Source organism: Brevundimonas sp. PAMC22021 (assembly GCF_019443405.1).
In the GTDB taxonomy this organism is placed as follows: Bacteria; Pseudomonadota; Alphaproteobacteria; order Caulobacterales; family Caulobacteraceae; genus Brevundimonas.
In genome coordinates this window covers 1,523,353-1,632,470 of sequence record NZ_CP080376.1, presented here as the reverse complement: position 1 = coordinate 1,632,470, position 109,118 = coordinate 1,523,353, and the positions used below count along the sequence as shown (strand labels likewise).

Here is a 109,118-nt window from a genome sequence, read left to right as displayed (position 1 = left end):
CGTGAGCAGGTTCCAGCGGGCGGGCGTGCGGTCAAGCGTGTCCATCAGCCAGGCCTCCTGACGTTCGCCCAGGATCGAGCGGGCAGGATCTCGCCGGGCGTCGCAGTCGGCGATCAGCTTGCCGGATTGACCGGGCTGGGCGCACGGCGCGGCGTCGCGGTGCTGGCGGTCGTCGATCAGCTGGAACTGGGCCAGCGCGCCCCAGTCGACGGCGCGGTGCAGCAACATCGATGGGCCGACCGGCAAGGCCGTGCGGCGCAGCGGCATGTGTTCGAAGTAGGCCTGGTATGCGGCGGCGCGCCTGCGAAGAAACAGTGCGGGATCGACGTCGCCGTCGCGATCGCCGCCATAGTCGTTGACCACCTCATGATCGTCCCACAGCACCAGCCAGGGTGCGACGGCGTGCGCGGCTTGCAGCAGCGGGTCCGACTTGTAGGTGGCGTAGCGTACCCGATAACCGCCGATGTCGGTCGGCTCCGGGTTCTGGTGCAGGCGCACGGCGTTGCGACTGCCGGGGTCGCCTTCGTAGATGTAGTCGCCCAGGAACAGGATCAGGTCGGGGTTCTCCGCCGCCAGGTGGCGATAGCCGGCGTAGAAGCCGGCCTCGTACTTCTGGCACGAGGTGAAGCAGGCCCGGAGCCGATCGACGGACGCGCCGGCCGGCGGCGTCGTACACGCGCGTCCGACCGGACTGGCCTCGCCGCCCGCGGTGAAGCGGTACCAGTACTCGCGGCCGGGTCGCAGTCCCTCGACTTCGACGTGGATCGAGTGCCCGGCCGTCGGCTGGGCGAAGGTCTCGCCCGAGGCGACGACCCGCGACAGTCGGGCGTCCTCGGCCACGATCCAGCGGACCTGGACCGGTCGAGCCGGCATGCCGCCATCGCCTTGCAAGGGCCGAGGCGCGAGACGGCTCCAGATCACGAACCCGTCGGGCAAGGGATCGCCGGAGGCGACGCCGAGCGTAAACGGATAGTCGCCGACGCCGGCGCGGGCGCTGAGCAGCCCGTCCAGCGACACGGGGGCAAGCGCACAGCCGGCGGCGACGGCGGCGCCCTGAAGCAGGCGGCGACGGGAGAGGGCTTCCGACACGATCAGAACCTGAAGCTTACGCCGGCCGACGCCGACCAGGAGTAGATTTCCCGCGAAGACACCCGGCTCTCGTCTCCGAGATAGGTCTCGAGCGGCTCGTCGTTGATGTTCAGTATGGAACCAAAGACCTCGATCCCTTCGCGCAGGCGGTATGAGGCCTTGAAATCGAGCTGGTTGCGATCGGCCACATAGAGGTCGAGGCCCGGCGCGTTGAGCGCTTCCAGGTATCCGCTGCGGTGAGCCAGGGCGAGGCGAGCCGACAAGCCGTACTTCTCATAGAAAAGGGCGACATTGCCCAGCGTATCGGACTGACGGAAGAACGGAATGTCGTCCGTGCGGCCAAACAGTTCGGTCGAGCTGCCCGTCAATGTGCCGTTCGCCGACAGGCCCAGGCCGTCGAAGGGAGAGGGCAGGGAGGTGAACTGCTGCTGGTAGTTCAACTCGATGCCCCTGATCGTGCCGCTGGCCGCATTCTCGGGCCGAGTGGTGGTGAGCAACGAGAAGAACTGCCCATCGATCGTGGTGTTCGTCTGATCGATCGTGCGGTTGTAGATCGGGTTTTCGATGTCCTTGTAGAACAGGCCCAGCGATATGATCCCGGCCGGCGTCAGGTAGTATTCCGCTGAAAAGTCCAGGTTCATGGACTCGAAGGGCTTGAGGTCGGGGTTGCCTTCGCTGATCGAGCCCCGGAACACGCCCGCGGACGTTTCATCGAAGTTGAAGTCGCGGCGCGGCACGATGTCGGTGTAGTTCGGCCTGCCGATCGTGTTCGACCAGGCGGCGCGAAGGACCAGATCCTCCATCGGTTCGGCGCGCAGGTGCACGCTGGGCAAGACGTTGGTGTAGCGCGTACCGCCGTCGCGCAGGGGCGTGCCCGTCAGAACGCCGCCGAGACGCTGCAGATCGTAGGCGGAATAATCGGCGTCCGTATGTTCCACCCGGACGCCGGCGATCACCGTCACCCCGCGCAACTCCGCGCTGGCCATGCCGTATCCCGCGGCCACCTTCTCCTCGACGTCGAAATCCGTGACGAGCGAGTCCGTGACTGTAGTCGCCGGGTCGGGGATGAAGTTGGCGAGGTTGTCGCGGAACACCGCCTCGGCCGCAGGGAAGTCCACCACGGGGCCAAAGGAGAACCGGTCGTCGAAGAAGTCGTCCGGCCCGCGGCCGGACACCGCCGACAGGAGAAAGGGCGTTCGCGTGCCTGTGAAATTGGTGTTCTGGCGGTCCCAGGACTTGTCGCGCTGGACGTAACGTGCGCCGGCCTTCAGGAAGTTGGACGCCTGGTCCAGGTCATAGCGAAGATCGAAGCCCAGCGAATAAGTGTCTTCCTGCACATCGTCGGTGCGGCGGCGCACGCGGCGAAACGGATAACGCGCCGGGTCCTGCAGGTTCGGCGACCGGATGTCGAGGAACGGGCCGCTCGCTGAATAAGTGTTGGGGAAGGCGTTGGTGGCGGAGCGGAATTCCCAGTCTATGCGACGTGGCGTGTCCTCGGCGGCGTCCGCATAGACGCCGTTGAGGTCCAGGGTCCATGGCCCTGCCGCATACCGGGCGCCGGCCGAGAGATTGTACAGCGTCTGAACAACCTTGCGGCTGCGAAGTTCGATCGTGCCCCGGCCGCCGGAGTATTGGCCACTGGTCGGGGTGGCGTTGGTCAGGGTTCCCAAGGCGTACTGAACCGTCAGGCTGTCGCGTTCCTCGTCGTCTGCGTAGCGGGTGAAGGTGTTGTTGGCGAACAGGCGCCATTCGTCGTTCGGTTTCCACTCGAAGTTGGCCACCACGCCGGTGCGCTGACGTTCGATCGAGTAGTCGCGGAAGACCTGGCTGTCCGGCAGGATCTGCCCGTTCACCGGTCGGTAGCCGCCGCCTTCGATGGTGTCGGACTCATAGTCCCGGAATGAGTGGCTGAGACCCAGAACCACGCCGAACTGATCGGCCGACCCGAACAACCGTCCCCAGGACAAGTTCGCGCTGTACGGCGTGTTTCCGCTCTTATCGTTGTAGCCAACGGTCGCCGAGCCGTAGCCGAAGCCGCCCGGACGGTCGAAAGCGCTGGCCGTCACCAGATTGATCGAGCCGCCGACCGCGTTCGCATCCATGTCGGGCGTCAGCGCCTTGACGATCTCGACGCGCGAAATGATGTCGGACGGAAAGGTGTCCAACGCCACGCGCCGGGAGCCGCCTTCCGGTCCCGGGAAAATCTGACCGTTGACCGTGACGTTGTTCAAATTGCTGTCGACGCCGCGCACGATGACGTAGCGCCCTTCACCCTGGTCGATGGAGATCGATACGCCGGGCAGGCGCTGGACGGCGTCGGCGGCGTTGGCGTCAGGCAGCTTGCCGACGTCATCGGCCGAGAGCGCCTCGATGATGGTGGGCGCCGTTCTCTTGACCTGCAGGGCTCGGGCCTGGGCCGCACGGGCTCCCGTCACGACGATGTCGCCCAGCTCTGTGCCGGTCAGTTCGCCGCCGAGGCGAAGCTCGATCGGCACCACGCCGTCCTGATCAACGACAACGGTCTGTGTCACCGGCTGGTAGCCAGTGTACCGCGCGATCACCGTGTACTGACCGGCTGCGAGGTCCGCGACCGCGAAGCCGCCGGAGCGATCGGATGTCGACTGGCGGCCGTTCTCGAGGATCTGGAGGGCCGCGCCTTCCAGTAGGGCGCCGGTGTTGGCGTCGATCACACGTCCCCGGACTTCCCCGGCCTGAACCGCTGCAGCCAAGGCCATCAGGCTCGTGCCTGCGAGCGCCGCCGCCCCAAGACGGAACCGGCGCGCGCCGAAATATCGAGAAATGCTCACTGTCTGTCCCCTGCAGGCACGACGGAGATGGAACCGTTCGTGTCAGTGACTGACCTAAATGCTCCCGGTGACGGGCGTGTATGTGTTCCCTGTCACTCTTGTGAAGCTGTCCTGCGCGCCGGGGCTGGCTCGCGCCCAACCCTCGTGGAGGGCCGTCGAGGGAGGCTGTACAGATCCGAGCCGGTCGCGGGCGCCGCCGAGGCGAGCGTGCAACCCCGAGACGGCACAGACCGTATCTGCCGGCTCACCCGTGACATGGAGGTTCTTTGCGTGCAGCACTACGAGGCGCGGTTTCCTGACGGCCATGTTGTTCGAAAGCGGGCGATGCGCCCCTACGACTTCGCTTGGCGCGTTCATTACCGGATCAATGGCTTTCTGCGTTTTCTGACAGGTTTCACCATCAATCAGGACCGTGCGGAGGAGGCGATCGCCGGCCACGCCCGAACCATGAGCCGGACATCCAGCCGTAGCGTGTTCGTGTCGTCCGAGATCGTGACGACCCGTCCGGCGACCTCGGATAAGCCTCAAGGATCTGTCGCTTAGGTCGGTGCATCTTGAAGGACGTTCTCACGCTCGCCGAAACCCGCCGCGTTGCGCTCGCGGCTCAAGGATTCAACCGCTTTCGAAAGGGCGGCGAGGTTGATCGCCTGCGGATCGCAAACACGATCGCACGGCTTAACCTTCTTCAGGTCGACAGCGTCAATGTCCTCGTGCGTGCGCACTACATGCCGCTCTACTCGCGGCTGGGACCCTATTCGCGCGAACTGCTGGATACGGAAGTCGCGCGCCTGCCGCGCCGGCTGTTTGAGTACTGGGCCCATGAGGCGTCGCTGCTTCCGATCGACTTCCACCCGCTGCTCCGCTGGCGCATGGCCGACGCCGCGCGCGGACAGGGGGTTTGGTCGCGCCTCCAGCCCTTCGCAACCGAGCGTCGAGGCGAGGCCGAAGCCCTGCTCGACCGCATCGCCGCGGAGGGACCGCTCGCGGCTTCCGATCTCGGTGGTCGGCCCGCCCGCAAGGGCATGTGGGAGTGGAGCGACGCGAAGCAGGCGCTGGAGTGGCTGTTCTGGTCGGGGTTCGTCGCCTCGACCCATCGACGCGGCAGCTTTGAACGGATCTATGACCTGACAGAGCGCGCGCTGCCGCGCCGGATCGTGGAGGCCCCGACGCCGGCGCCCCGCGACGCCAAGCGCCTGTTGGTGGAACGCTCGGCGCGCGCGCTCGGCATAGCCACGTCCGGCGACCTGAGGGACTACTTCCGGCTTTCACCGGAAGACGCGCGCGCGGCGATCAGCGACCTGACGGATGCGGGAGTTCTGTCGGCCGTCCAGGTCGAGGGCTGGTCTCAGCCGGCCTACCTGCACCAGGATGCGCGGCAGGGCCGGCGCCTGGGCGGCGAGGCTCTGCTTTCGCCCTTCGACCCGCTGGTTTGGAAACGCGATCGGGCGGAGCGGCTGTTCAGCTTTTCCCATCGACTGGAAATCTATACCCCAGCCCACAGGCGTGTGCACGGCTACTATGTGCTGCCCTTCCTTATGGACGGCGCCATCGTCGCGCGGGTCGACCTCAAGGCCGACCGTCAGGCCGGTCTCCTGCGCGTCCTGAGCGTCCATCTCGAGCCAGGAGCGCCTGCGGAGACGGTTGAGCGACTGTGGGGCGAGCTTCGCCGGATGGCCGGTTGGCTCGGTTTGCAGGATGTGACGCAGCAGAGGCGGATCGATAGGACTTGAAATATCACTAAAGCGGCAGTGAGAGAAACAGGCCTGCTCGAGGTTGGAGAGGAGGTAGCCCGGTCGTGCTAAATGCGTCGGCGCGCGGGACTGGTCGAGACCCAGACAATGGCGGCCGCGCCCAGCAGGATGGAGGTTACGCAGGCGCCGAGCGCCAGCAGCCCTGCAGGCGTGTGCTTGACCTCGACCTTCAGAGACGCCGGACCGACCTCGGCTTCCACCAGCAAGGAGTCGTCGCGCTGCGGTTCGATCCGTCGGGCATCGCTTGCTCGCGCCGGCGAAGGCGTCGCCGCATCCGCCAGCGGCGGAGCTTCGGAAGCGCGGTGACGGATCGGGGCGGGCGGGGGCGTCTTGGGGGGCTTTGGCACGATTTGATCGCCTCTGATGGGGTGCTCAGGATGCACTAACGGACGGGGCCGAGGGATGAATGCTTCTATTGAAGCAGCACCATCCCCAGAAGGGCGAGGCTGATCGTGCTGGCGATCAGCGCGATCAGCACCAGCAGCCCGTCCCGAGCCGTCAGGCCCAGTCCGAACGCGGCGATGGCGGAAGCGGGGGCGACGACGGCGAAGGGCAGCAGTTCCAGCGGTGGAATGGCGAAGGCGATCACCACGCAGATCACCGCCACCACCCGTGTGAAGCCCGCCTGCGTGAAGACGCGCAGGCGCGGCTTGACGAAGCGGTCGATGACCCGCGCGGGCTTGCGCAACCAGCTTACGGCCTTGTTCAGCCGATCGGCGCCGACGGAATGTTCGCGCAGGCGTCGCGGAATCCAGAACCGGTCGCGCCCGATCACCAGTTGGCCCGCGATCAGCACCACGATGATGGCGAAGGCGGTCGGCAGGCCGGGAATGACCCCCAGCGGCGTCAGCGCAGCGAGCCCGGCGGCCAGCAGCAGCGGACCGAAAGAGCGTTCGCCGATCGCCTCGTGCACGTCCTTCAGTGGAACCTTGTCCTTGCCATCGGCGGCCTGTTCGAGTTCGTCCAGCAGGGTTTCAAGGTTCTGCGGCTTGTTCTGGTCGGCTTCGGCCATCTGCGTCCATCGTGTTCGCCCATGCTGACAACGCACAGGAGCGGCAACAGTCCCCAGCCTATGCCACGATACGACTTTCTAGCGTGACGGTGCGGCGCTAGAAGGTTCGTCCCCTGAACAGCCTGAGCTTGAACATGACCTTGCGCGCCGCCCTGCTCGGAGCCGCCGCTTCGCTGGCCATGGTCCCATCTGTGTCGCACGCGCAGGATGCAGCGGGGCACGCTGCGGCGCTGGACGACGTGGTGGTCACCGGATCGCTGATCCGGGGCGAAAGCGCGGCGACGCCGGTCGAGACGGTCGAACGCGTCACGCTCGAGGCGGCCGGCGTGCTTGATGCGTCCGGCCTGGTGCGGCTGGTCGCGGCCAACTCCGGCTCGGAAGCGCAGGTTGATCAGTTGAATCAGCCGCAGAGTTCGGGCACGGCCCAGTTCAACCTGCGCAATCTGGGCCTCGGCTCGACCCTGGTGCTAGTGAATGGGCGGCGCCAGACCGCCAGCGCCGTGACCGCCACCGACGGCTCGTCGTTCGTGGACATCAACTCTCTGGTTCCTCTGATTGCTTTGCAATGGGTGGACGTGCTGAAGGACGGCGCCTCCGCCACCTATGGGTCGGATGCCGTCGCGGGCGTGGTCAACTTCGTGACGCGCCAGGACGTGGAACGCCCCGAGGTCCGCGTCCGCTACGCGGCCGCCGACGGTTCTGACGAGACGACGCTGGAGGCGATCGGCGGGGGCGAGGTGCTGGGCGGGCCGTTGGTGCTGGCGGGGTCGTTCTATCACCGCTCGTCGCTGGGCTCGGACGACCGGGACTTCACCCAGGCTGAGACCTATGGCTTGGCGCCCTGGACGGCGGTGACGAGCTACGGTCAGCCGGGCTCCTACTTCCGGGCCAGCACGCGCGCATTTTCACCGGACCCGGACTGCGACAACCCGGCGTTCGGCTCGGCCTATCGCACCGGAGCGGCGGACACCTTCTGCCGCCTCGACTATTCGGACTTCTTCGACCTGGTTCCGGAAGAGGACCGCATGCAGCTGTTCGCCACGTGGCGGCGACCGCTGGCCGGGAACATAGACCTGTCGCTTGAGGCGGCCTGGTCGCGCAACCAGACCTGGGTGCGACAGTCGCCGTCGCTGCCGATCCTGGCGCGCACGGTGATCGTGCCGGCCAGCCACCCCGACAATCCGTTTGGCGAGGACGTGCTGTTCCGGGGCCGGCTGCTGGGCGCCGAGGCCGGCGCCTCGAGCGCGGTGTTCGACTATGACACCCGCCGGATCGCGGGCGCGCTGGACGGGACCTTGGCCAGTGGATGGGACTGGAGCCTGTCCTCGACCTTCAGCCGCCAGACGGTGTTCTACAACAAGCCCGACGTGATCGGATCAGCGCTTCAGAACGCACTGAACGGGCTGGGCGGCGCAGGGTGCGATCCGGCCACGGGCACGCCCGGCGTCGGGGACTGCCGCTACTTCAACCCGTTCGGCAGCGCCTATCTGGGAACGGGCACGTCAAATGACGCGGCGCTGATCGACAGCCTGACCGGCTACACGGGCCTGCGCGGCTCGGCCAGTCTGTGGACCGTGGATGCGCTGACCAGCGGGGAGGCGGCGCGGTGGGACGGCGGCGCATTGGACCTCGCCATCGGGGTCCAGGCGCGCCGCAGCGGCTATCGCCAGGACTGGAGCGATCTGGCCAACTCGGGCGAGCTGCTGACCGCCGGCGTGTCGCCCGACTTCGAGGGCCATGAGGACGCCGGAGCCGTGTTCGCCGAAGGCCGCCTGCGTCTGGGCGCCCGCTTCGAGGCGCAACTCGCCGCCCGCTACGAAAGCGAAGGCGGCGCCGACCGCCTCAGTCCCAAGGTCGCCGCGTCCTGGACGCCGATCGATCCCGTGACGTTGCGCGCCTCCTATGCACAGGGCTTCCGCTCGCCGTCCGTCTATGTGCGACAGGGCGCACAGGCGTCGCAGCCGTCGGTGCTGGATCGCGGCGCATTCGTCTTCGTCAACACCGTCACCTATGGCGATCCGAACCTGGAGCCGGAGGACTCCGAGAACTGGAACCTGGGTGTCGCCTGGCGTCCGCTCGAGGGGCTGCAGCTGTCGCTGGACGCCTGGCGCTTCGACTACGAGAACCTGGTGGTCAAGGAGACGGCGCAGGGCCTGATCGACCAAGCCGCCGCCGACGACCGCGCCGGCCTCACCGGCACGGACGCCCAGACCCGCGTGCGTCGCGATGCGGCCGGAACCCTGACATTCGTGGCGCTGAACTTCGTCAACGCCTCCTCAATCGAGACGGAGGGGCTGGACTTCGCCGCCCGCTATGACCGCGAGACCGACGTCGGCCGCCTCGGCGCGTCGGCGACCTGGACCTATGTCGATCGCTACGACATCCGCCTGACGCCGGGCGCCGTGGCGACGTCGGGGGTCGGCTCCACCAACCTGAACACCATTGGACGGTCGCTGCCGCGCAATCGGGGCGAGTTCGCCCTGTCCTGGGCGCTCGGCGCCTGGTCGGCCACGGGGCTGGCCCATTATACCTCTGGCTACAGCAATGATCGCAGCGGTATCACCGATGCTCGCATCGGATCGCAGACCACGGTCGATCTGTCCGCCAGCCGCACATTGGGCGAGGACCTGACGCTGAGCCTCGGCGTGGTCAATCTGGCCGACCGCGATCCGCCGCTGGCCCAGTTCGCCCTCGGCTACGATCCTGTCGTGGCCGACCCTCGCGGGCGGGTGTTCACCGTGGGGCTGAGCCGGCGGTTCTGAGGCGCTCGCCCCCCTTACTGAACCAGCTTGACGGGGCCGGACGACGGTCCGACGCCGTCCGGCACGGGGACGTTCGAGGATTGATAGTTGGCGTTGATGAACAGGGAGGCCGAGCCCTTCAGCTCCAGCGCGCGCGCCACGACCACCGTCCAGGGCGTGTCTCGCGCCACATCGGACTTGCCTTCGACGATCAGCTTGGCGCGCGGCACATAGATCACGCCCTGCAAGGTGTCGACGTTGTCGGCGGAGATGATGAAGTCCTGGGTGTTGTCGCGCGTGGCGATCATCACCATGCCGGCCCACGTCCCCGTCTGGCGGCCGTTCAGGTTGACCTGCGCCTTGTCCTTGAAGTCGAACTTGGACGCCTTGTCGAACATCAGCACCACGTCGTCGCCAAGGAGCCGGGCGTCTTCCTTGACGTCGAGGTGTCCACCCAGGAACCAGTGCTCGCCGGGTTTCAACGTCAGTTTGGCGCTGCCGAACACGGTAACGCCGCCGCAGTGGACGCCAGCGGCCAAGCTTTGCGTCCCCGTGCCGAAGAGGCGCGGCAACATGGTGCTGCAGATCTTCTCCTTGCCGAGGTTCAGGGTGGCGAACGGGTCCGGGATCACCTCCGCGCCCGTGCCCGCCACGGGAAAGATGCTGCCGCGGGCGCTTCGCACCGCCTGAACCGCCGAGGCGTTGATGTTGCCGCCTTCGACCAGGATGTCGCGGTTGGAATGCACCATGCAGGCGGGCGCCTGGATGCGGGCGCTGTCCTTGACGCGAATGACGGCCGAGTCGGTCTGGTTGAAGCCGAGGACGCACAGAGGCGTACGGCTGAGTGCCGACCCGCGCGCCAGGGCTTCGAAGTTCCAGCCGCCGGGCGGCAGCAGATTGACGAAGAACGAGGTGCGGTTGGCAGACAGGTGCACCTGAAGAACCCGCTGACCGTTGTGGTCCAAGACCTCGATCGCTTTTTGCACCCGCGGCGCCTGGGGCCAGTTCCCCAGCCCGGCGTCGACCATGGCGTTCGCCCGCTGGACCGCCGCCGCCCCGTCGATCGCCAGCGCCAGCTCCGAGGCGCCCGCCAGCGCCGAGGCGTCCGCCAGATCCTGCAGCCGACTGTCCGCCGAATGGACGCTCGCAACGTCTATGGCACCGATGGCGATCAGGGCCAGAACCGGACCGAGCAGGGCGAACTTCAGGGCGATGTTGCCACGACTGTCCTCGACCACGTCCCGAAACAGGCGCAGTGGCGCAACGGCGCGTCGGTCGGTTCGCCCTTTCAGCCGCTTACGCATCAGCATGTTCGCGCGGCATCGGCCCAGTTCCCAGCGGCAAGGCCTAACCTCGTAGACGGCTCCGGATTCATCGATCCGCTCCAGGCATTACGGCACAAGCCTTAAGGCGCGGTTTCGCTGTGCCGTTTGGGACGCGACGTGCCACCCTCTGGCGGGAACCGGCCCCTGGCGGCATAGACGCTCCATGAGCACGATCACCACGACGACCCCGCACCTCTACGGCATTCCCAACTGCGACACGGTCAAGAAGGCGCGCGTCTGGCTCGAGCAGCACGGCGTCTCCCCGGTCTTTCACGACTACAAGAAGGAGGGTGTGGACCAAGCCGCGCTGGAGCAATGGGTCGATGAGCATGGGTGGGAGACGGTCTTGAACCGGGCGGGAACGACCTTTCGCAAGCTGCCGGAAGAGGCGCGGGTCGACTTGGATCGGGACAGGGCCATCGCGCTGATGCTGAACCAGCCGTCGATGATCAAGCGACCGGTGCTGGACCTTGGCGGTCGGCGGCTGGTCGGGTTCAAGCCGGAGATCTACGCCGCGGCGTTCGGCGTCTGAGCGGCCAAGCGTCGCCTTACGAAAGTTTCACCTCCGGCCGCGCATCCACGGGCGCGTCTGGCCGCCTCTTGTGATCAGAAGGCCTCGGCAGCAAGCTGGGCCATAAGGATCAAAGGGGTATCATCGTGGAAGACTTCATTCCGATCTTCGCCATTTTCGCCGTCTTCGGCACCATCACCGCCATTGTCGTGGGTCCGAGCTATCTGAAGAGCCGCGAGAAGAAGGAGATGCAGCTGACGGTGCGTTCGGCCATCGACAAGGGCCAGCCGTTGCCGGCCGAACTCGTCGACGCCATGACCAAGGACGTGCAGCGCAGCCTGCCGTCGCGCACACGGGACCTGCGCCGGGGCGTGTTGTGGCTGGCGACCGGCGTCGGCCTGGCCGCCTTCGCGGCCGTGAACGAACTCATCGGCGGATGGGATCAGGATTTCCACGGCGGTCTGCTGGGCGTCGCCTGCATCCCCATCACCATCGGCATCGCCTTCATCGTCCTGAGCTTCTTCAACAAGAACAGGGACTGAGCGGCGGCCGGGGAGGGGACCGTCATGAAACAGCCGTTGCGTAACCTGCACGACAACGAGCTCGCCGCCCAGGCGGCGGCGGGCGGCAGGCGAGAGTTCGGCGAACTGGTGCGCCGTCATGGCTCGGCGGTGCGGGGGCTGCTGCGCCGGATGGGGGCCGAAGCGTCGCTGGCGGACGACATCGCCCAGGACGCCTTCTTGCAGGCGTTCCAGCGGTGCGGCGAGTTCCGCGCTGAGGGCCCTTTCGTCGGCTGGATTAAGCGGATCGCCGCGCGCTTGTACCTGAAGCGCCGGGCGCACGAAGCGCGCTACGTCGCCGAGGTCGAGACGGAGGACGCGGCGCCGACGTTCGACACCGCCGGGCTGATGGACCTGGACGAGGCGCTGAAGACGCTGAGCGAGACCGAGCGCCTGTGCGTCTCCCTGTGCCACGGCGCGGGGCTCAGTCACCTGGAGATCGCCTCGGCCATGAATCTGCCGCTCGGAACGGTGAAATCTCATGTCAAACGTGGTCTGGATAAACTCCGCGCGCGGCTCGATCCGCGAACGGATGCACTCGGGAGGTCGGCGCATGTCGGCTGATGAATTCGATCCCGCCATCGAGCGCCTGTTCGCCCGACAGCCTCCGCTCGTCGACACTGAACTGTTCGCGGCTCAAGTCGAGACGCGACTGACACGCTCGTCGCGGGCGAGGGCCTTTGCCCTGACCCTGGCCGGCGTTGTGGGCGGATGCGTCGCGGTGCGCGAAAGCGTGCACCTGAACTTCAGCGGCGCCGAGACCGACACGACCGCCCTGACGCAAGGGGTGCAGGCGGCCGGCGTCACGGCTCAGGGCGCGGTGCAGTCTGGGCTGGACGGCTTGGGTCTGTCGTCCATCGACCTGATGAGCACGGGCGGCATGCAGATGTTCTGGATCACGGCCGGGGCCCTGTTCGCCCTGCTGGCCGCCGGCGCCGTTCGCCTGTCGCAGGACCTCTAGGGGCGTGACGCGGGGGCTGGGCGCGCCTATCTGAGCGGCTGGCTTCCAGGAGTGAGCGCATGTCCAGCCAGGTTCAGCAGACCGTTCGTCGCATCGCGGCGCCGGACATTCAGGCCCGCAAGGGCGCAGAGCCCATCGTCTGCCTGACCGCCTATGACGCGCCGACGGCGGCCCTGCTGGATGCCCATTGCGACCTGCTGCTGGTCGGCGACAGCGTCGGCATGGTGGTCCATGGCCTGCCCAACACCGTCGGCGTGACCATGGAGATGATGATCCTGCATGGCCAGGCGGTGATGCGCGGATCGCGCCGCGCCATGGTGGTGGTCGACATGCCCTTTGGCTCCTACGAAGGCGGCAAGGAAGTCGCCTACGGGAACTGCGCCCGGATGATGAAGGAAACGGGAGCCCAGGCCGTGAAGCTCGAAAGCGGACCCACGGTGCCCGAGACCATTTCCTATCTGGTCCAGCGCGGCATTCCGGTCATGGGCCACGTCGGCCTGCGCCCCCAGGCGGTGCTGACCGACGGCGCCTTCAAGGCCAAGGGTCGCACGGAAGAGGAGCGACTGCGCGTCATCGCCGAGGCGGAAGCGACCGCGGACGCCGGCGCCTTCTCCATCGTCATCGAAGGCGTGGCCGAAGGGCTGGCGCGCGATATCACCGAGGCCGTGTCTGTCCCCACTGTCGGCATCGGCGCCTCGGCCGCCTGCGATGGACAGATTCTGGTGACGCCAGACATGCTGGGCCTGTTCGACTGGACGCCGAAGTTCGTGCGCAAATACGCCGATCTGCGAGGCGAAATCGACCGGGCGACCGCCGACTATGCGGCCGATGTGAAGGGCCGCCGTTTTCCTGCCGAAGTCGAAACCTACTTCTCCAAAAAGCCGGCTTCGCCGTAGCGCTTGCGTTGCGGCGTCGGGGCCGACCCTCTAGGGTCCGCGCCGGTTCGATCCTTTCAGGTTTTGGGGCGCGTTTCTCGTGGTTGATGTCTTCGAGCAGGTCGAGGGGGAGCTTCGCTCCGACCGCTACAAGCGGCTGTTCCGCACCTGGGGACCCATCGTCGCCGGTCTTCTGCTGCTCGCCCTGATCGCGGCGCTGGCTTGGTGGGGCTGGCAGAGCTTCCAGACGGGCAAGGCCGACAAGGCGTCGGCCGCCTATGATCGCGGCATGGAGGCGCTGCGCGCCGAGAACCCGGCCGGCGCCCGCACCGCCTTTGAAGAGGCCGCGCGCGAAGGCAACGGCGCCTACAAGTCGCTGGCGCTGCAGCAGCAGGCTGGCCTCGCCGTCACGGCCAACAACATCCCCGAGGCCATTCGGCTGTTCGACGGGGCGGCGAAGGCTTCGCGTGATCCGATCCTGTCCGATCCCGCCGCGCTGAAGGCGGCCTTCCTGGCCATGGACACCGCGCCCCTGGCCGAGGTCGAAACCCGGCTGGAGCCGCTGACCGGCGACGATCGTCCCTTGCGCGCCTTTGCCCAGGAAGCCCTGGCCATGGCGCGTCTGCAGAACGGCCAGGTTGCGCCCGCCCGGACCGCCTTTGTGCAGCTGCAACTCGGCCAGGACGTGCCCGAGCCGGTGCGCCAACGCGCCCAGGCCGCCATCGCCATGATCGATGCGGGAACGGCCGGTTCGCTGCCCGCCATCGTCCGGGCCGCCGCGACGGCGCCCGCGCCGCAGGCGCAGCCCCAGACGGCTCCCGGACAGGGCGCGCCCACTCAAGGCGCTCCGGCAGGCGCGCCGGTTCAGGCTACGCCGCAACAGTGACGATTTCCGACAGGACGCCTTCGATGACTTCCCGAGCCCTCAAGGTCGCGCTGGTCTGCGGCGTGGCCGTCACCCTGGCCGCGTGCGGCACGGTGCGCCGCAACCTGCCGTTCGGCCTGGGTCGCAGCGACGAGCCGGCGGCCACCGCGACCGAGGGCCAGCGCATCTCGGTGCTGGAGTTCGAGCAGCAGCTGGCGCCGTCCGCCGCCCTGTCGGGCCGCGACTTCTTTCTGCCGGGACCTCAGGCGGTCACGGCTTGGGCGCAGCCCGGGGGCACGCCCGAGAACCTGGTCGAGCACGTCATTGCCGCTCCGAACTTCCAGGTCGCCTGGCGGCGCAGCATCGGCCAGGGATCGCAGGTGCCCGGCACGGTGATGGCGCCGGTCGTCGCCTCCGACGGCAAGCTGTTCACCCTGGACGGCGATTCGACGGTCGCGGCCGTGTCGGCTGACAGCGGCGAAATCCTGTGGCGCACCGACATCAAGCCGGAAGGCCTGGCGCGCGGCGGCTTCGGCGGCGGCGTGGCCTATGCTGCTGGCAAGGTGTTCGTCTCCTCCGGCTACCGCGTCATGACGGCGCTGGACGCCAACACCGGTGCGGTCCTGTGGCGCACCACCGTTGACTCGCCGATCCACGGCGCGCCCACCGTTGTCGGCAACCGCGTCTACGCCATCGACGTGGACAGCCAGCTGTTCGCCTTTGACGTCAACACCGGCGCCCAGGCCTGGGCCTATCGCGGCATCGCCGAGCCGGCGCGGATCATGCGCGCCTCGAGCCCCGCGGTCAGCGGCGACACTGTGATCGCGCCCTTCTCGTCCGGCGAACTGGTCGCGGTGCGCGCCGCAAACGGCCAGGCCGTGTGGCAGCAGGTGCTGTCGCGCACCAGCCGCACCAGCGCCCTGTCCGAGGTGCGCGACGTGGCGGGCCGTCCGGTGGTCAGCCGCGGCATGATCTACGGCGTCAGCCATTCGGGCGTTCTGTCCGCGCTGGATCTGCGCTCGGGCCAGCCGAAATGGCAGCTGCCGGTCACCGGCGTGAACGCCCCGCTGCCCGTCGGCGACGTGGTCTACGCCGTGTCCAAGAGCGGTCAGCTGATCGTCGCCAACCGCGACACCGGCCAGATCTACTGGACGCGCGAACTGAACGAGGGGCGCGAGCGCAACGAAGGCGGCTTCCTGGGCTTCTTCGACCGGGAGGTCCGCCCCAGCTGGTCGGGCCCGATCCTGGCCTCCAACCGCTTGGTGATGGTCAACTCGTTCGGCGAGGCGGTGGCCTTCGATCCCAAGACGGGCGCGGAGCAGTCGCGGCTGAACCTGGGCGCGCCGGCCTATATCGCGCCGTCGGCCTATAACGGCGCGCTCTATGTCGTGACGGATCGCGGCGAACTCGTCTGCATTCGCTGACGAGCGGCTGAAACTAAGCTAGAAGGCCGGCATGGCTCTGAAGGTCGCCATCGTCGGCCGCCCCAATGTGGGCAAGTCGACCCTGTTCAATCGCCTTGTCGGCAAGCGTTTGGCGCTGGTCGATGATCGCCCCGGCGTGACCCGCGACCGCCGCTATGCGGACGGCGTGATCGGGGACATGGACCTTACGCTGATCGACACGGCCGGCTACGAGGACGTCACCGACGAGAGCCTCGAGGCCAGGATGCGCGAGCAGACCGAGGCCGCGCTGGAAGACGCCGAACTGATCCTGTTCATGATGGACGCCCGCGAAGGCGTGACCTCGCTGGACCGCATCTTCGCCGATCGCCTTCGCAAGCAGCACACGCCGGTCGTCCTCTTGGCCAACAAGTCCGAAAGCCAGGCTTCGGGCGGCGGTGTGGGCGAGGCGCACGCCCTGGGCTTTGGAGAACCCGTCGCCATTTCGGCCGAGCACGGCGAGGGCATGGCCGACCTCTACCAGGCGATCCTGGCCGCCTCCGCCGACATCTTCATCGAAGAAGAGGATGAGCCGGAAAAACCGATCCGCATCGCCGTGATCGGCCGCCCGAACGCCGGCAAGTCGACGCTGATCAACCGCCTTCTGGGCGAGGATCGCCTGCTGACTGGTCCAGAGGCGGGCATCACCCGCGACTCCATCTCGGTCGACTGGGTCTACGAAGACAAGAACATCCGTCTGGTCGACACCGCCGGCATGCGACGCAAGGCGCGGGTCCAGGAGAAGCTGGAAAAGCTGTCCGTCGCCGACACCATTCGCGCCATCACCTTCGCCGAGGTGGTGATCCTGGTGATGGACAAGGACGACGCCTTCGACACCCAGGACCTGCAGTTGGCCGATCTGGTCGAGCGCGAAGGCCGCGGCCTGATCTATGTGGCCTCCAAATGGGACCTGGAGGACGAGCCGCAGGCCCGCCTGGCCGAACTGAAGCGCCTGGCCGAGGACAAGCTGCCGCAGCTGAAGGGCTCGCCCTTTGTTGCGTTGTCGGCGCACAGCGGGCGTGGCGTCGAACGTCTGATGCCGGCGGTGCTTCAGGCCTATGACACCTGGTCGGTCAAGGTGAAGACCAAGGACCTGAACGATTGGCTGTCGCTCGCCACCCAGCGGCACCCGCCGCCCGCCGTGGACGGCAAGCGGATCAAGCCCAAATACATCGCCCAGACCAAGGCGCGTCCGCCGACGTTTGTGCTGATGGCCAGCCGCGCCTCGGCCATGCCGGACCACTACAAGCGGTATCTGGTGAACTCGATCCGGGAAAGCTTTGACCTGCCCGGCACGCCGATCCGCCTGACGGTCAAGTCGGGCAGCGAGAACCCCTATGTCGGCGGCGGCGCCAAGTCGGGGCCCGAGCGGTTCAAGGGCGCGGCCAAGACGGCGCCGCGCAAGGTGCTGAAGGCCGAAAAGCAGGAACAGCTGTCCAACCTGCCCGGCAAGGCGCTGGAGCAGAAAAAGACGCGCGTCGCCAAGCCGCGCGTCATCGGCGCGGTCAAGGCGTCTTCGTCCAAGAAGGCGGGAACCAGCGTGGCCATCGGCAAGGGCGCACGCGGCGGCGCCCGCCAGGTCAGCCGCTCCGGCCGCATCCGCACCGGCCAGAAGAGCGGACCGAAGAAGTAGGGCCATGCTCGCCCTGCTCGCCGCCGCCCTGTTGTCCGTCCAGAACAGCGAAGCGGGGTTGGACTGCGCCAGCGCCGTGACCAACGTTCAGATTGACGAATGCAGGGGCGTGGAACTGGAGCAGGAAACGGCGCGGATGCGGGCGTATCTTGACGCTGCCTTGACCCGTCTCCGCGAGGAGAGCGGCGCCGCCGACGGGCTGATCGTCGAGATCACCGACAGCCAGGCCGCCTGGGCTGCTTATGCGGACAGCGCCTGCAACGCAGTCCACACGCATTGGCGGGACGGCTCAATCCGGCAGTCGATGTTTCTGGCCTGCAAGACTGACCTGACGCGGGAGCGGACGCACCATCTTTGGCGCGAGTATCTGACTTTCGTCGACAGCACCCCGCCGATCTTGCCGGAGCCCGCGCTGCCGGGCGCCTGACACGTCTAGACCAGGGCCTCCCCGGAAGGGGCGGACCTCCAGTCCTGGAACTTGACGGTCAGCGGCGGCGTGCGGTCGCCGCGAGCCAAATCGACGATCAGCGGGCCGATATCGGACGGGTGAGGCAGGATCGCCGGATCCTCGCCGGGGTAGGCCTGGGCACGCATCTGGGTGCGCATGCGACCTGGATCGACAATGGCGCAGCGAATGGGTGTCGACTCCACCTCGTCGGCCCACGCCTTGAACAGGGCTTCGGCGCCCGCCTTGGTCGCGGCGTACATGCCCCAGAAGGCGCGGGGGGCCGAGGCCACGCTGGTGGTCAGGTGAATGGCGCGGCCGGCGTCAGAGGCGCGCAGCAACGGCTCCAGCGAGCGGATCAGGCGATAGACGGCGGTGAAGTTGGTTTTCTCGACCTTGGCGAACTCGCGCGGGTCGGCGTGCGCGACGGGCGTGAGGCCCGATGGCCCCATGGTCGCCGCCGCCTGCACCCAGACGTCCAGCCGCCCGAACCGCTCGAACAGGGCGCCGCCCAGCCGGTCGATCCCGCCGCCGTCCACCAGATCGAAGGGAACCAGCGTCGCGCGATTGCCGGTCGCGGCAAGGATAGCGTCGTCCAGCTCTTCCAGCCCGCCCTGGGTCCGCGCGGTCGCCACGACGTGAGCGCCGGCCCGCGCCAGTGCCAGCGCGCTCTCATGGCCGATGCCGCGAGAGGCCCCGACGACCAGGGCGATGCGGCCGGACAGGCACGGGAATTGGGGCGAAACGGCGCTGGACATGCCGCCGTCTTAGCCGGACCTCAGACGCTGTCCAAGCGCGCAGCGACCGGCAGGCTGGATCAGGCGCTGACCAGCAGCGACAGCTGACGCGCCGTGACCTGGCGTCCGCCTTCCTCGATCTCGCGATCCAGCAGGCGGGTCGGATATTCGCCGGTGAAATAGTGATCGGTGAACTGGGGATGGGCGTTGTTGCGTCCATCCTCGCCCATGGCGCGGTAGAGGCCGTCGATCGACAGGAAGCCGAGCGAATCGACCTCCAGCATCTCGCGCATCTCTTCCAGCGTCTTGTTGGCGGCGATCAGCTGCGCGCGCTCGGGCATGTCGATGCCGTAGAAGTCTGGATACAGGATCTGCGGGCTGGCCGAGCGCAGGTGCACCTCCTTGGCGCCCGCCGCGCGCACGGCGCGGACCAGCTTGACCGAGGTGGTGCCGCGCACGATCGAATCGTCGATCAGCACGACGCGCTTGCCCGCCAGCGCCGCCTTGTTGGGGCTGTGCTTCATGCGCACGCCCTTTTGCCGTGCGCCTTGGCTGGGCTGAATGAAGGTGCGGCCCAGATAGTGGCTGCGGATGATCCCCATCTCGTAGGGAATGCCGCTTTCCTGCGCATAGCCCAGCGCCGCCGGAACGCCCGAATCGGGAACGGGCACGACGATGTCGGCCTCGACCGCATGCTCGCGCGCCAGTCCGCGACCCATCTCCTTGCGGACCTCATAGACGGAGCGGCCGTTCACAACGGAGTCGGGACGCGAGAAATAGACGTATTCGAACAGGCAGGGCCGGGCCGATCGGGCGGGGAAGGGCTTGATCGACTGCAGGCCGCTTTCGTCGATCACGACCACTTCGCCGTGCTCGATGTCGCGCACATGGGTCGCGCCGATCATGTCCAGGGCGCAGGTTTCGGACGCCAGCACCCAGGCCTCGCCGACCTTGCCCAGCACCAGCGGGCGGATCCCCAGCGGATCGCGCGCGCCGATCATCTTGCTGCGCGTCTGCGCGACCAGGGCGTAGCCGCCCTCGATGCGCGCCAGCGCGTCGATGAAGCGGTCCACGATCTTGGCCTTCCGGCTGCGGGCGATCAGGTGAAGGATGACTTCCGAATCGGAGGTCGACTGGAAGATGGCGCCTTCGCTGACCAGCTGGCTGTGCAGATATTTGAAGTTGGTCAGATTGCCGTTGTGGGTGATGGCGATGCCGCCCTGGTCCAGATCGGCGAACATCGGCTGGATGTTGCGCAGGAACGATCCGCCCGAGGTCGAATAGCGCGTGTGCCCGACCGCCGCGCCGCCCGGCATGCGCTGGGACAGGTCGGCCCCGCCGAACGCTTCGCCCACCAGGCCTTGGTGACGTTCGGTGTGAAAGCGGCTGTCCTTGACGCTGGCGATGCCGCAGGCTTCCTGGCCGCGATGCTGTAGGGCGTGCAGGCCCAGCGCCACGATGGAGGAGCCTTCGTCAGCCTCCGCGCCCCAGACGCCGCACACGCCGCACTCCAGGCGCAGCTGGTCATCGTCGGCCTCGCGATAATGCTCGCGGTGAACGACGGGATCGGCGATCAGGTGGCGCATCGTCGGGGCTCCGATGTGCATACGGATGTCAGGGGGCTTCAGGGCGCGAAGTAGGCTCAGTTTGGGGCGCGGGCAAGGCGTCCTCGTCCGAGAATCCTCTTCGCACGGAAGAGTCGATCACAGGCGACAGGGCGTCGGCGCCGCGCCCGATGCCGGGCAGAACCACCTGAATGGCGCGGGCGGCCATGGCGCTGACTGGTTGAAGCGCGGCCTGCGACAGCCAGCGCGGCGTGCGCTCTCCGGGCAGGGCGGCGACGATCACCAGATGCACCGCGCCGATCAGCACCAGCGCCCGGATCACGCCGACGATCAGCCCCAGGACGCTGTTCACGCCGCCCAGCGCCGGATGGGCCTTTGCGCCCTTGGACAGCAGCGCGCCCAGCGTGCGCAGGCCGAAGTAGACGAGGAGGAACCCGCCCACCGCCGCCAGGATCGACCCGGCCCAGTCGGGATCGACCAGCGCGCGCCCGAGCGGCGCGGTCCACGGCAGGACGATCAGGGCCAGGAACGCCGCCAGCATGGCGCTGAGCAGGGTGATGACTTCCCGCACGCCTCCGCGCACGAAACCCGCGCCGGCCGAGGCGAGGATGACCAGAATGGCGAAGACATCGTATCCGGTCACGTTCGGCTGCGGTCCTGTGGCTGTGGCCCGACCCTAATAGCGGTTCGCCGAGATTCTTTCGACCGCTTCCGTCAGCCGCGACAGGGTGGTGGCTTTCACCCCCTTCGCCTTGGCGGGCAGGGCGGGGCACAGGGCCTGATCGAAGCCCAGCTTGGTCGCCTCGCGCAGACGGGCCTCGGCGCGGCCGACGCTGCGCACCTCGCCCGACAGTCCGATCTCGCCGAACACGACGCAGCCCTGCGGCAGCGGCATGTCGGTCGCCGAGCTGATCAGGGCGGCGGCGGCGGCGAGGTCGGCGGCCGGCTCGTTGATGCGAAGTCCGCCCGCCACGTTCAGATAGACATCCTTGTCCCCGAACCCCAGCCCGCAGCGCGCCTCCAGCACCGCCAGCAGCATGGCCAGCCGCCCGTTGTCCCAGCCCACCACCGCGCGCCGGGGCGTGCCATAGGCGGACGGCGCCACCAGCGCCTGCATCTCGACCAGGACGGGGCGGGAGCCCTCGATGCCGGCGAAGACGGCGGCGCCCGGCTGGCGCTCCTTGCCCTCGCCCAGGAACAGGGCCGACGGGTTGGCGACCTCGCGAAGGCCGCTGTCGCCCATCTCGAATACGCCGATCTCGTCGGTTGCGCCGAAGCGGTTTTTGCCGGCGCGCAGAATGCGGAAGGGATAGCCGCGCTCGCCCTCGAAGGTCATCACCGCATCGACCATGTGCTCGACCACGCGTGGGCCGGCGACCTGCCCGTCCTTGGTGACATGGCCGACCAGAATCACGGCGGGGCCGCCCGTCTTGGCCAGTCGCACCAGCTCGCCCGCACAGGCTCGGACCTGGGTGATCGACCCCGGTCCGCTGTCGTGCACGTCGGACCACAGGGTCTGGACCGAATCGACGATGACGATGTCGAACTTCTCTCGCTTCAGCGTCGACAGGATCTCACGCAGCGCCGTCGCTGCCGCCAGGTTCACCGGCGCATCCGCCAGCCCCATCCGCTTGGCGCGGGCGCGGATCTGCTCGACGGCCTCTTCGCCCGAGATATAGGCGACCCGCGCGCCCCTCAGCGCCGCCTTGGCCGTGACCTCCAGCAGCAGGGTGGACTTGCCCACCCCCGGATCGCCGGACAGCAGGATGGCCGATCCCGGCACCACGCCGCCGCCGCAGACGCGGTCGAACTCGGCCACGCCCGTGGCGATGCGCGGCGGCTCGGGCGCGTCGGATTGCAAGGTTTCGAACTGCACGCCTCGCCCGCGAGCAGAGGCGGCGGCGGCCGGCTTGATCGCGCCGGGCGGCGCGCTGCGGCTTTCCTCCGCCAGCGTGTTCCACTGTCCGCACGAGCCGCACTGGCCCGACCACTTGCCGTGGACCGTGCCGCAGGACTGGCAGACATAGAGAGCGGAATCACGAGCCATGGGCGTCCTTCTTATCAGGCGGAGAGACGCCTCACATGGTGCGGACTTGCGTCAGCATGGGACGCAGCGTCTTTACAGATAGCGCCTCGGCACGCGCGGCATGACGGAGGTCAGCAGCTCGTAGCTGATCGTTCCGGCGGCCGCCGCTGCGTCGTCCAGCAGCCGGTTGGGGCCGAACACCTCGACCTGATCGCCGGCTGTGACATCCAGGCCGGTCACGTCAACGGCGATGACGTCCATGGACACGCGACCCAGCATCGGCCGCATCTCGCCTCCGACCCAGACCTGACCGTCCGGGCTGTATCTGCGCAGGATTCCATCCGCATATCCCGCCGCACAGGTGGCGACCTGCATCGGACGGTCGGCGACAAAGCCGCGCGAATAGCCGACGCTTTCGCCCGCCAGTACGTCGCGCACCTGCAGGATATCGACCAGCAGGGTGGCGACCGGCGCGATCCGATCATCCGGCCGCCCCGTCGGTCCGCTGCCGTACAGGCAGATCCCTGGCCGCACCTGATCGAAGGCGAAGTCTGGTCCCAGGAAACACCCGCCTGAGTTGGCGAAGGAGCGCGTCACCCCCGGGTAACGCTGCGTCGCTTGCGCAAACAGATCGCGCTGGCGCCGGTTCATCGGCTGGTCGGGCTCATCGGCGCAGGCGAGATGGCTCATCACCAGTTCCAGGCCCGCGAAGGGCTCGGGCGCGTCCTCGGGGCGCACGCCGATGCGGTTCATGCCCGTATCGATCTGCAAGGCCGAGGGGCCGCCGCCGCTGTCCAGCCAGGCGGTAATCTGTGTTGGCTGGTTCAGCACGGGCCGCAGGTCGGCGGCGCGCAAGGCGGCCGGGGCCCCCTCGCCATGGCAGCCATCCAGCACATAAATGACCGGCTCAGGCCCTACGGCCTGACGCAACAGCACGCCCTCGGAGAGGCGGGCGATGAAGAACGTCCGCGCGCCTTCCAACATCAGCCGCCGCGCCACGGCCGCCGCGCCCAGGCCATAGCCGTCCGCCTTGACCACGGGCGTCACGGGCACGCCGGTCAGACGCTCCAGCGTGCGATAGTTGCGGGCAAGGGCGTCGAGATCGACGGACAGGACGGCGGGGGCGGTCATGGCCGCCTTATGGCGCAAACCCGCGCGGCTTGCATCACGATCGGTTCAAAGCAACGCAGGCCAGGAGCCAAGGCGCGCGTCTGCTGTTAGATTGCCTGAAGTCAGCTGTCAGGGATTCCCGTCATCCGCCTGTTCACCGAACATCCGCGCTCGGTCGGCGAAAGCTACGGCCAGCATCTTCTGTTCGCGACCAAGACCGGTGCGACGCTGATCGGCGCCGGTGTGGCGTGCATCGTCCACGGCGTGGCGCCCTTCCTGTTTCCCAAGACCGGCAGCACGACCATCCGGCGCCTGCATGCCCAACTGGAGCAGCGGGCCGCTCAGACCGTCTCGGCGCCCGTTTCCATCCGCGAGCCTGCGGAAACCCGGCGGCGCAGCAGGGCGCGGGCGGCCTCCTGAGCCTGCAGGCGCAGGTCCGGCACGGCCGTCATCTCCCAGAACGGCCCGCGCGCCAGCGGTCCCACCGCGACCAGATCGTCCTGAGGCCTGCCTGAGCGGTCCAGCAACCGGCCGTCCGGCTCGACCGCGAAACCCAGACCCAGCGGTTCGGCCACGGCCAGGCCCTGATCCAGCAGGCCGCGGATCAGGGGATCGGCGCTTCTTTCCACCTGGGCCAGCGGCCCGGTGCAGTTCACCACCAGGTCGAATCGGCGACGGACGACCTCGTCCATGCCGCGCGGACGCCATTCCACCTCCAGCCCGCAGTCCGCCGTGCGCGCGCTGACGATCCGGCCGCCGACGACCGACAGCCGTCCGTGGTCCATCATGGATTCGATGCGCGCCCAGATCGCCGGGGCCAGCCGGTGCCGGTGCACGTCCCACAAGGCGCGCAGGTGCCGCACAAAACCGCGCCGCTCTCCCGGCGTCCAGTTGCGCCAGAAGCCGGCCGCCTTGGTGCGCAGGCCATTAAGGACGCCCCGCCATTCACCGTCCGCGCTCGACCGACGGATTTCTCGGAACATGGAAAGCGGCGGTCCAGCCGAGGGTGGCGCGACTGGCGGCACGGCCTTCTCGAGATGGGGCAGGGGCAGGCGGCCATTGCGCGACAGGGCGGTGATCCTCCGCCCCTGCCGATCCAGCGAAATCGCCACATCCACCATGGTCAGGCCGGAACCGACCAGCAGGACGTCTGTCGCCGTCTCCGGAGCGCGGACCGCTCGGTCCCAAGGGTTCTGCACATAGGCGGGAGAGGCGAGCGCTTCGGGTGCAAATCCGGGGACGGCGCCGGGTTCCAGATTGCCGATGGCCAGGATCACGGCGTCGGCGGCGGCAGGCTCGCCGTCATCCAACGTCAGGGTGAAGCCCGCCGGCGAGCGTCCCGCGCCGACCACCGAGCCACGACGCCGGCGTAGCCTGGCGCCATACCGCGTCTCCGCCTGCGCCAGCACGTCTTCCAGGTAGCGGCCGTACTGTCCGCGCCCGACAAAGCCGTCGCCCCGGTCCAGCCCCCGCGCCTCCAGCCACTGCAGCAGGTGGTCGGGCTGGTCGGGAAAGGCGCTCATGCCCTCGGCCCGCACATTCAGGCGGTGCGTCGCATCGTCGGTGTCATAGGCCGCCCCGCGCGCGAACCGCTCCCGCCGCTCGATCAGCACGACGCGCACGTCGTCCGATCCGCTCAGCAGATGCACCGCCGTCATCACGCCGCTGAAGCCGGCGCCGACCACGGCGATCGTCGTCATGTCGTGATCGTCCTGCATGACCGGCCCTCCGCGTCCCCGCCGCGCTTCTAGAGCGTCGCGCCGAGCCGGGCGAGCGTCATTCGTAGGGGACGTTGTCGTAGCGGCCGTCGTGCGCCAGGTTGCCGAACTTGGTGGTGTCTGCGTCGAACGCCAGCTTGACGATGCCGATGGGGCCGTGGCGCTGCTTGCCGATGACAACCTCGGCCTGGTGCTCCAGCCGGTCCATGTCTTCCTGCCACTTCAGGTGCTCTTCGGTGCCCTCGCGCGGCTCGGCCCGGCCCAGGTAGTAGCTTTCGCGATAGACGAACATCACGCAGTCGGCGTCCTGCTCGATCGAGCCGGATTCACGCAGGTCCGACAGCTGCGGTCGCTTGTCCTCGCGCTGCTCCACCTGACGCGACAGTTGCGACAGGGCGATGATCGGCACCGACAGCTCCTTGGCCAGGGCCTTCAGGCCGCCGGTGATCTCCGACACCTCCTGCACCCGGTTCTTCTGGCTGTTGTCTCCGGTGGTCACCAGTTGCAGGTAGTCGACGATGAGCAGATCCAGTCCATGCTCCATCCGCTTCAATCGCCGCGCCCGCGCCGCCAGCTTGGAAATGGACAGGCCGCCCGTCGCGTCGATGTAGAGCGGGCTTTCGCCGATCTCGACCGCCGCATCCCTGATCTTGCCGAAGTCGGAGGCGTTGATCTCGCCCTTGCGCAGCTTGTCCGACGACACGCCCGACGCATCGGCCAGGATACGCATGGCCAGCTGTTCGGCGCTCATTTCCAGCGAGTAGAAGGCGACCACGCCGCCCGACACCGTCTTGCGACCCTCCGGCGTCGGCTCCCAGCGATAGTTGCGGGCGACGTTGAAGGCGATGTTGGTGGCCAGCGCCGTCTTGCCCATCGACGGACGACCCGCGAGAATCAGCAGGTCGGACGGGTGCAGGCCGCCGAGCTTGGAGTCCAGGTCGTCCAGGTGCGTGGCCAGGCCCGCCAGCTTGCCGTCGCGCTGATAGGCCTCGGCCGCCATTTGCACGGCGCCGGACAGGGCGTGCGAGAAGGCCACAAATCCCGACGACGGCTTGCCGGTCTCGGCCAGCGAATACAGCGTCTGTTCAGCCTGTTCTATCTGCTCGTCGGCGGGGGTCTCGGGGTTCGGCGCTTCCTTGATGATGTCGCCGCCGATGCGGATCAGGTCCCGGCGCAGGGCCAGATCATAGACGACGCGGGCATAGTCAGGCGCGTTGGCCGCCGGCGGCGCGCGGTCCACCAGATCGGCCAGGTAGCGCAGGCCGCCGAACTCCTGGAACGCCGGATCCTGCTTGAAGCGTTCCATCAGGATGGTCGGTTCGGCCAGCATGCCCTGGCGGATGTGGTCCTCGATCGCCTCGTAGAGCCGCTGGTGGAACGGCTCGTACATGTGCGAGCCGCGCAGGCGGTCGCTCAACCGCTCGAACACCGCATTGTCGAACATCAGGGAGCCCAGCAGCGCCTGCTCGGCCTCGAGGTTGTGCGGCATGGAGGCGACGGACGGCCCCGGATCCATCGGAGAGGCGCTGAAGGGCAGGGGGGCGAAGGCGTTCATGACCTTAGGCGTCTAGCGTGATCCTGCGTCGGACGCGGACGGATTCGGCCGTGCCTCGAATATGACAGGGGACAGCCTGTGGATGTCTTTGGCGCAGCAAAAAGGGCGCGCCCCCGTGGGGAGGCGCGCCCTCTTCAAGCATGGTCGGTCAGTCGGGATTACTCCCGGTCGCCGAAGCCTTCCTGCTGGCCGGCGCCGCCTTCCAGCAGCTCCTGGGCCGATTGCTCGGCGGCCTGGCGTTCGTCGTCGAACTGGCTGCGGATCACGTCCTCGCCCTTGGCCTGACGCTCGGCTTCGTCGGCCGAACGCGCGATGTTGACCTTGACCGTGGCGCGGACCTCGGCGTGCAGGCGAACCGGCACTTCGTGGACGCCCAGCGTCTTGATCGCGGTGTTCAGCACGACCTGCGAACGCTCGACCTTGCCGCCTTCGGCCTGAATGGCCTCGGCGACGTCGCGACCGGCGACCGAACCGTACAGCTGGCCGGTTTCGCCGGCCTGGCGGATCATGACGTAGGTCTGGCCGTCGATCTTGTCGGCGACCTTTTGCGCGTCGGCCTTGTTCTTCTCGTTGCGCTGCTCGATGGCGGCGCGGTCGAGTTCAAAGGCCTTCAGGTTGGCGGAGGTGGCCCGGCGGGCCTTGTCGCGCGGCAGAAGGAAGTTGCGGGCGAAGCCGTCCTTGACGGACACGACGTCGCCGATGGCGCCGAGGTTCTCGACGCGTTCGAGCAGAACGACCTTCATCTTACTTCACCACGTACGGCAGGAGGGCCAGATAGCGGGCGCGCTTGATGGCCTTGGCCAGTTCGCGCTGCTTCTTCTGGGAAACGGCGGTGATGCGCGAGGGCACGATCTTGCCGCGTTCGGAGACGTAGCGCTGCAGCAGCTTCACGTCCTTGTAGTCGATCTTCGGCGCGTTGGCGCCCGAGAACGGGCAAACCTTGCGGCGGCGATAGAAGGGGCGACGGGCCGGGCCGGAGCCCACCGGAGCGCCCGGAGTCGGGGTGGCGTCAGTCATGATCCGGTTTCCTTATTCGGCGGCTTCGGCGGCGGCGTCGTCACGCGGGCCGCGTTCACGCTCGCGCTCGCGTTCACGCTCGCGGCGGGCCAGCAGCGGCGACAGCTCCAGGTCGAGTTCCTCGACGCGGACGGTCAGCCAGCGCAGCACGTCTTCGTTGATCGACAGCTGGCGCTCGACTTCGGCCATGGCGGCCGGAGGGGCGTCAACGGCGAGCAGCGAATAGTGAGCCTTGCGGTTCTTCTTCACGCGATAGGTCAGGTTGCGCAGACCCCAGTACTCGATCTTGGCGACGGAGCCGCCGCCTTGGGTGATCAGGTCCTTGATGGTGTCGTTCAGCGCTTCGGCCTGCTGCGCCGAGATGTCCTGGCGCGTCATGACCGTGTGCTCGTAAAGAGCCATGCGGTAGTCTCCCTTGGTGGACCTCGGCGCGGCGCGACCGGGTGAAGTCGCGTCCACGATGGCTCCCGAAGCGGCGGCCGGGACGATCTCCCAAGCCCTTTGGCGTTCCGCATCGGGACCGAAGCCCCGGAAAGCGCGGGCTCATAGAGGAAAAGGGGGACAAGCGCAACATTTCTCCCTCCCCCGTGGGGGAGGGTGGCCGAGGCGAAGCCGACGCCGGGTGGGGAGGGCGGGGCAATCCATCACCAACCTGTCCCGCAGCCAGCAGGTGCGGCCTTGCTTGGCCGCCCCCACCCGGCCGCTGCGCGACCACCCTCCCCGAACGGGGAGGGAGAGGCGCTTGTTCGGCCTCTTTTCCCCGCCTACACCAGCCGCATGCCAAAGCTGACCTCGGCGGTCGATCCGCACAGCCCCCAGTATAAAGCCCTGCAGGCGCACAACAGCGCGCTGGTCGACGATCTGCGCGCCCAGGTGGCGCAGGCGGCGCGCGGCGGCTCCGACAAGGCGCGGGAGCGCCACGTCGCACGCGGCAAGCTGCTGCCCCGGGACCGGGTCGAGCGGCTGCTGGACCCCGGCTCGCCCTTTCTGGAGGTCGGCCAACTGGCCGCAACCGGCATGTACGACGACGAGGCGCCCGGTGCGGGCGTGATCGCCGGCGTCGGCCGCGTCTCGGGCCGCGAGGTGATGATCGTCGCCAACGACCCAACGGTGAAGGGCGGCGCCTACTTCCCCATGACGGTCAAGAAGCACCTGCGCGCTCAGGAGATCGCCGAACAGAACCGCCTGCCGTGCGTCTATCTGGTGGATTCGGGCGGCGCCAACCTGCCGCACCAGGCCGAGGTGTTCCCGGACCGCGACCATTTCGGCCGCATCTTCTTCAACCAGGCGCGGATGAGCGCTCGGGGCATCCCCCAGATCGCCTGCGTCATGGGGCTGTCGACCGCCGGCGGCGCCTATGTGCCCGCGATGTCGGACGAGACGGTGATCGTCAGGAACCAGGGCGCCATCTTTCTCGCCGGTCCCCCGCTGGTGAAGGCCGCGACCGGCGAGGTCATCTCCGCCGAGGAGCTGGGCGGCGCCGAGACCCACGGCCGCCGTTCGGGCGTGGTCGACCATGTGGCCGAGAACGACGAACATGCGCTGGAGATCGTCCGCTCGATCGTCGCCAACCTGAACACCGTCAAGGCCGTCGAGATGGACGTGCGAGAGCCTCGCGCGCCGGCCTTCGATCCGGCCGAGCTCTATGGCCTGATCCCCGAGGACGTGCGCGCACCCTATGACGTGCACGAGGTCATCGCCCGCATCGTCGACGGCTCCGAGTTCGACGAGTTCAAGGCGCTGTACGGCGCGACCCTGGTGTGCGGCTTCGCCCGGATCTGGGGCTATCCCGTCGCCATCCTGGCCAACAACGGCGTGCTGTTCGGCGAGAGCGCACAAAAGGGCGCGCACTTCATCGAGCTGGCTTGCAAGCGCAAGATCCCGCTGCTGTTCCTGCAGAACATCTCGGGCTTCATGGTGGGCGGCAAGTACGAGGCCGGCGGCATCGCCAAGGACGGCGCCAAGCTGGTCACCGCCGTCGCCTCGGCCGAGGTGCCCAAGTTTACCGTTCTGATCGGCGGCAGCTTCGGCGCCGGCAACTACGGCATGTGCGGCCGCGCCTATTCGCCGCGTTTCCTGTTCACCTGGCCGAACAGCCGCATCGGCGTGATGGGCGGCGAACAGGCCGCCAGCGTGCTCGCCACCGTGCACCGCGACGCCGAGACCTGGACCACGGACGCCGCCGAGGCCTTCAAGGCCCCCATCCGCCAGAAGTACGAGGACGAGGGCAATCCCTACTACGCCACCGCCCGCCTGTGGGACGACGGAATCATCGACCCGGCCCAGACCCGCGACGTGCTTGGTCTCGCCATCAGCGCCAGCCTGAACGCCCCGATCCCGGATACCACCTTCGGCGTGTTCAGGATGTAACCTATTCATCCTTCTCCCGTTGGGAGAAGGTGGCCCGAAGGGCCGGATGAGGGATCGACGGCGGTCCATAGCGCACGCCTCGACCCTCACCCTCCCACCGCTTCGCGGCGGGTCCCTCCCTCTCCCGCTGGGAGAGGGGATGCTGAGCTGGAGAACTGCCATGACCGATCGCGAAATCCCGACCGAAGCCGAGCTGAACGCCCTGGACGTCACCGACGCCGAGGAGGCGCAGATCAACTCGATCGCCCAGCCGCTGGTGCCGGGCGCCGCGCCCGACGCCGACGACGAACTGGTGCAGATCGACTCGACCGAGGACGGGGCGGTCTTCGTCACCATCAACCGGCCGCACAAGCGAAACGCCTTTGATGCGGCCACCGTCGCCGCGCTGCACGAGGCGTTCGACACCCTGCATGGGGCCGACAATGTGCGGGTCGTGTTCGTGCGCGGCGCGGGCGGGACCTTCAGCGCCGGCGCCGACCTCTCCTGGATGCGCGACGCCGCCGACTGGAGCGAGGGCGACAACCGCGACGACGCCATGGGTCTGGCCAAGATGCTGAAGAGCCTGCACGACGTGCCGGCCTTGACGGTGGCCCTGGTCGAGGGGTCGGCCATGGGGGGCGGCGCGGGCATCGTCGCCGCCTGCGACATGGCCGTGGCGATCGAGGGCAGTCGGTTCGCCTTTTCCGAGGTCAAGCTGGGCCTGATTCCGGCGACCATCGCCCCCTATGTGGTCGAGGCCGTCGGCGCGCGCCGCGCCCGCCAGCTGTTCCTGACCGGCAACATCTTCGACGCCGACTACGCCGCCCACGCCGGTCTGATCGACATGGTCCTGCCGGAAGGCTCGATGGACGAGTTCATCTCGATGCTGAGCGACAGCCTGGCCGGCAATGCGCCGGGCGCCATGGGCGACGCCAAGAGGCTGGTCCACCACGTCGCCGAGCACAAGCTGGACACGAGCCTGATCGAGGACACCGCCCGCCGCATCGCCCGCGCGCGCGTGTCGCCGGAAGGGCAGGAGGGCGTGCGCGCCTTTCTCGACAAGCGCCAGCCCAGCTGGTTCCAGTGAGATCGACTTCGACAAGGGCGGCATGAGACCGCCCGCACACAACGCCTTCCGGGAAGCCGCCTGATGTTCACCTCCGTCCTGGTCGCCAATCGCGGCGAGATCGCCTGCCGCGTCTTTCGCACCGCGCGCCGCATGGGGATCCGCACGATCGCGGTGTATTCGGAAGCCGACGCGGACGCCCTGCATGTGCGCGAGGCGGACGAGGCGGTGCTGATCGGGCCGGCGGCGGCGCGCGAGAGCTATCTCGACGCGGCCAAGGTGCTGGCGGCCGCCAGGGCGACGGGTGCGGAGGCGATCCATCCCGGCTACGGCTTTCTGTCCGAGAACGCCGACTTCGCGGATGCGGTGAAAGCGGCGGGCATTGTCTGGATCGGCCCCGACCCCGCTTCGATCCGCGCCATGGGCCTGAAGGATGCGGCCAAGACGCTGATGATCCAGGCGGGCGTGCCCGTCACCCCCGGCTATCAGGGCGAGGACCAGACGGCCGCGACCCTGGCGGCCGAGGCGGACCGCGTCGGCTATCCCGTCCTGATCAAGGCCGTGGCCGGCGGCGGCGGCAAGGGCATGAAGCGGGTCGATCGGCCCGAGGACTTCGCCGACGGCCTGGCCAGCGCCCAGCGGGAAGGCAAGGCGGCGTTCGGCGACGATCGCGTGCTGATCGAACGCTACATCACCCGGCCTCGCCATATCGAGGTGCAGGTGTTCGGCGACCGTCACGGCCAGGTCGTGCACCTGTTCGAGCGCGACTGCTCGCTGCAGCGCCGCCACCAGAAGGTAATCGAAGAGGCGCCGGCCCCCGGCATGGATGAGGCGACGCGCGCCGCCGTCACGGGCGCCGCGATCAAGGCGGCGCGCGCGGTCGACTATGTCGGCGCCGGCACCATCGAATTCATCGCTGATGCGTCGGAGGGTCTGAACGCCGACCGCATCTGGTTCATGGAGATGAACACCCGCCTTCAGGTCGAGCATCCGGTGACCGAAAGCGTCACAGGCGTCGATCTGGTGGAATGGCAATTCCGCGTCGCCGCGGGCGAGCCCCTGCCGCTGAAGCAGGATGAGATCGCCCTGAACGGCTGGGCCATGGAGGCGCGCCTCTATGCCGAGGACCCCGCCAACGGCTTCCTGCCCTCGATCGGACGGCTGGATCATTTCCGCCTGCCGGACGACGTTCGCATCGACACGGGGGTGGAGCAGGGCGGCGAGGTCAGCCAGTTCTATGACCCCATGATCGCCAAGCTGATCGTGCATGAGGAGACGCGCGAGGCGGCGGCCGAGCGGCTGGCGCAGGCCTGCGGCGAGGTCGAGGTCTGGCCAGTCCGCACCAATGCCGCCTTTCTCAAACGATGCCTGGAGCATCCCCGGTTCGTCGAGGGCGATGTGGACACCGGCTTCATCGGGGCGGAGGAGGGGGCTCTGGCCTCTCGCGACGAGGCCTCTGCTCGCGCCGCCGCCTTGACCCTGATCGCCGAGGCGGCGCTGGATGGCGGCCCCGACTCTGCCGATCGCTATTCGCCCTGGAGCGGCCAGCCGGGCCTTTCGTATGGGCTTCGCCTGAACGCGCGCGCGCGCACTGCGACCTGGGCGTTGCTGGACGGCGAGGCCATCCACGGCGAAGCCGCGCCGGCGCCCGGCGGCTGGCGCATCGACGGCGGGCCGATCGCCCAGGTCGGCTTCGATCAGGTGCAGACCGGCGAGCGCCTCTTTGGCTTCCAGGCCGACGGCGACGACTTCGTGCTGTTCGTCGACGGCGAGGCGCGGCGGGTGGAGCGGTTCCGCGTCAAGGCTGCGGCGTCAGGCGCGGCCTCCGACGGCGCCCTGCGCGCGCCCATGCCTGGCCGGATCGTCGCTGCGCCGCTGTCGAACGGCGACGCCGTGACCAAGGGCCAGACTGTTGTGGTTCTGGAGGCCATGAAGATGGAGCATGCGCTGGTCGCGCCGTTCGACGGCGTGGTCTCGGGCCTGTCCGTCACGGTGGGCGACCAGGTCACCGACGGCGCCGTTCTGGCCCAGGTCCGAGCGGCCGACTGAGGCCCTACAGCCCGATTCCGGCCAGCGGGCGGGTGATGATGGTGTCGCCCCAGGTGGCGATCAGCGCCAGCGCAGGCTTCAGCACCTCGGAATCCCTGATCTCCGCCACCCACGCGCGATGAGCCTCTTCGCTGATCCAGATTTCGGTGACCCACAGGCTGTCCGGTCCGTCCGTGCCGAGCGCGACCACATAGTGGTGACAGCCGCGCCGGTTTGCCGCCGGATCCAGCAGCATCAAGGCCAATTCGTTACGCCGTCCGCTCGCGGCGGTCAGGCGGGTAATCAATCCGTACATGGCAGCCCGTTCGGCGCGAAGCCGGAACAAGCTTCGCCGCAGCCGGATCGATAGCTTGCCTTCATTAAGAATGTAGCCACCGAGCCGCCGGCTCCCTACTTGGCGGCCCATGCCTCTTCACATGATCAAGCTCGGCGTCGGCGTGCCCGACGTCGAATGGCTGGAACGACGCGCGCAGGGCGGCCAGCCGCTGGTGGTCCACACCCGCATGACGCCCAAGCGCGCCGCCGAGATCGAGGACGGCGGATCGCTGTTCTGGGTGGTCAAGGGAACGATTGTCTGCCGCCAGCCGGTGCTGAACATCGCCACGCTTGGTGAAGGCAAGGCCAGTCGATGCGAGATCACGCTGGAACCGGTGGTGGTGCGCACCGCGCCTCTGGGCAGGCGTCCCTTTCAGGGCTGGCGCTATTTCGAGCCCAAGGACGCGCCTATCGATCTGTCCGCCGTCGACGCGGGAGAGGCGCCGGAGGATCTGGTGCGTCAGCTGCGCGAACTCGGCGCCTGGTAGGCCGCCGAGTTGACCCGGACGGCCGCGCGTGGTCTGGCGCGGCTCCCATGTCCATCCTGTCCCTCCAAACTCGCGCTACCCTGCGCCAGCTCTCGTCACTGGCCTGGCCGGTCGTGCTGGCGCGCATCGGCATCATGACCATGGGCCTGACCGACGCCATTGTGGTCGGTCACTATTCTTCTCAAGAGCTGGCCTTCCACTCGCTGGCCTGGGCCCCATCGTCGGTGGTGCTGACCACCGCCGTCGGCCTGATGATGGGCGTGCAGGTGATGACCGCCCGCATGCTGGGCGAGGGGCGACACGCCGAGGTCGGCGCGGTGCTGCGGCGCGGCGTCGTCTACTCGCTTCAGATCGGGGTCGCGTCGCTGCTGCTGATGGTGCTGGCCGGCCCCTGGGTCATGCGCAACGTCGGCTTCGAGGACGGGCTGGGCGAGGGCGCGGCCCTGCCGCTGGTGATCTTCGCCCTGTCGATGCCGGCCTATCTGGTCTCGGTGGCGGCGCAGTTCTTCCTGGAGGGCTTGTCGCGGCCTAAGCCCGGCATGTGGGCCATGTGGGTGGCCAATGGCGTCAATGTCGGGCTGAACCTGCTGCTGGTGCCCGACCTGCTGAACCTTGGCGTTGACGGCGCCGCAGCCTCGGCCTGGGCGACCTTCGGCGCGCGCACGGCGCTGGCTGTCTTTCTGGTGATCTACATCGTCCGCCAACCCGAGGCGAAGGCCTGGAACCTCTGGCGCAAGCCCGCGCGTGACCGCGTGACGGAGCGCGAGCAGGTCAAGGTGGGCCTGGGCGCAGGCGCCTCCAACTTCATCGAGGTCGGCGCCTTCGCCGCCATGACGGTGATCGCGGGCCTGCTGGGCGCGGCCGAGACGGCGGGGTGGGCCATCGTCATCAACATGTCCGCCATCGTCTTCATGATGCCCATGGGCCTGTCGTCGGCCACCGCCGTGGTGGTGGGGCAGAGCTACGGCTCGGGCGATCGCGCCGGCGTTCTGCGCGGCGGCCTGGTCGGCCTGGCGGTGGTGACGGTGCTGGCCCTGATCGTGGCGCTGCTGATCTGGCCCACGGCGGCGCTTCTGGTGCGCGCCTACAGCACCGATCCGGCCGTGGTCGCCATCGCCGGCCCGGCGCTCGCGCTCGCCACCCTGTTCTTCGTCGCCGACGGCATCCAGGTGGTCGCGGCCCAGGCCAACCGTGCCGCGGGCGACGTCTGGTGGCCGACCCTCATGCATTTCGGCTCCTACGGCCTGGTGATGATCCCGCTGGGCTGGGTGCTGGCCCACCGCATCGGCGTGGACGGGCTTGTCTGGGCGGTGATCATCGCCAGCCTCGTGTCCGGCGGGCTGCTGACCGGGCGGTTCCTGCGTGTGGCGAGGCGGGCGAGTTACGAGCGGCGAGCGGCGGGAGGCGAGTAGCCGCGACCACGCGCTTTTCCGCCGCTACACCTTGCCGTCCCCGACATCCGTCGCCACTAACACTCGCCACTCGCCACTCGCCACTCGCCACTCGCCACTCGCCACTCGCCACTCAGGAACCCATGGCCCGCATCCTCATCACCTCGGCGCTGCCCTACATCAACGGCATCAAGCACCTGGGGAACCTGGCGGGGTCGATGCTGCCGGCGGACGTCTGGGCGCGGTTCAAGCGGGCGCAAGGGCATGAGGTCCTCTACATCTGCGCCACCGACGAGCACGGCACGCCGGCCGAGCTGGCCGCTGCCGCCGCCGGCCAGGACGTGCGCACCTATTGCGACGAACAGCACCAGATCCAGAAGCGGGCGGGCGAGGCGTTCGGCCTCAGCTATGACGCGTTCGGCCGCTCGTCCAACCCTCAGAACCACCGCCTTACGCAGCATTTCGCCGAGGCGCTGGAGCGGAACGGCCTTATCGAAGAGCGGGTGGATCGGATGATCTACTCGATCGACGACGCCCGCTTCCTGCCCGACCGCTATGTCGAGGGAACGTGCCCGCACTGCGCCTATCCCAAGGCGCGCGGCGACCAGTGCGACAACTGCGGCCGCCTGCTCGATCCCACCGATCTGATCGACCCTTATTCGGCGGTGTCCGGCTCGCGGAACCTGGAGGTGCGCGACACCCGCCACCTTTATCTGCTTCAGACGAAGATCGAGCCCGAGATCCGCGCCTGGGTCGATGGCAAGACCGGCTGGCAGCAGCTGGCCAAGTCCATCGCCTACAAGCATCTGGACGAAGGCTTGATCGACCGGGGCATCACCCGCGACCTCGCCTGGGGCGTGCCGGTGACCAAGGACGGCTTTCCTCGCCCGGGCATGGAGGACAAGGTCTTCTACGTCTGGTTCGACGCGCCCATCGAATACATCGCGGCGACCGAGGAGTGGGCGGAGGCCACCGGTCACGACTGGCGCTCCTGGTGGCGGCTGGACGAGGGCGCCGAAGACGTTCGCTATGTCCAGTTCATGGGCAAGGACAACGTCGCCTTCCACACCGTCAGCTTCCCCGCCACCATCATCGGCTCGGGCGAGCCATGGAAGACCGTCGACCAACTCAAGGCCTTCAACTGGCTGAACTGGTATGGCGGCAAGTTCTCGACCTCGCAGAAGCGCGGCGTCTTCATGGATCAGGCGCTGGAACTGCTGCCCGCCGACTACTGGCGTTGGCGCCTGACGGCCTATGGTCCCGAACACGCCGATTCGCCGTTCACCTGGGAGGATTTCCAGGCATCGACCAACAAGGACCTGGCCGACGTGCTGGGCAACTTCGTCAACCGCATCGTCAAGTTCGCGGAGTCCAAGTTCGACGGCGTCGCGCCCGAAGGCGGCGAAGCTGGTCCGGTCGAGGAAAAGCTGCTGATCGACCTGCGCGCCGGCCTCGCCGAGGCGACCGAGCAGTTCGAGGCCATGGAGTTCCGCAAGGCCTCGGCCGCGATCCGCGCCTGCTGGGTGCTTGGCAACGAATATCTGCAGGAAGCGGCGCCCTGGACCGCGCTGAAGACCGACCGCGACCGCGCGGCCGTGGGCGTGCGCACCGGCCTGAACCTCGTCGCCCTGTTCGCGCGCCTGGCCGCGCCGATCCTGCCATTCTCGGCCGAAAAGATCGCGGCGTCCGTCGGCTCGACCGACCTCAGCTGGCCAGGCGCCGACGAGGACCTGCTGAACGTCCTGCCCGTCGGCCAGGCCGTGGCCGCACAGGGCGTGCTGTTCGCCAAGATCGAAGACGCCCAGGTCGCCGAATGGTCCGAACGCTTCGGCGGCGCGGAGGCCTGAGCCGGTGACGGACGCGGGCGGGTCGTATTGCGAACTGCTCGCCGACGATCAGGCGGAGGATCGCGCCGTGGTTGCGGGTACGGCCGCCTATGCCGCCCTGCGCCGGCGAGACGCCGACCGGCGTAAGCGGGTCCTCCACCTGCTCGCCGCGGCTCCACCTAGCACCGCGCAAGATTTCTACGCCGCGGCCTGGGTGCTGAACCACGGCGACCGCAGCGATGAAGCCTATCAGGCGCATCAGCTGGCGACCCGCGCCGACCAGCTCGGGTATCGCAACGCGCGCTGGCTGGCGGCGGCGGCGCTGGATCGTTCGCTCATGTATTCCGGCCGACCGCAGAAGTTCGGATCCAACATCGTGCCCGATGGACAGGGCTGGCGGCTTTGGGACGTCGATCCGGCGACAACGGACGCGGAACGCGCGCAGCACGACATGCCGCCGTTGGAGCAGATGCGGGAACGAGCCGCCGCGATGACCGATCTTCAGCCCGACTTCGTCGACGCCCCACAATGGATGCGAGACGCCTTGGCGCGCTGGGCTACTGATCGCCCTCGGTGACAGGCAGGCCGGCCGCCTGCCAGGCCAGGATGCCGCCGTCCATGTTGACCACCGCCTGGCCGTCCGGTCCCTCTGGACCAAAGGCCGCGCACACCCGTCCGCTGCGGCCGCCGACGCGGCACATGACGATCACCGTCTTGTCGACCGGCAGATCCAGCCCCAACCAGGCCTGGGGCATCTGGCTGAGCGGCGCCAGGATCGCGCCCTTGATGCGGGCGGCGGCGAACTCATCCGGCTCGCGCACATCGATCAGCACGGCGTCGCCGGCCTCCAGCAGCTCGCGCGCCTGCCTGACGTCGATGGCCGCCACAGCCGTCATTGAGCGGCGGCCGGGTCGGGCTCGGCAGGGCCAGGAACCGCGCTGCCCTCACTGCGCTGCTGACCCAGGTGGTGCGCGGCTTCATCCTCGTCGATCTCCAGGAAGCCGGGCGCGGAGGCGTTGAACGGCTCGAGGTTGCCCGTGCGCACCACCACCTGACGCGCGCCGTCCCAGATCATGTGCAGCGCGACATACAGCACCACCACCAGGCCGATGTAGCCGATCCAGCGGTAGCGATGCAGCAGCTTGGCGATAAAGGTCGCCGCCACGCCCATCAGCGCGATCGACAGCACCAGGCCGAACACCATGATCCACGGATGCTCGTGCGCCGCACCGGCCACGGCCAGGACGTTGTCCAGCGACATGGTGATGTCGGCCACCATGATCTGGAGCAGGGCGGCGCCGAAGGTCTTTCGCTTGAGGCCCAGTTCCTCGGGCGAAGGACCCTGGCCGTGCTCGATGCTCAAGGCGAGCTCGAGTTCCTTCTCGGCCTCCGCCTGGTCGTGGGTGCGCTGCTCCTGCAGTTCGCGCCACATCTTCCAGCACACCCACAGCAGCAACAGCCCGCCGGCCAGCAGGAGACCGACCAACGCCAGCAGCTGCACGGTGATCAGGGCGAATCCGATGCGCATCACCACCGCGGCGGCCAGGCCGATCAGGATCGCCTTCTTGCGTTGGTCCTGCGGCAGGGCGGCGGCAGCCAGGCCCACGGCCACGGCGTTGTCGCCGGCCAGCACCAGGTCCATCAGCAGGACCTGGCCGAGGGCGGACGCCTGGCTGGCGAATTCGGGAGAGGCGAGAAATTCCATGGCCGCTCTCTACCCGCGACCTCTCGCCGCGCCAAGCGTCACGACCTCTCCTCCCTGTCGCGAAGCGATGGGGAGGTGGCGCGATGCGCAGCATCGTGACGGAGGGGCCGTGTCCGCCTCGCAGAACCCCTCCGTCTCGTCGGCTTGCGCCGCCGATCCACCTCTCCGCCGCTTCCCGGCAGGGAGGAGAGGCTATGCCCTTTGCGCGCGCGCCGCCTCGTACAGCGCCACCGCCGCTGCGTTGGACACGTTCAGGCTCTCGAACCCGCCGGGCATCGGAATACGAGCCAGGGCGTCGCAGTGTTCGGCCACCAGCCGGCGGATGCCGTCTCCCTCTGATCCCATGACCAGCACCGTTGGGCGTGCGTCGAGCGCCTCTTCCAGCGTCTGCTCGCCGGACCCGTCCAGCCCCACCGCGCGCCAACCCAGGTCCGCCAGCCGTTCCAGCGCCCGCGACAGGTTGGTGACCCGCGCATGCGGCAGCCGCTCGGTCGCCCCCACCGCTGCCTTGGCGAGCGCTCCGGCGAGCGCGGGCGCGTGCCGGTCCTGCACCACGATCCCGCGCGCCCCGAACGCCAGGGCCGAGCGGAAGATGGCGCCGACGTTCTGCGGATCGGTCAGCTGGTCCAGCATCACGATCAGCCCTTGCGCTGGTTCTGCGATCTCCTCCAGCGGCACCCCCTCCAGCGGCTGCACCTTGAACGCCAGGCCCTGGTGCACCGCGCCCTGCGGCAGCATGCGGGTCAGCGCCTGAGCGTCCACCACCTCGATCCTGTGCCCGTGCGCGAGACTGTCGCGTTCGATCTCCTCCGCCCGGTCCGGCGTCGCCAGCAGGCGGCCCATGCCGCGCCGGGCGGGATTCGCCAGGGCCGCCAGAACGGGGTGCCGGCCCCACAGGAAGTTGTCCGCATCCGCCCGGCTGGCGCCGCCTCCGCGAGGCGCGCCACGCGGCGCTTCCGCTGGCCCGCGTCCTTGCACGGCGGGCGTTTGAGGGCGCGCTCGCGGGCTGTCTCCGCGCGATTTCGCGCCCGCGTTTTTCCCTTGTTTCCGGTCGTTGCGTTCTGATTTCGACGACACTATAAGACGCCCTCCGATTTGGAGCCCTAGGGGCTTTCGGGTCTGGCGCACCGTCTAAACCAGGCGGTGGGACAAGCCGAAGGCTTTTGTTTCACCCTCGTCCGAATGGTCGTGGATGAAGCGGTTTCGGCGGTTTCGAGACGCGCGCGGGGGAATGTCCCGAGCGGCAAAGGGGGGGGACTGTAAATCCCCTGCGTAAGCTTCGCAGGTTCGAGTCCTGCTTCCCCCACCACGCGCTTCTTGAACCACGCGGCCTGGGACGACAAAGCGGCCGGGTGCGGTTGTCCCTTGTGGGCGCCCGCATTCTTTGCGCGGGTATAGCACAATGGTAGTGCAGCAGCCTTCCAAGCTGAGGATGTCGGTTCGATCCCGTCTACCCGCTCCAGGTTTTTGATGAGCATGACGCCCATCCGCTGAACGGACCCGGGCCAATCAGGAGTTTTGGCGATGGCCAAGGAAAAGTTCGAACGCACGAAGCCGCACTGCAACATCGGCACGATTGGTCACGTTGACCACGGCAAGACGACGCTGACGGCGGCGATCACGATGACGCTGGCGAAGTCGGGCGGCGCCACGGCGAAGAAGTACGAGGACATCGACGCGGCGCCGGAAGAAAAGGCTCGCGGCATCACGATCAACACCGCGCACGTGGAATATGAGACGGCCAACCGTCACTACGCCCACGTCGACTGCCCCGGCCACGCCGACTATGTGAAGAACATGATCACGGGCGCCGCCCAGATGGACGGCGCGATCCTGGTGGTTTCGGCCGCCGACGGCCCGATGCCGCAGACCCGCGAGCACATCCTGCTGGCCCGTCAGGTCGGCGTGCCGGCGCTGGTGGTGTTCATGAACAAGGTCGACCTGGTCGACGACGAGGAGCTGCTCGAGCTCGTCGAGATGGAAGTGCGCGAGCTGCTTTCGTCCTACCAGTTCCCGGGCGACGACATTCCGATCACCAAGGGCTCGGCCAAGGCCGCGACCGACGGCGTGAACCCGGAAATCGGCGAACAGCGCGTGCTGGAGCTGATGGCCACGGTTGACGCCTACATCCCGCAGCCTGAGCGTCCGGTGGACCTGCCGTTCCTGATGCCGGTGGAAGACGTGTTCTCGATCTCGGGCCGCGGCACCGTGGTGACGGGTCGCGTCGAGCGCGGCATCGTCAAGGTCGGCGAGGAAGTCGAGATCGTCGGCATCCGTCCGGTCCAGAAGACGACCTGCACGGGCGTGGAAATGTTCCGCAAGCTGCTGGACCAGGGCCAGGCGGGCGACAACGTGGGCGTGCTGCTGCGCGGCACCAAGCGTGAAGACGTCGAGCGCGGCCAGGTGCTGTGCAAGCCGGGCTCCATCACCCCGCACACCAAGTTCGTGGCCGAAGCCTACATCCTGACCAAGGAAGAAGGCGGTCGTCACACCCCCTTCTTCACCAACTACCGCCCGCAGTTCTATTTCCGCACGACCGACGTGACCGGCATCGTGCACCTGAAGGAAGGCGTGGAGATGATCATGCCCGGCGACAACGCCGAGCTGAACGTCGAACTGATCACCCCGATCGCCATGGAAGAAAAGCTGCGCTTCGCCATCCGCGAAGGCGGCCGCACGGTTGGAGCAGGGGTCGTTTCGAAGATCATCGCCTGATCTTCGCAACGAGCCCCGTCCGCGGAAACCGCGAACGGGGAGGCGGCGCCGGCGTGGTCTCCAAGATCATCGCCTGATCGCGATCGGTCTTGAGACCTAAACATTACCCCCGTCGGAGCGATCCGGCGGGGGTTTTGCGTTGTGGCTGCATGACCCAGGATCGCTATCCCGACACGCCGGACGGCCGCTACTTCGTGGTCCGGGGTCGTCTGTGGCGCAGGAGCAATCCGAACCTGCCCGAGGCCGAGCGAAGCGCGCAGGTCGCGGCCCTGATGACGGCGCGGCGAGAGGTGGGCCTGGGCCTGAAGGCCGGAGACGACGAGGCGGTGGCGCGGGCCCGAGCCGAATTGGATGCGGCGAAGCGCGCGCTTGGCGAACGCGGCCCGGTGTGGTGGAGCGACGGCGCGCCCGACCTGAACCGCCGCATGGCGCGCAACACGGTCTACGCCGACTGGTTCGAGAACCTAGCTCGGGATCAGGGAAACCGAGCGCCGCCCGCGCGTTAGCTGCTGTTCCTCCTAACCGCCAAGGTTCAACGATGCGGTCACTGACGCGGCTCGCCCTTCTTGCGCTGCTGGGCCTCGGCGCCTGCGCGATCCATCCCGGCCGGGTGCACCAGGTGCGCTTCGCCTCCGACGCCGAGGCGGTCCTGGCCTCGACGCAAAGCGGAGTGGTGCGCGGCGTGGAGGGAGCCGGCGTTCGCGCCTTCCTCGGTGTTCCTTATGCCCGGCCGCCGGTGGCAACCTTGCGCTGGCGCGCGCCGCAGCCGGTGGAGCCGTGGCAGGGCCGGCGCGATGCGACGCGCATCGGCTCCGACTGCACCCAGGCGGTCGGGCGCAAGGCCATTCTGGGCGGTGGCGGCGGGATCGTCGTGGGTTCGGAGGACTGTCTCTACCTCAACATCTATGCGCCAGCGGACGCGCCCGAGACCCTGCCGGTGATGGTCTATGTGCCGGGCGGGGCCTTCACCGTCGGCTCAGGCGCCAACTACGATCCGTCGCGGCTGGCCGCCGAACAGGGGCGGGTGGTGGTGACGATCAACTATCGTCTGGGGGCGCTGGGCTGGCTGGCGCATCCGCAGATGGAGGGCGACGGCGAGGAATTCGGCGGCAACTTTGGCCTGATGGACCAGCAGGCGGCGCTGCGCTGGGTGCATGACAACATCGCAGCCTTCGGCGGCGATCCCGGCAAGGTCACCCTGTTCGCGGAAAGCGCGGGGGCATGGAGCGCCTGCTATCTGATGGCGTCGCCAGGCTCGGAGGGGCTGTTCCATCAGGTGATCCTGCAGAGCGGCGGGTGCTTGGAGCCGTCTTCGCTGGTGGCGGCGCAGGATGCGGCGAAGAGCGGGCCGGCCTTTGCCGAGGCGCTGGGCTGCACTGGGAAGGATCAGATCGCCTGCCTGAGGGAGACGCCCGCCTGGCGGATCGCCCGGGCGCCGTCACGAAGGGCGGGGATCAACGGGCTGGGCTCGTGGGGGCCCGTGTACGGCGACCGCATCACGCCCGAAAACCCGGCCGTGGCTTTCCATGGGGGACGCTACGTCCGGACGCCGGTGATGATCGGCACAAACCTGGACGAAGGGCGGCTGTTCGCCAACGAGGTTCAGAGCATGGATCGTTACGTCAAGGAGACGGGGTGGATGTACGGCGACGAGGCGGCGCGGGTGCTGGAGCGCTATCCGGTCGGCGACGACGGACCCGCCATCGCCATTGCGACAAACTTCACCGACCAGAGGTTCGCCTGTCCCTCCAACGCGCTGCGGCGCGTGCTGGCGCAACATGGGCCGGTGTGGGGTTACGAGTTCGCCGATCGCGGCGCGCCCTTTGTCCTGCCGGACCGGCTGGTGGGGCTGGACCTCGGGGCGTATCACGCCAGCGAGCTCGCCTATGTGTTCGGGACCAGCTGGATCTTCGCCGATGTGAAGCGGTTCACGCCTGAGCAACGCGTGCTCTCGGCGCGGATGCGCAGCATGTGGGCCGGGTTCGGTCAGCCGGGCTTCGATCCGGACTGGAAGGCGGCGGCGCAAGGCGGCGGACCGGTCCGGGTGTTTCACCCTGAAGGCGACCGGATGGACGCGACCTTCTTCGAGCGTCACCACTGCGACCTGTGGGACGGCACGACATTTGGAGCGGCGGCGCCGTAACCGCCGCTCCGCCTTTCGTCGGGTCAGCCCTGGAAGACGACCTGGACGCCAGGCTTCACCCGCGCGGCCAGCAGTTGCACGTCCCAGTTGGTCAGGCGAACGCACCCATGCGAGGCGGTCTTGCCGATGGTCTCGGGCTCAGGCGCGCCGTGGATGCCGTAGGAAGGCTTGTTCAGATCGATCCACACCACGCCGACCGGATTGTTCGGGCCTGGCTTGACCACCAGCCGCTCGGTCTCGGTGCCGTAGGAGAGCTTGTCCGGATCGTAGACGTAGTCCGGATTGCTGGCGACGCCGTTCACCTTCAGAGTGCCAGAAGGTGTCGGATTGTCGCCGCTGCCGATGGTGGCGGGGAAGAAGCCGATCAGTTGGTCGCTTTCGTCATAGGCCATGACGGCGCTCTGGCTCTTGTCGACGACGATGCGGGCGACATTGGCGGGCAGTTGGACCTGACCGACGGACGGCACCACCAGCTGCTGACCCGCGCGGTTGAAGTCGGCCGACGGATTCAGGGCGCGCAGCAAGGCCTCGCTGACGTGGAAACGCTCAGCCAGCGCTTCGACGATGTTGCCGTATCCCATGGCAGGGAGCTGGGACTGCGGTTCGACCTCGGTCGGAACCACGCCGATGTAGGGGCCGGCGACGTCCTGCTGGGTGATCTCGTATTCGGTCGTGACGGGTTGGCCGCCGGCCTGGATCAGGCGCTGGTAGGTTTCGGGCGTCAGGTCGCCGCTGGCCTCCAGACCTTGCGCCTCCTGCCAGGCGGCCAGCGCCTGGCGCGTGTTGGTCCCGCCCAGACCGTCGATGGCGCCGGGAGAGAAGCGGGCGCGGGCCAGCAGCACCTGGGCGCGGATCAGGGCCGGGCTGGGCTGGGGCTGCGCGGCCGGCTGGCCTTCCTGGGCGGGCGGCGCAGGCTCGGGCGTCGCTTGATAGGCGGCGTCGTTGATGGACTGTGCCGACAGAGGGCCTTGCGCGCCGACCGGACCGCTGCTCGCGCCCGGCCTTTCCGCGCCGGACGGCTCGGGCGCCCCGCACCCCGCAAGGAGCAGGGCCAGAACGGAGGCGGCGGGAAGGGCGGTCTTGGGCGCGAGACGAAACATCATGGGCAGGGTTCTCAAGTGATCAAAGGGAAGCGCGGCGATCGTCAGTCGTTCAGCTCGCCCGTGGCGGGATTGGTCGCGGTCTCGCCGGAGTTGCTGGACCCTTCCGATCCCTTGGGCTCGGTTGCCGGCCGAGGCGGCTGGCCTGCGGGTGAATCCCGGCGCTGATTTTCGTCTTCGGCGGGATAAGGGGCGGGACGTTCGTCGGTCATGGCGGCGGCTTTCTGATGCGTGACAAACGCCAACGCTTCAAAGCCTTGGGGGGCTCCATGTGAATCCGGCATTCACCAAGGCGATCAACCGTGTTGAAACGCGTAGCGGGTAGAGCATGAGCCATGCCGCTGCTGCGACGGCGCAAGGATGGACGCGCGTGAACCCACCCGTTTCGGTCGAGATCGTGAAGGCCGAGGCGCTGTCGTCCGAACAGATCGCCTCTTGGCGGCGTTGGCAGGCGGTGGATGCGGCGCTGGCGAGCCCCTACTTCCACTGGCGCTATGCGGAAATCGCCTCGCGCGTCTGCCCGGGGGCGGCGGTGGCGGTGTTCCGGCGTGGCGGCGAGGTCGTCGGCTTCTTCCCGCACCAGAGGCGCGGTCGAGCGGTGCAGCCGCTGGGCGCGCCGATGAACGACTATCACGGGGTGATTTCCGCGCCAGGCGTAGAGATCCCGTTGGAAGAGGCGGCGCGTCTTCTGAACGCCAGCCGTCTGACCGTCACGGCCTGGGTCGGCCAGGGACAGGCGGGCGCAGAGCGTCAGACGGTGATGGTGCGTCTGCCGGAGAGCGGCTACGCCGACTGGTACGCCGAGCGTCGCAGGACCTTCGGCAAATACTTCAAGGACAAGGAGCGGGCGCGTCGGAGCCTGGTCGCCGAGCTGGGCCCGATCGAGGTGCGGCATGAGGTGCGCGACCCGGAGCTGCTGGACCGGCTGATCGACCTGAAATCGGCGCAGTATCGGCGTTCAGGCCTGCACGACATCTTCGCCTGCGAATGGACACGGCGGCTACTGTACGCGCTGATGAGGTCCGAGGATCCTGATTTCGGCGCCTCCATTGCGACCATGCACGCGGGCGGCCAGTTGACGGCGCTGGAGTTCTCTCTTCACGCCGGCGACCAGTATCATTTCTGGTTCCCGGTCTATGAGCCGAGCCTGGCGCGGTGCTCGCCGGGCATACTGCTGAGCATGGACACGATGGAACGGGCGAGCGCCCAAGGGTTCCGCGTGTTCGACTTCGGCTTCGAAGGCGAGCACTACAAGAAGTACTTCTGCAACGATCGCCGAACCGTACGCGAAGCTGTGGTGCTGAAGCCCGGCGTGCAAGCGAGCGTAAGCGATGCGGCGGCGGAACTGCTGAACCGGGCCGGCGGCGGGCGGGGCGATGCGCTGCGCACCAGCATCCGCCGGCGCTGGGCCGCCATCGAGGCCTGCGAGACGACCTCGCTTGCGCGTGCGCGCGGTGCGGCGATTGCGGCGCGATCGGCCGCAAGCAAGGCCTTGGCTCGCAAGAAGACGCCCCACCGTGTGGCCCACGCCTGAGGAAAACGATCATGACCGAGCGCCGCACCCGCTATCCGGGCCCGATCACCGAGGCGAAGATCCATCCGCATACGCTGAACGACCGCGGCTTCGCCGAAGACGCGGCGCTGGCGGCGCTGCTGGACCGCTATCCGGCTGATCTCTTCGACATCAACCTGTACGACTACGATGAGGCGGGACAGGTCTCCTTGCGCACCGGCGCGCGTGGGCGGCTGTCGGGCGCCGAGCTGCTGGAGGCGATCAAGCAGGGCCGCTTGTGGGTCAATCTGCGCCAGGTGGAGACCGGCTGGCCCGAGCTGTGGGCCGCGGCGATGGAAGATTTCCGCCGCATCCAGGCGACCTATCCGGGCATGAAGGCGGTGAGGAACGCAGGACAACTGATTCTGTCCTCGCCGCGATCGGGCGCGCCCTACCATTTCGACGCGGCGGGGGTGGTGCTGTTTCACCTGCGCGGCAGGAAGCGGGTGTTCGTCTATCCGGGCGACGAGGCGCACCTGCCCGAGCGGCAGATGGAGCAGGTGGTCGCCCGCCAGACGACCGAGGAGCTGCCCTATACGCTTGCGTTCGAGGCCGACGCCCAGGTCATGGACCTGGAGCCGGGGCAGGCGCTGACCTGGCCGATCTATGCGCCGCACCGGGTGGAGAACCAGGGCCGCTTCTGCGTCAGCCTGTCGATGGACTTCCAGACCTGGACCTCGCGGTTCCGGAACGGCGCCCTGTTCGCCAATGCGGCGATGCGCAGGGCGGGCGGGCGGCCACGCTTCACCGATACGATGGGCCGGCCCGAACTGGCTGCGCGCTGGGCGGCCTCGGTGGCGCTGCGAAAGGCCGGGGTGCTGAAGAGCCGGCTGGACAGCTTCGAACGCGACTTCGAGCCGGAGATCGGCGCGGCCGATGGCGCGGGCGCGCTGAGGCCCACAGGTTAAATCGGTGTCATGACCTCGAGTTAAAATGACTCGGGGCCGAGCGGGGGGCACTGTTCCATCCATAGCTGGAGAGGAAGAGACCCGATGAAGACCGCCCTGTTCGCCGCTCGATCCGCACTTTTGGCCGCCGTCGCCACGAGCTGCGCCGCCCCTGCCTTCGCCGCCGATGTGGAGATCAAGGACGCCGTCGCCCGCGTCGTGGTGATCGTCGAGGATCGTTCGGACATCGGCGTCGAGATCACGCCCGGTCGCGCGGATCTGCCGGCGCCCCAGGTGCAGCGGCGAGGCGGGGACGTGCGCATCGACGGCGGTCTGCGCAACGACGTCCGCAACTGCTCCAGCGGTCCCGCAAGCGCTCGCCAGCCGGGCGAGGGCGCGACCGTGGAGGTTCGCAGCATCGGCCGTGTCCGGCTGGAGGACGCCCCGCTGATCGTGCTGCGGACGCCTCGCTCGGTGGACGTGGGGGCAAGCGGCGCGGTGTTCGGCTCGGTCGGGCGCGGCGCAAGCGAGATCGATCTGGGCAATGGGGGCTGCGGCGACTGGGTGGTCGCCAACACCACGGGCAAGATGTCCCTGGCGCTGGGCGGCTCCGGATCGATCCGGGCGGGAACCTCGTCCGAGCTCGAGGCGGCGGTGGGCGGGTCCGGATCCATCATGGCCGGCGCGACGCGGCGACTTGAGGCCTCCGTGGGCGGCTCGGGCGACATCACGGTGGCGCGCGTGGACGGCCCGGGCGAGGCCGCAATCGGCGGCTCGGGCGACATCACCGTTCGGGCCGGCGACATGCCGAAGTTCGAGGTTGCTATCGGCGGCTCGGGCAACGTCCGCTACGGCGGCCGTACAGGCGACCTCGAGGTGGCGATCGCCGGCTCAGGCGACGTGTCGGTGGCCGAGGCTTCTGGCCAGGTCTCCCGCTCGGTGATCGGTTCGGGCACGGTCAGCATCGGCCGCTGATCCGTCGCCCGCGAAGGGGAGGGGCCGGGTCGTGGAACCCCCGGCCTCTCTCTCTTCTCCTTGGCATCAAAAAGCCCCGGCGGATTGCTCCGCCGGGGCTCTGTCGTCCGTCAGGCCGTAAGGCTTAGAAGCCGGCCAGGACCGTCGACATGGCGGTCGAGCCCAGCGAGGCGCCGGCGCGGTCGCGCGCCTGGATGCCGCCGCCGAAGCTGTAGCGCAGGCCGATCGTCCAGCTGTCCACGTCCACGTCAACCGACTCGATGTCGGCGCGGGTGTAGCCGGCCGTCAGCGAGAAGGGCGAGTTGGCGAACTCGTACTCGCCGCCCACGCCGTACGTCCAGGCGTCGCCGTCGCCGAAGTCGGTATCGACGTTGTTGTAGCTGACGCCCGCGTTCAGGCGCAGCTGCGGCGTCAGGTAGAAGGCGGCGTCCGCACCCACCGTCCAGATGTCGGCGTCCACGCCTTCGAACAGGTCGTCGGCGTTGGTGTAGGCCACCTGACCGGTCAGCGTCGCCTGGTCCAGATACTTCTGGGCCTCGACGCCTGCGGTCCACAGCTCTTCGTTGCCCAGATTGCTGACGCCGACAAAGGCGCCGGCGCGCACGTCAGGCGTGAACATGCGGGTCAGGTGAGCGGCGGCTGCGCCGGACGCATCGCTCTCGTCGAAGGCTTCGACGTAATCGACCGCGCCGTTCAGCGTCACGGTCCAGTCGTTCATCGGCAGGGCCACCGTGCCGTCCACGGTCCAGACGTCCGCGTCCGCGTCGCCGAAGTCGGTGTCGATCGACGGGTTGGCGTAGGACACGCCCACCGAGCCGATGGCGTCCTGGGCCAAGGCGGGAGCAGCGAACAGGGCGGCGGCGGCCGAGGCGAGGAAAAGGGTCTTCATACTCAGGTATCCGTTCTTCTTCTCTCCGCCCACGGACCATTCCGGCGGGGCGGGGGGCGGCTGCTACCAGCCTTGCCCCGGATCGGAAGGCGAAAACTGCGCCGCTTGCCGATCACGAGGTTCTTTGTTGCCGAACTGTCACGCAATGTGGCGCAGATGTGTCGCCGCCATGTGTGCAAGAAAGCGGAGCCGTAAATGCACCCCCAGAACGGCATCTCCCCGCGCCCCGCTCCCGATTGGCGCTTTGCCGAAGCCTTCGCCGCCGAAGCGCCCTTGTGCATGGATGCGCTTGACGAAAGCGGAATCGATCGGCATAAGCGCCACTCTTGTTGGACCGGCTGTGCATCTCCGGATGCAGACGCGGTTCGCAGGGACGACCTAAGTACCTGTTCTTTGCAGCTTCTTGGGACTTCACGGCCTTCGCGGGAGACTGCGTGGGCCGCTCGTTTTTGCGGATTTGCGTACCTGAGGGCCTAGGCCCGAAGGCTTCGGTCTTTGAAATGGTTCACAGGGACGCGGTCCTCCGACCGCATTGGAAGTAAGCACCGATATGGATCAAAGCATCCGCATCAGGCTCAAGGCCTTTGATCACCGCGTCCTCGACTTTTCGACGCGCGAGATCGTCAACACCGCCAAGCGCACGGGCGCGACCGTTCGTGGTCCGATCCCGCTGCCGACCCTGATCGAAAAGTTCACCGTGAACCGCTCGCCGCACGTCGACAAGAAGTCGCGCGAGCAGTTTGAAATCCGCACGCACAAGCGCGTGCTCGACATCGTCGACCCCACCCCGCAGACCGTGGACGCGCTCATGAAGCTCGACCTGTCCGCCGGCGTGGACGTCGAGATCAAGATCTAAAGAAGAAAGAGGCGGGATCCGATGCGCACGGGCGTGATCGCCAAGAAGCTGGGCATGACCCGCGTGTTCGCCGATGACGGCGCGCACGTTCCGGTCACTGTGCTCCAGCTCGACGGCTGCCAAGTCGTCGGCCAGCGTACCCAGGAGCGGGACGGCTATGTCGCCGTTCAGCTGGGTGCTGGCGTAAAGAAGGCCAAGAACACGGCCAAGGCTCAACGCGAAGTCTTCGCGAAGGCCGAGGTCGAGCCCAAGGCCTATGTGACCGAGTTCCGCGTCGATGCGGACGGTCTGCTGGACGTGGGCGCCGAGCTGTCGGCGGACCACTTCATCGCGGGCCAGAAGGTCGACATTCAGGGCGAGACCATCGGTAAGGGCTTCGCCGGCGCCATGAAGCGCTGGAACTTCGGCGGCCTGCGCGCGACGCACGGCGTCTCGGTTTCGCACCGCTCGCACGGCTCCACGGGTAACCGTCAGGATCCGGGCCGCACCTTCCCGGGCAAGAAGATGGCCGGCCACCTGGGCCAGGAAGTCGTCACCACCCAGAACCTGACCGTCGTCCGCGTGGACGCCGAGCGCGGCCTGATCATGATCAAGGGCGCTGTCCCGGGTCACGATGGCAGCTACGTCAAGGTTCGCGACGCCATCAAGAAGACCCGTCCGTCCGACGCTCCGTTCCCGGGCTCGGTCAAGTCCAAGGGCGCTGCTCAACCCGCCTCGACCCCGGCTGAAGAAGCCCCGGCCGAAGCGACCGAAGGCGGTGAAGCGTAATGAAACTCTCTGTCATCAAGCTCGACGGCGGCGCGGCCGGCGACGTGGAACTGTCGGACGCCGTTTTCGGCATCTCGGACATCCGCGGCGACCTGCTGGCCCGCACCGTGAACTGGCAGCTGGCCAAGCGCCGCGCCGGCACGCACAAGGTCCAGACCCGCAACGAGAACTCTCGTACGGGCAAGAAGATGTACAAGCAAAAGGGCACCGGCGGCGCTCGTCACGGCTCGCGTCGTGCACCGCAGTTCGTCGGCGGCTCGCGCGCCTTTGGTCCGGTTGTCCGTGACCACGGCTATGACCTGCCCAAGAAGGTTCGCGCCCTGGCCCTGCGTCACGCCCTGTCGTCCAAGGCCAAGGCCGGCGATCTGGTCGTTGTCGACGCCCTGAACGTCGAGAACGCCAAGACCGCGGCTCTGCGAGACGCCTTCGGCAAGCTGGGATGGGCCAAGGCCCTGATCATCGCCGGTCCGGAAGTCGACGTGAACTTCGGCCTGGCGGCGCGCAACATCCCGTACATCGACGTGCTGCCGAACGCCGGCCTGAACGTCTATGACATCCTGCGCGCGGACAAGCTGGTGCTGACCAAGGCCGCCATCGAGGCGATCGAGGCGCGCTTCTCTGAGAAGGAGGCCGCGTAATGGCCGGCGCTCAACCCACCGCCAAGCACTACGACACCATCCTGGCTCCGGTGATCACCGAAAAGGCCACGATCCTGTCGGAGCAGAACAAGGTCGTCTTCCGCGTCGCCGACACCGCGACCAAGGACGAGATCGCCGCGGCGGTCGAAAGCCTGTTCAAGGTCAACGTCCTCAAGGTCAACACCCTGGTTCAAAAGGGCAAGACCAAGCGGTTCCGGGGCATCCTGGGTCGCCGCGTCGACATCAAAAAAGCGATCGTGACGCTGGCTGAAGGCCAGTCGATCGACGTCACCACGGGGCTCTGATCAGATGGCCTTGAAGACTTACAATCCGACGTCGCCGGGCCGCCGCGCCCTGGTGCTGGTCGACCGTTCCGAGCTGCACAAGGGCCGCCCGGAGAAGTCGCTGACCGAAGGCCTGACCAAGTCGGGCGGACGCGGGCAGGGCGGTCGCGTGGCCGTTCGCTTCCGCGGCGGCGGCGCCAAGACCCTGTACCGCAAGATCGACTTCAAGCGTCGCAAGTTCGACGCGGTCGGCACGGTCGAGCGTCTGGAGTATGACCCGAACCGCACGGCGTTCATCGCGCTCGTGACCTACGAGGACGGCGAGAAGACCTACATCATCGCGCCGCAGCGCCTGAAGGCTGGCGACCAAGTCGTCGCCGGTGAAAAGGTCGACGTGAAGCCGGGCAACGCCATGCCGCTGCGCTCGATGCCCGTGGGTACGATCATCCACAACATCGAGATGAAGCCGGGCAAGGGCGCCCAGCTGGCCCGTTCGGCTGGCGCCTACGCCCAGCTGGTCGGCCGCGATCAGGGCTACGCCCAGATCCGTCTCGGCTCGGGCGAGCTGCGCATGGTCCTGGACGGCTGCATCGCCACGGTGGGCGCGGTTTCCAACCCCGACCACATGAACCAGAACCTGGGCAAGGCCGGTCGCAAGCGCCACATGGGCTTCCGTCCGCACGTCCGCGGCGTCGCCATGAACCCGATCGACCACCCGCACGGTGGTGGTGAAGGCCGGACCTCGGGCGGCCGCACGCCGGTCACGCCGTGGGGCAAGGACACCAAGGGCACCCGCACCCGCAAGAACAAGGCTACGGACAAGTTCATTATCCGTACCCGCCACGTGAAGAAGGCTCGCTAAGAATGGCCCGCTCCTCCTGGAAAGGCCCGTTTGTCGACGGGTATCTGCTCAAGAAGGCCGACGCCGTTCAAACGTCGGGCCGCAAGGACGTGATCAAGACCTGGTCGCGCCGCTCCACCATCCTGCCGCAGTTCGTCGGTCTGACGTTCGGCGTGCACAATGGCCAGAAGCACGTTCCCGTGTCGGTCTCGGAAGAGATGGTCGGCATGAAGTTCGGCGAGTTCGCCCCGACCCGGAACTTCCCGGGCCACGCGGCGGACAAGAAGGCCAAGAGGAAGTAATCCGATGGCCCAGTCCAAGAACGAACGTCGGGTGTCCCCGACCGAAGCCCGCGCCAAGCTGGTCAACGTCCGCATCAGCCCTCAGAAGCTGAATCTGGTGGCCGCCTCGATCCGCGGCATGCCGGTGCAAAAGGCGCTGAACGAGCTGGAGTTCAGCCGCAAGCGCATCGCCACCGACGTGCGCAAGGTGCTGTATTCGGCCGTGTCCAACGCCGAGAACAACCACAACCTCGACATCGACAACCTGGTTGTCGCCGAGGCCTTTGTGGGCAAGAACCTGGTGATGAAGCGTTTCGCGAGCCGCGCTCGCGGCCGCTCGTCGCGCATCCTGAAACCGTTCAGCGAGATCACCATCGTGGTCCGTGAAGCCGGCGAGGCCGCCTGATGGGTCAGAAAATCAATCCGATCGGTCTGCGCCTCGGCGTGAACCGCACGTGGGACAGCCGCTGGTTCGCCGGCGGCGCCGACTACGCCCGCCTGCTGCACCAGGACCTGAAGCTGCGCGAGTGGCTTCGGGAGCGCCTGTCGGCCGCCGGCGTGTCGCGCATCATCATCGAGCGCCCGCACAAGAAATGCCGTATCACCATCTACGCCGCCCGTCCGGGCGTCGTGATCGGCAAGAAGGGCGCCGACATCGAGAAGCTCCGCAAGGACATCTCGGCCCGCAGCGAAGGCGAAGTTCACCTGAACATCGTTGAAGTGCGCAAGCCGGAAGTCGATGCACAACTGGTGGCCGAGAACATCGCCCAGCAGCTCGAGCGTCGCGTGGCCTTCCGCCGCGCCATGAAGCGTTCGATGCAATCGGCCATGCGTCTGGGCGCCAAGGGCATCCGGATGAACGTCTCGGGTCGCCTGGGCGGCGCGGAAATCGCGCGGATGGAGTGGTATCGCGAAGGCCGCGTGCCGCTGCACACCCTGCGCGCCGACATCGACTACGGCTTCTACGAAGCCAAGACGACCTACGGCATCATTGGCGTCAAGGTCTGGGTGTTCAAGGGCGAGGTGCTGGAGCACGACCCGATGGCCCAGGACAAGCGCTGGGCCCAGGAAGCTTCGGGTCCGTCGTCGAACGAAGGCCGCGAACGCGGCGGCCCCCGTGGCGACCGCGGTCCGCGTCGCGATCGGGGACGTGAGAGCTAAGTCATGTTGCAACCGAAGAAGACCAAGTACCGCAAGGCCTTCAAGGGCCGCATTCACGGCGCCGCCAAGGGCGGTTTCTCGCTGAACTTCGGCTCCTACGGCCTGAAGACGCTGGAGCCGGAACGCATCACCGCGCGTCAGATCGAGGCGGCTCGCCGCGCGATCACCCGCCAGATGAAGCGTCAGGGCCGGGTGTGGATCCGCGTGTTCCCCGACCTGCCGGTCACCGGCAAGCCGGCCGAAGTGCGGATGGGCAAGGGCAAGGGCGCCGTTGACCACTGGGCCGCGCGTTGCCACCCGGGTCGCATCCTGTTTGAAATCGACGGCGTGGCCGACGACATCGCCCGCGAGGCGCTGCGTCTCGGCGCCGCCAAGCTGCCGGTTCGCACCAAGGTCGTGACCCGTCTCGACGCCGGCATCGCTCTCGCTGAGGAAGCGGCCTGATGACCAAGATCGCCGATCTCCGGGGCCAGACCCCGGACCAGCTGTCCGACGAGCTGCTGCGGCTCAAGAAGGAACAGTTCAACCTGCGCTTCCAGGCGGCCACCGGCCAGATGGAAAAGACCCACCGCGTGGGTGAAGTGCGCAAAGACATCGCCCGCATCTCGACGCTTTTGCGTGAGAAGCGGTCGGCCTCGTAAGGAAACGAATATGCCCAAGCGAATTCTTGAAGGCGTGGTCGTCTCCGACAAGGGCGAGAAGACCGTCGTCGTGAAGGTGGAGCGCACCCTGCTGCACCCCGTTCTGAAGAAGACCGTGCGTCTTTCGAAGAAGTACCACGCGCACGACGAAGCCAACGCGCTCAAGGTCGGCGACGTCGCTCGCATCGTCGAGTGCGCCCCGAAGTCCAAGCTGAAGCGCTGGGAAGTCCTTTCCCCGGCTTCGGCCTCGTAATCAGAAGGATCTGATCAAATGATCCAGATGCAAACTAACCTGGAAGTGGCCGACAATTCGGGCGCGCGCCGGGTCATGTGCATCAAGGTGTTGGGCGGCTCCAAGCGCCGCTACGCCTCGATCGGCGACACCATCGTCGCTTCCGTCAAGGAAGCCATTCCGCGCGGCCGCGTGAAGAAGGGCGACGTCGTGCGCGCCATCGTCGTGCGCACCGCCAAGGACATCCAGCGCAAGGACGGCTCGGTCATCCGCTTCGACAAGTCGGCCGCCGTCATCGTCAACAAGCAGAACGAGCCGGTCGGCACGCGGATCTTTGGCCCGGTTCCTCGCGAACTGCGCGCCAAGAACCACATGAAGATCATCTCGCTGGCTCCGGAGGTCCTGTAACATGGCCGCCAAGATCAAGAAGGGCGACCGCGTCGTCGTCCTGACCGGTAAGGACAAGGGCCGCACGGGCAACGTGCTGCGCGTCCTGCCGACCGAAAACCGCGTCGTCGTTGAAGGCGTCAACATGGTTCAGCGCCACACGCGCCCGAGCCAGGCTGACCCGCAAGGCGGCATCAAGAACAAGGAAGCCTCGCTTCACCTGTCGAACGTCGCGGTCGCCGACGCCAACGGCAAGGCGAGCCGCGTCGGCTTCCGCGACGAAGACGGCAAGAAGGTCCGCTTCGCCAAGACGACCGGAGACGTCATCTGATGGCTACCGAGAAGTACACGCCTCGCCTCAAGGGCGAATACCAGGCGCGCATCCGCCAGGTGATGAAGGAAAAGTTCGGCTACACCAACGAGATGCAGGTGCCGAAGCTGGACAAGATCGTCCTGAACATGGGCATCGGCGAAGCCGTGGCCGACTCCAAGAAGGCGAACGCCGCCCTCAAGGACCTGTCGTCCATCGCCGGCCAGAAGGCGGTGCCGACCAAGGCCCGCAACTCCATCGCCGGCTTCAAGCTGCGTGAAGGCATGGTCATCGGCGGCAAGGTCACGCTGCGCGGCGACCAGATGTACGAGTTCCTGGACCGGTTCATCACGATCGCCCTGCCGCGGGTGAAGGATTTCCGCGGCCTGAAGGGCACCTCGTTCGACGGTCGCGGCAACTACGCCACCGGTCTGAAGGAGCACATCGTGTTCCCGGAGATCAACTACGACCAGATTGATCAGATGTGGGGCATGGACATCGTTGTCTGCACCACGGCCAAGACCGATGAGGAAGCCAAGGCTCTCCTCAGCGAGTTCAAGTTCCCGTTCGTGACGAACTGAGCGGGAAGGGAAGAGAACAATGGCTAAGAAGAGCGCCGTAAACCGCAACGAAGCCGTCAAGGCCCTGGTTGCGAAGTATGCCGCGAAGCGGGAAGCCCTGAAGGCGACCGCCAACGACGAGAGCTTGCCGCTGGAGGAGCGCTTCGACGCGCGCCTCAAGCTGGCGGAACTGCCGCGGAACTCCGCGCCGAACCGCATTCGCAACCGCTGCGAAGTGACCGGCCGCCCGCGCGCGTTCTACCGCAAGCTCAAGATGAGCCGGATCGCGCTGCGCGAACTCGGCAACCTGGGGCAGATCCCCGGCCTGACGAAGTCGAGCTGGTAAGGGGAGACGACAGTCATGATGATCAACGATCCCCTGAGCGACATGATCGCTCGCATCAAAAACGCCGCGACCCGCAAGCGTTCCAAGGTGCTGACCCCGGCCTCGCGTCTGCGCCAGCGCGTCCTCGACGTGCTGCAGGACGAAGGCTACATCCGCGGCTACAACCTGGTTCAGAACCCGGGCGAGTTCCCGCAGTTCGAGATCGAGCTGAAGTATTTCGACGGCCAGCCGGTGATCGCCGAGATCGCCCGCGTGTCGAAGCCCGGCCGCCGCGTCTATTCGGCGATCGGCGACCTGAAGCCGATCAAGAACGGCCTGGGCATCTCGATCCTTTCGACGTCCAAGGGCGTCATGTCGGACGCCGCCGCTCGCGATGCGAACGTCGGCGGCGAAGTCCTCTGCAGGGTCTACTAAGATGTCCCGTATCGGCAAGAAAACCATCACTGTGCCGAAGGGCGTGAACGTCACGCTCGACGGCCAGACCATCACGGTGAAGGGTCCCAAGGGCGAACGCTCCTGGACCGTCGCCGACGAGATCGAAGTGGCGCAGGACGGCGACGGCCTGTCGCTGACCCCGCGCTCGGACAGCCAACGCGCCAACGCCATGTGGGGCCTGTCGCGCACCCTGGTCGCCAACATGGTGACCGGCGTGACCGAAGGCTTCGACAAGACGCTGGAACTGGTCGGCGTGGGCTACCGCGCAGCGATGAAGGGCCAAGCCCTGTCGCTGCAGCTGGGCTTCTCGCACGAGGTGGACATCGATCCGCCGGCCGGCGTGACCTTTGCGGTGCCCAAGCAGACCGAGATCAAGATCTCGGGCTCGGACAAGCAGGCCGTAGGCCAGATCGCCGCGGTGATCCGCAAGCTGCGTCCGCCGGAGCCCTACAAGGGCAAGGGCGTGCGCTACCAGGGCGAGACGGTGCGCCGCAAGGAAGGCAAGAAGAAGTAAGTCATGGCTCTCTCTCTTCAACAGCAAGCCAAGCGCCGCGCCGAGCGCAACCGCCGTCGCCTGAAGGCCGTCGCCAACGGCCGTCTGCGCCTTTCGGTGCACCGCTCGGACAAGAACATCTCGGCCCAGGTCATCGACGACGCCCAGGGCGTGACGGTCGCGGCCGCCTCGTCGCTGGAAGGCGGCAAGGGCTCCAAGGGCTCGGACGTCGCATCGGCTGCCGCGATCGGCAAGCTGATCGCCGAGCGGGCCATCGAGAAGGGCGTCACCGAGGTGGTCTTCGACCGCGGCGGCTACATCTATCACGGCCGGGTCAAGGCCCTGGCGGACGCCGCGCGCGAAGCCGGCCTGAACTTCTAAGGGACGCGAAGCATGGCGCATCAACCCCAACGCGGCGGCGGCGGCAACGATCGCAACCGTCGTGACAACCGCAACGCTCCCGTCGATGGTCCGGAGTCGGACATCGTCGAGAAGCTGGTGCACATCAACCGCGTCGCCGCCACCGTGAAGGGCGGCCGTCGCTTCTCGTTCGCGGCCCTGATGGTCGTCGGCGACGGCAAGGGCCGCGTCGGCTTCGGTCACGGCAAGGCGCGCGAAGTGCCGGAAGCCATCCGCAAGGCGACCGAAGAAGCCAAGAAGACGATGATCCGCGTTCCGCTGCGCGAGAACCGCACCCTGCACCACGACGGCAACGGCCGTTGGGGCGCCGGCAAGATCATGATGCGCGCGGCCCCTCCCGGGACCGGCGTCATCGCGGGCGGTCCGATGCGCGCGGTCCTCGAAACCCTCGGCGTCCAGGACGTCGTGGGCAAGTCGACCGGCTCGTCGAACCCCTACAACATGATCCGTGCGACGTTTGAAGCGCTGAAGGTCCAGTCTTCGCCCCGCCAGGTCGCGTCCAAGCGCGGCAAGAAGGTCGCGGACCTGATGGGTCGTCGCAACGACGGCGCCTCGGCGCCTGAAGCCATCGAGGGCTGATAGACATGGCCGAGAACAACACCGTCACCATCAAGCAGACCGGCTCGCCGATCCGCCGCAAGAACGACCAGCGCGCCACCCTGGTGGGCCTGGGCCTGAACCGCATGGGCCGCGAATCCACGCTGGAGGACACTCCTTCGGTGCGCGGCATGATCGCCAAGGTCCACCACCTGGTGGAAGTGGTCGAGAAGTAAGACTGTTTCGCTACGCGGAGTGGCGAGTGGCGGGCGGCGAGTGACGAGCAGGTAGAGGTCGGTTCAGCCGATTTTTCTTGACTCGTTACGCGTCACTCTCCACTCGCCACTTTCTTTTTGAACGCCGAGTCCGCTGCCTGCAGCGGGCGCTAGAACCCGAAAGGATCAGGCACATGAAACTGAACGAAATCCGCGACAACGAAGGCGCGCACAAGAAGCGCATGCGGGTCGGCCGCGGCCCGGGCTCGGGCAAGGGCAAGACCTCCGGCCGCGGCGTCAAGGGCCAGAAGTCCCGCACGGGCGTGTCGCTGCTGGGCTTTGAAGGCGGCCAGATGCCGCTGTACATGCGCATGCCCAAGCGCGGCTTCAACAATCCGAACGCCTTGAAGCTGGCCGAGGTCAACCTGTGGCGTCTCCAGGAAGCCGTCGACGGCGGCAAGCTGGACGCGTCGGCCGAGATCAACGGCGAGGCCCTGGTGGCCGCCGGCGTGCTGCGCCGCGCCAAGGACGGCGTGCGCGTGCTCGGCACGGGCGAACTGTCGGCCAAGCTGAACCTGGTCGTGTGGTCGGCCTCGGCCGGCGCGGTCAAGGCGATTGAAGCCGCCGGCGGCTCGGTGACGCAGCAGCGCATCGAGGCCGAAGCCAAGGCCGCCGCTCGCGTCGAGAAGCGCAACGCCGCCAAGGGCAAGGCGCCGGCTCCCAAGGCGCCGCGCGGCGACGAGAACAAGGTCTCGGCCCGCGCCCGTCGCACGGCCGCGCAGGCCTGACATCCGCACACGTCGTCCCGGTCGCCGCGACCGTGGCCATATTGACATCGGGATGACGAAAGAACGAAAGCGGCCTCGCAAGAGCGCCGCTTTCCGCCTATCTGACGGCTCTAGAGTCGTGGGGACGCATAATGGCTTCGGCCGCTGAACAACTCGCCGCAAACATGAACATGGGCTCGTTCGCCAAGGCGACCGAGCTGCACAAGCGCCTGCTGTTCACGCTGGGCGCGCTGCTGGTCTACCGCATCGGGACCTATGTGCCGATCCCGGGGATCAACTCGCAGGCTTTCCTGCAGTTCTTTCAGAACCCGGATCAGTCGCGCGGCATCCTGGACATGTTCAACATGTTCTCGGGCGGCGCGGTCGAGCGCATGGCCATCTTCGCGCTGAACGTGATGCCCTACATCTCGGCGTCGATCATCGTGCAGCTGATGGGCACGGTGTATCCGCCGTGGGAAAAGCTGCGCAAGGAAGGTGGCGAAAGCGGCAGGAAGCAGCTGAACCAGTACACCCGTTATCTGACGGTGTTCCTGGCGCTGGCCCAGTCCTTCGGCATCGCGGCGGGCCTGAACGCCCAGGCCGGCCTGGTCGATCAGCCGGGCGTCTTCTTTATCGTCTCGACCGTCGTGACCCTGACGGGCGGCACCATGTTCCTGATGTGGCTGGGCGAGCAGGTGACGGCGCGCGGCGTCGGCAACGGCATCTCCTTGATCATCTTCGCGGGCATCGTCGCGGTTCTGCCGGGCACGGTGGCGCGCCTGCTAGGCCTGGCTCAGCAAGGCCAGATGTCGGCCTTCGCCCTTCTGTTCATCGCCGTGCTGGCTGTCGCCACCGTGGTCTTCATCGTCTTCATGGAACGGGCCCAGCGTCGTCTGCTGATCCAGTATCCGAAGCGCCAGGAAGGCAACCGCATGGCGGGCGGCGAACGCTCGTTCCTGCCGCTGAAGGTCAACACCGCGGGCGTCATTCCGCCGATCTTCGCCTCGTCGCTGCTGATGCTGCCGACCACGGTCGCCACCATGACGGCCAATGCGGACCTGCCCAGCTGGATGAGCTGGCTGCCGCTGGTCACCGCCCAGCTGACGCACGGTCAGCCGCTGTTCATGGCGCTGTATGCGGCGCTGATCATCTTCTTCTGCTTCTTCTACACCTCGATCACCTTCAATCCGGAGGACACGGCCGAGAACCTGCGCAAGTACGGCGGCTTCCTGCCGGGCATCCGGCCGGGCAAGCGCACGGCTGAGTATCTCGACTATGTGCTGACCCGGCTGACGGTAATCGGCGCGGCCTACATCACCGCCGTCTGCCTGCTGCCCGAGTTCATGGTCGCCCAGATGGGCAACAGCCTCTACTTCGGCGGCACCTCCATCCTGATCGTGGTCTCGGTGACCATGGACACGGTGGCGCAGATCCAGTCCCAGCTGCTGGCGCACCAGTACGAAGGGCTGATCAAGAAGGCCAAGCTGCGCGGACGTGGACGCGGTCCGGCCGTCGTGCGGCGCTGATCCAAGACTGAACCGGCCTGGGGGAGGGCGAGCCTTGAATCTGATCCTGTTCGGACCGCCCGCGGCGGGCAAGGGCACCCAGGCCAAGCGGCTGGTGGAGCAGCGCGGCATGGTGCAGCTGTCCACCGGCGACATGCTGCGCGCCGCGATTGCCTCGGGCTCGCCGCTGGGCGTGGAATGCCAGGCCATCATGGCGCGCGGCGATCTGGTGTCCGACGAGATCGTGATCGCCCTGATCGAGGACCGCCTGCCCGAGGCCGAGGCCGCCGGCGGCGCCATCTTTGACGGCTTTCCTCGGACAGTCGCGCAAGCCGAGGCCCTGGACGCCATGCTGGAAAAGCGCGGCGCCAGGATCGACGGGGTCGTGCGCCTCAAGGTCGACGACGCCGCCCTGCTGGAGCGGATCACCAAGCGTTACGCCGACCAAGGCCGCGCTGACGATAATCCCGAGACCTTCAAGGTCCGGCTGGACGCCTACAACCGCAACACGGCGCCGCTGGTTCCCTACTACGAACATCAGGGCAAGCTGACCGAGGTCGATGGCATGGGTTCCATCGACGCCGTCGCGCAGGCGATCGACGCCGCGCTGGACGAGGCAAGCGTTCAGGCCTGACGGTTGACCGATTTCGGGCGTTAGGTGCCCGAGATGTCCACGATCAATCCCTCCATTTCAGACGGTGTTCGCTTCCGGAACTCTCGGCGAGGCCGGGATGCCCTGGTCGGGGCAGGCGTGCTGCTGGCGCATCTGGGCCTGTTTGTCTTGTTCGGACGGATGGGGGATGCGACAGCGCCTTCGCCCGACGCAACGCCCATTGATGTGGCGCTCGTTCGTCCGCCTCAACCTCCTGTCCTGCCGCCCCCAGTTCAGCCTGCGCCCACCAGCGGTGGCGGCGCTCCGGCGGCGCCGTCGGTCGTCCATGTGCCCCCGCAGGCGGAGGCTCCGCCCGAACTGCCGGCGCCGCGCACGCCGGCGCCAGAACCCGCCTTGACGGTGGGCGTGTCCGACCAGTCGTCTGTTGATCCGGGGCTGGGGCAGGGCGGCGAGGGCGAGGGGACCGGCGTGGGGACTGGATCTGGCGACGGTCCAGGAGCGGGTGCGACCGGGCCGCGATTCGTGCGGGGGCCATCCAATGCCGAGTTGGCGCGTCTGCATCCGGCGCAGGCGCGCGGCGGCCTCTTCGGCGGGCGCGCGTCAGGCGAAGGCATCATTCATTGCCTGATCCGCCTGGATCGACAGCTCGAACAGTGCAGCATCGTCAGTGAGACGCCGCCCGGGCGAGGCTTCGGCGTGGCGGCGTTGCAGGCCGCCGGCTTCTTCCGGTTCGATCCGCCGACCCGAGGCGGCCGAGCGCAGGCGGGGGAGGGCGTGACCCTGACGGTGTCCTTTCGCTGAAGGCGGATCACAGGCCATTGACGTCCGGTGAATCGCCGCTATAAGGACGGCCTTCCGCGAAGGGCGCCCACGCTCCTGGTCTGTTGACCGGAGCGTTTGTTGCGTCTGACTAACGCGCATCTGGAGAGTTTCGTGGCCCGTATCGCAGGCGTCAATATCCCGACCAACAAGCGCGTCGAAATCGCGCTGCAGTACATCCACGGCATCGGCCCGGCCGCCGCCAAGGAAATCACCGAAAAGGTCGGCATCGAGGCCGCCCGTCGCGTCAACCAGCTGTCGGACGCCGAAGTCCTGCAGATCCGCGAGACGATCGACCGCGACCACACCGTCGAGGGCGACCTGCGCCGCGAGACCTCGATGAACATCAAGCGCCTGATGGACCTGGCCTGCTATCGCGGCCTGCGTCACCGCAAGGGCCTGCCGGTCCGCGGCCAGCGCACGCACACGAACGCCCGCACCCGCAAGGGTCCGGCCAAGCCGATCGCCGGCAAGAAGAAGTAAGAGAAAGAGCTGACCGATGGCCAAGGAACCGGGTCGCGTTAAGCGCCGCGAACGCAAGAACATCACGTCGGGCGTGGCTCACGTGAACGCCAGCTTCAACAACACCATGGTGACCATCACCGACGCGCAAGGAAATGCGATTTCCTGGTCGTCGGCCGGTCACATGGGGTTCAAGGGCTCGCGCAAATCGACGCCGTACGCCGCCCAGATGGCGGCCGAGGACGCCGGCAAGAAGGCGCAGGAGCACGGCGTCAAGACGCTGGAAGTGAACGTCTCGGGTCCTGGTTCGGGTCGCGAGTCGGCGCTGCGCGCGCTGCAGTCGGTCGGCCTGACGATCACCACGATCCGCGACGTCACGCCGATGCCGCACAACGGCTGCCGTCCGCCGAAGCGTCGCCGCGTCTAAACACGCAGCCGCTCTAGCCGCCGCCCCCTATTCCCGCCGGTTTCCATCCGCCTCGTCGACAGGGCAGGAAACCGGCGAAACCCGTTCGAGGGACAAAATGATCGAAAGAAACTGGCAAGAGCTGATCCGTCCCGAGAAGCCGCAGATCGAGGTCGGCTCCGACGCCCAGCGCAAGGCGCGCCTGGTGGCCGAGCCCCTGGAACGCGGTTTCGGCGTGACGCTCGGCAACGCGCTGCGTCGCGTGCTGCTGTCGTCGCTGCAAGGCGCGGCGGTGACCGCCATCCAGATCGACGGCGTGGTCCATGAATTCTCGTCGCTGGAAGGCGTGCGCGAGGACGTGGTCGACATCGTGCTGAACATCAAGCAGCTGGCGCTGCGCATGCACGCCGAAGGCCCCAAGCGCATGACCCTGCGCGCCACGGGCCCCGGCCCTGTGACCGCCGGCCAGATCGACGCCCCGGCCGACATCGAGGTGCTGAACCCCGATCACGTCATCTGCACCCTGGACGACGGCGCTTCGGTCCGCATGGAACTGACCGTGCAGAACGGCAAGGGCTATGTGGCGGCCGAGTTCAACCGTCCCGAAGATGCGCCGATCGGCCTGATCGCCGTCGACGCCCTGTATTCGCCGGTCAAGCGCGTCGCCTATCGCGTCGAGCCGACCCGCCAGGGTCAGTCGCTCGATTACGACAAGCTGCTGCTGGAAGTGGAAACCAACGGCGCGGTGTCGCCGGTGGACGCCGTGGCCTATGCCTCGCGCATCCTTCAGGACCAACTGCAGATCTTCATCACCTTCGACGAGCCGAAGAAGGCGGTGGAGGCTTCCGAAGGCAAGCCGGACCTGCCGTTCAACCCGGCCCTGCTGAAGAAGGTGGACGAGCTGGAGCTTTCGGTCCGTTCGGCCAACTGCCTGAAGAACGACAACATCGTCTACATCGGCGACCTGATCCAGAAGACCGAGGGCGAGATGCTTCGCACCCCGAACTTCGGCCGCAAGTCGCTGAACGAGATCAAGGAGGTCCTGACCTCCATGGGTCTGTCGCTCGGCATGGACGTGCCGAACTGGCCGCCCGAAAACATCGAAGATCTGGCCAAGAAGTTCGACGACCAGATCTAAGTTCAACCCTCCGCCCGTCTCCTCCAAGGAGAAAGCCGGGGCGGTTAGAAGATTACGGTTCTAGGTCCCGCGTTCCCCAAGAGGTGGGATACCGGAGCCGGAGTAGGAGAGACCCCGATGCGCCACGGCGCCGCCCACCGCAAGCTCGGCCGCACCAGCAGCCACCGCACCGCCATGTTCGCCAACATGGCCGCCTCGCTGATCAAGCACGAGCAGATCAAGACGACCCTGCCCAAGGCCAAGGAACTGCGTCCCTTTGTCGAGAAGCTGGTCACCCTGGCCAAGAAGGGCGACCTGCACGCGCGTCGCCAGGCCATCAGCCAGGTCCGTGACGTGACGCAGGTCGGCAAGCTGTTCGACACGCTGGGCAGCCGCTACGCCGAGCGCAACGGCGGCTACATCCGCATCATGAAGGCCGGCTTCCGACACGGCGACAATGCGCCGATGGCCGTGATCGAATTCGTCGATCGCGACGTTGACGCCAAGGGTCAGGACTCGGGTCCGGTGATGGCCTACGAAGGCGACGACGAGGCCTGAGCCTCGCTTACGCGATGATCGATCTGAAGAGGGCGACCGGGCGATCCGGTCGCCCTTTTTCTTTGTCCGCGATTGCGGCATGAGGCGGTGATGAGGACCGCCGACACCTTGACCATCATCGACTACGAACCGCGTCACGCGGCGGGCTGGGCGGCCCTGAACAGGGCTTGGCTGACCGAGGGCGGGTTTGTGATCGAGGCCAAGGACGACAAGGCGATCGGCGATCCGCAGTCCGCGTTTCTGGATGGTGGCGGACGCATCTTCATCGCGGAGGCCGCCGGAGAGCCGGTCGGGTGCTGCGCCCTGATCCGCATCGATGGCGGCTTCGAGGTGTCCAAGATGACGGTCAGTCCCCGCCTGCGCGGGCAGGGCCTGGCCCGGCGACTGCTGCAAGCCTGCGAGGCGGCGGCGCGAGCGTCGGGCGCGGCGAGGCTGTATCTGGAGACCAACAGCGCGCTCAAGCCGGCCATCGCGCTGTACGAAAGCGAAGGGTTCGTTCACTTGCCGCCGCGTCCGACCCCCTATGCGCGGGCGGACGTGTTCATGGAAAAGCGGCTGGCGGCTATTCCTTCGCCAGGTCCTGCCGCCTGAACCAGGCCAGGGCGGCGAGCAGCGGAAGCAGGGTCCAGAGCACCAAGCTGGTCAGCGCCGGCCACAGAGCCGGAGCCGGACCCGGAACAGGCCCTGCTGGCGGAACGACCAGCGTCTTCAGCGCGTCATAGGCATGTCCGGGCAGCAGGAGGTGCATGGTCCAGCCCTGCGGCTCCCAGCCGAACACCGCCGGTCCCAGTTGACCGAGCAGCGTCTGGACGAAACCCAGCGCCCAAGGCACGAACAGCGCGGCGAGCAGCGAACGGCTGACCACCGCCGTCAGCAAGGCGATCATGACGTACTGGACGATGCGGAGCCAGGAAAGCAGCCACGTCAGGACCAGATCGCCAAGGGCGCCCGCGCTCATGTCGAAAGTTATGGATCGCTCGAACATGGCGGCTTGCGCCAAGGCCACGATCAGGCCGGCGATCTGGAAGACCACCATGCCGGCGAGCGCCAGTCCCGTCATGACCAGCAACTTCCCGCCCAGCAGCGAGGTTCGGCCATTGCGCGCGCTGATCAGTCGCCAGGTCTCCCACCGGTAGTCACCGGCATACAGGGTGGCGGCGGCGACAAGCATGAGCACTAGCATCAGCCCGTTGGCGCCTTTGTCGGCGCTGGCGATCAACGTGTCGGCGAGGTTGAGCGGCGCGCTCGCCGATCCTGGATTGAGGCCCATGGCGGCCGCCGCCGCGCCGCCCTGCGTCCGCGCCTGCCACAGCAGGAACAGGCCGCCCAAGACGAACAGCAACGGCGTCAGAAAGACCGACAGGCCGATCTGGATGCGGTTCTTGGACAGCCGATAGGCTTCGGCGCGTGCGGCGTCAGCCAGCATGGTTGGGCTCCTTGACGCCGGTCCAGCCGGTCTCGGTCATGAACACGCTTTCCAGGTCGGCGCCGACCCAGCGCGCTTCGTCGATCTCGATCCCGCCCTCGACCAGCGCGCGAATGAGCGAAGGCGCTTCGCTGCGTGGCACAGAGGCCAACACGGCGTCGCCGTCCAGGCTCCCGCGTTCGCCCAGCACCGCCATGACGCGTGCGAGCGGCGTGGCGGACAGCCGCAGCCGCTCGCCCGAGGCCGTCAGTTCCGAAACACGGCCCTCGGCGACGACCTTGCCCTTGTTGAAGATGGCGACGCGGTCGCAGACGCGCTGCACCTCCTGCAGCTGGTGGCTGGCTAGGATGATGGTCACGCCCTCGATGTCGGCCAGCGAGCGGATCAGCGCGCGCATCTCCTGGATACCGGGGGGATCCATGCCGCTGGTCGGCTCATCCAGGATGACGAGGTCGGGTTTGGTCATCAGGGCGGCGGCGACCCCCAGCCGCTGCAGCATGCCGACGGAAAAGCCGCGCACCTTGCGATCGGCCGCTTCGGTCAGGCCGACCCGCTCCAGCCACCGCCGGATGTCGGCGTCCGCGACGCCGCCGTGCGACCGTCCCAGCCAGTGCAACACCTGTCGCGCCGTCAGGTAGGGCGGGAACCTCGGCGTCTCGATCATCGAGCCCATGCGCCGCATCGCGGCCACGTCGCCGATCGGACCGCCCATGATGGTCGCGCTGCCCTCGGTCGGCCGGATCAGGCCCAGCAGGGTGCGGAACAGCGTCGACTTGCCCGCGCCGTTCGGTCCCAGCACGCCGTAGACGCCGCCGCGTGGGATGCTGAGCGTCAGCCCGTCAAGCGCCCTGACCGACCCATAGGTCTTGGTCAGGCCATGGGTCTCAATGACGGGAGCGCTGCTGGTCATGAAGCCAGCTTGGCTGTCGGATCGGCGTTCGACAAGGCGGATCACACGGGCGCCGCATTAAGCTTCGGCAATGATCGGCCTCAAGGCCGCGTGCGCTCCAGGGCATAGAGCGCCTCGACCACATCGTCCGCCTTGGCCCGCACCACCGCCTGCGCGTCGTAGACGCCGCGATTGTAGAAGGCGCCGCCGATTTCCCGCCCGATGAAGTCGAGCAGCATCTCGGCCGGCAGTTGGGCCAGGTCGTGATCCAGTTCGTCGCGGAAGTAGGCGCGTAAGCTTGCGGTCGCCGCCGTGCGTTCCTCTGGCGAGAAGACGATGGGCTTCATTAGGCGACTTCCGCCAAGGCTTCCTCCGCGGCGACCCAGTCCGCCTCGGCGGCGTCCAGGTCGGCCTGCGCCTTGCCTCGAGCGCGGGTCAGGCCCTCCAGCTTCCTGGGATCCCGGGCCGCGGCGTCGGCGAGATCGGCGTCAATGCGGGCAAGGTCGGCGGTCAGCGCGGCCATGCGCTCCTCCGCCTTTCTGACTGCGTGACGCAGGGTGGAGGGGGAGGGGCCGCCCTTCTTCTTCTCGACCTTGGGCGCGGACGCCGCGATCGGCGCGGCTTCGACCACCGGCGCGTCGCGGACCTGGCTGGGCTTCATGCCGGCCTGTTTGGCGCGGTCGAGCACGAACTTGGCGTAATCGTCCATGTCGCCGTCGAACGGCTTCACCGAGCCGTCAGCGGCCAGCCACAGCCGGTCGGCCACCAGCTCCATCAGCGAGCGGTCGTGGGTGATCAGGATCACCGCGCCGTTGTAGTCGTTCAGCGCATCCAGCAGCGCGCGGCGACTATCGATGTCCAGGTGGTTGGTGGGCTCGTCGAGGATCAGGATGTGCGGCGCATCCATCGCCACCAGGTTCAGCAGCAGGCGCGCCCGTTCGCCGCCGGACAGCGCCTCGACCTTGGTTTCCTGCTTCTCGAACGGCAGGCCGAACTGCGCCAGTTTGGAGCGACGGCTGCTTTCCGATGCTTCCGGCATGGCTCGGCGGATGATTTCCAGCGGCGTGTCCGTCGGATCCATCGCCTCGATCTGATGCTGGTGGAACCAGCCCACGCGCATCTTGCCGTCGCGGTGGAACTCGCCCGCCTCGATGGGCAGGGCCTTTGCGATCATCTTGGCGAAGGTCGACTTGCCCGCGCCGTTGACGCCCAACAGGCCGATGCGGTCGTCCAGGTCCATGCGCAGGTTCAGGCCGCGCAGGATCGGCTTGCCGGGCTCATAGCCGACCGAGCCCCGCTCCAGCCGGATCAGCGGCGGCGGCAGGGGACGCGGCGGGGAGGGGAGGACAAAGGGCGCGACGCGTTCTTCGGGCGGCAGCTCGACCGGCTGCAGCTTGGCCAGCCGCTTGACGCGCGACTGCGCCTGCGCGGCCTTGGACGCCTTGGCCTTGAAGCGATCGACGAAGGACTGCAGGTGCGCCCGCTCGGCCTCCTGCTTGGCGCGCGACGCCTGCAGCAGCCGCAGCTTCTCGGCCCGGCGCTGCTCGAAGGCGTCGTAGTTGCCGGTGTAGAGTTCCAGCTTGCGGTTCGACAGGTGCAGGATGTGGGTGCAGACCTCGTTCAGCATCTCGCGGTCGTGCGAGATGATCAGGGCGGTGTGCGGATACTTCTTCAGCCGCGCCTCGAGCCACAGCGCGCCTTCGAGGTCGAGGTAGTTGGTCGGTTCGTCGAGCAGCAGCATGTCCGGCTCGGCGAACAGGGCGGCGGCCAGCGCCACCCGCATCCGCCAGCCGCCGGAGAAGTGCGACATGGGCCGCTGGATGTCCTCCTGGCTGAAGCCGAGGCCGACCAGGATTTCCGAGGCGCGGGACGGCGCGGACTCGGCGTCGATCTCGATCAGCCGCATCCAGATCTCGCCCATCTCCTCCGGCTCGGCGGTGTCCAGCCGGGTCATCAGCGAGTGACGCTCGACGTCGGCCTCCAGGATGGTGTCGAGCACGCTGACAGGCGTCGCCGGGTGCTCCTGATCGACCGAACCGATCCGGGCGGTCTTGGGCAGGCTGACTTCGTCGCCGTTGGCGGCCAGTTCGCCCAGAATGAGCTTGAACAGGGTCGACTTGCCGATGCCGTTCCGACCCACCAGCCCGACCTTGGCGCCGGGCGGCAGGCTAACGGAGGCGTCGTCGAGGAACTGGCGGCCCCAGGCGTTGTAGGTGAGGTTGGAAATCTGGAGCATGGGTCGACAGCGGCCTTGCGGCGGGATTGGAAAGCGGAGAGGGCGTCGCTATAAGCCCGCGACCCTCAATCTCCCAACAAGAAGTCACCCCCATGACCGAACGCACCTTCTCGATCATCAAGCCGGACGCGACGCGTCGCAACCTGACCGGCAAGATCAACGCCGTGATCGAAGACGCCGGCCTGCGCATCGTCGCCCAGCGCCGCGTCAAGCTGACCGACGCCCAAGCCAAGAAGTTCTACGAAGTGCACGCCGATCGCCCGTTCTACGGCGAACTGGTGTCGCAGATGACGGCTGAGCCGGTCGTGGTGCAGGTGCTGGAAGGCGAAGGCGCCGTGGCCAAGTACCGCGAAGTGATGGGCGCGACCAACCCGGAACAGGCCGCAGAAGGCACCATCCGCAAGCAGTTCGCCCTGTCGATCGGCGAGAACTCGGTGCACGGCTCCGACAGCCTGGACAATGCCAAGATCGAGATCGAGCAGTTCTTCACCGAAGACCAGATCGTCGGCTGAGCGGTTCGCCAACCGTGACAATATGGCCCGCCGCCGGAACCGGGGGCGGGCCATTTCGTTTGGGTGCTATCGGAACTCATCCTCCCCAAGGAGACTGACCATGAAGACCCTGATCAAGATCGCTCCCGTCGTTGGCGTCGTGGCCCTGCTGGCCGCCTGCGGACAGACCATGGAACAACGCGCGGCCACCGGCGCCCTGGGCGGCGCTGTCGCCGGCCAGGTGCTGGGCGGCAACACCGGCTCGACCGTGGCCGGTGCCGCCATCGGCGGCGTGGCCGGCGCGGCGACGACCCCGCGCTAAGACGTCTCGGCCCTCGAGGCTGAAGCGAAGCGGCCCCGGAGTTCTCTCCGGGGCCGTTTTCGTGCGTGTCAGTCCAGGGTGTTGCAGACCGCGTGCAGCACGCGCGAATAGAGCTGGTGCTCCGCCGTCTTGACCCGCTCGGCCAGCGACGAAGGCGTATCGTCGGGCAGGACAGGCACGCGCACCTGGCCCAGGATCGGGCCCTCGTCCACGCCTTCGGTCACGCCATGCACAGTGCAGCCCGCCTCGGCGTCGCCGGCGGCGATGGCGCGAGCGTGGGTGTCGAGGCCGGGATAGAGCGGCAGCAGGCTGGGGTGGATGTTCAGCATCCGCCCGCGCCAGGCGCCGACCAGCCACGGCGTCAGCACCCGCATGTAGCCGGCGAGCGCGACCATCTCGACGTCATGAGCCTTGAGGGCTGCGTCGATGGCTTGTTCGTGCGCCGCGCGGTCCTTGGCGAACGCCACGTGCGGAATGGCCACAGCTGCGACCCCCTTGGCCTCGGCCACAGCCAGGCCGCCCGCGCCTTTGATGTTGGAGACGACCAGCACCACCTCGAACGCCGCTTCGGGGGCCAGACCCGCGTCGATCAGGGCCGCCATGTTGGAGCCCGCACCCGAGATCAGGACGGCGACCCGGCGCTTTCTCATGCGGCGGCTTGCAACTGTCCGCAGACAAAGGCGATCTCGCCGGCGGTCAGCAGCGCCTCCAGCACCGGCTCGGCGTTCTCGGGCGACACGATCAGGATAAAGCCGACGCCGCAGTTAAAGGTCCGGCGCATCTCGTGATCCGAGATGCCGCCCGTCTCCGCCAGCCACTGGAACACCGGCGGCGCCTGCCAGGCGCTCCAGTCAAAGGCGGCCTCAAGCCCTTCGGCGATGCAGCGCGGCGGGTTCTCGATCAGCCCGCCGCCGGTGATATGCGCCGCGCCCTTGACCAGGCCGTCCTTCATCAGCGGCAGCACCGACTTCACATAGATGCGCGTCGGCTCCATCAGCGCCTGGGCCAGCGAACGATCGATGGCGAAGGGGGCGTCGTCGCCCCAAGCCAGTCCGGACTTCTGCACCACCTTGCGGATCAGCGAGTAGCCGTTGGAGTGCGGGCCCGACGAGCCGACGCCGATGATGACGTCGCCCGCCGATTGGCGGTCCAGATAGGGCAGGGCCTGACCCCGCTCGACCGCGCCGAGACTGAAGCCCGCCAGGTCATAGTCGCCGCCGCCGTACATGCCCGGCATCTCTGCCGTTTCGCCGCCGACCAGGGCGCATCCGGCCTGACGGCAGCCTTCGGCGATGCCCGAGACGACCCGGCGCGCGGCGTCGATCTCCAGCTTGCCCGTGGCGTAGTAGTCCAGGAACAGCAGCGGCTCGGCGCCCTGAGCCAACAGGTCGTTGACGCACATGGCGACCAGGTCGATCCCGACGCCGTCGTGCCGGCCGGTCTCGATGGCGATCTTCAACTTGGTGCCCACGCCGTCGGTGGTGGTGACGATCAGCGGGTCCTCGAACCCCGCCGCCTTCAGGTCGAACAGGGCGCCGAAGCCGCCTAGAGACGGCTCCGATCCCGGTCGTGCGGTGGATTTCGCCAGCGGCTTGATGTGCTCGACCAGCATCTCTCCGGCGTCGATGTCCACGCCGGCGTCGGCATAGGTCAGGCCGTTTGTTGTGGAACGGTCGGTGTCGCTCATGGGTCACGGCCTGAATCGGAAGGCGGAAAACTGTGGCGGCGTCTTGCCACAATGCGGTCGCGCCGCGCTATAGCACCGGAATGACGCCGATCACCACCAATGAGGCGCTGGCCGAGTTCTGCGCCCGCCTGTCCGCCGCTCCCTTTGTCGCGGTGGACACCGAGTTCATGCGCGAGACGACCTATTGGCCCAAGCTGTGCCTGATCCAGGCGGCCTCGACCGAACACGCCGGCATCATCGATCCGATGGCCGACGGGCTCGATCTGGAACCGTTCCTGGACATTCTGCGCGACCCGAACATCGTCAAGGTCTTCCACGCCTGCCGCCAGGACGTGGAGATCTTCGTGCGTCTCGGCGCCATGCCGCGGCCGCTGTTCGACACCCAGGTGGCGGCCATGGCGGCGGGATTCGGCGAGCAGGTGGCCTATGATTCGCTGGTGCGCCAGACGCTGAAGATCGATCTGGACAAGGGCAGCCGCTTCACCGACTGGGCGCGCCGGCCGCTGTCGGACAGTCAGCTGACCTATGCGCTGGGCGACGTGACGCACCTGGCAGCCCTGTATCCCAAGCTGCGTGACCGCCTGCACAAGGAAGCCCGGCTGGATTGGGTCATGTCGGAGATGGAGGGGCTGACCGATCCGGCGCTCTATGACACCGATCCCGAGAACGCCTGGAAGCGGCTGCGGCCCAAGAAGTACTCGGCCAAATACCTGGCGGCCTTCAAGGCCGTGGCTGTGTGGCGCGAGCGTGCGGCGCAGGAGCGCGACCAGCCGCGCGGCCGCATCCTGAAAGACGAAGGCGTCGACGAGATCGCCCAGCAGGCGCCGACCGACCCCGAGGCGTTCAACCGTCTGCGTTCGGTGCCCAAGGGATTCGGCGGCTCGCGCCTGGGGCTGGAACTGTCAGAGGAACTGAAGCGCGTCCTGGCCGATCCGGAGGCGCATGCGCCCAAGATGGATCGGCCCGCTCACAACCAGCCCGCGCCGCCTTCGGTGGTCGAACTGCTCAAGGTGCTGCTGAAGGCCAAGAGCGACAATGCGGGCGTCGCCTCCAAGCTGATCGCCACCGTCTCAGACCTGGAGAAGATCGCGCTCAGCGACGCAGCCGACGTCGAGGCAATGAAGGGCTGGCGCCGTCAGCTGTTCGGCGAGGATGCCCTGAAACTGAAGCGCGGCGAGATCGCGCTGGTGCTCAACGGCGCCCGCGTCGAGGTGGTCGAGATCGAGGGCTGACCCGAGAACTCTCCTCCCCATCTGCGATGGGGCGGAGAGCGGTTCAGATGCTGAGTTCCAGGCCCATCGCCTCAGCCAGAGCCTTGGCGCGCTTGCGGGTTTGTTCGCCCAGCAGCACGTCGGCGTAGCCTTGACGCGCCTGGAGGCGCAGAGCGTCGTCGCCGACGGTCGCGCTGGCGTTGGCCAGCAGTTGCGGCGAACGACCCGACAGGTCGCAGGCCAGACGGATCGCCAGTCCCAGCGCGCGGGCGCGCCGCGCCGACCGCTCGTCCAGCAGGCGTGCGATGGTCTGGGGCTCGGGCGTGGCGGCCGGGCCGCCGTAGCGGGCGTTGACTGCGACCGCCAGAAAGGCCCGTTCGGCGTGGCTCTGTCCCGGCACCGGGGCGCGCAGAACCTGGTCGAACACCAGCTCCAGCCTGTGGTCCGGGTGCAGCCGCGCGCCGAGGTCGGCCAGGCGACAGGCTGCGTCGGTCAGCACCCGGTCGCGCTCGGCGCCGAATGCGGGCGGCAGGACGGCCACGATGCCGGAAATCCAGCCGTTCAAGGCGCCCGGCAGAGCAGGAGAGATGCCTTGCCGCCCACCCAGCGCTGCGCAGCCGGCCAGCAGCGGATCGGCGGCCTTTTCCGGCGCGTCCAACTGCTCGAACAGCAGACCTTCGCGCACGCCCCAGGCCGAGACCTCGATGGTGCGAAGACCCAGATGCCGGATCAGGCCCTCCAGCACCAGACCGGCGTAGGGCAGGGTCTCGGCCCGCTTTCTCGATACGCCCGGCTGTCGTTCCAGAAGCTGCCTGGACTGCTGCGCCACCATCTGCGCGGCTTCCAGCGCCTCGTCGGCTGTCATCTCGTACTGGTGCACGACATGAAGCGGATAGTCCTTCAACCGCATCTGCACCTGGGCCAAAGTGCGCCAGGCGCCGCCAACCGCGTACAGGCGTTCGGCGCGGAACTCGTCGGCCACAGTCGACAACCGTTCGTCGATCCGAGCCCGAATTCGGGCCGCGTCGAACGGTTTGCCGTCCGCCAGCGCGAAAGGACCGAGCGGCAGGGTTACGCCCCCTTCTACGCCGTGGCCGTTGAGGCGCGTCAGTTCCAGGCTGGCGCCGCCCATGTCGGCGGAAACGCCATGCGCGCGCGGGGCGCCGGCCAGCACGCCCAGCGCCGCATAGCGCGCCTCTTCCTCGCCGGACAGGACGCGGATCTTCAGTCCCGTCTCGGCGGCGACGCGTTCGCAGAACTCGGGGCCGTCCGCAGCCTCGCGCACGGCGGCGGTGGCGGCGATCAGGGTTTTCTCCGGCCGGACCCCCTCAAGCACGGCGGCGAAACGGCGCAGCGCCGTCATCGCCATCGGCAGGCCCTCCGCCGACAGCCGACCGGTGACGGGCAGGTCGCGGCCGAGGCCCGCCAGCACCTTCTCGTTGAAAACCGTCCAGATCGCGCGACCTTCCAGCCGGTAGAGCACCAGGCGGACGGAGTTCGATCCGATATCGATGGCCGCGATGTCGCGCGGCGCGGGCAGATCGGCCATCAGCGAGCCGGCCGCTCGAGCCGCAGCTCTTCGGGACGGGTCTTCACCTTGCGGCCGCGACCGGACAGGCTGGGATTGGTCATGAAATATTTGTGCGCCGAGAAGGGCCGTTCCGGATCGACCGGCTGGACGCGCGTGTAGCGTCCGGCGGCGTCCAGCACCCAGCTCTGCGCATCGTCCTTGAGGTTGGCGACCATGATCTGGTCCAGAACCTGATCGTGCACCGTTGCGTTCCGGATCGGCGTCATCAACTCGACGCGCCTGTCCAGATTGCGCGGCATCCAGTCGGCCGAGGAGATGAAGACCTTGGCCTTGTCGCTCGGCAGGTCCTGGCCGTTGGCGAAGGCGACGATCCGGCTGTGCTCCAGGAAGCGGCCGACGATGGACTTGACCCGGATGTTCTCCGAAAGGCCGGGGACGCCGGGGCGCAGGCAGCAGATGCCGCGCACCACCAGGTCGATGCGCACGCCCCACTGGCTGGCGCGGTACAGGGCGTCGATGATCTCGGGGTCCACCAGCGAGTTCAGCTTGACCCAGATGGCGGCCGGCTTGCCCATGGCGGCGGCCGACATCTCCTTGCCGATCAACTCGATCAGCGTGGACTTCATGTTCAGCGGCGAGACAACCAGCGCCTCCAGCTCGTCCGGCGTCGCATAGCCGGTGATGTAGTTGAACACCCGGCTGGCGTCCCGCCCCAGCACGGGATCGGAGCTGAACAGCGACAGGTCGGTGTAGATCTTGGCCGTCACCGGATGGTAGTTGCCGGTGCCGAAGTGGCAGTAGGTCTTCAGGCCTTCGCCCTCGCGGCGCACGACGACGCTCAGCTTGGCGTGGGTCTTGTACTCGACGAAGCCGAAGACGACGTGGACGCCCGCGCGCTCCATGGCGCGGGCCCAGCGCAGATTGGCCTCCTCGTCAAAGCGAGCCTTCAGCTCGACCAGAGCGGTGACGTTCTTGCCGTTCTCGGCCGCCTCGATCAGCGCCGCGACGATGGGACTGTCCTTGGAGGTGCGGTAGAGCGTCTGCTTGATTGCCAGGACGTTGGGGTCGCGCGCCGCCTGGCGCAGGAACTGCACCACCACGTCGAAGCTCTCGAACGGGTGGTGGATCAGCATGTCCTTTTCCCGCACCGACGCAAAAATGTCGCCGCCGTTGTCGCGCACGCGCTCGGGATAGCGGGGTTCGTAGCCTTTGAACTTCAGCTCGGGCCGATCAGGGGGGATCAGTTCGCCCAGCTGCGCCAGCCCCAGCATGCCGTCCACCAGCACCACGTCCTGCGGCGCGGCCTGAAGTTCCTCGACAATGAAGTCGCGCAGATCGGGCGGCATTGAGGCTTCGATCTTGACCCGCACCACCGAGCCCAGACGCCGCTGTTTCAGCGCCTCCTCGAACTCCAGCACCAGGTCCTCGGCCTCTTCCTCGATCTCGATGTCCGAATCGCGGATCAGGCGCAGCACGCCCTTCTCCAGCACTTCGCAGCCGGGAAACAGGTGATCGATGAACAGGACCAGCACGTCTTCCAGTGAGACGAATCGCTGGCGGCCCTTCGCCGACCGTCCATCGACCGACAGCGCCCAGAACCGCCGCACCTGGGTCGGCACCGGAACCAGGGCGTAGAAGGTGCGGGTCTCGCCCTTGCGCCTCAGCTTCAACGCCAGAGAGAAACCGAGGTTGGGCAGGAAGGGGAACGGGTGCGCCGGATCGATCGCCAGTGGGGTGAGGATGGCGAACAGCTGGTTCAGGAACTCGGGTTCAAGCCGATCGCGTTCTGTCTTGGTCAGGCGTCCGCCGCTGACCACCTCGATGCCGCACTCGGCCAGTTCGCGCCGCAACTGGCGCCAGCGCACCTGCTGCTCGGCCATCAGCTGGCCGGCGGCGATGTTGATCCGCTCGAGTTGCTCGGCCGGCGACAGTCCGTCAGCCGATAGCACGCGCACCCGCTCGCGCAACTGGCCCTTCAGGCCGGCCACGCGCGTCATGAAGAACTCGTCCAGATTGTTGGCCGAGATCGACAGGAACCGCAGCCGCTCCAGCAGCGGGTGCAGCGGATTGGCGGCCTCTTCCAGCACGCGCTCGTTGAACGCCAGCCACGAGGTTTCGCGATTGAAGAACCGCTCGGGCGAGGCCATCAGCTCTTCGCTTAGCGCCAGCTGCGGGGCGCGCGAGGCGGGCACCTCCTGACCTCGGGTGGCGTCGTGAATGGCGGCGTCGGTCATGGATCGTATGTCGCGCGCCCGTGTGACGGTCGCAAGCGCAGAGAGGCGATTTGCCGCCTTCAGCCGCCCTCGGCCTGCAGCTCGTCCAGCACTTCGCGGGCCAGAACCCGCGTCACCGGCCGGTGTCGGGCATCCAGTCGCTCGACGGCGGCTGCGGCGGCCTCGGCCGACCTATCCAGCCGCCGCACCAGATAGTCGATCACCTCCGGCGCCGGCGCGATGCTGCGCTCGGCGAAGCGCGTCCGCAGAATGGCCGCCAGCACCGCGTCATCCGGCGCCTCCAGCCCCACGGTGCGCATGGCGTCCAGGCGCGAGCGCAGGTCGGGCAGGGCGGTCGCCCATCCACGCGGCGCGCTGCGCGAGGCGAGCAGCAGCGGCGCCCCCGTCGAGACCGCCAGGTTGATCAGGTGAAACAGGCTCTCGTCATCCGCATCCTGGGCCCGATCGAGCAGCAGCGGCCGTCCCTCGATTTCGCGTGGATCGATCAGCCCGGCCTCGGCGCCATGCAAGGCGACGGCGCCGACCCGTTCGGCCCAGATTTCCGCCAGCCGGCTCTTGCCCGAGCCCGCCGGTCCATGCAGCGCCAGAACCGCCCCCGCGCCGTCCGGCCACCGCTCCAGCAGGCGAACGGCGGCCTCGTTGCTGGCGGACACCACAAAGGCCTCGGACGCGCCATGTCGCTCGAGCGGCAGCCGCAGCTGCTCTCCGGCCGGGATGTTCAGAGCGCCGTCGGCAGGCATGGCCGGATCAATAGCACGCGCCAAGTCCCCGCGCGCCGTTCGGTTCCTGTTGGTTCCGGGGAGCGTCGCCGCCGCCTGTGGATGATCCTCAAAGAAACTCGGCCATAGCGGGATGATACTTGCCGGGCGCGAACTCGATCACCTCGTAGTCCGCGATGCCGTGGACCTGGAAGGGGTCGTCACGGAGCAGGGCGACCAGCGCCTCCCGCGTGCCTCCGCCGCGCGCCAGCAGCACGCCTCCGGTCCTTGGAACCATGGGGCCGGTGGCGACCAGCAGTCCGCTCTGCACATGCTGCTCCAGCCATGCCCTATGCTCGGCCGTTTTCGCCTCCACCGCCTCGATGGGTTTCAGGTAGCGCAGGATGACAACGAACATGGCGATCTCGGTAGAGGTTCTTAGGTCGAAAACCCGCGGTCACCCGGAAGGCGTGGCGGCGGCTTGCTCGTTCATCATACGCAGTTGATCTTCCTGCGCCTCTAACGTCGGAACGCCCGCTGCGGACCGCACTGCCTCCGGCAATAGGTTCCTGTCGAGATCTCCTTGAGAGAAGCCGACGTCTTCGTTCCTGCGAACAAACTGGGTCCCGTAGATTTGCGGCTTCGCGATGGATTGAAGGTAGCGGTCGAGGGTGGCGGCGGCGATCCATGCAGCGTCGACCTGCCCAAGCGCGACAGCGGCGTCGGCAAGCGCGTGCGCGAGGAGATAATCTTCCGGCTTTCCGCCGTGTTGGAAGATGAAGGCGGCTCTTCTGTAATCAGACCCGCTTCGAACCTCGCCTCGATCCAGCATACCGCGCATCTGGGCGCGGCGCTCGGCGTCATGAGCCGACACCACTGTCCAGTCGATGTCCTCGACGTGTCGAGCCGCTTGGTCAGCATCGAAGAGCGCCCGGAGCTCGGCGTTATCCTGAAGGGAAGGCGGAGTGTAGCTGTAGGTTCGCGCCGGGTCCCACGGACCGACCGTTACATCTGACGGCACGCGTTGCAGCGGCAGTGGCGGAAGAGGGGAGCCCACCAGCACCAAGGCGGTAGATCCATCGGCTTCGCGCCGGACTTCGTATTCACTGCTTTGGCTCGGATCGTCGGTCACGGTGCGGTACAGGGCGCCGGCACCCGTCGCCCTTATGAACTGGAGAGTGCGATGGACGACAGGCATCTGAAGCTCAGATAGCTGGACCCCTCCTGCCGCCGAGGTGAGGCTCATCGAGCTTGGTCCCTCTGTCGATCCGCCTGCGCCTGGATCGGTGTCGAGCCTGAGAATGAAGATCGTCTCACCCTCGACCTTCCATGCCCAGGCGCCGGCAAGACCGCTCTCGGCAGCCGCCGCCGGTCGCCAGGCGAGGGCAACTAGACAAATGAGCACGCCGGCAAGACGTGAAAGGTGCATCGGGGCGTCCTTGAGGAAGGGTTTGAGGCTGCGACCGTGCAGCCGCCGTGGCAAGGCCCCAACCTTGACTTTCCGGGGCGATGATGCGCCCTACGCCGTTCCATTTCGCCGCTCCTGCGGCCCCGACAAGACGATCTTCATGCACGCCTATCGCTCTCACACCTGCGGCGCGCTGCGCGCCTCCGACGCCGGCTCCTCGGTTCGCCTGTCCGGATGGGTGCACAGGAAGCGCGATCACGGCGGCCTGCTGTTCATCGACCTGCGCGACCACTATGGCCTGACCCAGCTGGTGCTGCACCCGGAGACGCCGGGCTTCGAGCGGGTGGAGCGTGTCCGGGCCGAGAGCGTGATCCGGATCGACGGCGAGGTCGTGCTGCGCGAAGGGGCGACCATCAACGCCAACCTGCCGACCGGCGAGGTCGAGGTGCGGGTGCAGGCGGTCGAGGTGCTGTCAGAGGCCGCCGAGCTGCCGCTGCCGGTCTTCGGCGAGCCGGAATATCCCGAAGAGATCCGCCTCAAGCACCGCTATCTCGATCTGCGGCGCGAGACCCTGCACCGGAACATTGTGCTGCGCTCGCGCGTGATCCAGTCGATCCGCAACCGCATGTTCCAGCAGGGCTTTCTGGAGTATCAGACGCCGATCCTGACGGCGTCGTCGCCGGAAGGCGCCCGCGACTTCCTGGTGCCCAGCCGCCTTCATCCCGAGAAGTTCTATGCGCTGCCGCAGGCGCCGCAGCAGTTCAAGCAACTGCTGATGGTGTCGGGTTTCGACCGTTACTTCCAGATCGCGCCCTGCTTCCGCGACGAGGATCTGCGCGCCGACCGGTCGCTGGAGTTCTATCAGCTCGATGTCGAGATGAGCTTTGTCACGCAGGAAGACGTCTTCGCCGCCATCGAGCCGGTGATGCACGGCGTGTTCGAGGAATTCGGCGAGGGCAAGCGCGTCGACGCCTATCCGTTCCAACGCATCCCCTACCGGGAATCGATCGCCAAATACGGCTCGGACAAGCCGGACCTGCGCAATCCGATCGAGATGCAGGACGTGTCGGATCACTTCCGCGACGGCGGGTTCGGCCTGTTCAACAAGATATTGGCGGCCGATCCGAAGAACCGCGTCTGGGCCATCCCGGCGCCGACCGGCGGCTCGCGCGCGTTCTGCGACCGCATGAACTCCTGGGCGCAGGGCGAGGGCCAGCCAGGGCTCGGCTACATCTTCTGGTCCGACGACCAGGGCGCCTGGGGCGGGCCGATCGCCAAGAACCTGGGCGAGCCGACCGACGCCCTGATGACAGCGCTGGGCCTCGGGCAGGGCGACGCCGCCTTCTTTGTCGCCGGCGATCCGGACAGCTTCTACAAGTTCGCAGGCAGCGCGCGAACCCGCGTCGGGACCGAGCTGAAGCTGCTCGATGAGGACCAGTTCCGCTTCTGCTGGATTGTCGACTTCCCGATGTTCGAATGGTCGGACGAGGAAAAGAAGGTCGATTTCAGCCACAACCCCTTCTCGATGCCGCAGGGCGAGCTGGAGGCGCTGAACACCAGGGATCCGTTGGATATCCTCGCCTATCAGTACGACATCGTCTGCAACGGCTATGAGCTGTGCTCGGGCGCGATCCGGAACCACAAGGCCGAGATCATGCTGAAGGCGTTCGAGATCGCCGGCTATGACGCCTCGGTGGTCGAGGACCAGTTCGGCGGCATGCTGAACGCCTTCCGCTATGGCGCGCCGCCGCACGGGGGCCTCGCGCCCGGCATCGACCGCATCGTCATGCTGCTGGCCGGCCAGCAGGCCATCCGCGAAGTCATCGCCTTCCCGCTGAACCAGCAGGGCGAGGACCTGCTGATGAGCGCGCCTTCGCCGGTTCAGGACAAGCAGATGAAGGAACTGCACATCCGCACCGCTCCGCCGATCAAGGTCTGACCGCTGATCTCCTCCCCATCCTTGATGGGGAGGAGACTATTCGGAGACCAGAACCAGATTGCGCTGGCGTGGCGGAATGGGCGGAGCAGGCGGCGCGGGAGGCGTGCGGATCACGCGAATAACGCCGCGACAGGCCTGAGCGGTCAGGCGACCGGGCAGACGGGTTGTGGCGTCACCGCAGGCCAGCGACACCTGCCCCTGGGTAAGGCCGCGAGCGCCGGACAGGTCCACGCCGCGAATGTCGGTGCGTCGCATCTCCGCATCGGAAAAGTCCGCCCGGTCGAAGCGGCCGCCGGTCAGGCGCGCCGCCGTCAGCTCCGCATCGCGGAACGAGGCGCCGGTGAAGTCGCCCGACGCCAGGTTCGAGGCGTTGACCTGAGCATTGGCGAAGTTCGCGCCCGCCGCCTTCACATTGGCCAGGGTGGCGCCGAACAGCGCGCTGCCGCTGAGATTGGCGCCGCTGAGCGTCGCGCCGTTGAAGTTCACGCCGTGCAGTTCGGCGCCCGACAGATCGGCGCGCGACAGGTTGGACCGCACGAACGAGGACCCTTGGGCCTCCGCCCCGGCCAGCGAGGCGTTGGTGAAGTTCGCCTCCGCAAAGTTGGCCCCCAGGATCTCGACGCCGCGCAGATTGGCGCGGGTGAAGTCGCTGCCGGTGAAGTTGGACCCCACCAGTTCGGCGCCGCGCAAATCCGATCCCACCAGGGTGGCGCTGATGAAGGTGGCGCCGGTAAAGGTCGCGCCCGTCAGGTTGCGGCCCGACAGCTCACAGCGATTGCACGATCCGCCCAGCGACACCGACCGCGCCACGTCTCGGTCTTGCAGCAACAGTTCGACGCCGGCGGACGCCGGGGCCGCCGCAAGCGTCAAGCTGGCCGCGGCGAGCGCGACAGAGAGGCGACGAAAGAGGGGATTGGCGATCTGTTCCACCCTCTCTTCATGCGCCGAAGCGCCTGATGAACCTACTTAAATCGCGGTAACGAAGGAGACGCTCAGCAGGCGGGGATGCGCAATCCGCGCGGCAGAACCGTCGAGGCGTCGCCACAGGCGCGGTTCAGTTGGGCCTGGGTCAGGCCGGTCGCGCGGGCCAGGCCAGCGCCGGAGAGGTTGGTCCCCGACAGTTGCGCCCCCGAGAAGTTGGCGCCCTCCAGATAGGCGCCGACGAAGCTGGCGTTGGTCAGGTCGGCGCGCGAGAAGTTCGAGCCGGAGAAGACGCCGCCGTAAGCCTCCACGTCGCGCAGGTCGGCGTTGGAGAAGCGGGTCCGGTTCATCACCGACAGGCTGAGATCCGCCTGACGCAGGCGTGCGCCGGAAAGGTTGAGACCGCGCCGCTCCAGCCCCGAGAAGTCACCCTGGAACAGGTTGCAACCGCCGCAGTTTGCGCCCCGCCGCACGCTGGCGATCTGACCGGCATTCTGGGCCAAGGCAGGCGTGGCGGCGGCCAGAAGGGCCAGGGCGACAAGGAGGCGTTTCATGACGGCGTGGGCTCCGGTTCGGCGCGGGCTGCATGCAAGCCGCGCGCCAGCCTACCCGCCTCTCAGTTAAGAAGCCTGCACCGCCCGCTGAATGCTGGACGAAGCGTGCGGGCGTTTCTATGATCGCGCAGCCGCCGGACCCTCCGATGCGGCCGGACTGGCGTGGGTTGGGTTGACGTGTTGAGCAAGATTTTCGGCTGGTGGAACGGAGCCACGATCGGCACCCTGTTCACCATCGCCAAGCGGGGCCGACTGGTCGGCGCCGACGAGAACGGCAATCGCTATTACGAGAGCCGCGACAACATCAGCTATGACGGTCGCCGCCGGCGGTGGGTGACCTACAACGGCTATGCCGAGGCGTCCAAGGTGTCAGCCGACTGGTACGGCTGGCTTCATTACACCTTCGCCGAGCCGCCGACGGTGCAGCCGCTGCCGCGCCGCAGCTGGGAAAAGGACCACCTGCCGAACCTGACCGGCACGCCGCTGGCCTGGCGCCCGCCCGGCTCGCTGGCGAACGAAGGCAAGCGCCCGGCCGCCACCGGCGATTACCAGGCCTGGACTCCCGAGTAAGAGAATGGCGCGTCTCGGCGGACGATTGGCGATGGGCCTGGCGGCGGCGGCGTTGCTGACCGCCGGCGGCGTGACGGCCAGCGCGCTACAGGACGCGCCGCGTGACGCCCGTCCCTCGCAGGACCCGATCGGCGACGTCCTTCGCGCCACGCCGCCGTCACCGCCGGTCGAGGGAGCGCCGGCAGGGCAGCCCGCGCCGGCCGCGCCCGTGCCGATCACGGTTCCCCCGCCGGTGGTGATCGTCGAGGAAGCGGCAGAGCCGGTCGCTCCGGCGCCGACCAAGACCACGGCCGCCGAAAAGCCCATCGAGCAGCCTGCCGCCCCAGCCAAGCGTCAGCGGCACAAGGTCGCCGTGATCCAGGCCATCGACAAGGTCACGGCCGAATCGATGCGGTTCGAGGTGCAGGTCGGAGGCCGACCCGTCCGTTTCGCCCGCAATCTGATCTTCAACGTCAGCGCCTGCGAGGTCTCCACGCCCGACGAACTGACCGAGGACGCGATCGCCTATGTCGATGTCTCGGTCCAGCCCCGAGGCACGACCCAGCCCCAGCCGCCGCGCGAGGTGTTCCGCGGCTGGATGTTCGCCTCGTCGCCAGCTGTCAGCGGCCTTCAGCACCCGAATTACGACGCCTGGGTCGTGGCCTGCAAGGATTGAGGAGGCAGGCCGTGCAGCGTTCCAAGCCGCCCAAGAAGAGCGAAAGCCTCGAGGTTCGCCTTTCGTATACGACCAAGACGGCTTTCATGGCGCGCTGCCGGGACGAAGGCCGCACGGCCAGCGACGCCATTCGCGACTTCATCGATCGTGAGATCGGGGCCTCAAGGAGCAATCGCGCCAGGATCGCCTGGAGACCCTTGTTGATCGCGGCGACGGCCGGGTTGGCGCTGGGTGCGGTCGCCGCGCCGTCACTGGCGGAGAGCATGGCCGCCGACGCTGCGGCGTTCCATCGGCTGGATCGCGATCAGGATGGCCGGCTGAGCCTGCGGGAGTTCCGCGCCCGCTAGCGGATCGGAAGCAGAAAACGATCTGGCTGCAGGTTCAGCCAGGTCCATGGCTTCCACAAGGACGCGCCGGCGCGCCAAGAGGCGAGCACCACCGCCGCCCGACCCACGATGTTCTCGGCCGGCAGGAGGCCCACGCCGATCTCGCGCGGCCAGCGGCTGTCCAGCGAGTTGTCGCGGTTGTCGCCCATCATGAAATAGTGGCCGGCGGGTACGCGAAATGCATCCGTGTCGTCGCCCGCCATGCCGGGGCCCTCGTCATAGGTGACATAGCGCCGGCCGGTGGACGCCTCTTCCTCCACCTCCATCACGACGCGTTCGGGAGCGTCATGGTCGCGCGTCATCCGCAAAGGCGTCCGCTCCAGCGGTTGGCCGTTGACGAGAACGACGCCGTTGCGGACTCGCACCTCGTCTCCGGGTAGGCCGATGACGCGCTTGACCCAGACCTCCCCCGGATCGTGCGGGCGACGAAACACCACCACGTCTCCACGCGCCGGATCCCGACCAAAGAGGCGTCGACCGCCGGCAGTCGGTGACCCGCCGGGCAGCGACGCGGTGCTCCAGCCATAGGCGAACTTGGAAACCACGATGTAGTCGCCGGTCACCAGGCCCGGCTCCATCGACGACGAGGGGATTGTGAACGGCTGAAAGGCCACGGTGCGGAGCCCCGCAGCCAGAAGCATGGCGACGGCGAGGGTTGCGATGATGTCAGCCACGTCGCGCCAGAAGGCGCGGCGCGTGCGAGCGGGAGCAGGTGCGATCTGGGTCATGCGACCACCAAGCCGGCTTTGGAGCAATGGCCAGTTGAGACGTGTCCGGACGCCCCGAGATCGTGTCCGGACAGACCTTCAGGCGGTCGGCGCCGCCCGGTGCACGGCTTCCGAGCCGCTCATGGAGCGGGTCAGCGCGCCTTGATCAGGCTGGACGGTCAGCGCCGGCTTCAAACGGCGGAGATAGGCGGCCTGAGGGGTCTCGACCGCGCCGAACTGGCTGAGGTGATCGGTCAGGAACTGGGCGTCCAGCAGGGTCCAGCCGCCGGCGTTCAGGCGCGCGACCAGATGCACCAGAGCGACCTTGGAGGCGTCGCGCTCGCGGCTGAACATGCTCTCGCCGAAGAAGGCGCCGCCCAGCGACACGCCGTACAGGCCGCCGACCAACCGCTCCTCGCGCCAGCACTCGACCGAATGCACAAAGCCGCGCGCGAACAGCTCGCCATAAAGGCGGCGGATCGGGCCGTTGATCCAGGTGTCCTGGCGGTCGGGCCCCTGTGACGCCGCACAACCGTCCAGCACCGCCTCGAAGGCCGTGTTCACGCGGATGTCGAACGGCTCTGTGCGCACCGTGCGGCGCAGGCGGGAGGGGATGTGAAAGGCGTCCAGCGGGATCACGCCCCGTTGATCCGGCTCGACGATGAAGACGCGCGGGTCGTCGCGCGCTTCGGCCATCGGGAAGACGCCGCGGGCGTAGCAGGCCAGCAGCGCCTCGGGGCCGAAGCCGGAGGAGAAGCTGCTGGCGCTGAACTCCGGCTCGGCCATGGCGGCCGCGCCTAAGCGGCGTCGCCCTTCTGACGCTTGGCCCACTTCTCCAGCCAATGGATGTCGTAGTCGCCGGACAGGATGTCCGGCTCGACCAACAGGCGTTGGAACAGCGGGATGGTCGTGTCGATGCCGCCGACGACCATTTCCCCGAGCGCTCGCTTCAGCCGCGCCACCGCCTCTTCGCGGTCGCGGCCGTGGACGATCAGCTTGCCGATCAGGCTGTCGTAGTAGGGCGGGATCGAATAGCCGGCGTAGATGGCGCTATCGAGCCGCACCCCCAAGCCTCCGGGCGCGTGGAACTCGTTGACCATGCCCGGCGACGGGGTGAAGGTCTCCGGGTTCTCGGCGTTGACGCGCACCTCGATGGAGTGACCGTCGAAGTGGATGTCGTCCTGGGTGAAGGACAGCGGCAGGCCCGCCGCGATCCGCACCTGTTCGCGCACCAGGTCGACCCCGGTGATGGCCTCGGTGACCGGATGCTCGACCTGCAGGCGGGTGTTCATCTCGATAAAGAAGAACTCGCCATCCTCCCACAGGAACTCGATGGTGCCGACGCCGAGGTAGCCGATGGCCTTGATCGCATCGACGACGATCTTGCCGATTCGATCGCGCCCGGCGGCGTCGAGGGCGGGGGAAGGGGCCTCTTCCAACACCTTCTGGTGACGGCGCTGCAGCGAGCAGTCGCGCTCGCCCAGGTGCACCACATTGCCGTGGCTGTCGGCGATGACCTGGATCTCGATGTGGCGCGGCTTTTGGAGATAGCGCTCCATATAGACGGCGCCGTTGCCGAAGGCGGCCTTGGCCTCGGACTGGGCCGTCTGGACGGCCTCGACCAGATCGTCGGCGGTCATCGCGACCTTCATGCCGCGTCCGCCACCGCCCGCCGCGGCCTTGACGATCAGGGGAAAGCCGATCGACTTGGAGGCTTCGACCGCGGCCTCGACCGTCTCGACCTCGCCGTCAGAGCCGGGAACGACAGGAATGCCTGCATCCTTGGCGGTCTGCTTGGCGGTGATCTTGTCGCCCATGATGCGGATGTGCTCGGGGCGAGGGCCGATGAAGCTCATGCCGTGAGCCTCGACGATCTCGGCGAAGCGGGCGTTCTCGGACAAGAAGCCGTAGCCGGGGTGCACAGCCTGCGCGCCCGTGATCTCGGCCGCCGCGATGATCGACGGGATGTTCAGGTACGACTTGGCCGCTTGCGCCGGGCCGATGCAGACGCTTTCGTCGGCCAGGCGCACCCACATGGCGCCGCGATCGGCTTCCGAGTGCACGGCGACGGTGGAGATACCCATCTCCTTGCACGCGCGATGAATCCGCAGCGCGATCTCGCCGCGGTTGGCGATCAGAACCTTTGTAAACACGGGATCAGGCCTCGAGCAGGACGAGCGGCTCGCCGAACTCGACGGGCTGACCGTCGCCGACCAGCACGTCCGCCACCACGCCGTCGCGGGGGGCCTGGATCGGGTTCATGGTCTTCATGGCCTCGACGATCAGCAGGGTCTGGCCCTTCTTGACCTTGTCGCCCGGCTGCACAAAGGCGGGCGCCTCCGGCGCGGGTTGCAGATAGGCGGTGCCCACCATCGGCGATTTCACCTCTTCGCCGGCGCGCGCGATGATGGTGGCCGGATCGCTGGTCATGGCGGCCGGAGCCGCGGCAGGCGCAACGGGCGCGGCGAGCGGCGCGGGCATGGCGGCGTATTGCACGGGGGCCGCGGCGGCGCTGACCTTGCGCGCGACGCGGATCTTCAGATCGCCGCGCTCGACCTCGATTTCGGTCAGCGAGGTGTCGTTCAGGATGTCCGCCAGCTGGCGCACCAGCTCCGCGTCGATCTCGCTCCCGGCGTTCAGCGTGTCATCGGCCATGTCGGTTTCGCCTTTTCTTTGGTCTTGTTGTGCCAACGGAAGCGCCTCAGGCGCGTTCCCGAATGATATCGAGCGCGGCCTGGATCGCCAGCGCATAACCCCGCGCGCCCAGCCCCGCGATGACCCCGGTCGCAGCCGAGGAGACAAACGAACGATGGCGAAACGCTTCGCGCGTCGCCGGATTGGAAAGGTGCAACTCGATCACCGGGATCGACAGCGCCTTCAGCGCGTCGTGCAGAGCGACCGAGGTGTGGCCGTAGGCCGCCGGATTGATCAACAGCGCCTGGGCCTGTGTCCGCGCTTCCTGGATCCAGTCGACCAGCACGCCCTCGTGATTCGTCTGGCGAAAGACGATATTCGCTTCACCTCCAGCCGCGCCGACGCAGCGCGCCTCGATGTCCGACAGGGTCTCGCGCCCATAGATGTGCGGCTCTCTCTCACCAAGGAGGTTGAGATTGGGGCCGTTCAGCACATAGATGACGGGAAGATCGGGCATCGGCTCCGGGCGGGACGAACCGCTGTGATGGAGCGGCCTTTTAGCGGAAGGCGCGGCGCGGATCAAAGCGCGCCGCCTTTGAACGGGTTGACCTAACGTCATGCGCATTCAAGTCAACGGCGATCAGCGCGAGATCGTCGCCTCCACCATCCTGACCCTGGTCGAGGAGTTGTCGCTCGACCCCCGCAAGGTGGCCGTGGAGCGAAATCTGGAGATCGTTCCCCGGTCGCTGCATGCCTCGACGACATTGGCCGAAGGCGACCGCATCGAACTGGTCCAGTTCGTCGGTGGCGGGTGAGGGGGCTCAGACCTTGAGGATCGGACCCTCATAGCGGGCCAAGATCGCGTCAGAGGTCAGGAGGGTGGCTCGCTCGGCGATCGCTTGAGCAAGAAGCAGTCGATCGAACGGGTCTTTGTGGATCGGCTCAAGAGGTCCGACGGCTACAGCGTGATCGCCAAGAACGGGCACTTCTTCATATCCAGCCGCCAGCAACATCGATCGTAGACGGCGAGCATCGACCTGGAAGTCCGGTCGTGACCGCGCCGCCTTTATCGAGACCTCCATCAGGCTGACCACGCTGAACATCGGCGTATTTCGGGGATCGTTGATCAGGTCCTGCGCGCGCGAAGGCACGCGCGCCGGCTCACCGGCGGCCCAAAGCAAAAGATGAGTGTCGATCAGCAGCTTCATCGGCTGGCTTGAGCGTCATTTTCCTCGTCGCCATAGAACATGGCTTCGATTTCTTCCTGAAACATGGTGTCGAAGTCGTCGGGCACCGTGAACTCGCCTTCCATGAAGCCGATCCTCTGGATCGCCTTCTGAGGAGCTTCCTCGATCGGCGTGACCTTGACCATCGGCTTGCCGGCCTTGGCGATGATGAAGGACTCGCCTTTGGCCGCCCGGTCGACGAGGCGGGACAGGTGGGTCTTGGCTTCATGGATGTTGACGGTCTGCATGGCTGAATCCCGTGAACTAAGTCCGGTTAGTTTAGTTCGTCCGCCAGATACCCGCAACGCGTCGTGACGCCTCTCGGCCTTTCGCCGGCTCGCATAGAGGATTAGGTGACGGCCATGACCGAGAACGCATCCGACACCTGGTCCGTCGCGGGCCGCACCTTTTCTTCGCGCCTGATCGTGGGGACGGGCAAATACGCCGACTACGCCCAGAACGCGGCGGCGGCGGAGGCGGCCGGGGCCGAGATCGTGACGGTGGCGCTGAGGCGCGTGAACCTGTCAGATCCGAGCCAGCCCATGTTGGTGGATCACGTGAAGCCCGACCGCTTCACCTATCTGCCCAACACCGCCGGATGTTTTACCGGAGAAGACGCGGTGCGCACCCTGCGCCTGGCGCGCGAGGCCGGCGGCTGGGACCTGGTGAAGCTGGAGGTTCTGTCAGACACCTCTCACCTTTATCCAGATATGGTGGAGACGCTTCGCGCGCTCGACATGCTGGTCAAGGACGGCTTCGACGTCATGGTCTACTGCACCGACGACGTGGTCATGGCCAAGCGGCTGGAGGAGGCGGGCGCCTCCGCCATCATGCCGGCCGCGGCTCCGATCGGGTCGGGTCTGGGCATCCAGAACGAGGTCAACATCCGCCTGATCGTGGAACAAGCCGGCGTGCCGGTGCTGGTGGACGCTGGCGTCGGCACGGCGTCGGACGCCACGCGGGCGATGGAGCTGGGCTGCGACGCCGTTCTGATGAACACCGCCATCGCCGGCGCGAAGGACCCGATCCGTATGGCGCGCGCCATGAAGCACGCCGTGATCGCCGGCCGCGACGCCTATCTGGCCGGGAGGATGCCGAGGCGCATGTACGCCGATCCGTCCTCGCCGCTGGCCGGTCTGATCTAGCCTTTCGACGCCTCGATCAGCTGGCCGACCTCGCGAGGGTCGATGCCGGGGCTGGCCTTGCCGTTGATGAAGAAGGTGGGCGTGCCCTGAAGACCCAGCGCCGCCGCCGCCGTGTGGATGTCGGCGATGTGGCGGGTCATCTCGGGCGAGGCGATGGCCGCCTTGGCGCGGGGCATGTCGACGCCGTTGGCCTGAAGGATCCGGTCGATGGCTTCGACGCTTAGCGCGCGCTCGTTCATCAGGGCGTCGTACACCGCCAGGTATTTGCCCTGCTGCTGCGCGGCCAGGGCGGCTCGGGCGGCGTACTGCGACGTCACGTCCTCGCCGCGGTCTAGGATCGGCCAGTCCTTGAAGACGAAACGCACGTCGGGGTTTGCCGCCATCAGCGCGCGATAGTCCTGCGCGACTGCCTTGCAGCCGGGGCAGCGGAAATCAAAGAACTCGATGACGGTGACGCGGGCGTCGGTCGGGCCAAAGGACGGATCGCGGGCGTCGACCGCCAGCAGCCCCGGATTGGTCGCCGCCGCCTGATTGATCGACGTGACGCGACCCTGTTCCTCGCGCTGCTGCAGGGCGGCGCTCGCCTCCTGCAGCACCTCGGGGTGGCGGACCATGTAGCGATGCACGGTCCAGCCCCCAAAAGCGTCCGGCGCGACGTAGGGCCAGGCCGCCAGGCCCAGCGCGGCCAGCGACACCGCCAGGGCGGCGTGACCCGTCCAGCCGCGACGCTTCCTTTCGGCCAAGGGTGCAGGCGCGGGCGAGGGAGCGTCGTCGGTCATCAGGTCTCTTCTTTGGACGTCTAGTTCAGGGTGGCGGGACGACGCAGCGCCTCACGCCGGTCGAGGTCGCTCAGGTCATCAGGCGTCGCGCCGGACGCCAGCACGATGTCGACGGCCCGACGCCACTCCATGGAGCCGGGATCCAGGATGCTGCGGGCGCGAAGGGCGAACTGGGTGGCCTGCTCTTCCTGCCCGGCGGCGAAATGATACTCGGCCGAGGCCAGTCGGGCCTCGCCCTCCTTGCCCTGGGCGGCGTAGGCCTGGGCGAGCAGGCGCCAGGCCATGGTGTTGTCGCGCTCGGCCACCGTGGCGCGCTTCAGCTGGTTGACGGCTTCGGCGATGTTGCCCGCATCGCCCGTCTCGATCAGCGCGTGCCCCAGATTGACGCGCAGCAAGGGCGCATCGGGCTTCAGACGCACGGACTCGGCGTGCGCGGCGATGGCGTCGGCCGGGCGACCCTCCTCGAACAGGATCTGGCCCTTCAGCTCCCAGTAGTATGGGTTGGAGACATCGCCGGCGATCAGGGCGTCCACGGCCGACAGCGCCTTGTCCGTCTGGCCGGCGCGGTACCAGGCGATGGCGCGGGCGTAGCGGGCGGGCAGGGACGCATCGCTCTCCGGATAGGCGCGCAGCGTGGCGTTCGGCTGGTCCATGAAGGCGCGCATCTTGGCCAAGATCAGGGCGTGCTGGGCAGTGCGCTCGGGACTTTCGGGGGTGTTGTAGTGGGCGGCTGCCTCGACGGGGCGCCGCAGCGCCTCGATACGCTGCGACGACAGGGGGTGGCTGCGGAAATAGGGATACCGGCGGCTGTCGGAGAAGACTTCCTGCGAACGAAAGTTTTCAAAGAACTCGACCAGTCCGCGCCCCGACTGACCCGCCGCCTCCAGCGCGCGGGCGCCGGTGAGGTCGGCCTCGCCCTCCTGGCTTTGCATGTAGCGCAGGGCGTCCAGCGTGCCGAAATACTGGCTGGAGCCGATCAGGGCGGCCCCAGCCCCTGGCTGTCCCGCCGCGATGGCCAACGCGCCTAGCGCCATGGTCATGAAGAAGGGCTGCTTGGCCGCGTTCTGCGCCCCGTCGCGCAGAGTGTGGCGGTTCTTGATGTGCCCCGCCTCGTGCGCCATCACGCCCAGCAGTTCGCCGGGCGTCTTTGTGCGCAGGATCAGGCCGGTGTTGATCCCCATGATCCGGCCGCGCGTGGCGAAGGCGTTCAGCTCGGCGTCGTTGATCAGCAGCACTTCGACGTCGGACGGCACCAGGCCCATGGCGTCGAACACCGGATCCGACCACTCGCGGATGACGCCTTCGATCTCGGTGTCGCGGATCACGCTCTGCGCCGAGGCGTGACCCGCCACGGCCAGCGCCACTAGGGCCGTCGCCGCGCCGGTCAGGCGGCGCAGCGCCCGATGGCAGGACGCAGGGCGGGGAAGCCAGTTCATGGCGCGCTCCAAAGCCTGGGCCCCCGCCCGTCGTTGATCAATCTAGCGATCCGCGCTCAGCGGCGCCACCACCCGCGCTTGGGCTTTTCAGGCGGCGCGACGATCTGGTTCGGATCTTCCGAGATCAGCGCCTGCACGTCGATCTCCGGCCGGTGAGGCGTTGGCGCCTGGCTCAGCACCACCGGCTCCGGCTCATTGGCCGCCTCGATGCGCTCGGCCTCGGCCGCCTGGGGCGTGACGTCCAGCACAACGGGTTCGCCGATGTCCGTAGGCTCGGCCGGCTCGACAGGAGCCAAGGCGTCAGGTTGCTCGGCTTCGACCGCTTCGACCGCTTCGGCCATCGGCGCTTCGAGCGCAGGCGCGGCTTCGGCGACGGGCTGATCGTCTTCGCCCAGCGGCTCCAGCGCCGGCTCGAAGGCGGCCTGAGCCGCGCTTCTGCGCCGCACCCGACGACGTTGCGGTTCGGCAGGGATCGCCACCGGCGCGGGCTCTGCCTCGGTTTGCGCCACAGAAGCCTCCGCCAAAGGCGCCGCATCGTCGGCGTCCTGGGTTTCGGTCGTCGCGTCATAGGTTGCGCCGCCCGAGCGTTCGCCGCGATCACGGCCGCGACCGCGACGACGACGGCGGCGTCCGCCGCGTCCTTCGTCGCCCGCTTCATCCTGACGGACCTCGGCCAGCGAGGGCTGTTCCTCCTCCGAGGCCGATTGCGGTGCGCCCCGGCCCGGGTTCAGCGGGTCGAACCAGACATAGGGATCGTCCAGCGACGGGGTGCGGCCGCGCACCCAGGCGAACACGTCGCGCTCGCCGTCCTCGCGGATGCGGCGCCCGCCGCGACGACCACGCCTGCGGCGACGACCGCTTTCGTCCTCGTCGTCGTTGGCGAAGCCGCCATCGGCTTCGGCGCCAGCCTCGACCGGCGCGGCGTCGTCCTCGCTTTCGACGGTTTCGACCTCGTGGCGTCCACCGCGACGCCGCCGGCGACGGCGTCCGCCGCGACCTTCGTCCTGACGCTCGGCGCGCTCGCGCGGCTCGTCATCGTCCTCATCCTCGCGGTCGAGCGACAGCTCGTCCTCGTCTTCGTCCTCGTCGATCTCCTCGTCCTCGTCGTCGCCTTCATCCTCGAAGGCGCTGTCGTCGAAGCCGTCGTTCAGGTCGATGACTTCCGCCTCCGGCGCGACGAAGTCCTCGTTGGTCTCGGTGCGTTCGATGGCGTGCTCGGCCTGGGCCAGGCTGTCGTCGATCTGGATCACGACGTTCAGGCCGCGCATTTCCAGCAGGCTCTGAAGGTACTCGCGCTTGTGGTTCAGGATGTAGAGGGCGACCGCGGTCGGCAGGCGCAGCACGATCGCCCCCGCGCCGTTCTTGCCGGCCTCGATGTCCACGCCGCGCAGGGCGACCAGAGCGGCCGATTCCGCCGAGCGGATGCGGCCGGCGCCCTGGCAGTGCGGGCAGGCCTCGGTCGCGCCCTCGATCACGCCCAGGCGACGACGCTGGCGGCTGATCTCCATCAGGCCGAAGGGCGAGATGCGGCCCATCTGGATGCGTGCGCGATCGGCGGACAGGGCGTCCTTCAGGATCTTCTCGACCGTGCGGTTGTTGCGGCCCTCGTCCATGTCGATGAAGTCGATCACGACCAGGCCGGCGAGGTCGCGCAGGCGCAGCTGGCGCGCGGCCTCGACCGCCGCCTCGCAGTTGGTCTTGAAGGCCGTCTGCTCGACGTTGCGCTCCTTGGTGGCGCGACCCGAGTTGACGTCGATGGCGACCAGCGCCTCGGTCTGGTTGATCACCAGATAGCCGCCGGACTTCAGCGGCACGACAGGTTGGTGGATCTGCGTCAGCAGGTCCTCGATGCCGTTGGAGGCGAACAGCGGCCGCGAGCCCTGGTACAGGTGCACCTTCTTGGCCTGCGACGGCATCAGCACGCGCATGAAGTCGCGCGCCTCCTTGAAGCCCTGCACGCCTTCGACCTGGATGCCGTCGAAGTCCTTGTCGAACATGTCGCGCACGGCGCGGCGGACCAGGTTCTCCTCCTCGTAGATCATCGCCGGAGCGTGGGAGGCGAGGGTGGTCTCGCGGATCGTCTCCCACAGCCGCAGCAGATATTGATAGTCGCGCTTGATCTCGGCCTTGGTCCGCTTGGCGCCCGCCGTGCGGATGATCAGGCCCATGCCCTTGGGCACTTCGAGCGCGGCGGCGGCCGCCTTCAGCCGGCGACGGTCGGAAGTGTTGGTGATCTTGCGCGAGATGCCGCCGCCCTTGCCGGTGTTGGGCATCAACACGCAGTAGCGGCCGGCCAGCGACAGCCAGGTGGTCAGGGCCGCGCCCTTGCCGCCGCGCTCGTCCTTGACGACCTGCACCAGCAGAATCTGGCGGCGCTTGATGACGTCCTGAATCTTGTAGCGGCGCATCAGCCGGCGCTTCAGCCGCTCTTCTTCGGCCAGGGCGGCTTCGGGATCGGTCTCCTCGTCGCTTTCGCGGCCCAGGTCGTCGGCATGGTCGGCGTCGTCGTGCGCCTCGGCCATGATGGCTTCGCGGTCGGCGACCGGGATCTGGTAGTAGTCCGGGTGGATTTCGTTGAAGGCCAGGAAGCCGTGGCGATTGCCGCCGTACTCAACAAAGGCCGCCTGCAGGCTGGGCTCTACGCGGGTGACCTTGGCGAGATAGATGTTGCCGCGAAGCTGACGCTTGGTTTTCGACTCGAAGTCGAACTCCTCAACCTGGCGTCCGTCCACGATGGCGACGCGGGTTTCTTCCGCGTGCGCCGCATCGATCAGCATTGTCTTTGACATGAAGGGTCTCTCTCTGGCGCGCTCGGGCCGGCCCGGCCAGTGATCTGGCAGGGGCTGCGGCGGCTCGCCGAATGGGGAAGGGGGCCGGGGCGCGCGTCATCCCGCCGCCAAAGGCGGCGCTGGCTTGAACAAGCCGTTGGGGATCGCAGGCGAAAAGGCCCATAAAAGGTCGTCTGTCCTGGGACCGGGCGCGGCCTGATCGGCGGCGATCCGGGACCGGTTCTTTGGACCATCGGCTAAGCCGGTCGGTCCTCGGAGTGGTGAAACACAGCGCCGCGAGGAGGGCGCGCCGGCATCGCCCGGACGGGGAGCGGCGCGATCGGTTCGCGAACGGAACCAAGCATAAGCACGATGACGCGCAATTAAAAGGACCACTGCCAAAGCCGCCTTAACCCCCCGCCAACGAGGTTCGGGCATTATGCCGGTCAGTGGTGTTGGGTGAAGCCGTCGGAATGAACGGTCGAGTGTTTCTGGATCTGTCGCGCTGGGGCCTGCGAGAGTGGGCTATGACGGCGCTCGCCTTCTTGGTCATCTGCCTCGGATTGCTGATGCTGGCGGGCCGGGGCCTGGCTGCGGGCGCGCAAGGCGACGTGCTGGGCGTCCGCTTCGGCGGCGACGGGCAGCGCACGCGCGTAGTCATCGATCTGGAGCGCACCACGCAAGGGCGGGTGATCGAGGATGGCGCGCAGGGGCAGGTGATCCTGTCGCTGCTCGACGTCTCCGCCGGGCGCGGCGCGACGGGCGACGGCTCTGGACTGGTCCGCAGCTACCGCGTCGGGGCCCAGGGCGGGGCTTCGCGCATTCAGCTGGACCTGGCCAAGAACGGCGAGATCGAGCGGCGCTTCCTTTTGCCGCCAGGCGACGGCGTGGGGCACTATCGCTATGTGATCGATGTGAAGGCGAAAGGCGCGCGCGCGCCGAACGCTGAGCCCGCGCGCCCGACATCGCAGCCGCTGCCCGCGCCGCGCCGCGCTGAAAAGCCGATGATCGTCATCGACGCGGGCCACGGCGGGCGAGATCCGGGCGCCAGCGGCGTTCACGCCAGGGAGAGCGCCGTCACCCTGGCGGCCGCCCAGCAGCTGAAGGCGGAATTGGAAAAGACCGGCCGCTATCGCGTGCGCCTGACCCGGACGGGCGACGCCTATGTGGATCTTTACCGCCGGGTGTCGATCGCGCGCCAGGCCGACGCCGACCTGTTCATCTCCCTGCATGCCGACGCCGGCACGGACCCGGCCCTGCGCGGCGCCAGCGTCTATACTCTGTCCGAACAGGGCGCGGGGCGGGCGGTGCGCGAGTTCACGCGCGACGCCGACTGGCATCGCGAGTTGCGGCTGCCGGGCCGCGATCCATCGGTCGACCGCATCCTGCTGGACATGACCCAGCGCGCGACCCAGAACCGCTCGGCCCAGTTCGCGCGGGTGCTGCTGACGCACCTGGAGGCGGTGGAGCATCCGCTGCTGCGCCGCAGCCACCGCGACGCGGGGCTGGCGGTGCTGTTGGCGCCCGACGTGCCGGCCGTGCTGCTGGAGATGGGCTTTATCACCAATCCCGAGGACGAGCGCCTGCTGACCAACGAGCGCCAGCGTCGCCGCATGATGCGTGCGGTGGCCGACGGCATCGACCGCTACTTCCGCGAACCCTCCGCACCGCTGGTGACCGCCTCCACGGGTGCAGCGGGTTAGGCGAGGCCCGCCTTCTTCAGCGTCTTCCAGGCCTTGATCACGCGCTGAAGTTTGGCCTCGGCCCCCCGGTCGCCGCCGTTGGTGTCGGGATGAAAGCGTTTCAGCAGCGCATGGTATTGAGCCTTGACCGCCGCCTTGTCGGCGCCCGGCTCGAGGTCCAGGTCCGCCAGGGCTGTGCGTTCCAGCTTGCCGATCCTGCGGTCCTCGCCCGGCGCGTTCGGCGTCTGCTCGCCCTTCCTGCCGAACAGGCCGAAGCTGTCGCGCCAGGAGCCCGAGCCTTGCGTGTTGTTCGTGCCCATCTTGGAGGCGAAGGCGGCGGCCTCGCGGCTGAATTTGCCGGCCTTCATCTCCCAGGTCGGGCGCCCGCCGGTCATGGCCTCGTTTTCCTGAGCCGCGCGCACCTCGCCTTCGGTCATGCCGGCGTAGAAGTTCCACCCCTTGTTGTACTCGCCGGCGTGCGGCTGGCAGAATTCGTAAAAGTCATTCAGCCGCTCACGCGACTTGGGCGCGCGCGCGGTCGCCGCGCGGCGGCAGTCGGGCCACTGGCACGGCTTTTCACCCGGCTTCAGGTGCAGGACGTCGGGGTCCTCGACCTTTTCACCAGGCTTGGGCGGCTTCACTCGAATGTCGGTGAAGCGCGGCTTGTATTGAAACGAAGCAGGCATCCGCCGAAGTGTAGGGGCGAATTGGACGCCATCAAGGAAGCGATCATGTCGGAAGGCCCCGTCGCCGCGATTATCCGCGAAAAACTGCAGCAAAGCCTGTCTCCGATCCGGCTGGAGATCGTGGACGACAGCTGGCGCCACGCCGGCCACCATCATGAAGGGGGCATGGACGCCAAGCCCGGCGGCGAAAGCCACTTCAACATCGTGGTGGTGTCCGACGCCTTTTCGGGCCAGTCGCGCGTGGCGCGCCAGCGGGCCGTCAATGACCTTCTCCGCGCCGAACTGGCCGGCCCGATTCACGCCCTTTCGATCCAGGCGCTCACGCCTGTGGAGGATTCGACAACCGGCGGTCGCGAACCATCCTTCGTTCAGACTGTCTTAGCCGTTTCACCCTAGCGTTGCGCAATTAAGAGGGCGGCAGGGGCAGGGTGTATGGTGGAAGCGGACAGTATCGACGGCATTGCCGGCGACCAGAAGGCCAGCGACGCCGCCCAGGCTCTGAAGGCGATTCTGCAGACTCAGTATCTGCGCTATCTGATCATCGCCAGTTGGGCGATCGGCCTGCTGGGCGTGGTCGGCGGGGTCGAGGCGCTGGTCTGGTTCGTGGGCACCCTGGCGGCCGGCGCCCTGCGCGGCGCGGTCGAACGCAGGGTCAGTCGACGCGTAGACAAGGGGTGGGGCCTTGTCTTCCCAGCGGTGGCGACGATCACCACCACCGCATGGGCGGTGGCGCCCTTGCTTGCGTGGTTCAGCGACAATCCCTTCGCATCGACCACAGCCGTGGCCCTGCTGATCGGCGGCTATGTGCTTGTGTTCGCCCAGCTGCGCAGCTCGCCGCGCCAGGCGCTGGTGATCTCCTCGCCCTATTCGGCGGCGGCGTTGATCATGCTGGGCAGCCTGTGGGGCACGCCGCAGTTCTGGTCGCTGTTGGCGCTTGTGCCCTTCACCGCCGCCGGTCTGTTCGTCCTGGTGATGATGACCATGCTGCGCGAGGGCCGCATCCGCGTCTTTCAGGAGCATCAGGCCCACCTGATCGAAGAACTGGAGACCGCACGCGACAAGGCCGCCGCCGCCAATGAGGCGAAGTCCAGCTTCCTTGGCGTCATCTCGCATGAGCTCCGCACGCCGATGAACGGCGTCCTGGGCGCCGCGCAACTGCTTGGCGCGACCCGGCTCGAGGGCACGCAGCGCGAGTATCTGTCGATCATCCGCAACTCGGGCGACAACCTGCTGTCGCTGCTGAACGACATCCTCGACATGACCAAGATCGAGGCCGGCAAGATGACCTTCGAGACCGTCGATGTCTCGGTCGACGACCTTTCCAAGCGGATCACCGGTCCGTTCGAGGCCCAGGCCGCCGCCAAGGGACTTGGGTTCGAGCAGATCACCGAGGGCGACATCCCGTCGGTGGTGCGCGGCGATCCCTTGCGGGTCTGCCAGGTGCTGCACAACCTCCTGTCGAACGCCGTCAAGTTCACGGATCAAGGCGCGGTGACCTTCCGGACGCGCGGGACGCGCATAGCCGCCAATCGCGTTCGCTTCGACTTCTTGGTCACCGACACCGGTTCGGGCATCTCCAGGGCCGACCTGGAGCTTCTGTTTCAACCGTTTACGCAGGTCGACGCCTCATCGACGCGTCGTTTCGGCGGCACGGGCCTGGGGCTGACCATCGCCCGGCGCATGAGCAACATCATGGGCGGCGACATCTCTGTCAGCTCGGAAGTCGGACGCGGATCGACCTTCACCATGACGGTTGAGGCCGAGGTGGTGGAATGGGCCAAGCCTGTTCCGATCGAAACCCGCGTCGTGGAGAGGGTCGAAGGCCAGGCGCTGAGCGTGCTGGTGGTCGAGGACCACCCCGTCAACCGGATGATCCTGGAGGCCTGGATGGGATCGGCCGGCCATGCCGCATCGACGGCCGAGAACGGCCAGATCGCGGTGGAGATCGCCCAGCATCAGCCCTTCGACCTGATCATCATGGATGTGAACATGCCGGTCATGGACGGGCTGACTGCAACGCGCATGATCCGCGGCGGGCAGGGCGTGAACCGCGAAACCCCGGTGGTGGTGCTGTCGGCCTCGGCCCGGTCCGAGGACCATCAGGCCGGCCTGGACGCCGGCGCCGACGCTTATCTGAACAAGCCCATCGACTTCGCCGCCCTGGCCGAGCTGATGACCCACGTTCCGGGCGGGCGCGAACAGGTGCGTCAGTTGGGCCTGGCGCACGAAGCCGTCGCGGCCTAAGCCCGCGTCCGGCAACCCGCGACCCGTCTGCATCGTTCTGACCGGGCGTCGATCACGGCGACGCTTCTTTTTGGAACGCCATGCGCGGCTTCGCCGAACTGCTGGATCGACTGTCGCTGACGGCCTCGCGCAACGCCAAGCTGGTGCTGGTTCGCGACTATCTGAAGGCGACGCCCGATCCTGACAGAGGATGGGCGCTGGCGGCCCTGACCGGGGACCTGACGTTTGATGCCGCCAAGCCGGCCATGATCCGCAAGGCGGTTGAGGCCCGGGTCGATCCCGTGCTGTTTGGCTGGTCCTACGACTATGTCGGCGATCTGGCCGAGACCACGGCGCTGATCTGGCCGCGCGATCCTGACTATCGTCCGAACCGCGAACCCGAACTCGCCGAAGTGGTGGAGGCGCTGCGCACCGCCGGACGCAACGAGGTTCGCCCCCTGATCGAAGGTTGGCTGGACTCGCTTGAGCCCCAAGGCCGTTGGGCTCTGCTGAAGCTGGTGACGGGATCGCTGCGGGTCGGCATGTCGGCCAGGCTGGCCAAGACTGCGGCCGCGATGATCCGACCCGGCGTCGCACCGGCGCCGCCTGACCCCGAAGGCGAGCAGGCGGACACGCCGTTGGAGGCCGTCGATGTCTCCGATCTGGAGGAGGTGTGGCATGCGGTCGAGCCGCCCTATGCCGACCTGTTCGCCTGGCTGGAAGGCCGCGCGGAGCGGCCCAGCCCCGACGCGCCCGGACGTTTCCGGCCGGTCATGCTCGCCGTCGCCATCGACGAGGCCGTGGATTTCCAGAAGCTGTCTACGGGCGACTACGCCGCCGAGTGGAAGTGGGACGGCATCCGCGTACAGGCGGTGCGAGAGGCGGGCGTCTGCCGGCTGTATTCGCGAACCGGCGACGAGATTTCAGGCGCCTTTCCCGACGTCATGGCCGGGCTCGATTTCGAGGGCGCGATCGACGGGGAACTGCTGGTGATCCGTGATGGCCAGCCGGCGCCGTTCGGCGACCTGCAGCAGCGGCTGAACCGCAAGACCATCGACGCAAAGCTGATGGCGGCGCACCCCGCCGGCGTGCTGGCTTACGACCTGCTGGCGGAGAACGGCGAGGACCTTCGCTCGCTGCCGCTGCGTGATCGTCGCGCGCGGCTGGAGGCGCTGGTCACGCGCGGTGGCGGCGATCGGCTAGCCCTGTCGCCGGTGGTTCCCTATGCCACTTGGGACGATCTCGCCGCGCTGCGCATCGATCCGCCCGTGGGCGCCGCGGCGGAAGGCTTGATGCTGAAGCGCTGGGACAGCGCCTACCTGGCGGGCCGCCCCAAGGGGCCCTGGTTCAAGTGGAAACGCGATCCGCACGTGGTCGACGCTGTCATGATGTACGCCCAGCGGGGGCACGGAAAGCGATCCAGCTTCTATTCCGACTTCACCTTTGGCGTCTGGACGCCGGACGGCGTGCTGACGCCCATCGGCAAGGCCTATTTCGGCTTTACCGACGAAGAACTGAAGCAGCTGGACAAGTTCGTACGCGACCACACGGTGGAGCGGTTCGGACCCGTGCGATCGGTGCGGGCGGAACGGGACTTCGGCCTGGTGCTGGAGATTGCCTTTGAGGGCCTGCAACGTTCGCCCCGGCACAAGTCGGGCGTCGCCATGCGTTTTCCGCGCGTCAGCCGGATTCGCTGGGACAAGCCGGCGCGAGAGGCCGACACCATCGACAGCGTGATGGACCTTCTGGACGCCATCGAGACCAGCGGCGGACGCGTGTCCAAGAGGTGAAAATATCGGGGCGGGGTTCCAATCGAGGCGTCAGGCGCTAGACCCCGCTTCCATGAGTGAACTCTCAGCACCCATCACACAGGCGATCAGCGCCGGGCGGCAAGCCGCCGCCATCGACGCCGCGATGATCGCCAAGCTGACCAGCATGGCCGGCGATTTCGCGGTCAATCTGACCATCGCCCTGCTGATCCTGGCCGCGACGCTGTTTGCGTCGAAATGGGCCGCCAGAGCGGCGCGCAAGGCCCTGTCGCGTGTGCGCGGCTTCCGTCACGACCCCACGGTGCTGAGCTTCTCGGTTCAGGTGGTGCGGGTGGTGGTGATCATCATCGGCATGATCGCAGTGCTGCAAAGACTGGGCGTTCAGACCACCTCCATCATCGCCGTGCTGGGCGCCGCGTCCCTGGCGGTCGGGCTGGCGCTGCAGGGCACGCTGTCGAACGTGGCCTCGGGCTTCATGCTGCTGGTGCTCAGGCCGTATCGCGTCGGCGAGATCATCGACATCGGCGGCGTGTCGGGCACGGTTCAGCGACTGGACCTGTTCACGACCCAGCTGTCGAACGCCAACAACCACAAGATCGTCATCCCGAACTCCAAGGTCCTCAGCGACGTAGTAATCAACCTGACCGGCCAGAAGACCCGGCGGATCGAGATCAAGTTCACCGTCGGTTACGGCGACGACCTGAACAAGGCTCGCTGCATTCTGGCCGACATGGCCCACGCTCACGAGAAGGTGCTGGCCGATCCGCATCCCTGGACAGGCGTGACCGCCCTGCTGGACAGTGCGGTGGAGGTGACGCTGCACGCCTGGGTCGAGGTTCACGACTGGTGGCAGACCCAGGCCGATCTGATGCAGGGCGGCAAGGAGGCGCTGGACGCCGCCGGGATCGAAATCCCGTTCCCGCACCAGGTCGCGGTGCCCTATGGCGACGAAGATGTCGTGCCGGTGGTCCGCGTCCAGACGATTGACGACAACGAGAAGGTCGCCTGATGCGCTACGACTTCGGCTCCGACAACACCGCCGGCATGGCGCCGTCCGCCATTGATGGGCTGGTCCGCGCCAACGAAGCGTTCACGAGGGCCTATGGCGCCGACGAGACCACCGCGCGCGCCTCCGATGCGATCCGCGCGCGTCTAGACGCGGACGCCGAGGTGCGGTTCGTCTTCAGCGGCACGGCCGCCAACGCCATCGCCCTGTCGATGCTGGCCCAGCCGTTCGAAGCCGTTCTGGCGCACAACTCGGCCCATGTCTGCACCGACGAGACGGGGGCGCCCGGCTTCTTCGGGCATGGCGTGGGACTGATCGGCCTGCCGGGCTTCTCCGGCAAGATTGATCCGCTGGCCCTGCATACGCAGCTGGATGAGCCGGAGGTCGGACACCGCCAGCCGCCGGCCGCCCTGACGCTGACCCAGGCGACCGAGTATGGCGCGGTCTATACCGAGGAAGAACTGCGTCATCTGATCGAGCCGGTGAAGATGAGGGGCTTCGGCGTTCACATGGACGGGGCGCGTTTGGCCAATGCTGCGGCGGCGGGCTTCGACCTGACGCAGATCGCGCGCCTCGGAGTCGACATCCTGGTGTTCGGCGGGGCCAAGGCCGGCGGGCCGTGCGCCGAGGCCATCGTCCTGTTCAACAAGGCGCTGGCGCGTCGGCTCGACAACCGGCTGAAGCAGGCGGGGCAGACGGCGTCCAAGGCGCGGCTGTTGTCCGGGCCGTTGCTGGGTCTGCTGGAAAGCGGCGACTGGGACGCGGGCGCCGCCCACGCCAACCTGATGGCGCAACGGCTGGCCGCCGGGATCGCCGCACGATCGCCCTTTGTACTGGCCCATCCGGTCGAGGCGAACGCCGTGTTCGTCCGCATGCCGGAAGAGGCGCACGCGCGGCTGAACGCACTCGGCTGGGCCTGCTACCGCTTCGACGACGGCTCGGTTCGCTTTGTCTGTTCGTGGGCCACCGACCCGGCGGCCGTGGACGAGGTGATCGAGGCGATCGCCGAGCTGAGTTGAACCACCCTCGATCGCGTCCTCTTTCCCTGTTGCGTGGCGGCTTCCATATGACGGGACATGGCGATGCGCGGTGAACGCTCCGGCCAGCGGCGTTCCGACGCCGCGACGCGGGCGCAAGGGACAATGGGGGATCAGCGGTCGCGAGCCGACGGCTGGAAGGCTTTGGCTGATCTGGCCGGGCTGGTGCGGCGATCGCATGCGCCGCAACTCTCCCTTCGTCTGTCGTCCGCCATCGGACTGACCTTGGGCGGAAAGGCGCTGGGCGTGCTGGCGCCTCTGGTTCTGGGCGCGGCCGTCAACCGGCTGGCGGCGGGGCAGGGCGCGGCCGCAGCCGTCGGCTGGGGATTCGCCGCCTTCGCGATCGGCTGGGCGCTGGTGCGCTTTCTGTCGTCTGCGGCGCCGCAGCTGTCGGACGTGATCTTTGCGCCGGTGCGTGCGGCGGCGCAGCGCACGGCGGCCACCGAGACCTTCGCCCACGCCCTCGACCTTTCGCTGGACTTTCACCAGACCAAGCGGTCCGGAACCCTGTCGCGGACGATGGACCGAGGGTCCCGCGCGGTTGATTTCCTGCTGCGCATCCTGGCGTTCAACCTGATCCCCACCGGGGTGGAGCTGGTGCTGGCGGCGGCGGTGCTCGCCGGACGCTATGACTGGCGCTTTGGCGCAGTGGCGGTGGCGGTGGTTGGCGTCTACGCGGCCCTGACGTTCGCCTTGTCGAACTGGCGGCTGGAGCATCGTCGCGTGATGAACGCTGCGGACTCCGAGGCCGCCGGCGTCTCGGTCGACGCCCTGCTGAACTATGAGACGGTCAAGGCCTTTGGCGCCGAGACGCGCGCGGCGGGCGCCTATGACCGGGCGCTGGGCGAGTATCAGCAGGCGTCGCTGAAGGCGAACGGCTCGCTGATGCTGCTGAACGCGATCCAGGGCCTGATCATGAACCTGGGCCTCGGCGTCATGGCGGTCATGGCCGGCTTCGAGGCGGCGGCCGGCCGGATGGGGCCGGGCGACGTCGCGGCGGCGGTGCTGATCCTGATCTCGCTCTATGCGCCGCTGAACATCCTGGGCTTCGCCTATCGGGAAATCCGCCAGTCGTTCATCGACATGGAGGAGATGATGGGCGTGCTGCGCCAGTCGCCTCAGGTGGCGGACGCCGCCGACGCCCGCCCGCTGGACCGGCCGACAAATGCGCGCGGCGCCTCGCTGGCGTTCGATGGCGTCGGCTTTCGCCACGACGCGCGCGCGAACGGGCTGGAGGACGTCAGCTTCTTTGCGCCGCCCGGCACGACCACCGCCCTGGTCGGCCCGTCAGGCGCGGGCAAGTCGACGGTGGTCAAGCTGGCGCTGCGCCTGCTCGATCCTCAGGCCGGGCGCGTGCTGATCGACGGCCGCGACGTGCGCGAGGTGACGCAGGCCTCGCTGCGATCGGCTGTCGCCCTGGTGCCTCAGGACGTGGCCCTGTTCAACGACACCATCGGACACAACATCGCCTTTGCGCGTCCGGACGCCAGCGAAGCCGACATCTGGGATTCGGCCGAGGCGGCGGAGCTGGCCGACTTCATCCGTGCGCTTCCCGACGGAATGGACACGCGCGTGGGCGAGCGCGGTCTCAAGCTGTCCGGCGGCGAGCGCCAGCGCGTCGGCATCGCCCGCGCGCTGCTGGCCGATCCTTGCATCCTGATCCTGGACGAAGCGACCAGCGCGCTCGACAGCCGCACCGAGGCGGCGATCCAGAAGACGCTGCGAAAGGCGCGGCAGGGCCGCACCACTCTGGTGGTCGCCCACCGACTGTCCACCGTGGCCGACGCCGACCAGATACTAGTGCTGAAGGCCGGGCGTGTTATCGAGCGCGGGGCCCACCACGAACTGGTGGCGCGGGTTGGCGGCGAGTACGCGGCCTTGTGGCGCAAACAGACACGCGCCGGCGGCGAGCTTCAGCCGGCCGGCTGATCCACCGGCGGCAGCTTCCTGCGACGCACATCCTCGAGATTGAGCAGGATCTGCTCGCGTTCGGCAACGGCGTCTTCCGGCAAGGCCAGAAGCAGCCGCAGGGCCTGGATGTGAACGGCGATGACGCGCCAGTCTGAAACGCCCGAGCCGTCAGCCAGATCGCACAGGCCGGCGGCGGCTGTGCAGAGGTCCTCCAGCGCGAAAGGACCAGCGGCGTCGATCACGGCGGCCGACCCGCGATAAACCTCTTCCAGTCCCTCGCCCGTCAGCACTCCGTCCTGCGGAGCAGGAATGGCGGCAAGATCGGCGATCCGTTGAGCGACGATTTCCCGGGCCTCTCCCTCCATGGCCTGGAGATTGGCGCGGGCGCGAGCGAGCCCCACGCCGGCGCTGATGCCGCCGGGCTGGTCCACCAGGGTGGAGAGGCGGGACCGCCTCTGGATGCGGGTGACGACGCTCACGCGGGCATATCCACTTCGTTCTGCTCGGCCTCGAAACGGGCCTTGCGTATCATGTCGGCGCGACGCTCCTCGCCATCATAGGGGTCGGTCCTGAAGCGCCTGTCCGGGCCCAGATAGTCACCGACCTGAAGGAAGGGCCGGGTGTCTCGCGCGACCCACAGCACCCGTTCCAGCAGCATCGCCGCACTGAACGGCTTGGTGACCAGAAAGTTCGCCCCGCAATCTCGCGCTTCGGCCACTCGTGAGCGACGGACGTGACCGGCCGTCATCACCACCGGGATGTAGGCGTTGGGCTCCAGCCCTGAGCGCCTGAGCCAGCGCACGAACTGGTAGCCGTCCATCCCCGGCATCTCGCAGTCGACAAACAGCAGATCGACGGTTCGTTCACCGAGAATGCGGATCGCCTCTCCCGCATCATGACAGGCATAGCTGGTTCGGATGCCAAAGCCGGACAGGGCGTTCGCGGTCAGGGCCAGCGAGAACGGCGAATCGTCCACGATCATCGTGACCGCGCCCGCGAAGTTGAACACCGCGCTGTCCCGCAGTGCTTCCGCGATCAACGCCATGCTGTCGCCTCACGGCCGCGCGCCGCCCCATTGCGCATCTTCGCCCCCAGAGAATCGCTTGCCCGAAGGCGCAGTTCTGGCGCAACGACGATGTGCGAGACGTTAACGCTACCGGCAGGTTAAGCGATCACCGCGCGCCAATGGCGTAGAAGCGGTCGGCGCGTTGCTTGCGAATTTCGGCGGCCGACAGGCCCTCGAAGCCGCGCAGCTCGTCGGCCAGGCAGTCGCCGACATTGGCGATGGCGGCCAGAGGGTCGGCATGCGCCCCGCCGGTGGGTTCAGGGATAAGCCGGTCCACGATCTTCAAGCCGATCAGATCCGGGCCGGTGATCTTCATGGCCATGGCCGCGTCCTTGGCTCGCGCGCCGTCGCGCCACAGGATGCCGGCGGCGCCCTCGGGCGAGATGACCGAATAGATCGAATGTTCCAGCATCAGGACGCGGCTGGCGGCGGCGATGGCGATGGCGCCGCCGGAGCCGCCCTCGCCGGTGATGGTGGCGATCGACGGCACGCCGAGTGTCAGGCAGCGTTCGGTCGAGCGGGCGATGGCCTCGGCCTGGCCGCGCTCCTCGGCTCCGAGCCCCGGATAGGCTCCGGCGGTGTCGACGAAGCTGAGCACAGGCAGGCCGAACTGCTCGGCCATGTCCATCAGGCGCACCGCCTTGCGATAGCCTTCCGGCCGCGCCATGCCGAAGTTGTGCGTCAATCGGGTCGAGGTGTCGTGGCCCTTTTCATGGCCCATGACGACGACGGGGCGACCGCGAAAGCGCGCCAGGCCGCCGATGATCGCCTGATCGTCGCCGAACTGACGATCGCCGCGCAGTTCGACGAAGTCGGTGAACAGTCCCGCGATATAGTCGACCAGGTGTGGGCGTTGCGGATGACGCGCGACCTGGGTCTTCATCCACGGGTCGAGCGAGGCGTACGTCTTTTGCCGCATCTGCGTAGCCTTGCGGCGCAGGCCCGCGATCTCGGTCTCGAACGCATCCTCGGTCGAGGACAGCAGCGACAGCTCCTCGATCTTGGCTTCCAGATCGGCGATCGGCTTTTCGAAGTCGAGATAATGCGTGGCCATGACGGCGTCCGATGGTCAGCGCGCCTGCGGCGCCCGAGATGCAAGGCGGCGGAAACTAGAGGTCCGGAGGGTGGCGGGCAAGCCGCGCTCAGTCGTCGCGCGCAAGCGGATGGTTGCGGCGGACCACCTCGGCCAGCCGGTCGGTGGCGACGTGTGTGTAGATCTGGGTGGTCGAGATGTCGGCATGGCCCAGCAGCGTCTGGACCACGCGCAGGTCGGCGCCGCCCTCCAGCAGGTGGGTGGCGAAGGCGTGGCGCAGGACGTGGGGGCTAACGCGTGTGGGGTCGATCCCCGCCGCGGCTGCGGCCTGATCCAGCAACTGCGCGAAACGACGGGGCGTGAGGTGACCGCTGCGGCCAGAGGAGGGAAACAGCCATGGGCTGTCCGGGGCGCCCGGCCTGCGGCGGGCGTCACGCACGATCCGCCAGGCCTTCACCGCCTCGCGCGCGCTGGCGTTCAGAGGGGCCAGACGGTCCTTGCCGCCCTTGCCGCGCACGATCAGATAGGCGGGGTCGCGCCGCACCGCCTCGACCTTCAGCGCCAGCAACTCGGATACGCGCAGGCCGGACGCATAGGCCAGCTCCATCAGTGTCAGCAGGCGCTGCCCGCGCGCGCTGTCCTCGGCGCCGGCAGCCGTCAGCAGACGCTCCATCTCCTCGCGGCCGAGCACCTGCGGCAGGGGGCGTCCGCGCTTGGGGGCATCCAGTCGCCGGGACGGATCGTCCTGTCGCCAGCCTTCGCCCAGGGCAAAGCGATAGAACTGGCGAACCGCGGAGCGCCTGCGCGCCTGCGTCGCGGCCGACAGGCCGCGCTGCGCCAGGTCGGCGTACCAGCCCTCCAGCGCCGCCTCGTTGGCCGTCATCAGTCCGCCGGCGCCGGCCTCCGCATCCGCAAGGTCGCGCGCGTACGCCGACAGCGTGTGCGGAGACGCATCCCGCTCTACCGCCATCATCTCGAGAAAGGCTTCGATCTGCGGCGTCAAGCCCGCGCTCCAGGACCGCTAGGCTGGCGAGCCGCCACGCTTGGTGTAGAGGATGACCCGATCATGCCCGCCCGCGTCCTCCCTTTTCCACCCCAAGCCGCCGCATTCGTCGCGCCGAGGTGGGGCGCATGAGCGGGCGGCGCGGCCATGCGCCCGAGCGCACCATAGCCTTGGTCGGGCTGATGGGCGTGGGAAAATCCTCTGTCGGGCGCAGGCTGGCTCAGCGTCTGGGCATGCCGTTCGCCGATGGCGACGTGGAGATCGAGACGGCGGCCGGCATGACGGTGTCCGAGATCTTCTCGGCGCTTGGGGAGGCCGAGTTCAGGGCGGGCGAGGCGCGGGTGATGAAACGCCTGCTGGAAGGGCCGCCGGTGGTGCTGGCGACCGGCGGCGGCGCCGTACTGAACCCTGATACGCGCGCCTTGCTGAAGGCGCGGGCCGACACGGTATGGATGCGGGCGGACCTCGCGGTGATCGCCGAGCGCGTCGGACGGCGCGACACCCGGCCTCTCTTGCGCGACCGTGACCCGATAGAGGTTCTGGCCACCTTGTCGGAAGCCAGGGCGCCCATCTACGCCACGGCCGATCTGACCGTGGATGTGGGGCTGGGTTCGCACGGACAGGCGGTTGACGCCATTCATCGCCAGCTTCGTCGTCACTGGCGAAGCCGCCGTTCGCAGGAGACCTCGTCATGATCGCCATTGCTGTAAGCGGCGGCGCCTTCGCTCCCTACGATGTCGTGGTGGGACGCGGTTTGATGGCGGAGGCCGGCCGGCGCATAGCGGCCTTGGTCCCCCAGCGGCGCACGGTGATCGTGACGGACGAGACCGTGGCCCGTCTGCATGCGCCCGCGCTGCAAGCGTCGCTTCGGGCGGCGGGCATCCACAGCGCGGTCGTGGCGGTTCCGGCCGGCGAAGCGTCCAAGTCTTTCGCCGAGCTTGAGCGTGTGCTGGATCGGATGCTTGAGACCGGGCTCGACCGCAGGGATGTGGTGATCGCGCT

123 protein-coding genes, 2 tRNA genes and 1 pseudogene (2 of these 126 only partly in view) are annotated in these 109,118 nt (G+C 67.7%); 75 read left to right on the top strand and 51 right to left on the bottom strand.

Annotation, left to right across the window (positions count from 1 at the left end; translation table 11 throughout):
• Both KY493_RS07985 and KY493_RS07980 read right to left on the bottom strand, forming a co-directional pair.
• On the bottom strand, positions 1–1,089 hold the 5' portion of the coding sequence (locus KY493_RS07985; RefSeq protein ID WP_219895904.1) for an alkaline phosphatase. Its footprint begins 471 nt before the window's first position; 1,089 of the gene's 1,560 nt are visible here — the first part of the coding sequence; the start codon lies at positions 1,087–1,089; its stop codon lies off the left edge, out of view.
• A gap of 2 nt (positions 1,090–1,091) precedes the next feature.
• On the bottom strand, positions 1,092–3,896 hold the full coding sequence (locus KY493_RS07980; RefSeq protein WP_219895902.1) for a TonB-dependent receptor: 2,805 nt from the start codon (positions 3,894–3,896) through the stop codon (positions 1,092–1,094).
• Between the two features lie 270 nt (positions 3,897–4,166).
• On the opposite strand from KY493_RS07980, the gene KY493_RS07975 reads away from it, so the two are divergent.
• A complete protein-coding gene (locus KY493_RS07975) occupies positions 4,167–4,439 on the top strand; it encodes a hypothetical protein (RefSeq protein WP_219895900.1) in 273 nt (90 codons plus the stop codon).
• Positions 4,440–4,450: 11 nt separating this feature from the next.
• Complete coding sequence (locus tag KY493_RS07970; RefSeq protein ID WP_219895898.1) at positions 4,451–5,626, top strand: winged helix-turn-helix domain-containing protein; 1,176 nt, start codon at positions 4,451–4,453, stop codon at positions 5,624–5,626.
• 68 nt (positions 5,627–5,694) lie between these two features.
• On the opposite strand, the gene KY493_RS07965 is transcribed toward KY493_RS07970, so the two are convergent.
• Positions 5,695–5,994, bottom strand: a complete 300-nt coding sequence (locus KY493_RS07965) for a hypothetical protein (protein ID WP_219895896.1) — start codon at positions 5,992–5,994, stop codon at positions 5,695–5,697.
• A 65-nt stretch (positions 5,995–6,059) separates the two neighbouring features.
• Positions 6,060–6,659: an exopolysaccharide biosynthesis protein gene (locus KY493_RS07960; protein ID WP_219895894.1), complete on the bottom strand. Its 600-nt coding sequence runs from the start codon at positions 6,657–6,659 to the stop codon at positions 6,060–6,062.
• Positions 6,660–6,793: 134 nt separating this feature from the next.
• Here KY493_RS07960 and KY493_RS07955 point away from each other — a divergent pair, with 134 nt between their 5' ends.
• Positions 6,794–9,421: a TonB-dependent receptor domain-containing protein gene (locus KY493_RS07955; protein WP_255567829.1), complete on the top strand. Its 2,628-nt coding sequence runs from the start codon at positions 6,794–6,796 to the stop codon at positions 9,419–9,421.
• A gap of 14 nt (positions 9,422–9,435) precedes the next feature.
• On the opposite strand, the gene KY493_RS07950 is transcribed toward KY493_RS07955, so the two are convergent.
• Positions 9,436–10,710, bottom strand: coding sequence for a TadE/TadG family type IV pilus assembly protein (locus KY493_RS07950; RefSeq protein ID WP_219895893.1), 1,275 nt, complete (start codon positions 10,708–10,710; stop codon positions 9,436–9,438).
• Between the two features lie 178 nt (positions 10,711–10,888).
• On the opposite strand from KY493_RS07950, the gene KY493_RS07945 reads away from it, so the two are divergent.
• From KY493_RS07945 to KY493_RS07905, 9 genes are all read left to right on the top strand, one after another.
• The gene (locus tag KY493_RS07945; protein ID WP_219895891.1) at positions 10,889–11,257 is read left to right on the top strand and encodes an arsenate reductase; all 369 of its coding nucleotides are present in this window, start codon (positions 10,889–10,891) and stop codon (positions 11,255–11,257) included.
• 125 nt (positions 11,258–11,382) lie between these two features.
• Positions 11,383–11,778 carry a DUF6249 domain-containing protein gene (locus KY493_RS07940; protein WP_219895889.1) on the top strand — a complete coding sequence of 132 codons (396 nt, stop codon included), beginning with the start codon at positions 11,383–11,385 and terminating at the stop codon, positions 11,776–11,778.
• 24 nt (positions 11,779–11,802) lie between these two features.
• Positions 11,803–12,360, top strand: a complete 558-nt coding sequence (locus KY493_RS07935; RefSeq protein ID WP_219895887.1) for an RNA polymerase sigma factor — start codon at positions 11,803–11,805, stop codon at positions 12,358–12,360.
• Positions 12,350–12,757: a hypothetical protein gene (locus KY493_RS07930; protein WP_219895884.1), complete on the top strand. Its 408-nt coding sequence runs from the start codon at positions 12,350–12,352 to the stop codon at positions 12,755–12,757. The genes KY493_RS07935 and KY493_RS07930 overlap by 11 nt, the downstream gene beginning before the upstream one ends.
• A gap of 59 nt (positions 12,758–12,816) precedes the next feature.
• Positions 12,817–13,653 (top strand): 3-methyl-2-oxobutanoate hydroxymethyltransferase, encoded by an 837-nt coding sequence (gene panB / locus KY493_RS07925; protein WP_219895882.1) that lies wholly within the window; start codon positions 12,817–12,819, stop codon positions 13,651–13,653.
• A gap of 79 nt (positions 13,654–13,732) precedes the next feature.
• Complete coding sequence (locus KY493_RS07920) at positions 13,733–14,518, top strand: tetratricopeptide repeat protein (RefSeq protein WP_219895881.1); 786 nt, start codon at positions 13,733–13,735, stop codon at positions 14,516–14,518.
• A 23-nt stretch (positions 14,519–14,541) separates the two neighbouring features.
• The gene (locus KY493_RS07915; protein WP_219895879.1) at positions 14,542–15,921 is read left to right on the top strand and encodes a PQQ-like beta-propeller repeat protein; all 1,380 of its coding nucleotides are present in this window, start codon (positions 14,542–14,544) and stop codon (positions 15,919–15,921) included.
• A 31-nt stretch (positions 15,922–15,952) separates the two neighbouring features.
• Positions 15,953–17,572 carry a ribosome biogenesis GTPase Der gene (gene der / locus KY493_RS07910; RefSeq protein WP_219895877.1) on the top strand — a complete coding sequence of 540 codons (1,620 nt, stop codon included), beginning with the start codon at positions 15,953–15,955 and terminating at the stop codon, positions 17,570–17,572.
• Between the two features lie 4 nt (positions 17,573–17,576).
• Positions 17,577–17,999, top strand: a complete 423-nt coding sequence (locus KY493_RS07905; protein ID WP_219895875.1) for a lysozyme inhibitor LprI family protein — start codon at positions 17,577–17,579, stop codon at positions 17,997–17,999.
• Between the two features lie 5 nt (positions 18,000–18,004).
• Here the strand turns inward: KY493_RS07905 and KY493_RS07900 are convergent, their stop codons facing one another.
• The 5 genes from KY493_RS07900 to alr all read right to left on the bottom strand — a co-directional run bounded on the left by KY493_RS07900 (position 18,005) and on the right by alr (position 23,476).
• Positions 18,005–18,775, bottom strand: a complete 771-nt coding sequence (locus KY493_RS07900) for an SDR family NAD(P)-dependent oxidoreductase (RefSeq protein ID WP_219895873.1) — start codon at positions 18,773–18,775, stop codon at positions 18,005–18,007.
• A gap of 59 nt (positions 18,776–18,834) precedes the next feature.
• Positions 18,835–20,340 carry an amidophosphoribosyltransferase gene (gene purF / locus KY493_RS07895; RefSeq protein ID WP_219895871.1) on the bottom strand — a complete coding sequence of 502 codons (1,506 nt, stop codon included), beginning with the start codon at positions 20,338–20,340 and terminating at the stop codon, positions 18,835–18,837.
• 28 nt (positions 20,341–20,368) lie between these two features.
• A complete protein-coding gene (locus KY493_RS07890; RefSeq protein WP_219895869.1) occupies positions 20,369–20,962 on the bottom strand; it encodes a CvpA family protein in 594 nt (197 codons plus the stop codon).
• Between the two features lie 33 nt (positions 20,963–20,995).
• A complete protein-coding gene (gene radA / locus KY493_RS07885) occupies positions 20,996–22,366 on the bottom strand; it encodes a DNA repair protein RadA (protein ID WP_219895867.1) in 1,371 nt (456 codons plus the stop codon).
• A 72-nt stretch (positions 22,367–22,438) separates the two neighbouring features.
• A complete protein-coding gene (gene alr / locus KY493_RS07880; RefSeq protein ID WP_219895865.1) occupies positions 22,439–23,476 on the bottom strand; it encodes an alanine racemase in 1,038 nt (345 codons plus the stop codon).
• Positions 23,477–23,581: 105 nt separating this feature from the next.
• Between alr and KY493_RS07875 the strand changes: the two genes are divergently transcribed.
• A complete protein-coding gene (locus KY493_RS07875; RefSeq protein WP_370627374.1) occupies positions 23,582–23,875 on the top strand; it encodes a DUF6356 family protein in 294 nt (97 codons plus the stop codon).
• Here the strand turns inward: KY493_RS07875 and KY493_RS07870 are convergent.
• From KY493_RS07870 to rpsF, 5 genes are all read right to left on the bottom strand, one after another.
• A complete protein-coding gene (locus KY493_RS07870) occupies positions 23,797–25,155 on the bottom strand; it encodes an FAD/NAD(P)-binding protein (RefSeq protein ID WP_219895863.1) in 1,359 nt (452 codons plus the stop codon). The two genes, KY493_RS07875 and KY493_RS07870, sit on opposite strands and share 79 nt — an antisense overlap.
• A 76-nt stretch (positions 25,156–25,231) precedes the next feature.
• Positions 25,232–26,728, bottom strand: coding sequence for a replicative DNA helicase (locus tag KY493_RS07865; RefSeq protein WP_219895862.1), 1,497 nt, complete (start codon positions 26,726–26,728; stop codon positions 25,232–25,234).
• Positions 26,729–26,886: 158 nt separating this feature from the next.
• Entirely contained in the window at positions 26,887–27,471 is a 585-nt protein-coding gene (gene rplI / locus KY493_RS07860; RefSeq protein WP_219895861.1) for a 50S ribosomal protein L9, read from the bottom strand.
• Between the two features lies 1 nt (position 27,472).
• A complete protein-coding gene (rpsR, locus tag KY493_RS07855; RefSeq protein ID WP_219895859.1) occupies positions 27,473–27,745 on the bottom strand; it encodes a 30S ribosomal protein S18 in 273 nt (90 codons plus the stop codon).
• A 12-nt stretch (positions 27,746–27,757) separates the two neighbouring features.
• Entirely contained in the window at positions 27,758–28,147 is a 390-nt protein-coding gene (rpsF, locus tag KY493_RS07850) for a 30S ribosomal protein S6 (RefSeq protein ID WP_219895857.1), read from the bottom strand.
• 375 nt (positions 28,148–28,522) lie between these two features.
• Between rpsF and KY493_RS07845 the strand changes: the two genes are divergently transcribed.
• The 3 genes from KY493_RS07845 to KY493_RS07835 all read left to right on the top strand — a co-directional run bounded on the left by KY493_RS07845 (position 28,523) and on the right by KY493_RS07835 (position 33,209).
• On the top strand, positions 28,523–30,115 hold the full coding sequence (locus tag KY493_RS07845; protein WP_219895855.1) for a carboxyl transferase domain-containing protein: 1,593 nt from the start codon (positions 28,523–28,525) through the stop codon (positions 30,113–30,115).
• A 160-nt stretch (positions 30,116–30,275) separates the two neighbouring features.
• Positions 30,276–31,181, top strand: coding sequence for an enoyl-CoA hydratase-related protein (locus tag KY493_RS07840; protein WP_219895853.1), 906 nt, complete (start codon positions 30,276–30,278; stop codon positions 31,179–31,181).
• 63 nt (positions 31,182–31,244) lie between these two features.
• Positions 31,245–33,209 carry an acetyl/propionyl/methylcrotonyl-CoA carboxylase subunit alpha gene (locus tag KY493_RS07835; protein ID WP_219895851.1) on the top strand — a complete coding sequence of 655 codons (1,965 nt, stop codon included), beginning with the start codon at positions 31,245–31,247 and terminating at the stop codon, positions 33,207–33,209.
• Between the two features lie 4 nt (positions 33,210–33,213).
• Here KY493_RS07835 and KY493_RS07830 read toward each other — a convergent pair whose 3' ends face one another.
• Positions 33,214–33,615: an antibiotic biosynthesis monooxygenase family protein gene (locus KY493_RS07830; protein ID WP_255567828.1), complete on the bottom strand. Its 402-nt coding sequence runs from the start codon at positions 33,613–33,615 to the stop codon at positions 33,214–33,216.
• Here KY493_RS07830 and KY493_RS07825 point away from each other — a divergent pair.
• The 4 genes from KY493_RS07825 (at position 33,614) to KY493_RS07810 (ending at position 37,806) form a co-directional block, all read left to right on the top strand.
• Positions 33,614–34,012 carry a DUF1489 family protein gene (locus KY493_RS07825; RefSeq protein ID WP_219895850.1) on the top strand — a complete coding sequence of 133 codons (399 nt, stop codon included), beginning with the start codon at positions 33,614–33,616 and terminating at the stop codon, positions 34,010–34,012. The genes KY493_RS07830 and KY493_RS07825 overlap by 2 nt on opposite strands.
• Positions 34,013–34,059: 47 nt before the next feature.
• Positions 34,060–35,424: an MATE family efflux transporter gene (locus tag KY493_RS07820; RefSeq protein WP_219895849.1), complete on the top strand. Its 1,365-nt coding sequence runs from the start codon at positions 34,060–34,062 to the stop codon at positions 35,422–35,424.
• Positions 35,425–35,546: 122 nt separating this feature from the next.
• Positions 35,547–37,250 (top strand): methionine--tRNA ligase, encoded by a 1,704-nt coding sequence (metG, locus tag KY493_RS07815; protein WP_219895847.1) that lies wholly within the window; start codon positions 35,547–35,549, stop codon positions 37,248–37,250.
• 4 nt (positions 37,251–37,254) lie between these two features.
• Positions 37,255–37,806 carry a hypothetical protein gene (locus tag KY493_RS07810; protein ID WP_219895846.1) on the top strand — a complete coding sequence of 184 codons (552 nt, stop codon included), beginning with the start codon at positions 37,255–37,257 and terminating at the stop codon, positions 37,804–37,806.
• Here KY493_RS07810 and KY493_RS07805 read toward each other — a convergent pair.
• From KY493_RS07805 to rlmB, 3 genes are all read right to left on the bottom strand, one after another.
• Positions 37,787–38,125 carry a rhodanese-like domain-containing protein gene (locus KY493_RS07805; RefSeq protein ID WP_219895844.1) on the bottom strand — a complete coding sequence of 113 codons (339 nt, stop codon included), beginning with the start codon at positions 38,123–38,125 and terminating at the stop codon, positions 37,787–37,789. The two genes, KY493_RS07810 and KY493_RS07805, sit on opposite strands and share 20 nt — an antisense overlap.
• On the bottom strand, positions 38,122–38,934 hold the full coding sequence (locus KY493_RS07800; RefSeq protein ID WP_219895842.1) for a TerC family protein: 813 nt from the start codon (positions 38,932–38,934) through the stop codon (positions 38,122–38,124). Before KY493_RS07800 ends, KY493_RS07805 begins: the two co-directional genes overlap by 4 nt.
• 192 nt (positions 38,935–39,126) lie before the next feature.
• A complete protein-coding gene (rlmB, locus tag KY493_RS07795) occupies positions 39,127–40,011 on the bottom strand; it encodes a 23S rRNA (guanosine(2251)-2'-O)-methyltransferase RlmB (RefSeq protein WP_219895841.1) in 885 nt (294 codons plus the stop codon).
• Between the two features lie 148 nt (positions 40,012–40,159).
• On the opposite strand from rlmB, the gene KY493_RS07790 reads away from it, so the two are divergent.
• From KY493_RS07790 to KY493_RS07770, 5 genes are all read left to right on the top strand, one after another.
• Positions 40,160–40,243 (top strand) — tRNA-Tyr (locus tag KY493_RS07790).
• Positions 40,244–40,322: 79 nt separating this feature from the next.
• Positions 40,323–40,396 (top strand) — tRNA-Gly (locus KY493_RS07785).
• A gap of 62 nt (positions 40,397–40,458) precedes the next feature.
• Complete coding sequence (tuf, locus tag KY493_RS07780; RefSeq protein ID WP_219895839.1) at positions 40,459–41,649, top strand: elongation factor Tu; 1,191 nt, start codon at positions 40,459–40,461, stop codon at positions 41,647–41,649.
• 149 nt (positions 41,650–41,798) lie between these two features.
• Positions 41,799–42,155 carry a hypothetical protein gene (locus KY493_RS07775; protein WP_219895837.1) on the top strand — a complete coding sequence of 119 codons (357 nt, stop codon included), beginning with the start codon at positions 41,799–41,801 and terminating at the stop codon, positions 42,153–42,155.
• Between the two features lie 32 nt (positions 42,156–42,187).
• A complete protein-coding gene (locus tag KY493_RS07770; protein WP_219895834.1) occupies positions 42,188–43,792 on the top strand; it encodes a carboxylesterase/lipase family protein in 1,605 nt (534 codons plus the stop codon).
• 23 nt (positions 43,793–43,815) lie between these two features.
• On the opposite strand, the gene KY493_RS07765 is transcribed toward KY493_RS07770, so the two are convergent.
• Both KY493_RS07765 and KY493_RS07760 read right to left on the bottom strand, forming a co-directional pair.
• Positions 43,816–44,895, bottom strand: a complete 1,080-nt coding sequence (locus KY493_RS07765; RefSeq protein WP_219895832.1) for a L,D-transpeptidase — start codon at positions 44,893–44,895, stop codon at positions 43,816–43,818.
• 41 nt (positions 44,896–44,936) lie between these two features.
• Positions 44,937–45,104, bottom strand: coding sequence for a hypothetical protein (locus KY493_RS07760; RefSeq protein WP_219895830.1), 168 nt, complete (start codon positions 45,102–45,104; stop codon positions 44,937–44,939).
• 158 nt (positions 45,105–45,262) lie between these two features.
• Between KY493_RS07760 and KY493_RS07755 the strand changes: the two genes are divergently transcribed.
• From KY493_RS07755 to KY493_RS07745, 3 genes are all read left to right on the top strand, one after another.
• Complete coding sequence (locus tag KY493_RS07755; RefSeq protein WP_219895828.1) at positions 45,263–46,426, top strand: GNAT family N-acetyltransferase; 1,164 nt, start codon at positions 45,263–45,265, stop codon at positions 46,424–46,426.
• Between the two features lie 11 nt (positions 46,427–46,437).
• Positions 46,438–47,352, top strand: coding sequence for a cupin-like domain-containing protein (locus tag KY493_RS07750; RefSeq protein WP_219895826.1), 915 nt, complete (start codon positions 46,438–46,440; stop codon positions 47,350–47,352).
• Positions 47,353–47,436: 84 nt separating this feature from the next.
• On the top strand, positions 47,437–48,306 hold the full coding sequence (locus KY493_RS07745) for a GIN domain-containing protein (protein ID WP_219895824.1): 870 nt from the start codon (positions 47,437–47,439) through the stop codon (positions 48,304–48,306).
• A 124-nt stretch (positions 48,307–48,430) separates the two neighbouring features.
• Here the strand turns inward: KY493_RS07745 and KY493_RS07740 are convergent, their stop codons facing one another.
• Both KY493_RS07740 and KY493_RS07735 read right to left on the bottom strand, forming a co-directional pair.
• Positions 48,431–49,195, bottom strand: coding sequence for a porin (locus tag KY493_RS07740; protein ID WP_219895823.1), 765 nt, complete (start codon positions 49,193–49,195; stop codon positions 48,431–48,433).
• Positions 49,196–49,333: 138 nt separating this feature from the next.
• Positions 49,334–49,510: a hypothetical protein gene (locus KY493_RS07735; RefSeq protein WP_219895822.1), complete on the bottom strand. Its 177-nt coding sequence runs from the start codon at positions 49,508–49,510 to the stop codon at positions 49,334–49,336.
• Between the two features lie 235 nt (positions 49,511–49,745).
• Here KY493_RS07735 and rpsJ point away from each other — a divergent pair, with 235 nt between their 5' ends.
• The 29 genes and pseudogenes from rpsJ (at position 49,746) to KY493_RS07590 (ending at position 65,438) form a co-directional block, all read left to right on the top strand.
• A complete protein-coding gene (gene rpsJ / locus KY493_RS07730) occupies positions 49,746–50,051 on the top strand; it encodes a 30S ribosomal protein S10 (RefSeq protein ID WP_003164367.1) in 306 nt (101 codons plus the stop codon).
• 21 nt (positions 50,052–50,072) lie between these two features.
• Positions 50,073–50,819: a 50S ribosomal protein L3 gene (gene rplC / locus KY493_RS07725; RefSeq protein WP_219895820.1), complete on the top strand. Its 747-nt coding sequence runs from the start codon at positions 50,073–50,075 to the stop codon at positions 50,817–50,819.
• Complete coding sequence (gene rplD, locus KY493_RS07720; protein ID WP_219895818.1) at positions 50,819–51,457, top strand: 50S ribosomal protein L4; 639 nt, start codon at positions 50,819–50,821, stop codon at positions 51,455–51,457. The genes rplC and rplD overlap by 1 nt, the downstream gene beginning before the upstream one ends.
• Positions 51,457–51,762, top strand: a complete 306-nt coding sequence (locus KY493_RS07715) for a 50S ribosomal protein L23 (protein WP_219895816.1) — start codon at positions 51,457–51,459, stop codon at positions 51,760–51,762. The genes rplD and KY493_RS07715 overlap by 1 nt, the downstream gene beginning before the upstream one ends.
• Positions 51,763–51,766: 4 nt before the next feature.
• Positions 51,767–52,603 (top strand): 50S ribosomal protein L2, encoded by an 837-nt coding sequence (gene rplB / locus KY493_RS07710; RefSeq protein ID WP_219895814.1) that lies wholly within the window; start codon positions 51,767–51,769, stop codon positions 52,601–52,603.
• Positions 52,604–52,605: 2 nt separating this feature from the next.
• A complete protein-coding gene (gene rpsS / locus KY493_RS07705; protein ID WP_183203624.1) occupies positions 52,606–52,884 on the top strand; it encodes a 30S ribosomal protein S19 in 279 nt (92 codons plus the stop codon).
• A 4-nt stretch (positions 52,885–52,888) separates the two neighbouring features.
• The gene (rplV, locus tag KY493_RS07700) at positions 52,889–53,269 is read left to right on the top strand and encodes a 50S ribosomal protein L22 (protein ID WP_219895813.1); all 381 of its coding nucleotides are present in this window, start codon (positions 52,889–52,891) and stop codon (positions 53,267–53,269) included.
• On the top strand, positions 53,269–54,024 hold the full coding sequence (gene rpsC / locus KY493_RS07695) for a 30S ribosomal protein S3 (RefSeq protein ID WP_219895812.1): 756 nt from the start codon (positions 53,269–53,271) through the stop codon (positions 54,022–54,024). Before rplV ends, rpsC begins: the two co-directional genes overlap by 1 nt.
• A 3-nt stretch (positions 54,025–54,027) precedes the next feature.
• Positions 54,028–54,468, top strand: a complete 441-nt coding sequence (rplP, locus tag KY493_RS07690) for a 50S ribosomal protein L16 (RefSeq protein ID WP_219895811.1) — start codon at positions 54,028–54,030, stop codon at positions 54,466–54,468.
• Positions 54,468–54,665 (top strand): 50S ribosomal protein L29, encoded by a 198-nt coding sequence (rpmC, locus tag KY493_RS07685; RefSeq protein ID WP_219895810.1) that lies wholly within the window; start codon positions 54,468–54,470, stop codon positions 54,663–54,665. Before rplP ends, rpmC begins: the two co-directional genes overlap by 1 nt.
• Before the next feature lie 10 nt (positions 54,666–54,675).
• A complete protein-coding gene (rpsQ, locus tag KY493_RS07680; protein ID WP_219895809.1) occupies positions 54,676–54,918 on the top strand; it encodes a 30S ribosomal protein S17 in 243 nt (80 codons plus the stop codon).
• Positions 54,919–54,936: 18 nt separating this feature from the next.
• Positions 54,937–55,305 carry a 50S ribosomal protein L14 gene (gene rplN, locus KY493_RS07675; protein ID WP_003164378.1) on the top strand — a complete coding sequence of 123 codons (369 nt, stop codon included), beginning with the start codon at positions 54,937–54,939 and terminating at the stop codon, positions 55,303–55,305.
• 1 nt (position 55,306) lies between these two features.
• Positions 55,307–55,615 carry a 50S ribosomal protein L24 gene (gene rplX, locus KY493_RS07670; protein ID WP_219895808.1) on the top strand — a complete coding sequence of 103 codons (309 nt, stop codon included), beginning with the start codon at positions 55,307–55,309 and terminating at the stop codon, positions 55,613–55,615.
• Positions 55,615–56,175, top strand: coding sequence for a 50S ribosomal protein L5 (gene rplE / locus KY493_RS07665; protein ID WP_219895807.1), 561 nt, complete (start codon positions 55,615–55,617; stop codon positions 56,173–56,175). Before rplX ends, rplE begins: the two co-directional genes overlap by 1 nt.
• Before the next feature lie 19 nt (positions 56,176–56,194).
• The gene (gene rpsN, locus KY493_RS07660) at positions 56,195–56,500 is read left to right on the top strand and encodes a 30S ribosomal protein S14 (RefSeq protein WP_219895806.1); all 306 of its coding nucleotides are present in this window, start codon (positions 56,195–56,197) and stop codon (positions 56,498–56,500) included.
• Between the two features lie 15 nt (positions 56,501–56,515).
• Entirely contained in the window at positions 56,516–56,914 is a 399-nt protein-coding gene (gene rpsH, locus KY493_RS07655; RefSeq protein ID WP_219895805.1) for a 30S ribosomal protein S8, read from the top strand.
• Between the two features lies 1 nt (position 56,915).
• Positions 56,916–57,449, top strand: coding sequence for a 50S ribosomal protein L6 (gene rplF, locus KY493_RS07650; RefSeq protein WP_219895804.1), 534 nt, complete (start codon positions 56,916–56,918; stop codon positions 57,447–57,449).
• Positions 57,450–57,452: 3 nt separating this feature from the next.
• Complete coding sequence (gene rplR / locus KY493_RS07645; protein WP_219895803.1) at positions 57,453–57,809, top strand: 50S ribosomal protein L18; 357 nt, start codon at positions 57,453–57,455, stop codon at positions 57,807–57,809.
• A 12-nt stretch (positions 57,810–57,821) separates the two neighbouring features.
• Complete coding sequence (rpsE, locus tag KY493_RS07640) at positions 57,822–58,427, top strand: 30S ribosomal protein S5 (protein WP_219895802.1); 606 nt, start codon at positions 57,822–57,824, stop codon at positions 58,425–58,427.
• 5 nt (positions 58,428–58,432) lie between these two features.
• Positions 58,433–58,621, top strand: a complete 189-nt coding sequence (gene rpmD, locus KY493_RS07635; protein WP_219895801.1) for a 50S ribosomal protein L30 — start codon at positions 58,433–58,435, stop codon at positions 58,619–58,621.
• Between the two features lie 173 nt (positions 58,622–58,794).
• Positions 58,795–59,235 (top strand): annotated as a pseudogene (gene rplO / locus KY493_RS07630) (50S ribosomal protein L15); the annotation flags it as partial.
• 284 nt (positions 59,236–59,519) lie between these two features.
• Positions 59,520–60,893: a preprotein translocase subunit SecY gene (gene secY / locus KY493_RS07625; RefSeq protein WP_219895799.1), complete on the top strand. Its 1,374-nt coding sequence runs from the start codon at positions 59,520–59,522 to the stop codon at positions 60,891–60,893.
• A 34-nt stretch (positions 60,894–60,927) separates the two neighbouring features.
• Complete coding sequence (locus KY493_RS07620; protein WP_219895798.1) at positions 60,928–61,506, top strand: adenylate kinase; 579 nt, start codon at positions 60,928–60,930, stop codon at positions 61,504–61,506.
• A gap of 33 nt (positions 61,507–61,539) precedes the next feature.
• Positions 61,540–62,286, top strand: a complete 747-nt coding sequence (locus KY493_RS07615; RefSeq protein WP_219895797.1) for an energy transducer TonB — start codon at positions 61,540–61,542, stop codon at positions 62,284–62,286.
• A 132-nt stretch (positions 62,287–62,418) separates the two neighbouring features.
• Entirely contained in the window at positions 62,419–62,787 is a 369-nt protein-coding gene (gene rpsM, locus KY493_RS07610; RefSeq protein WP_219895796.1) for a 30S ribosomal protein S13, read from the top strand.
• Between the two features lie 16 nt (positions 62,788–62,803).
• Positions 62,804–63,193 carry a 30S ribosomal protein S11 gene (gene rpsK / locus KY493_RS07605; protein ID WP_201100505.1) on the top strand — a complete coding sequence of 130 codons (390 nt, stop codon included), beginning with the start codon at positions 62,804–62,806 and terminating at the stop codon, positions 63,191–63,193.
• A gap of 97 nt (positions 63,194–63,290) precedes the next feature.
• Positions 63,291–64,310, top strand: coding sequence for a DNA-directed RNA polymerase subunit alpha (locus tag KY493_RS07600; RefSeq protein WP_219895795.1), 1,020 nt, complete (start codon positions 63,291–63,293; stop codon positions 64,308–64,310).
• A 117-nt stretch (positions 64,311–64,427) separates the two neighbouring features.
• Positions 64,428–64,847 carry a 50S ribosomal protein L17 gene (rplQ, locus tag KY493_RS07595; RefSeq protein WP_219895794.1) on the top strand — a complete coding sequence of 140 codons (420 nt, stop codon included), beginning with the start codon at positions 64,428–64,430 and terminating at the stop codon, positions 64,845–64,847.
• Between the two features lie 90 nt (positions 64,848–64,937).
• Positions 64,938–65,438, top strand: coding sequence for a GNAT family N-acetyltransferase (locus KY493_RS07590; protein WP_219895793.1), 501 nt, complete (start codon positions 64,938–64,940; stop codon positions 65,436–65,438).
• Here the strand turns inward: KY493_RS07590 and KY493_RS07585 are convergent.
• The 4 genes from KY493_RS07585 to KY493_RS07570 form a co-directional block, all read right to left on the bottom strand.
• Complete coding sequence (locus tag KY493_RS07585; protein WP_219895792.1) at positions 65,410–66,273, bottom strand: hypothetical protein; 864 nt, start codon at positions 66,271–66,273, stop codon at positions 65,410–65,412. The genes KY493_RS07590 and KY493_RS07585 overlap by 29 nt on opposite strands.
• On the bottom strand, positions 66,263–67,183 hold the full coding sequence (locus tag KY493_RS07580) for an ABC transporter ATP-binding protein (protein WP_219895791.1): 921 nt from the start codon (positions 67,181–67,183) through the stop codon (positions 66,263–66,265). Before KY493_RS07580 ends, KY493_RS07585 begins: the two co-directional genes overlap by 11 nt.
• 80 nt (positions 67,184–67,263) lie before the next feature.
• Positions 67,264–67,509, bottom strand: a complete 246-nt coding sequence (locus KY493_RS07575) for a DUF2164 domain-containing protein (protein WP_219895790.1) — start codon at positions 67,507–67,509, stop codon at positions 67,264–67,266.
• Complete coding sequence (locus tag KY493_RS07570; protein ID WP_219895789.1) at positions 67,509–69,398, bottom strand: ABC-F family ATP-binding cassette domain-containing protein; 1,890 nt, start codon at positions 69,396–69,398, stop codon at positions 67,509–67,511. Before KY493_RS07570 ends, KY493_RS07575 begins: the two co-directional genes overlap by 1 nt.
• 92 nt (positions 69,399–69,490) lie before the next feature.
• Between KY493_RS07570 and ndk the strand changes: the two genes are divergently transcribed.
• Both ndk and KY493_RS07560 read left to right on the top strand, forming a co-directional pair.
• On the top strand, positions 69,491–69,910 hold the full coding sequence (ndk, locus tag KY493_RS07565; protein ID WP_219895788.1) for a nucleoside-diphosphate kinase: 420 nt from the start codon (positions 69,491–69,493) through the stop codon (positions 69,908–69,910).
• Between the two features lie 100 nt (positions 69,911–70,010).
• Entirely contained in the window at positions 70,011–70,211 is a 201-nt protein-coding gene (locus KY493_RS07560) for a hypothetical protein (RefSeq protein ID WP_219895787.1), read from the top strand.
• Positions 70,212–70,279: 68 nt separating this feature from the next.
• Here the strand turns inward: KY493_RS07560 and purN are convergent, their stop codons facing one another.
• Together purN and purM are read right to left on the bottom strand one after the other, a co-directional pair.
• Positions 70,280–70,861, bottom strand: a complete 582-nt coding sequence (gene purN / locus KY493_RS07555) for a phosphoribosylglycinamide formyltransferase (RefSeq protein ID WP_219895786.1) — start codon at positions 70,859–70,861, stop codon at positions 70,280–70,282.
• A complete protein-coding gene (purM, locus tag KY493_RS07550) occupies positions 70,858–71,898 on the bottom strand; it encodes a phosphoribosylformylglycinamidine cyclo-ligase (protein WP_219895785.1) in 1,041 nt (346 codons plus the stop codon). The genes purN and purM overlap by 4 nt, the downstream gene beginning before the upstream one ends.
• Before the next feature lie 80 nt (positions 71,899–71,978).
• Here purM and rnd point away from each other — a divergent pair, with 80 nt between their 5' ends.
• Complete coding sequence (gene rnd, locus KY493_RS07545; RefSeq protein WP_219898424.1) at positions 71,979–73,130, top strand: ribonuclease D; 1,152 nt, start codon at positions 71,979–71,981, stop codon at positions 73,128–73,130.
• Positions 73,131–73,173: 43 nt separating this feature from the next.
• Here the strand turns inward: rnd and KY493_RS07540 are convergent, their stop codons facing one another.
• From KY493_RS07540 to KY493_RS07520, 5 genes are all read right to left on the bottom strand, one after another.
• On the bottom strand, positions 73,174–74,658 hold the full coding sequence (locus tag KY493_RS07540) for a Ppx/GppA phosphatase family protein (protein WP_219895784.1): 1,485 nt from the start codon (positions 74,656–74,658) through the stop codon (positions 73,174–73,176).
• On the bottom strand, positions 74,658–76,874 hold the full coding sequence (locus KY493_RS07535) for an RNA degradosome polyphosphate kinase (protein WP_219895783.1): 2,217 nt from the start codon (positions 76,872–76,874) through the stop codon (positions 74,658–74,660). Before KY493_RS07535 ends, KY493_RS07540 begins: the two co-directional genes overlap by 1 nt.
• A 59-nt stretch (positions 76,875–76,933) precedes the next feature.
• Complete coding sequence (locus KY493_RS07530; RefSeq protein WP_219895782.1) at positions 76,934–77,614, bottom strand: DnaA ATPase domain-containing protein; 681 nt, start codon at positions 77,612–77,614, stop codon at positions 76,934–76,936.
• 88 nt (positions 77,615–77,702) lie between these two features.
• On the bottom strand, positions 77,703–77,990 hold the full coding sequence (locus KY493_RS07525) for a YciI family protein (protein WP_219895781.1): 288 nt from the start codon (positions 77,988–77,990) through the stop codon (positions 77,703–77,705).
• Positions 77,991–78,029: 39 nt separating this feature from the next.
• Positions 78,030–79,001: a hypothetical protein gene (locus KY493_RS07520; protein WP_219895780.1), complete on the bottom strand. Its 972-nt coding sequence runs from the start codon at positions 78,999–79,001 to the stop codon at positions 78,030–78,032.
• Positions 79,002–79,140: 139 nt separating this feature from the next.
• On the opposite strand from KY493_RS07520, the gene aspS reads away from it, so the two are divergent.
• Complete coding sequence (gene aspS, locus KY493_RS07515) at positions 79,141–80,919, top strand: aspartate--tRNA ligase (protein WP_219898422.1); 1,779 nt, start codon at positions 79,141–79,143, stop codon at positions 80,917–80,919.
• A gap of 36 nt (positions 80,920–80,955) precedes the next feature.
• Here the strand turns inward: aspS and KY493_RS07510 are convergent, their stop codons facing one another.
• Together KY493_RS07510 and KY493_RS07505 are read right to left on the bottom strand one after the other, a co-directional pair.
• Positions 80,956–81,849: a pentapeptide repeat-containing protein gene (locus KY493_RS07510; protein WP_219895779.1), complete on the bottom strand. Its 894-nt coding sequence runs from the start codon at positions 81,847–81,849 to the stop codon at positions 80,956–80,958.
• Positions 81,850–81,911: 62 nt separating this feature from the next.
• Positions 81,912–82,394 carry a pentapeptide repeat-containing protein gene (locus KY493_RS07505; RefSeq protein WP_219895778.1) on the bottom strand — a complete coding sequence of 161 codons (483 nt, stop codon included), beginning with the start codon at positions 82,392–82,394 and terminating at the stop codon, positions 81,912–81,914.
• A 177-nt stretch (positions 82,395–82,571) separates the two neighbouring features.
• Here KY493_RS07505 and KY493_RS07500 point away from each other — a divergent pair, with 177 nt between their 5' ends.
• Genes KY493_RS07500 through KY493_RS07490 form a run of 3 tightly spaced genes read left to right on the top strand, consistent with a single transcriptional unit; the run spans position 82,572 to position 83,966 of the window.
• Positions 82,572–82,964: an NADH:ubiquinone oxidoreductase subunit NDUFA12 gene (locus KY493_RS07500; RefSeq protein ID WP_219895777.1), complete on the top strand. Its 393-nt coding sequence runs from the start codon at positions 82,572–82,574 to the stop codon at positions 82,962–82,964.
• Positions 82,965–82,968: 4 nt separating this feature from the next.
• Complete coding sequence (locus tag KY493_RS07495) at positions 82,969–83,619, top strand: DUF2155 domain-containing protein (RefSeq protein ID WP_219895776.1); 651 nt, start codon at positions 82,969–82,971, stop codon at positions 83,617–83,619.
• Between the two features lie 11 nt (positions 83,620–83,630).
• Positions 83,631–83,966, top strand: coding sequence for a hypothetical protein (locus KY493_RS07490; RefSeq protein ID WP_219895775.1), 336 nt, complete (start codon positions 83,631–83,633; stop codon positions 83,964–83,966).
• Here KY493_RS07490 and lepB read toward each other — a convergent pair.
• From lepB to aroQ, 5 genes are all read right to left on the bottom strand, one after another.
• Entirely contained in the window at positions 83,963–84,733 is a 771-nt protein-coding gene (lepB, locus tag KY493_RS07485) for a signal peptidase I (RefSeq protein ID WP_219895774.1), read from the bottom strand. The two genes, KY493_RS07490 and lepB, sit on opposite strands and share 4 nt — an antisense overlap.
• Before the next feature lie 78 nt (positions 84,734–84,811).
• Positions 84,812–85,498: a leucyl/phenylalanyl-tRNA--protein transferase gene (aat, locus tag KY493_RS07480; RefSeq protein WP_219895773.1), complete on the bottom strand. Its 687-nt coding sequence runs from the start codon at positions 85,496–85,498 to the stop codon at positions 84,812–84,814.
• An 11-nt stretch (positions 85,499–85,509) separates the two neighbouring features.
• Positions 85,510–86,865: an acetyl-CoA carboxylase biotin carboxylase subunit gene (gene accC, locus KY493_RS07475; protein ID WP_219895772.1), complete on the bottom strand. Its 1,356-nt coding sequence runs from the start codon at positions 86,863–86,865 to the stop codon at positions 85,510–85,512.
• A 4-nt stretch (positions 86,866–86,869) separates the two neighbouring features.
• Positions 86,870–87,367: an acetyl-CoA carboxylase biotin carboxyl carrier protein gene (accB, locus tag KY493_RS07470; protein WP_219895771.1), complete on the bottom strand. Its 498-nt coding sequence runs from the start codon at positions 87,365–87,367 to the stop codon at positions 86,870–86,872.
• Between the two features lie 46 nt (positions 87,368–87,413).
• Positions 87,414–87,863 (bottom strand): type II 3-dehydroquinate dehydratase, encoded by a 450-nt coding sequence (gene aroQ / locus KY493_RS07465; RefSeq protein WP_219898420.1) that lies wholly within the window; start codon positions 87,861–87,863, stop codon positions 87,414–87,416.
• Between the two features lie 100 nt (positions 87,864–87,963).
• On the opposite strand from aroQ, the gene thiS reads away from it, so the two are divergent.
• The gene (gene thiS, locus KY493_RS07460; RefSeq protein ID WP_219895770.1) at positions 87,964–88,161 is read left to right on the top strand and encodes a sulfur carrier protein ThiS; all 198 of its coding nucleotides are present in this window, start codon (positions 87,964–87,966) and stop codon (positions 88,159–88,161) included.
• Between the two features lie 6 nt (positions 88,162–88,167).
• Here the strand turns inward: thiS and KY493_RS07455 are convergent, their stop codons facing one another.
• Together KY493_RS07455 and KY493_RS07450 are read right to left on the bottom strand one after the other, a co-directional pair.
• Positions 88,168–88,554 (bottom strand): type II toxin-antitoxin system VapC family toxin, encoded by a 387-nt coding sequence (locus tag KY493_RS07455; protein ID WP_219895769.1) that lies wholly within the window; start codon positions 88,552–88,554, stop codon positions 88,168–88,170.
• Positions 88,551–88,820 (bottom strand): type II toxin-antitoxin system Phd/YefM family antitoxin, encoded by a 270-nt coding sequence (locus tag KY493_RS07450; protein ID WP_219895768.1) that lies wholly within the window; start codon positions 88,818–88,820, stop codon positions 88,551–88,553. Before KY493_RS07450 ends, KY493_RS07455 begins: the two co-directional genes overlap by 4 nt.
• Positions 88,821–88,934: 114 nt before the next feature.
• Between KY493_RS07450 and KY493_RS07445 the strand changes: the two genes are divergently transcribed.
• The gene (locus tag KY493_RS07445; RefSeq protein WP_219895767.1) at positions 88,935–89,717 is read left to right on the top strand and encodes a HisA/HisF-related TIM barrel protein; all 783 of its coding nucleotides are present in this window, start codon (positions 88,935–88,937) and stop codon (positions 89,715–89,717) included.
• On the opposite strand, the gene KY493_RS07440 is transcribed toward KY493_RS07445, so the two are convergent.
• From KY493_RS07440 to KY493_RS07430, 3 genes are read right to left on the bottom strand one after another with little or no spacing between them, the layout of a single operon-like run.
• On the bottom strand, positions 89,714–90,496 hold the full coding sequence (locus KY493_RS07440) for a thioredoxin domain-containing protein (protein WP_219895766.1): 783 nt from the start codon (positions 90,494–90,496) through the stop codon (positions 89,714–89,716). The two genes, KY493_RS07445 and KY493_RS07440, sit on opposite strands and share 4 nt — an antisense overlap.
• 20 nt (positions 90,497–90,516) lie before the next feature.
• Entirely contained in the window at positions 90,517–91,932 is a 1,416-nt protein-coding gene (locus KY493_RS07435; protein ID WP_219895765.1) for a M48 family metalloprotease, read from the bottom strand.
• 56 nt (positions 91,933–91,988) lie between these two features.
• Positions 91,989–94,721, bottom strand: coding sequence for a ribonuclease E/G (locus KY493_RS07430; RefSeq protein ID WP_219895764.1), 2,733 nt, complete (start codon positions 94,719–94,721; stop codon positions 91,989–91,991).
• A gap of 452 nt (positions 94,722–95,173) precedes the next feature.
• Here KY493_RS07430 and KY493_RS07425 point away from each other — a divergent pair, with 452 nt between their 5' ends.
• Positions 95,174–96,403 (top strand): N-acetylmuramoyl-L-alanine amidase, encoded by a 1,230-nt coding sequence (locus tag KY493_RS07425; RefSeq protein WP_255567827.1) that lies wholly within the window; start codon positions 95,174–95,176, stop codon positions 96,401–96,403.
• Here the strand turns inward: KY493_RS07425 and KY493_RS07420 are convergent.
• On the bottom strand, positions 96,400–97,068 hold the full coding sequence (locus tag KY493_RS07420; protein WP_219895763.1) for a J domain-containing protein: 669 nt from the start codon (positions 97,066–97,068) through the stop codon (positions 96,400–96,402). The two genes, KY493_RS07425 and KY493_RS07420, sit on opposite strands and share 4 nt — an antisense overlap.
• A 45-nt stretch (positions 97,069–97,113) precedes the next feature.
• Between KY493_RS07420 and KY493_RS07415 the strand changes: the two genes are divergently transcribed.
• From KY493_RS07415 to KY493_RS07390, 6 genes are all read left to right on the top strand, one after another.
• Positions 97,114–97,464 carry a BolA family transcriptional regulator gene (locus KY493_RS07415; RefSeq protein ID WP_219895762.1) on the top strand — a complete coding sequence of 117 codons (351 nt, stop codon included), beginning with the start codon at positions 97,114–97,116 and terminating at the stop codon, positions 97,462–97,464.
• A gap of 36 nt (positions 97,465–97,500) precedes the next feature.
• Entirely contained in the window at positions 97,501–99,312 is a 1,812-nt protein-coding gene (locus KY493_RS07410; protein ID WP_219895761.1) for a response regulator, read from the top strand.
• Between the two features lie 80 nt (positions 99,313–99,392).
• Positions 99,393–101,081: a cisplatin damage response ATP-dependent DNA ligase gene (locus KY493_RS07405; RefSeq protein WP_219895760.1), complete on the top strand. Its 1,689-nt coding sequence runs from the start codon at positions 99,393–99,395 to the stop codon at positions 101,079–101,081.
• Between the two features lie 52 nt (positions 101,082–101,133).
• Positions 101,134–102,069 carry a mechanosensitive ion channel family protein gene (locus KY493_RS07400; RefSeq protein ID WP_219895759.1) on the top strand — a complete coding sequence of 312 codons (936 nt, stop codon included), beginning with the start codon at positions 101,134–101,136 and terminating at the stop codon, positions 102,067–102,069.
• The gene (locus KY493_RS07395; RefSeq protein ID WP_219895758.1) at positions 102,069–103,085 is read left to right on the top strand and encodes a low specificity L-threonine aldolase; all 1,017 of its coding nucleotides are present in this window, start codon (positions 102,069–102,071) and stop codon (positions 103,083–103,085) included. The genes KY493_RS07400 and KY493_RS07395 overlap by 1 nt, the downstream gene beginning before the upstream one ends.
• Before the next feature lie 63 nt (positions 103,086–103,148).
• Positions 103,149–105,032: an ABC transporter ATP-binding protein/permease gene (locus KY493_RS07390; RefSeq protein ID WP_219898417.1), complete on the top strand. Its 1,884-nt coding sequence runs from the start codon at positions 103,149–103,151 to the stop codon at positions 105,030–105,032.
• Here KY493_RS07390 and KY493_RS07385 read toward each other — a convergent pair.
• From KY493_RS07385 to KY493_RS07370, 4 genes are all read right to left on the bottom strand, one after another.
• On the bottom strand, positions 105,017–105,493 hold the full coding sequence (locus KY493_RS07385; protein WP_219895757.1) for a chemotaxis protein CheE: 477 nt from the start codon (positions 105,491–105,493) through the stop codon (positions 105,017–105,019). The genes KY493_RS07390 and KY493_RS07385 overlap by 16 nt on opposite strands.
• Entirely contained in the window at positions 105,490–106,059 is a 570-nt protein-coding gene (locus KY493_RS07380) for a response regulator (protein ID WP_219895756.1), read from the bottom strand. Before KY493_RS07380 ends, KY493_RS07385 begins: the two co-directional genes overlap by 4 nt.
• 127 nt (positions 106,060–106,186) lie before the next feature.
• Positions 106,187–107,134 carry an acetyl-CoA carboxylase carboxyltransferase subunit alpha gene (locus KY493_RS07375; RefSeq protein WP_219895755.1) on the bottom strand — a complete coding sequence of 316 codons (948 nt, stop codon included), beginning with the start codon at positions 107,132–107,134 and terminating at the stop codon, positions 106,187–106,189.
• Positions 107,135–107,222: 88 nt separating this feature from the next.
• The gene (locus tag KY493_RS07370; protein WP_219895754.1) at positions 107,223–108,116 is read right to left on the bottom strand and encodes a tyrosine recombinase; all 894 of its coding nucleotides are present in this window, start codon (positions 108,114–108,116) and stop codon (positions 107,223–107,225) included.
• A 128-nt stretch (positions 108,117–108,244) separates the two neighbouring features.
• Between KY493_RS07370 and KY493_RS07365 the strand changes: the two genes are divergently transcribed.
• Complete coding sequence (locus KY493_RS07365; RefSeq protein ID WP_219895753.1) at positions 108,245–108,811, top strand: shikimate kinase; 567 nt, start codon at positions 108,245–108,247, stop codon at positions 108,809–108,811.
• Positions 108,808–109,118: the 5' end (the start) of a 3-dehydroquinate synthase gene (aroB, locus tag KY493_RS07360; RefSeq protein WP_219895752.1), read on the top strand. The gene runs 799 nt beyond the window's last position; 311 of the gene's 1,110 nt are visible here — the first part of the coding sequence; its start codon is at positions 108,808–108,810; the stop codon falls past the right edge of the window. Before KY493_RS07365 ends, aroB begins: the two co-directional genes overlap by 4 nt.

Coding starts and splice junctions, on each gene's coding strand:
- KY493_RS07830 (WP_255567828.1), bottom strand. CDS start 33,615: ATGGGCCGCCAAGTAGGGAGCCGGCGGCTCGGTGGCTACATTCTTAAT.
- KY493_RS07735 (WP_219895822.1), bottom strand. CDS start 49,510: ATGCCGATCGATTCCGCTTTCGTCAAGCGCATCCATGCACAAGGGCGC.
- rpsJ (WP_003164367.1), top strand. CDS start 49,746: ATGGATCAAAGCATCCGCATCAGGCTCAAGGCCTTTGATCACCGCGTC.
- panB (WP_219895882.1), top strand. CDS start 12,817: ATGTCCAGCCAGGTTCAGCAGACCGTTCGTCGCATCGCGGCGCCGGAC.
- KY493_RS07375 (WP_219895755.1), bottom strand. CDS start 107,134: ATGGCCACGCATTATCTCGACTTCGAAAAGCCGATCGCCGATCTGGAA.
- KY493_RS07840 (WP_219895853.1), top strand. CDS start 30,276: ATGACCGATCGCGAAATCCCGACCGAAGCCGAGCTGAACGCCCTGGAC.
- KY493_RS07400 (WP_219895759.1), top strand. CDS start 101,134: ATGAGTGAACTCTCAGCACCCATCACACAGGCGATCAGCGCCGGGCGG.
- KY493_RS07430 (WP_219895764.1), bottom strand. CDS start 94,721: ATGTCAAAGACAATGCTGATCGATGCGGCGCACGCGGAAGAAACCCGC.
- rpmD (WP_219895801.1), top strand. CDS start 58,433: ATGGCCGAGAACAACACCGTCACCATCAAGCAGACCGGCTCGCCGATC.
- KY493_RS07380 (WP_219895756.1), bottom strand. CDS start 106,059: ATGGCGTTGATCGCGGAAGCACTGCGGGACAGCGCGGTGTTCAACTTC.
- KY493_RS07495 (WP_219895776.1), top strand. CDS start 82,969: ATGGCGCGTCTCGGCGGACGATTGGCGATGGGCCTGGCGGCGGCGGCG.
- KY493_RS07770 (WP_219895834.1), top strand. CDS start 42,188: ATGCGGTCACTGACGCGGCTCGCCCTTCTTGCGCTGCTGGGCCTCGGC.
- purM (WP_219895785.1), bottom strand. CDS start 71,898: ATGAGCGACACCGACCGTTCCACAACAAACGGCCTGACCTATGCCGAC.
- rplI (WP_219895861.1), bottom strand. CDS start 27,471: ATGAAGGTCGTTCTGCTCGAACGCGTCGAGAACCTCGGCGCCATCGGC.
- KY493_RS07600 (WP_219895795.1), top strand. CDS start 63,291: ATGATCGAAAGAAACTGGCAAGAGCTGATCCGTCCCGAGAAGCCGCAG.
- KY493_RS07905 (WP_219895875.1), top strand. CDS start 17,577: ATGCTCGCCCTGCTCGCCGCCGCCCTGTTGTCCGTCCAGAACAGCGAA.
- KY493_RS07615 (WP_219895797.1), top strand. CDS start 61,540: ATGTCCACGATCAATCCCTCCATTTCAGACGGTGTTCGCTTCCGGAAC.
- KY493_RS07750 (WP_219895826.1), top strand. CDS start 46,438: ATGACCGAGCGCCGCACCCGCTATCCGGGCCCGATCACCGAGGCGAAG.
- KY493_RS07440 (WP_219895766.1), bottom strand. CDS start 90,496: ATGACCGACGACGCTCCCTCGCCCGCGCCTGCACCCTTGGCCGAAAGG.
- radA (WP_219895867.1), bottom strand. CDS start 22,366: ATGGCTCGTGATTCCGCTCTCTATGTCTGCCAGTCCTGCGGCACGGTC.
- rplN (WP_003164378.1), top strand. CDS start 54,937: ATGATCCAGATGCAAACTAACCTGGAAGTGGCCGACAATTCGGGCGCG.
- rpsK (WP_201100505.1), top strand. CDS start 62,804: ATGGCCAAGGAACCGGGTCGCGTTAAGCGCCGCGAACGCAAGAACATC.
- KY493_RS07935 (WP_219895887.1), top strand. CDS start 11,803: ATGAAACAGCCGTTGCGTAACCTGCACGACAACGAGCTCGCCGCCCAG.
- KY493_RS07590 (WP_219895793.1), top strand. CDS start 64,938: ATGAGGACCGCCGACACCTTGACCATCATCGACTACGAACCGCGTCAC.
- rnd (WP_219898424.1), top strand. CDS start 71,979: ATGACGCCGATCACCACCAATGAGGCGCTGGCCGAGTTCTGCGCCCGC.
- KY493_RS07580 (WP_219895791.1), bottom strand. CDS start 67,183: ATGACCAGCAGCGCTCCCGTCATTGAGACCCATGGCCTGACCAAGACC.
- KY493_RS07415 (WP_219895762.1), top strand. CDS start 97,114: ATGTCGGAAGGCCCCGTCGCCGCGATTATCCGCGAAAAACTGCAGCAA.
- KY493_RS07955 (WP_255567829.1), top strand. CDS start 6,794: ATGACCTTGCGCGCCGCCCTGCTCGGAGCCGCCGCTTCGCTGGCCATG.
- KY493_RS07930 (WP_219895884.1), top strand. CDS start 12,350: ATGTCGGCTGATGAATTCGATCCCGCCATCGAGCGCCTGTTCGCCCGA.
- KY493_RS07435 (WP_219895765.1), bottom strand. CDS start 91,932: ATGAACTGGCTTCCCCGCCCTGCGTCCTGCCATCGGGCGCTGCGCCGC.
- KY493_RS07425 (WP_255567827.1), top strand. CDS start 95,174: ATGAACGGTCGAGTGTTTCTGGATCTGTCGCGCTGGGGCCTGCGAGAG.
- KY493_RS07960 (WP_219895894.1), bottom strand. CDS start 6,659: ATGGCCGAAGCCGACCAGAACAAGCCGCAGAACCTTGAAACCCTGCTG.
- KY493_RS07870 (WP_219895863.1), bottom strand. CDS start 25,155: ATGACGACGATCGCCGTGGTCGGCGCCGGCTTCAGCGGCGTGATGACG.
- KY493_RS07900 (WP_219895873.1), bottom strand. CDS start 18,775: ATGTCCAGCGCCGTTTCGCCCCAATTCCCGTGCCTGTCCGGCCGCATC.
- KY493_RS07775 (WP_219895837.1), top strand. CDS start 41,799: ATGACCCAGGATCGCTATCCCGACACGCCGGACGGCCGCTACTTCGTG.
- KY493_RS07825 (WP_219895850.1), top strand. CDS start 33,614: ATGCCTCTTCACATGATCAAGCTCGGCGTCGGCGTGCCCGACGTCGAA.
- KY493_RS07760 (WP_219895830.1), bottom strand. CDS start 45,104: ATGACCGACGAACGTCCCGCCCCTTATCCCGCCGAAGACGAAAATCAG.
- thiS (WP_219895770.1), top strand. CDS start 87,964: ATGCGCATTCAAGTCAACGGCGATCAGCGCGAGATCGTCGCCTCCACC.
- KY493_RS07865 (WP_219895862.1), bottom strand. CDS start 26,728: ATGAACGCCTTCGCCCCCCTGCCCTTCAGCGCCTCTCCGATGGATCCG.
- der (WP_219895877.1), top strand. CDS start 15,953: ATGGCTCTGAAGGTCGCCATCGTCGGCCGCCCCAATGTGGGCAAGTCG.
- KY493_RS07765 (WP_219895832.1), bottom strand. CDS start 44,895: ATGATGTTTCGTCTCGCGCCCAAGACCGCCCTTCCCGCCGCCTCCGTT.
- KY493_RS07560 (WP_219895787.1), top strand. CDS start 70,011: ATGAAGACCCTGATCAAGATCGCTCCCGTCGTTGGCGTCGTGGCCCTG.
- ndk (WP_219895788.1), top strand. CDS start 69,491: ATGACCGAACGCACCTTCTCGATCATCAAGCCGGACGCGACGCGTCGC.
- KY493_RS07520 (WP_219895780.1), bottom strand. CDS start 79,001: ATGCACCTTTCACGTCTTGCCGGCGTGCTCATTTGTCTAGTTGCCCTC.
- tuf (WP_219895839.1), top strand. CDS start 40,459: ATGGCCAAGGAAAAGTTCGAACGCACGAAGCCGCACTGCAACATCGGC.
- rpsS (WP_183203624.1), top strand. CDS start 52,606: ATGGCCCGCTCCTCCTGGAAAGGCCCGTTTGTCGACGGGTATCTGCTC.
- KY493_RS07740 (WP_219895823.1), bottom strand. CDS start 49,195: ATGAAGACCCTTTTCCTCGCCTCGGCCGCCGCCGCCCTGTTCGCTGCT.
- KY493_RS07915 (WP_219895879.1), top strand. CDS start 14,542: ATGACTTCCCGAGCCCTCAAGGTCGCGCTGGTCTGCGGCGTGGCCGTC.
- KY493_RS07715 (WP_219895816.1), top strand. CDS start 51,457: ATGGCCGGCGCTCAACCCACCGCCAAGCACTACGACACCATCCTGGCT.
- aat (WP_219895773.1), bottom strand. CDS start 85,498: ATGGCCGAGCCGGAGTTCAGCGCCAGCAGCTTCTCCTCCGGCTTCGGC.
- rpsH (WP_219895805.1), top strand. CDS start 56,516: ATGATGATCAACGATCCCCTGAGCGACATGATCGCTCGCATCAAAAAC.
- KY493_RS07820 (WP_219895849.1), top strand. CDS start 34,060: ATGTCCATCCTGTCCCTCCAAACTCGCGCTACCCTGCGCCAGCTCTCG.
- secY (WP_219895799.1), top strand. CDS start 59,520: ATGGCTTCGGCCGCTGAACAACTCGCCGCAAACATGAACATGGGCTCG.
- rpsF (WP_219895857.1), bottom strand. CDS start 28,147: ATGGCTCTTTACGAGCACACGGTCATGACGCGCCAGGACATCTCGGCG.
- KY493_RS07800 (WP_219895842.1), bottom strand. CDS start 38,934: ATGGAATTTCTCGCCTCTCCCGAATTCGCCAGCCAGGCGTCCGCCCTC.
- rplX (WP_219895808.1), top strand. CDS start 55,307: ATGGCCGCCAAGATCAAGAAGGGCGACCGCGTCGTCGTCCTGACCGGT.
- metG (WP_219895847.1), top strand. CDS start 35,547: ATGGCCCGCATCCTCATCACCTCGGCGCTGCCCTACATCAACGGCATC.
- KY493_RS07390 (WP_219898417.1), top strand. CDS start 103,149: ATGCGCGGTGAACGCTCCGGCCAGCGGCGTTCCGACGCCGCGACGCGG.
- rpmC (WP_219895810.1), top strand. CDS start 54,468: ATGACCAAGATCGCCGATCTCCGGGGCCAGACCCCGGACCAGCTGTCC.
- rplV (WP_219895813.1), top strand. CDS start 52,889: ATGGCCCAGTCCAAGAACGAACGTCGGGTGTCCCCGACCGAAGCCCGC.
- lepB (WP_219895774.1), bottom strand. CDS start 84,733: ATGACCCAGATCGCACCTGCTCCCGCTCGCACGCGCCGCGCCTTCTGG.
- KY493_RS07575 (WP_219895790.1), bottom strand. CDS start 67,509: ATGAAGCCCATCGTCTTCTCGCCAGAGGAACGCACGGCGGCGACCGCA.
- rpsQ (WP_219895809.1), top strand. CDS start 54,676: ATGCCCAAGCGAATTCTTGAAGGCGTGGTCGTCTCCGACAAGGGCGAG.
- KY493_RS07535 (WP_219895783.1), bottom strand. CDS start 76,874: ATGACCGACGCCGCCATTCACGACGCCACCCGAGGTCAGGAGGTGCCC.
- rplR (WP_219895803.1), top strand. CDS start 57,453: ATGGCTCTCTCTCTTCAACAGCAAGCCAAGCGCCGCGCCGAGCGCAAC.
- KY493_RS07570 (WP_219895789.1), bottom strand. CDS start 69,398: ATGCTCCAGATTTCCAACCTCACCTACAACGCCTGGGGCCGCCAGTTC.
- rplC (WP_219895820.1), top strand. CDS start 50,073: ATGCGCACGGGCGTGATCGCCAAGAAGCTGGGCATGACCCGCGTGTTC.
- alr (WP_219895865.1), bottom strand. CDS start 23,476: ATGACCGCCCCCGCCGTCCTGTCCGTCGATCTCGACGCCCTTGCCCGC.
- rpsR (WP_219895859.1), bottom strand. CDS start 27,745: ATGACTGACGCCACCCCGACTCCGGGCGCTCCGGTGGGCTCCGGCCCG.
- KY493_RS07745 (WP_219895824.1), top strand. CDS start 47,437: ATGAAGACCGCCCTGTTCGCCGCTCGATCCGCACTTTTGGCCGCCGTC.
- rpsE (WP_219895802.1), top strand. CDS start 57,822: ATGGCGCATCAACCCCAACGCGGCGGCGGCGGCAACGATCGCAACCGT.
- rpsC (WP_219895812.1), top strand. CDS start 53,269: ATGGGTCAGAAAATCAATCCGATCGGTCTGCGCCTCGGCGTGAACCGC.
- rpsN (WP_219895806.1), top strand. CDS start 56,195: ATGGCTAAGAAGAGCGCCGTAAACCGCAACGAAGCCGTCAAGGCCCTG.
- purN (WP_219895786.1), bottom strand. CDS start 70,861: ATGAGAAAGCGCCGGGTCGCCGTCCTGATCTCGGGTGCGGGCTCCAAC.
- KY493_RS07505 (WP_219895778.1), bottom strand. CDS start 82,394: ATGAAACGCCTCCTTGTCGCCCTGGCCCTTCTGGCCGCCGCCACGCCT.
- KY493_RS07405 (WP_219895760.1), top strand. CDS start 99,393: ATGCGCGGCTTCGCCGAACTGCTGGATCGACTGTCGCTGACGGCCTCG.
- KY493_RS07395 (WP_219895758.1), top strand. CDS start 102,069: ATGCGCTACGACTTCGGCTCCGACAACACCGCCGGCATGGCGCCGTCC.
- purF (WP_219895871.1), bottom strand. CDS start 20,340: ATGCGCCACCTGATCGCCGATCCCGTCGTTCACCGCGAGCATTATCGC.
- KY493_RS07455 (WP_219895769.1), bottom strand. CDS start 88,554: ATGAAGCTGCTGATCGACACTCATCTTTTGCTTTGGGCCGCCGGTGAG.
- rplB (WP_219895814.1), top strand. CDS start 51,767: ATGGCCTTGAAGACTTACAATCCGACGTCGCCGGGCCGCCGCGCCCTG.
- KY493_RS07835 (WP_219895851.1), top strand. CDS start 31,245: ATGTTCACCTCCGTCCTGGTCGCCAATCGCGGCGAGATCGCCTGCCGC.
- rplD (WP_219895818.1), top strand. CDS start 50,819: ATGAAACTCTCTGTCATCAAGCTCGACGGCGGCGCGGCCGGCGACGTG.
- KY493_RS07845 (WP_219895855.1), top strand. CDS start 28,523: ATGCCAAAGCTGACCTCGGCGGTCGATCCGCACAGCCCCCAGTATAAA.
- rplP (WP_219895811.1), top strand. CDS start 54,028: ATGTTGCAACCGAAGAAGACCAAGTACCGCAAGGCCTTCAAGGGCCGC.
- KY493_RS07420 (WP_219895763.1), bottom strand. CDS start 97,068: ATGCCTGCTTCGTTTCAATACAAGCCGCGCTTCACCGACATTCGAGTG.
- KY493_RS07450 (WP_219895768.1), bottom strand. CDS start 88,820: ATGCAGACCGTCAACATCCATGAAGCCAAGACCCACCTGTCCCGCCTC.
- KY493_RS07365 (WP_219895753.1), top strand. CDS start 108,245: ATGAGCGGGCGGCGCGGCCATGCGCCCGAGCGCACCATAGCCTTGGTC.
- KY493_RS07950 (WP_219895893.1), bottom strand. CDS start 10,710: ATGCTGATGCGTAAGCGGCTGAAAGGGCGAACCGACCGACGCGCCGTT.
- rplF (WP_219895804.1), top strand. CDS start 56,916: ATGTCCCGTATCGGCAAGAAAACCATCACTGTGCCGAAGGGCGTGAAC.
- KY493_RS07530 (WP_219895782.1), bottom strand. CDS start 77,614: ATGCCTGCCGACGGCGCTCTGAACATCCCGGCCGGAGAGCAGCTGCGG.
- accB (WP_219895771.1), bottom strand. CDS start 87,367: ATGGCCGATGACACGCTGAACGCCGGGAGCGAGATCGACGCGGAGCTG.
- KY493_RS07540 (WP_219895784.1), bottom strand. CDS start 74,658: ATGGCCGATCTGCCCGCGCCGCGCGACATCGCGGCCATCGATATCGGA.
- aroQ (WP_219898420.1), bottom strand. CDS start 87,863: ATGCCCGATCTTCCCGTCATCTATGTGCTGAACGGCCCCAATCTCAAC.
- KY493_RS07945 (WP_219895891.1), top strand. CDS start 10,889: ATGAGCACGATCACCACGACGACCCCGCACCTCTACGGCATTCCCAAC.
- KY493_RS07585 (WP_219895792.1), bottom strand. CDS start 66,273: ATGCTGGCTGACGCCGCACGCGCCGAAGCCTATCGGCTGTCCAAGAAC.
- aspS (WP_219898422.1), top strand. CDS start 79,141: ATGCACGCCTATCGCTCTCACACCTGCGGCGCGCTGCGCGCCTCCGAC.
- KY493_RS07805 (WP_219895844.1), bottom strand. CDS start 38,125: ATGACGGCTGTGGCGGCCATCGACGTCAGGCAGGCGCGCGAGCTGCTG.
- KY493_RS07445 (WP_219895767.1), top strand. CDS start 88,935: ATGACCGAGAACGCATCCGACACCTGGTCCGTCGCGGGCCGCACCTTT.
- KY493_RS07525 (WP_219895781.1), bottom strand. CDS start 77,990: ATGTTCGTTGTCATCCTGCGCTACCTGAAACCCATCGAGGCGGTGGAG.
- rplQ (WP_219895794.1), top strand. CDS start 64,428: ATGCGCCACGGCGCCGCCCACCGCAAGCTCGGCCGCACCAGCAGCCAC.
- KY493_RS07410 (WP_219895761.1), top strand. CDS start 97,501: ATGGTGGAAGCGGACAGTATCGACGGCATTGCCGGCGACCAGAAGGCC.
- rplE (WP_219895807.1), top strand. CDS start 55,615: ATGGCTACCGAGAAGTACACGCCTCGCCTCAAGGGCGAATACCAGGCG.